This is a genomic window from Bacillus sp. JK106 (genome assembly GCF_053663355.1).
The window spans coordinates 170343-284718 of sequence record NZ_JBSJQC010000003.1; the positions used below are offsets into that span (position 1 = coordinate 170343).

The following is a 114376-nucleotide window of genomic DNA, read 5'->3' on the forward strand; positions in this document are numbered from 1 at the left end:
CAGGGAGAAAATCCATTGCACAAATGACCATCGCACAGACAATGGTGATGATTTCAATCGATCGTTCACCCCATTTTAGAAACTAGTTTATTGAAAACATTAATCACTGCGTCTATCCTTTTAGTGCTTTAATTTTGATGGAATGGTTTCAAGTAAAAGTAAACTGGATTGAATTTTTTTTTTAACCCGAAAATCTAAATTCGATATAGAAGACGGCCAACTCAATATAGAAAACTTAAAGAAGCTGAGACTGACAGCAGATCAACTCGAAATGCGTCTAAGGCTTCTTGGCATTTCAAAAATAAACACAATTAAATATGCCACTTTAGAAGCTAATGGACAATTAGGCTACGAATTAAAAGATGACTGTAAGCCTTTAACCATCAAAGATCTTAAAAATGTGATCGATCCAAAATTCCTTAACAATGAGTCTCCATCTCAAACAGAGGGTCAAGCCAATCTATTTGAGGAAATCAAAAGACATCAGACTCAGCACAAGCCAAAAAATCTTGAATAATTCGCTGATTAGTAAAACCTTTTGTTATTCAAAACCGAAGCCGGATCCAGACCGTTAACCGCCGATCATTTTTTACCGAAATCGGTTTATAAGAAACAAAAAAGCATCTGAAGCAGATGCCTTTTTTCCGACGAGGTCCTTGTATGCGCCTGAATATGCTTTTCAGCCGCCTATACCCACCGTCGGCCTTAGCCATAATGTTAATCAGTTTGTTTTTATAAAATCATTGATTAATTGATCAGTCGTTAATATTGTGGCAAATTCATCATGCAATGTAGCCAGAGATATATTGTGAATAGTCTCTGCATCATAATATGTATCATTTTGGTCTCTCATCCCGAAGGCTGCCGTTGCATCTGAAATCAGGTAGGTATCAAATCCTAAATTACCGCTCATTCTTGTAGTTGTTGAAACACAATGGGGCGTAGTCAAACCAGTTATTACGACAGTTGTTATATCATTTGATTTTAAAATCTCTTCTAGATTAGTCCCGATAAAGCTGCTGTTTACTTTCTTGGTTATAATGACTTCTTTATCCATAGGTTTAACGATTTCCTTTATAGCAACCCCCTCATTTTTTGGATAAAATAAAGAACCAGGTTTATCAGAAATATGTTGTATGTATATGACTGTCCATCCTTTTTCTCTCCATAATTTCAGTATTTTACTAATGTTTTCTTCCGCTTTTACGTTATTTCGTTCTCCCCATTTTTTATCATCGAAAGCTATTTGTACATCCACAATGATTAAAGCTTTTTTCTTTTCTGCCACCAGATAACCTCCTATATTGAAAATTAGTATTTATAACATTTTAAATAAAGTTTTTACTTTTGTACAATTGTTTCAGTTTTAAATTTCATATCACACCTTTCCCGTTGGAAAAGCGCTGGAATAGCTAAAGCAAACACTCACTCAAAGGCTGCAGTTCACCAGAGGCCAGCAATAATCAACTCTTTTTCTCTATATACTTATCAGTATCCCTTTTGCCATCCACTCCCCTAACAAAATTCACGCTACGCTCACAAAATATTAACAAAAAACCCCTTGGTTATTTTTGTATTTCATGTAATAATACAAGTGTATCAAAAACAAAGGAGTGTTTAAAATGAAATTAAAAAAAGTTTTAACTGGTTCTGCCTTGTCTCTCGCTTTACTCGTTTCCGCTTCCCCTGCTTTTGCATCCAGCCCTGGCAATACAAATAACGACTCAACTCAAACAAAATTTTCGACACAAGCGACCAAAGATTCTTTTACAATGGATTACCTTCATAGATGGGATATCCCAAATACAACTGTTAAAAATGGTGTTACTTATTACCTTAAGAAAGTAGAGATAATCGAAGGGTTCTATCGCGCAACTTTTGAAGGATGGATTAATTAGAAGAAGGGGCTTTCCCTTCTTTTACTCTCTTTTGTAAGGATCGGTGCACAAGACACTCCCCCTCAGCGCCCATTCTGCAGTTGCACTTCGGCATCAGGCATTTCATTGCATGTCTAAGCCAGTTTCGTGTCATCACCGTCCGAACAATGATATTCGTTTATGATATAATCCCCCATTCTCCTTTTTTTTCTTACATTTAGTCATATGTTCACGTACATATAGTTCGGGACGGTTTTTCGGCGAAATAAGGCGGATGCCGCATCACTCAATTTGTTTTTTTTCAAACAATGAAACTATTAAAAAAAGAGGATGCCTCGCAAAAAGTTCAGCAACTTTCGGAAGCATCCTCGATCTGGATAAAATAAGATGTTATTTTAAAGAAAACGGATCACTAACCCTCTTGAACCCTTGTCACATCAAGGGTTTTTTTCGTTTTAGGAATCATATTATAAACTATATTCAAAAGCACGGCGGTAAAGCTTCCGGCGACGATTCCGTTTGTGGTCAGCAAATTTAAGTAAGACGGCAGGTGCTTAAACATATCGGGAACGACAGTTACACCGAGTCCCAATCCGACCGAACACGCGACGATCAGAAGGTTTTCCTGCTTTTTAAAGTCAATTTGACTGAGCATTTTAATGCCGTAGGAAATGACCATGCCGAACATGGCCACCATCGCGCCGCCCAGTACTGAAGACGGGATGATGGTCGTGAAGGCTGCGATTTTCGGAAAAAGGCCGAAGAGCATTAAAAGTGCGCCCGTGACACCGATGACCGCGTTTTTCTTAATCCCCGTCAGCTGCACGAGACCGACGTTTTGGGAATAGGCCGTATACGGAAAAGCATTGAAAATGCCGCTGATGAATACCGCCAGACCTTCCGCGCGGTAGCCTTTTGCTAAATCACGTTCAGACAGGCGCCGGTTTGTCAGGTCACCGAGAGCGAAATAGACGCCGGTTGACTCAACAAGGCTGACAATGGCAACGATGGACATCGTAATAATCGGTGCCGCATGAAATGTCGGCGTCCCGAAGTAAAACGGTTTAATCATTTGAATTGCGTCAGCATTCGCCACATTGTCAAATTGCACTTTTCCCATAAAATAAGCGATGGCCGTCCCGATGACAATGCCGATTAAAATCGAAATGGATTTCAAAAATCCTTTTGTAAACCGATAAAGCAGCACGATAATGACGAGCACCGTAAATCCGAGGGCAAGGTTAGCCGGATCACCGAAATCCTTGCTGCCTTCCCCGCCGGCAATATGATTCATCGCGACCGGCATTAAGGTCATCCCGATAATCGTCACGACAGATCCGGTTACGACAGGCGGAAAAAAGGATACGAGCTTGCCGAAGAAAAATGACAGCAGAATGACAAGCAGACCCGATGCCAAAATGCTTCCGTAAATGGCTGAAATCCCGTACTCCTTACCGATGGAAATAATCGGCGCTACCGCGGTGAACGTACAGCCGAGCACAACAGGCAAGCCGATGCCGAAACATTTATTCCTCCATACTTGAAGCAGCGTAGCAGCCCCGCACATAAAAATGTCAATTGATACGAGATATGTCAGCTGTTCTGCGTTCAGTCCCAATGCCGCTCCTACAATTAAAGGAACAACAACGGCGCCGGCATACATGGCAAGCACATGCTGGATACCGAGGGAAAGTGTTTTGGCATAGCCGTTTTTCATGAACGGACCTCCTGTACAAATGTCACTTTTCCGTCTTCAAGCGATTGAATTCTCGCCAGTGATTCGACCCGGCATCCTTTTTTCACCAGCTCGTCTCTTCCCGGCTGAAATGACTTTTCAATGACGATTCCGATCCCGCAAACTGCTGCGCCTGCTTGTTTTACGATGGACAAAAGCCCCTCTGCCGCCTGTCCGTTCGCTAAAAAGTCGTCAATGATTAACACGCGGTCTTCTTTCGAGAGATGATTTCCGGAGATTGCAATCTGACTTTCTGTTTTTTTCGTGAAAGAATAGACGGACGCCGTCAGCAGATCATCCGTTAACGTGAGAGACTTCCTTTTTCTCGCAAAGATGACGGGAACGCCGAGTTCAAGGCCGGCCATTACCGCAGGGGCAATGCCCGAAGATTCAATTGTGACGATTTTGGTTATCTCGTCTTTTTCAAAACGGCTCGCAAATTCCCGGCCGATCTGCTGCATGAGAACCGGATCAATTTGATGGTTTAAAAAAGAATCCACTTTCAGCACTTGATCAGAAAGAACGATTCCGTCTTCTGCTATTTTTCGTTTTAATGCTTCCACAATGATTACCTCCGCTTATAAAAAATAAAAAAAGCATTGCCCGCTCTCCAAAAAAAGAGCAAGCAATGCCGAATGATCTACACGTAACGGCCGAATAAAAGCCGTCCCATTGCTCACTCATAGTCGGACATTTACGGTGACCGGTAGAAACTTGCGTGCCATATCCACGCGATTATATGAGTGTTCGTATGATATTAATCAAATTATAACAAGATACACTTCTTTTGCATAGTGAAATTTGAATATTCCCGAACTTTTACAAAGAATTAGTTTTCGATTATTCGTCTTTTTAGAATTTTTAGAAAAACGCCCGGTGTATGCCGGGCGTTTCGTTTATAAATATAAATTTGAATATTTGCCGACGAGATACTCAATGAGATATTGAACGTTCAATTCTTCTCCCGTTGCATCTTTTATGATATCAAGCGGCATTTTGCGTCTTCCGTGCTGATGAACCTTTTCTGTCAGCCATTGTTTGATCGGCTCAAAGTCGCCCCGTTCTATTAATTGATCAAATTCAGGCAGATCCTCAAGCATGGTATGCTTCAGCTGTGCCGCATACATATATCCGAGCGCATAGGAAGGGAAATAGCCGAAATCGCCGCCCGCCCAATGTACGTCCTGCAAAATGCCTTTTGCGTCAGATGGCGGCGTAATGCCTAAATAATCATGATATTTTTGATTCCACAATGCCGGCAGTTCTTCCACTGTCACTTCATTGCTGAAAATCGCTTTTTCAATTTCATAACGGATAATAATATGAAGCGGATATGTCAGCTCATCGGCTTCAATTCGGATAAAGGACGGTTTCGCCTCGTTTACGGCGCGTACAAAATCCTCTCTTTTTACATTTTGAAATTGATCAGGTGAAGCCTCAATCATTTTTTCATAATAGGCGGTCCAGAATTGTTGATTTCTGCCGATAAAGTTTTCATAAAATAACGATTGGGATTCATGAATTCCCATGGATGCACCGTCAGATAAGTTCGTTCCGCTCAGAGCTTCGTCAATATTCTGCTCGTAAATCGCATGCCCGCATTCATGAATCGTTCCGAAAATCGCCGTGCGGAAATCGTTTTCGTCATATCTGGTCGTCACCCGCACATCGCCGCGGTTGATCGTCGTCATAAACGGATGAACCGTTTCGTCCAGACGGCCGCCGTCAAACTCATACCCAAGTTCTTTTAAGAAATACAAGGAGAGATCTCTTTGTTTTTCTTTCGGAAACGTTTTCGTTATAAAGGAAGTGTCCGGTTTATTTCCGGATGCCGTCACTTTTTTGACAAGCGGAATGATCGCTTCCTTCAATTCAGAAAACAGCTGATCCAGCACCTTTACCGTAACGCCCGGTTCGAAAATATCGAGCAATGCGTTGTATGAATGATCTTCATAGCCCCAATACGAAATAAACCGCTTATTAAAATCAATCAGCTTCTCAAGGTACGGAGCAAACATAGAGAAATCAGAGGCTGCCCTTGCCTCCTCCCAAGCCGTTTCCGCTTTCGATGTCAAAATGACATATTCTCTATACTCATCTTCAGGTATTTTTTTATTATGATCATAATCTTTTTTTGCAAGTTCCGCAGCTTTCACTGTATCTTCAGAGAGCTCTTCTGCATGCGCGAGAAGGATGTCAATCAGCTCTTTCATCCGGTCGGATGTCTGGATTTGAAAAACGTCAGCCGACAGCTGCCCGATGCTTTCCGCCCGGTCATCAGAACCTTTTTTCGGGGCTCCCGTTCTTGAGTCCCAATGCATGAGCGCAATGGCTTCTTCATAGTGGGATACTCTTTTTAACAGATCAAAAAACTCTTTTTCATATGTATGTAAATCCATATCCGTTCCCCTCCCTTTTCACTATCAATTACAGGCTAATGGAACGCCGTAATAAAGTCAACTTCCCGGATTTAAAAAAGCCGCAGGATAAGATTCCTGCAGCTTTTGTTTTTATATGATTTTCGGTGTAACAGGCAAGACCTTTTTGACTTCGGCCAGGACCCGTTCACTTTCTCCGCCCGCATAAATGGATATGGTTCCGCTGTCCTGATTAGAACGGATGAGGCGGCCGATTCCCTGCCGGACTCTCAAAAGCATGTACGGCAGATCAACTTCCTCAAACGGATCTTTTTTCGCTCCGTTTCGCTTTGCGGTAAACACAGGATCATGAGGCGGATACGGCAATGCCCAAATGGTCACATTCCGGAGCGAGTCACCGGGAATGTCAAGACCTTCCCATAAGTGGACGGAACAAAGCACGGATTCTTCATCCCGCTGGAATTTTTCGACCAGACTGCTGATCTCCTCGTCACCTTCGTAGTAAATCGGATACGGCAGCTCCCACGCGGCAGCCTGTTCTTTAAATTCCTTCATGTCTTCAAAGGAAGGGAAAAGAACGAGAGTGCGTCCTTCATTCTCCTTAATGGTTTCAATCGTTTCGGCTGTTTTCTGCTCAGACGTCATGTCACCGTGAAGCGCAACAGACATTTGCTCCTCGTAATCGTACGGAGATTCAACGGTAAATGATAAAGGATCACGGATTCCGAGACTGTCAGCGATATAATCAAATGAACCGCCCTCAGAAAGAGTGGCCGATGAGAAGATATAAGGAATCTTTTTAGAAAAGACCTTTTCTCCCAAAACTTCGGCTACAGTTCTCGGCATAACGACAAACGTTGAGTCTGTATCCCGCGTTTCAAGCCAGCTGATGGCATCCTTTTGATACAGCGACAGCGAATATGCCATTTGTTCGACGTATTCTTCTACGACTGACAGCTCGTACTTATCGATCGTATACATTTCCGATTCAAATACGAGCGCCTCGCCGATTTTATCGAGCAGACGGCACAGTTCGTCAGCCGCACGCTTAACACGCTGGTCGTTTTGGATGTCCAATCGGTGAGAGCCGGCGATTTCCTTCGATTCCTCTGACAGCACATAGAAAAACTCATCGTTTGCGGCAAGGGCATCTTCAATCAGTTCGGCGAATTCCTCTCTGATGTCATTTTGAAGCAGACGCTCTAAAAACAGCTCAAGCGTCGACTGCTTCACACGATACGTTAACGCTTTTTGCGCGGCGAATTCCAGCAGATGTCCTTCATCAAACACGACGGCGCTGTGATCCGGCAAAAGCGGCAGCTGCCCTTCCCTTTTGCGTGATTCTTCCGTCCATACATGCTCCATGTAGAAATCATGGGAGCAAACAATCAGATCCGTTGATTTTCTGTAATGATCTCTTGAAAGTGTTAAACCGCATCTATGTCTCATATCACATGTTAAACAATCTTGGAAGGAATCATAGCTGACGCCTGCCCACTCTTCATTTGTCAAATCAGCGTACTGTTTGCGGTCGCCGTACGGATAAAAGCGCTGCATCGCTTGTGATTCGTGTACGAATGAAGGCAGCGACTCATAAAGATCCAGCCACTTTTCATCATCAGAACGCTGCATCGTTTTCTCAAGCTTTTTCAGACACAGATACTGCTCATGGGATTTGGACAGCCGTGTATCAATCTGCAGATCCAAATGTTCTGTCAGCTTGGAAATGTCGCCTTCTTTTTTGACAAGCTGTTCTATTAACGTTTCATCGGCGCATGCGATAATGGCCGGTTTACCCGTATATCTTGCATAGCTGATGGCAAACAGCAGATACACCAGCGTTTTCCCCGTACCGACTCCTGCCTCAGCGAACATGACCTTTTTCTCTTTAAAAGCCCGTTCAAGCTGAAACGCCATAAATACCTGCTCATCCCGAAGGTCAAAGCCTTTCTCGGGAAGGATATCGTAAAACACGTCACCAATCCAATTGTTCAATTCTTCGTAAAAATTCTTTTCTTTTGTTAAAGCAAAAGGCAAACGTGATGTTGTCACCCAACTCCAACCCCTAACTATTCGGCATTCAGACCATCTATAATATCATTTAACCCTTTTCAATACAACAAAAAAACTTGGCCACGCCAAGTTTTTGTCATTTACTCATTTCCGGTTAATGATATGTGTACATAGGAACGGATGGTCTGTTGAATGTGTATGTTTTACCGCATTTTCAAGTTCTTCCTGTGCGTGTGTCATGGCGGAAGGACCGAACTCCGCTCCGGCTTCCTCCAGCCGGAAAGCAGTTGCGTCTAACGCCTTTTGTATTTTACTGAAGTGCTCGCTGTTCAGCATAAAATAAGATCACCTCTCAAATAGAAATAATCATCATTCTATGCCGATGCTTCACTTTCTATACATGCCATCCTGAATGATCCGCACCTGACCTGCACAAACTACAACAGATATTCGATCGAATATCCATCTTCACAAAATTATTCTATCCGGGAGTGATGGTTACATGAGTTATAAAGATCGATTAGATCAGCATTCTGAATTGTTTCATCACAATTGGACGCGGCCGAAACGCTCTAAATCGCAGGTGAACGGCCACACCGAAATGTCCCAGACCAACATTATTTTACGGAGCAACGCAAAAGCGCACCGCTGGTAATGGCAGAATAAAACGTAAAGATGCCGGAGAAGACGCTGTTTCAGGCGTCTTCTCTTTGTTACGGCTTTTTCCGCTGCGGCCGCACTTTAGCCCAGTACTGATAATAATCCGTTTTGATAAAACCGTTAAAGAGCTTCCGTTTTTTTGTTGCTTTTCTTCCGTAGACCTCTTCAAATTGTTCATTTGACGTTAACATGTAGACAGACCATGTATCAAGAGATTCAAATGCCCGGCCCATTTCTTTATACATCTGCTCGACTTCCTTTTTTTCGCCGAGCCGTTCGCCGTACGGAGGGTTTCCGACGATAACGCCGAATTCGAGTTTCGTCGTAAAATCCTGCACTCGCATCTGCTTGCATTCGATCAGGTCCCCAAGTCCCGCTTCTTCTGCATTTTCTTTGGCGATGTTTACCATCCGGTGATCTACGTCACTGGCAAAGATCTGCAGCGGCTGATCATAGTTCGCCTTTTCTTCCACTTCAAGGCGCGCCTTGTCCCATAGTTCTTTTCCGATCCATTCCCAGTCTTCTGAAGCAAAATCACGGTTAAAACCCGGAGCAATGTTTTGCCCGATTAAAGCGGCTTCGATGGCGATCGTGCCGGAACCGCAGAACGGATCGACGAACGGACGGTCAGGCGTCCAGTTGGTTAACAGAATTAACGCGGCAGCGAGCGTTTCTTTAATCGGAGCTCCGCCCTGATCAACCCTGTATCCCCGTTTGTGAAGGCCTGTTCCTGATGAATCCAGCGTAAGCACCGCTTTATCTTTTAAAAGGGAAATCTCTACCTTATACTCGGGTCCCGTTTCTTCAATCCATTCATTTTGTTTTCCTGATTGAAGTTTCAGCTTTTCCGCTATCGCCTTTTTGACGATCCGCTGGCAGTCGGGCACACTGGCAAGCACTGATTTCACGGACTTTCCGATAACGGGGAACTTTGCGTTTTCGGGAATGTACGCGCGCCAGTCAATCGCTTTTGTTTTTTCAAACAGCTCATCAAACGTTTTTGCCTGAAACTCGGCGACCTGTACTTTAATGCGGTCAGCCGTCCGCAGCCATAAGTTAGCGCGGCAGATCGCAAGCGCATCTCCTTCAAAAATGACTTTTCCGTTGTCTACTTTGCATTCATAACCTAAATCACGCACTTCTTTGGCGACGATCGCTTCAATTCCCATCGGCGCCGTCGCTATTAGTGTGTACTTCTTCATCGTATCACCCTGTCTCTTTTAAGCTTTCGTTTCATTCAAGATAAAAGCTCCCCTTTAAAGGAGAGCTCTAATTTGTCATATCAATAATGTTTAACGTTCTGTAAGCCATGTTTTGTTCCGTCGTACTGCAATCGGCTCATCACCTCGTACTCAGGCGGCAATCATCTATCTACAGAAAGTATTCTGTCCTTCTATCTGTTCAGTTCCTTCAAGAAGGTTCCCCTACCAAAATTTGGGTTTCTCGCTCGAGGGGTTTACCGCGTTCCACTCTCACCATTTCTGATGAGACTTCGTCACTGTGGCACTTTCAAGGATACTCAGCCATATCCGGAGACGTAGGCTTTTTTCCTGCCGTCAGCCTATGAAGGCTGCCCTAGCTTATTTCTTCGCTAGGCACGAACACTACGGGCATCTCAGCACCGTGCGAGCATGGACTTTCCTCTACAGATTCAAAGATCTGCAGCGATTACCCGAACGTTAAGAACACTTGTTCATTATAAAGCAACTTGTCTCATTTGACAAGTGCATCTGCCTTATTCGTCATAAAGTTTGCTGCCGAATACATGTTTCTCAAGGTTGGACAGCCTTTTCAGAATGTCAAAGTTGGTCGTATTGGACTGCACCGGCTGTTTTTTGCTTGCTTCTTCAAGCTGTTTTTTCAGCTGCAGATTTTCCTGCTGCAGTTCTTCAATTTCTTGATGAAAGGTTTCATAATCCTTAATAATCATATCTAAAAATTTGTCAACGTCTTCTTGTCTGTAACCTCTAACGCCTGTTTTAAATTCTTTTTCCAAAATGTCTTTCGCAGAAAGCTTTACTTTATCAGCAAGCATCTTTTTCACCTCATATCGTGAATCATCATGTTATATTTTATTCAGAAACACGTCCCGTTGTCAAATATTCTCTGACGTGTTATGTAAAGAAATCTTCTTCTTCAACGGCGGCACGGAGATCATCCATCGTAATCGAATAAATCGGATATCCGTCGGTTTCACGGCGTTTTTCTGCCTGCTGCAGCATATATTTCGGCGACCCTTCCACCTCCGGATCATATAAAAGCAAAAGCGCATCTGACTTTTCAATAAAGAACGCGTTTTTCTGCCGGAATTGGAGCGGACTTTCGTACGGCCGATGCGTCAGGCTCTCCTCATAATCTGCCTGAGCAAGCACCGCTTCATACATTTCTTTATTCGGCTCCTTCCACTTTTCCTCCTGGCCGTAGAAAGGCGTGATAACGGCAACCTTTAATTCCGGATACTCTTCTCTGAGATCGTACGCCGTTTCTGCCGCCCAAAGCTCAGTCCCCAGCTGTCCGGATATGAGAATCCATTCCAAGCCTTCGTCAATAAAGCTTCTGAGTCTGGTTTCTATCGCCTTTTTTATATAAACAAGCGCCCGGTCATCCCGTTTAAAAATCCCGAGTTCAAACGGCTTGTACCCCGTTACGGCTAATACTTTCAATTGATCACCTGCTTAAAAAATGGGGCTCCCCATCGGGCCCCATTTTGATTTGCTGATATCCTAACCGATCTTGCTTAAGCGTTCAATACTAATGATCGCAGCAAGGGCTTCCGCACTGAAAATGCTGGTGAGTTGTCGGGTCAACATTTGAAAAAGTATGCGGATAGTAATGAACGTGCTCAAAGTTGTGGTGATTTACGTTAGTTGTATGTTGCGGATGAATATGCGGCACAACCGTGTTAGAAAAGCAATGGTGTTCACAGCAATGAGTCGGATGGACAATCGGCGGCATCACGTTTGGTCTGCAACAATGATGATGAAACATGCTAAATCCCCTCTCCATTAACTTTTATTACACTGTTAGGTTATGAAGAAAAGAGGGTGCATGTTCTAATTCAATCACCCAATTTAAAAGTGCGTCAGCAAGCTGTCTTTAAAATTCGAAAATACAAACGCAATCAAAAAAACCACGACAAAGAACAAGTAAAAAACACCTTTATACATACCAACTCTCCCCTATAAATAACTAACGCTATTTTACAAGATGCGGCACCATTCTACAACAAAATCGATGCGGATTCAGAAAAAAATATTTTTGGCGAAACAGCTCAGCTTTTGCGCTTTCCCGGGCAATATTTTAAGAGGAATATTTCCTCTTGAGCCGGGCAATTCTTACATGGAGCTTCTCGGCTTCTTTTTCCGATATTTCCCCGTCTTCTGCCGCCTGCTGTGCGGCCTGCAGAGCTTTTTTGTAATCTTTTGCATGATGCTCAAAATAGATCGCCAGCTCAACCGCTGATTGGTGTCTGCATGTGTGAAGATCAGAGCCCGTCAGTTTCTCCCAAAGGGGCACGGCGTCTTGCCTGCGGTTTTGTTTTTTATAAAGCATCGCTAAGTCAAAAAGGGCCCGATCCGAATCTTTAAAGTCTTTGCCTTGCAGCGCTTCCAGCTGCGAAACGGCGCGATCGGTTTCTTTATGAGCGATAAACCATTTCGCCATGGCGTATGCTTCCTGACGTTCTGACGTCTGATCAGAAGATGCAAAAATCTTTTTTGACATATGGATGTAAAGAGCGATGAGGGAAAGCACATCTTGTTCATTATGCGAGAGCACTCCCTTTAAAAGAGCCGGGTCCTCCGCCTTTAAAAATTGAAAATACAGCATCGGCGCCAAATACCCAGGGGTGTCTTCGTCCCTTTTAAAAGCAAGCTCTTCATTTTCAACCGCCGAAAGCGATACACGCTCTAACTTATGTTTCCAAAGCCGTCTCGCCCCGTGCAGAAGATCAAAGTGCCCGAAGTCAGGAAGTTTCGGAAGCCTGTCCCGCAGCAATGTATGCCTGGTTTTTACCTGCGGCCAGTCAAAGGCTTTTCCGTTATACGTAACAAGGGACGTAATGTCAACCTCACTTAAAAAGCTTTTGTAAAGAGCCGTCTCGTTTCCCGGTTTAGGGAGCAGATGCTGTTTAACCGCGACACGGTCTTCATATACTCTTGCATGGCCGAGCAAAAAGATCATATTGCCTGCCCCGCCGCCGAGGCCGGTCGTTTCAGTATCAAAGAAGAACAGCTGGCTTTTTTCGTATCCTTCTGCTGATAAAGTATGTGTCAAACCGCCTTTATTCCATAATGCCATGACGTCATCAAGTTCACTGAAGCTGTACCGTCCGTGGCGGTGCGAAAGCGGATAGACGGTTTCGCGGATAAGACAGTATTCATCCTCAAAAAAGAAAGGCTTCACTCCGAATGCCTCCCATTCTTCTCTAAACGGGACTTGAATATCCGGGATCGAAAGTTGTGAAGCTGCCGGCTTTTTTTCAGCTTCGGGCACATTCAGGTGGTTTTTCATCCGCTTTAATTTATTTTTCAAGGACATCTTTCGTCCCCCTTTTCTTTTACACGTAATTCAAGAGCTTGAGTATCGCTTTCTTTGCATCTATTCCTTCTATTTCGGAGCCGATGCAGGAAGGACATCCGTCTTGACATGGACATTGTCTGATCAGGCGCTCAGCCCCTTCATTGATTTCATCAAATCGCTTATATACTTCATCGGCAAGTCCGATTCCGCCCGGATAATGATCATACAGAAAGATTGTCGGAAGTCCCGTATGTGCGGCTTTGATTTGCGGCACGACATGCACGTCATTTCGGTCGCACATGACGTATACAGGCACGATATGCTGCAGGACGTGGGCAATGCCTAAAAGCAGCTGTTCAAGCGTTTTTTCGCCGATCTCCGAATCCGTTTCTTTTAATTCAAGCCAGGCTGCACTGGTATGCAGTTCTTCTTCAGGAAGATGAATCGGTCCTGATCCTATATTTTCAAATGTCGTCATTTTAATTTTTTTAAATATTGTCGGAAGTGCGTTCACGGTGACGTCGCCGAAATGTAAGGCCGTTTTCTTTCTGCTGTCCGTTCTGTCAATGTCCAGCACTTTCAGCTGCACCGCTAAATTGGCATCTGTATAATATTCGACATCGACCTTTCGCACGTACGCTTTTTTATGATCCCAATCAAGCTTTTCAACCTGATACTGCACCCCTTCATGAAGATAAATCGCTTCATCATGAAGAAGCATCATCGCGCTGAAGCGGTCCATTTCTCCGATGATTTTTACATCAGCCGTCTCTGACCGGTCAACGATGACCACGTTTTCCTGTGACGCCGAACGGAGACTGATGTTGGAGGCGGGAAAAGATTCGCTCGCCCAGTGATAGCGTTCGCGGTTTTCGTGAAGCACCCCTTCTTCCTCTAAATACTCGAGAATGTCTCTCGCATCATTTTCTCCGAATGTTTCATCGGCTCTGAAAGGCAGCTCATACGCGGCGCATTTCAGGTGATCGACTAATATAATGAGATTATCAGGATTAATCCTTGCAGATTCAGGCGAGCGTTTAAAGAAATAATCAGGATGGCGCACAATATATTGGTCAATCGGATCAGAGTTCGCCACCATCACGATAAGCGCCTCTCCCTGCCGCCGTCCGGCCCGGCCCGCCTGCTGCCATGCGCTCGCGACACTGCCCGGGTACCCCGTCATCACGCAGACCTGAAGCTGGCCGATATCAACGCCGAGCTCCAGCGCGTTTGTGCTGACAACGCCTAGAATGCTGCCGTCTCTTAACCCCCGCTCTATTTCTCTTCTTTCTTTCGGAAGATATCCGCCTCGATAGCCTCTGACAGACTTCGCGCCGATTTCTTTTTTTACGATCTCCTGAATGTGGCTTAAAATAATTTCAACCCGGACACGGCTTCTGGCAAAAACAATCGTCTGGATCTTATTTTTTAAAAAAGTTTTGGCAAGTTCGTTCACTTCCGCGGTGGCGCTTTTTCGAATATGCAGCGGTTTATTTACAATCGGAGGATTGTAAAAAGCAAAGTGCTTTCTTCCGGCCGGGGCACCGTTGTCGTCAATCAGGCGCACAGATTTCCCCGTCAGCTGCTCCGCCAACTCCCTCGGATTGGCGATTGTGGCGGATGTACAGATAAATGACGGCGTGCTTCCGTAAAAAGCGCAGATTCTCATTAAACGGCGGATGACGTTCGCCACATGGCTGCCGAATACGCCGCGGTACGTATGTAATTCATCAATGACGATATATTTCAGGTTTTCAAACAGACTCACCCATTTTGTATGGTGGGGAAGAATGGCTGAATGAAGCATATCGGGATTTGTGATCACAATATGCCCTGCCTTTCTGACTTTCTGCCTGATGGCCGGAGACGTATCTCCGTCATAGGTGAAGCTTTTAATGTCCATGCCCGTCTCGTCTATGATTTCATTCAGCTCGCTTTTTTGATCCTGCGCGAGCGCCTTTGTCGGAAATAAATAAAGCGCGCGGCTTGAGGCATCTTCCGCGATAGACTGAAGAACCGGAAGATTATAGCACAGTGTTTTTCCGGAGGCCGTCGGTGTGACGGCGACAATGCTTTCTCCATTTTGAACCGTCTGAAAAGCGGAGTATTGATGTGTAAAAAGCCGCTCGATCCCCCTCTTTTCGAGAGCAGCCCGAATGTTCGGATCTACTTGCTCCGGCATCGGCATGGTTTTCGCCTCCCGCGGTTCCTCTTCATGCCAATGCACAATATTTTCATGATTTTTTAATTCCTGAATCAGTTCGCTCAGTGATTTTTTCTTCATCGTTCACACCTCTTTATGAGGTACAGTTTACCGAATATTTGTTTGCCTGGCTAGATGAAAATCCTGCACAAGAAAAAAAGCAGGGAATCAGCCCCTGCCTACTTCATTTTTATCGTAAATAGCTCTGTTTGTCCTTTTTTCGCTTCATTTGCGCCTGCAAATTGCAAAGGTTCTGCGGCATCGCCATTCATAATCACCATAGGGATGACGGTGCTGCTTGCTTTTTCTTTTATTAAATCCAGCCGGCACGTTAAAAGCAGATCGCCTGTTTTCACTTTGTCTCCTTCTTTTACATGCGCTTCAAAGCCTTCGCCGTTCATATTGACGGTATCCAAACCGACATGTATCAAAAGTTCCGCTCCGGAAAGGGTGCGGATGCCGACAGCATGTTTTGTATGGAACAGCTGAATCACTTCTCCCTCAACCGGTGAAACAATGTCTCCGTTTGCAGGCTCGACGGCGATCCCGTCCCCCATCATTTTTTGTGAAAATACGGGATCCGGCACTGAAGCCAAATCCATCACCGCTCCGTCAGCCGGAGAAAAAATCACTTCCTCGGCCGGCTTTTTCCGGCTGTCTCCCAATCCGAATAATTTTTTCAGCAATGTGTTGTGCTCCCCTTCCTAAATGTGAATCCGTTACCAGTTTATTCTCCACTATTTAACCATACTTTCTTTTTTCCTTCAATTCTTAACCATACGGCATAACATCGCATAGTCTGTTTGTAAAAAGGCGGTGGTCATATGGATCAATCACAAAACGATAAACTTGATCCGCAAAGAAATGAGGACATCATCAGCCATGCGATGGACCAATTTTTTCACTCAGGTCCCTTCGCAGAATTGATGCAGGGTTTTCAGCACCTTGTCAATTCGGCTTTTACTGAAGCGCAAGTGACGATTGACGTCAGAGAAGAGCCGACGGGCCTCGCGGTTGATATCGGCGTTCCCGAGACGTTCCGTGACGGGGATATGCTGGTGGAAACGAAAGGGTGCTACCTTCACGTTACAATCCGCTACGATCATAAACAGGCTCATTCATCCCACATGTCTTCAAGCATGACAAGAACCGTTGTCCTCCCGTATAAGGTAAGTGAAGAAGATATGGAAACATCCTGGAATGAACAGACGCTTACCCTCTTTTTCCCTAAAAAATAAGCATGAATGATGGATATCATTCATGCTTTTTATTTGAAGATACTGGTGAAGCCTTTCACCAGCGATCCGACCTGATTTACGGCGCTTACCATCTGCCCCGTTGTATCCATCATTTTATTAAAGTCAAACTGTCCGTTCGTTTTTTTAAACTGGGAGAGTATGCCTGAGAATTGGGAAGACTGCTGCTGATTCGGTCTGGGAACGGGGTAAGGATTCACAAACTCCGGCTGGCCCCCGGGCATGCCTGCCTGAGGAAGAGCGGGAGCATACGGCGGCTGTATATGACCGTATTCCTGATTCGGATAAAATTGCTGCGGGTACTGCCCTTGCTGATGATATGGCGGCTGCTGCAATGGCTGTATCTGCTGCGGATACGGCTGCTGTAATGGCTGTATCTGCTGCGGGTAGAAATATCCCGCCGGCTGCTGGTACATATTTTGATGTGGCTGCGCTCTCCATTGCATACGACATTCCCCCTTGTCTCTCACTAAGTTTCTGCTATATATGTATGAATTCCGCCTTGGTTATGTGCTTTCGGTGATTCTGATCTTTGTCAAATGCTGTCGAAAGTCTTAATTTTTTAAAAACAGAAAAAAGTCGAATCGTTATGTTAACATAATCTCAACATACATGAGAGGGGATGCACCATTATGAACGTATCATACTTAAGAAAGCGTTTTGCTGAAGTGAAAAAATATGAAACAGATTGTGCAGATAAACTGATGGACTTTGCAAAATTTCTCTATATTCAAGGCCATCTCACCGCAACCGAATTTCGAAACAGTATGAAGGTTCTCGAAGCAAGTGGAGCAGAAAACCCGGCGTATGAATAACATACCCGACCCCTTTATATAAAAGAAGGCAGCCGTTTTCAGCTGCCTTCTTTTTCAATTTCATCCCTTAATATACGAAGCGTATATAAAACAGATTCAGTTAAATCCCTGTATCTTTTTTTATGAATATGATGAACATATGATTGGAGCATCAGCTCCCCGAAATTTTCTGTAACGGCCTGAATTTGTGCGTGATGAACGTATTTCGGACGGTTTTCCTGAATAAATGCAAGCGCTGCTTCTGTCCAAAGCGCGCAAAGCCGGTCTCTTTTTTCAACATCGGGTTTAATCGTCTCAAAAAAATCATATGAACGGCCTGACTCTTTTCCATCCTGATACCTTTTTTCGGCTTCCAGAACCGCCTCTATCATTTGTTCTGTCAGCTCCAATAACGACTGTGTCTGCAAACGGACTCACCTCAGTACATATGGTACCAAAGTTTTTGCACAAAATCAGCTTATCCGGCAGGCTCTCGGCAAATCCTTTTTACGCCGGTCAGTCAAAAACAGGTCATCAATACAAACATGAAGCTCCCGCGCCTCTTCCTCAAGACGGGAAAGTTTCTCCTGCCTGATTTCTTCTGCTTCCGCCTGACAGGATCTGACTGCTTGAGTAAGCGTCTTTTCAGCAGCAGAAATCCGGATTTCAATATCAGAAAGCAGACGGAGAATATCAGCCTTGCTCGTGTAAACAGACATTCATGTTCCTCCCTTTTATCACTTGCGTCTCTTTCAAATATAATTCTCGTTTTCATACCGCTCTCCTCTGCACATGACAAAACTAGAAGCAGTTCGGCAAACAAACAGAGATTATCCTAAAAGGCGTGCCTTTCGACAAAAAAGTGCCGCAAACTTTGTATGAACCGGCACGTTAATGCAAACGATACAGTTGAGGAGGTGCCGTATGAAAACGAGACCGAAAAATGCAGGTAAACAGCAAAAAACCGAAGCAAAAACGACTGATACGCTTGATAAAAAATTAGGCGGCCCAAACCGCCCTTCCACGTAACACATCAGCAGCCCGAAACCCCAGCGAACGGTTTCGGGCTTTTTCATTTCTTCAGCCACTCTTTAACCGCGAAGAGCGCATGGAGCTCCCGTCTTTTCTGGAAGTACCAGTCCGTCAGTTCAAGCTGTTTCGGCATTTTCTCCTGTAAGAAAGCCCCTTTTCTTAACCTTTTTTGAAACCAATCCGCCCTTTCGCCGTCTAATGGGTGGGCAACAATGGGATAGGTTGTCCTCAGCATGGGTGATGTTCTTTTTTTGATGCCGATCATTTTCTCCATATCAAAGCGTGAACCGGTATGAGGAACGGTATCAAGAAAACGGTAAAAAGAAGCGTGAAGATCAGGGCTGAACAGAAGGCGGGCCAGCTGTTTTCCGAGCGTAATTCTCTCTTCGGTTTTTGAAAACCGTTTGACGGAAATTCCGTATAAATGTCCGTCAAATGAAGGGAATATCACCGTATTAAAGTGAAACCAATCACTTAAATAAAAAGGAATCGTGCCAAAAACATTCTTTTTAAACGAAGGATTTTGTATAATAGGTGCTTGGATAGTGTTTTGTTCATTTATAATAAGAGCATACATGAGTCGTTCCGTATCTCCGTCACGCCAAAAGCGGAACCATTCTTCCTGCATAAAAGCCGAGACGCGGAAATGAGGAAGATGACGGAAAAGAGGTTCGCCGATTTGTTTTGACCACTGGTAGACCAGAAGCTGAGGATAGGCATCAGAAAAAATCAGCCAATTCGCCCTTTCATACGAAAGGAAAAACCAGTTTTTCTGACTGCTGTCAAGGCCCTCCTGATAAAGGACACCTCTTAAATCAGTCATCGACCAGCCCGCATTGCGGGACACAAAGGATGCCAAAAGCGGCCACTTGATCTCAGGATGGCGGTCATAATATGCTTTATAGGCATTCGTCCGGGAAATATTATCGGCATTTTTTATTTTCGTCTCTTTTTCGATCAGGCGAAGAATGGCGGTTACGGTCTGTCGTTTATGCACGTTCATTCACTTCCGTCACTATTAGTTTGATAAGGAGGATGGAAAAAGTGATTCGGTACCCGAATGGAAAAACTTTTCAGCCGAACAAAACGGTTTCATCCCAAAACAGCCAGAAACGGTCTCATTCATACAGTAATCGCGGCATGACCCTCGAAGACGACCTGAATGAAACGAATAAGTATTATCTGGCTAACCAAATTGCTGTCATTCACAAAAAGCCGACACCCGTCCAGATTGTAAACGTCCACTATCCGAAAAGAAGCGCCGCAGTCATTAAGGAAGCTTATTTTAAACAGTCTTCAACAACTGACTACAACGGCATTTATAAAGGACGCTACATTGATTTCGAGGCAAAAGAAACAAAAAACAAAACGGCATTTCCCCTGCAGAATTTTCATGATCATCAGATTGAGCATATGAAGCAGGTGGTCAGGCAAGACGGCATTTGTTTTGTTATTATATCCGCTTTCGGAAAGGTTTATTTCCTCGAAGCCGACAAGCTGTTTGTCTTTTGGGAGAGAAAGGAGAAGAACGGCAGAAAATCAATTCGCAAAGACGAATTAGAAGATGCTTCCTTTCCGATTTCCCTTGGATACTCACCGAGAATTGATTATATTAGTATTATTGAACAGCTTTATTTTTCGCAGGAACAGTAGACTGAGCGAAAGGTTGATAAACGAAAGGTTGAGATGTTATGTCAGATCAATTTACGAGCCGTGAAGAACGCCGTAAGGCAAGGCAGACGAAAAGCACTAAGCCCTCTTCACCGAAAAAAGGCAAGAAACAGCGTAAAGGCGGTTTATTCAAAAAGATTGTGCTGTCCTTGGTTATTCTGTTTGTCCTTGGCATAGTCGGCGGAGCCGCGGCATTTGCCGTTTTGGTTTCCGGCGCGCCGTCTTTGGATGAAGCCAAGCTGAAAACGCCTTACTCTTCAACGATTTACGATAAAAACGGAAAAGAAATCGCGGAAGTGGGCGGTGAAAAACGAACCTACGTCCCGATTAAGGATATACCCGATGTTGTGAAAGAAGCATTTATCGCAACTGAAGACGCCCGTTTTTATAAGCACCACGGTATAGACCCGATTCGGATCGGAGGCGCTTTGGTCGCCAACTTTACGGATGGGTTCGGTTCAGAGGGAGGAAGCACAATCACCCAGCAGGTTGTGAAAAACTCGCTTTTAACCCATCAGAAAACGATTAAACGGAAAGCACAGGAAGTGTGGCTTTCCCTGCAGCTGGAGCGCCATTATTCTAAAGATGAAATCTTAGAAATGTATTTAAACAGAATTTATTTCTCACCGCGCGCCTACGGCGTCGGAAAAGCGGCTGAAGAATTCTTCGGCGTAAAAGACTTAAGCAAACTTACGGTTGAACAGGCGGCGACGCTTGCCGGAATGCCGCAAAGCCCGACCGGATATAACCCGGTTAAAAACCCGAAGGCTTCCGAAAAACGCCGAAACATCGTTCTCAGCTTAATGGAAAAACAAGGATTCATTTCAAATTCTGAATACCAAAAAGCGAAGAAAGTGTCCATGAAAGATGAAGGCGTCGTCAGCCAAAAGGAATACGATAAAAAGGACACAAATAAATACAGCGCTTTTGTCGAAGAAGTTATGAAAGAAATTGAGACAAAAGAAAAGAAAGACGTCAATATTTCAACTGACGGACTGAAAATTTACACGACTCTTGATACGAAAGCACAAGATTATCTTGATCAATTGATGAACGGAGACACGGCCGGCTTTACCGAAGGCATGCAGGGCGGCGTTACCCTCCTTGATACGACAAACGGAGAAATCCGCGCCATCGGACCGGGACGGAATAGAACTGCAGGCGGGTTTAACTACGCGACAGATACTCAACGCCAGCCAGGTTCGACGATTAAACCGATTCTTGATTACGGGCCTGTCATTGAAAATAAAAAATGGTCGACGTATGAGCAGATTGACGATTCGGCTTACACGTACTCTGACGGCACTCCGATACATGATTGGGACAATAAATACAGAAATATGATATCAATGCGAGAAGCCCTCGCGGATTCACGTAATATTCCTGCTTTAAAAGCATACCAAGCAGCAGGGAAAGATAATGCCGTCGACTTCGCAAATGACTTAGGATTGGGATTAAACAAGGATAGTGTAACGGAATCTTATTCGATCGGCGGTTTTGGAGCTGATAATCCGGGGGTTTCCCCTATGACAATGGCGGGCGCCTACAGCGCTTTCGGAAATAACGGTACGTACAATGAACCGCACGCGGTCACATCGATTGAATTTAATGACGGCACTAAGCTTGATTTAACACCGAAACCGAAAAGTGCTATGAGCGACTACACAGCGTTTATGATTACAGATATGCTCAAATCAGCGGTTCAAACAGGAACAGGTAAGCTGGCTCAGGTGCCGAACGTAGAAGTTGCCGGTAAAACGGGTACGACAAACTTTACTAAAGGTGATATTCAAAAATATAACATTGCTCCAGGCGGAGTTCCGGATTCCTGGTTTGTCGGATACACCCCACAATATACTGCGGCGGTTTGGACTGGTGTAGAATCTGGCAACAAAGCAGGCAAGAAATCACTGTCTTCTGCAGACCAGCAAGTCGCAAAACGTATTTTCCAAAAGCTGATCTCATACGTTGATGACGGTAAAGGAAGCTTCAAGCAGCCTGACAGCGTCGTAAAAGAAACAGTTGAGAAAGGCTCGAATCCTGCCGCTTTAGCCGGACCGAACACGCCGGATGATAAAAAAGTGACGGAGTACTTCGTGAAAGGGACGCAGCCAACTGCCGTTTCTAAAACGTACACGAAAGAAAAAGCCGATAAACCGACAGGATTGCAAGTGAAATACGACAAAGATAAAAAATCATTAACCTTAAGCTGGAATTATGACGGTGATGCAACATTCAATGTCAAACAATCCGTTGACGGCGGAAGCTACAGTGACATTCAAAACAGTTCGGCAAAAGAAGCCGTCGTCTCAAATGTCACGCCAGGCTCCACATACAGCTTCCAGGTGACAGCGGAAAACGATGACGGAAAAAGCGATACGGCATCAGCATCTTTCAAAGTCCCGAAAGATGAAGAAGACGATGCGGATAAAGATAAAGCGACTGACGATGAACAGAAGACTGATGAAGATAAAGATAAGGACAAGACGCAAACCGATGATCCTAACAAAGATGACAATCAGACAGATACGTCTGACGGATCGGATCAAACACCAACTGATGACCCGGATAAAAATCAGGATCAATCCGATAAGGATCAAACAGATAACAACAATCAGAATCAGCCCGGCAACGGGACCGATAACAACGGACAGCAAGATAACGGCTCTGATAATGATTCCGATTCCGGTTCAGACGGCTCAAATAAACCTGACAGCGGTCAAACGGATAAAAACCAAGACTCATCTTCAAATATCAACGGGCAGTCCAATTCGTCAACCATCCATCCAAATCCCGCTCATTAGCGGACGAAATCCTTCGCCCCAAACAGGTGAAGGATTTTTTTCATACAAAAAAAACCTCCTTATAAGAAAAGGAGGTTTTTAACATTTGTTCATGGCTTCATATTTATGATATTGTTTCTTCATCTCCGTCATCAATTCATCCAGCTGAATAAACGAGTGAAATTGAGTCGGTTTTGTTAAAATAAACGCCATTCGCTCCGCCCAATTGATCGGTTCCGCGGGAAAATGCTTTGTTTCAAGCACAGTCCAGTCGAGTGATGTGACCCGCTCCCCTGCCGTCCAATGAAAAGCGGCAATCAGACAGGCTATTCCCTTCAGCATGTCATTTTGATCACATCTCGATTTTCTTGTTTGAAAAACGGGAAGCAGCGTTTCTTTCGTTTCATTCCAAATCTGAAACAGAAACGGGACATATTCGCCCCTTTCCCTCCATGGCTGCACTGTTGGCTGACCGCTGAAATCCATATACAGCGGATGGCGGCGCAGCGCCGCTTTGATCTCGAAGCTTTCCAAGTCCGTAAGGCTGCGCAGGTATGTTTCATAGTCTGCCAGAATGTCAATCGCCGTCACCGTTTCACCAGCCCTTTTTTGTCACGCTTCTGCCCTTCTCTGCATAGCGGAAGCAAAGGACATTCCGCACAACGGGGAGATTGCGCTTTACAATGATACCGGCCGAAAAATATTAACCTGTGATGCGTAACAGACCAATCCTCTTTCGGCACTTTTTTCATTAATGTTTTCTCTACTTCCAAAACAGAGTCCTTCCAGCGGCAGATGCCGAGCCGTTTAGAGACCCGCTCCACATGAGTGTCTACTGCGATCGCAGGTACGCCGAAAGCAACAGACACGACCACATTTGCCGTTTTCCGTCCGACACCCGGCAGCTTCACAAGCTCATCCCGGTCTTTCGGCACTTCTCCGCCGTACTCTTCGATGATCATTTTGCTCAGCTTTTGAATATTTTTGGCTTTATTACGGTAAAGACCGATTGATTTAATATCCTGCTGGAGTTCTTCCAGCGATACGGCAAGATAATCTTCGGGCCGTTTATATTTTTGAAATAGCGTTTTTGTCACTCTGTTGACGAGAGCGTCCGTACATTGCGCGGATAATGCGACTGCCACAACCAATTCGAAAGGATTTGAATGGACAAGTTCACATTCTGCGTGCGGAAACATATCGCCGATTTTTTCAAGACAATATTCAATCTGCTTTAAATTTAACACGTTTCTCCCCTTCTCATGTTATTGTTCCAGCCAATTGTAAAAAGGCACCTGCCTCGTATACTCTTTTTGCGGATCATTTTGTTTCGTTTGAACACGCCGGAATTTTTGGCTGTGCGCCTTCGCCTGCTCAACCGTTTTGAAGCCGTTCTTTTTCCATTCAAATAAAATCCGGTCAATATAGCGAAAACTGAGTTTCCCTGATAAAACGGCTTCTTTTAAGGCGTGTTTAATCATAATCGCATCATGCTGATCCTGATCCTGCCATATGGCCAGCGTCTCGCATTCAAGCGGCGACAGCGGTCTTCCGAACTCTTCTTCAAAGATGGTATACAGGCTTTTTTGTTCTCTTTCTGACGTTCTTTCCTGCGTTTCATTTTGAGAATGCTGCATGTAATCATACAGCTTCGCCCATAACGGCTGCAGAGAATATTTTTCAAACTTTATGCCGTTATGGTCTTCACATTCTTCAATAAACAGAAAACCTTTTTGAATAAACATTCTCAGGCAGCTTGTACATTCTTCAGCAGAGATGGACATGCCTGATTGAAGTTCAAACGGCGTCGGAAAATAAGAGCCCTTTTCCAAATGCATTTTAATCTTCAAAAGCAGGATCAATTCGGTTTCATTCAGCCCGAGCTGCCGGTAATGTGTCAGCAGCAGGTTGGGAATGCTTGAAATGCCGAGTTCCTGCATATCTATAAATTGCTGTTTTTTCATCCTTACACCTCTTACTGTAAAAGGTTATCTCCGGGAGCTTTCCCCTTTACTTAGAAAAAGTCTCCCTTGCAGGAGACTTCGTTTTTCATAACTATTACGGATACAGACGGTTCAGAAGTCTCGGGAACGGAATCGTTTCACGCACGTGAGGCGCTCCGCTGATCCAAGCCACTGTCCGCTCAAGTCCGAGGCCGAAGCCGGAGTGCGGAACAGAACCGTATTGTCTGAGTTCAGCATACCATTTGTAAGCATCTGAATCCAGACCGTGTTCTTTTAATCTTTCTTCCAATAAATCCATATCATGAACGCGTTCTGAACCGCCGATGATTTCCCCGTAACCTTCCGGAGCGATTAAGTCGGCACATAACACGACATCGTCACGATCTTTGGCAGGCTGCATATAAAACGGTTTTAATGACGTCGGGTAATGAGTGATAAACACCGGTTTGTCATAGCTTTCTGCGATCGCTGTTTCATGCGGCGCACCGAAGTCATCTCCCCACTCAATATCGTCAAAGCCTTTTTCTTTCAGGAATTCGATCGCTTTATCGTACGTAATGCGCGGGAATGGCGCTTTGATTTGTTCAAGCTTCGATGTGTCTCTTCCCAATGTGTTCAGCTCGATCTTACAATGTTCCAGCACACTTTGTACGATGTATGCAACATAATTCTCCTGAACTTCAAGGTTTTCTTCAAATTCAACAAATGCCATTTCAGGCTCAATCATCCAGAATTCGATGAGATGGCGTTTCGTTTTCGATTTTTCCGCTCTGAACGTCGGTCCGAAAGAGAATACTTTTCCGAGCGCCATTGCAGCTGCTTCCATATACAGCTGGCCGCTTTGAGACAAGAAGGCGTCTTCATCAAAATATTTCGTCGCGAACAGCTCAGTCGTGCCTTCGGGAGCGCTTCCCGTCAAAATCGGCGGATCAACTTTCACGAAGCCTTCTTTGTTGAAAAATTCATAAGTCGCACGGATGATTTCGTTGCGGATTTTCATAATTGCATGCTGGCGTTTCGAACGGAGCCATAAATGTCTGTGATCCATTAAGAATTCCGTACCGTGCTCTTTAGGCGTAATCGGATAATCAGTCGCTTCGTGAATGACTTCAATGGATGTAACAGCAAGCTCATAGCCAAGCGGTGAACGCTCGTCCTCTTTCACAATTCCTTTTACATAAAGTGACGTTTCCTGCGTCACTGATTTCGCAATTTGGAAGATGTCTTCTTCTACTTCAGCTTTGACGACAACTCCCTGAATGAAGCCGGTACCGTCTCTCAGCTGTAAAAATGCGATTTTACCGCTTGAGCGTTTATTAGCGACCCAAGCTCCAATCGTTACTTCCTCGCCTGTGTGTTTATACACTTGGTTGATTGTTGTTTTCAAACTCTTTCCCTCCAGAACAAGAAAGACATTCAGGAATCTGCCTGAATCTCTTTTTTCATCACTTTATTATACCCGTTCTACTCTAACGGGGTCAATGCAAGTGAAAAGCGGCTTTAAAAGCCGCTTTTTCAGAATCAGCTGTGTTTTTCCGTAAAGCGGCGGATTCTCTTGACCGCTTCTTCTAAAAGATCGAGTGACGTTGCGTAAGATAAGCGGACGTTGTCCGGTGAACCGAAACCCGAGCCCGGCACGATGGCGACTTTTTCTTCTTCCAGAAGCGCCTTGACGTATTCATCGACATCTTTGAATCCGCAGTTTTCTGCGGCCGCTTTGGCGTTAGGGAACAAGTAAAACGCTCCTTCAGGTTTGACACAGGTGAATCCGGGAATCTCACTAAGCTGAGCGTAAATGGTATTCAGTCTGTGCTCAAATGCCTGTCTCATCTCTTCCAGCGGCTCAGCCGGCCCGTTATAGGCCGCAATGGCGCCGTATTGAGCGATGGACGTCGGATTTGATGTGCTGTGGCTTGCAAGGCTCGTCATCGCTTTAATAATCGTCTCCGAACCCGCTGCATAGCCGATCCTCCAGCCCGTCATGCTGTGAGATTTCGAAACACCGTTAATGATGATCGTCTGCTCTTTCAATTCATCTGAAAGCTGTGCGATTGAGACGTGTTTTTTTCCTCCGTATGTAAGCTTCTCATAAATCTCGTCAGAAACGATCAGAATGCCATGCTCCAGACACACTTTTCCGAGTTCCGCAAGCTCTTCCTTCGTATACATAACACCTGTCGGGTTGCTCGGTGAATTGATAATGAGCGCTTTTGTTTTCTCGGTGATAGCCTGCTTCAGCTGCTCCGGTGAAATTTTAAACTGATTGGATTCCAGCCCTTCTGCATAGACGGGACGCCCCCCTGCCAGTTTCACCTGCTCAGGATAGCTGACCCAGTAAGGAGTCGGTATAATCACTTCATCCCCTTCATCGAGAATGACCTGAAATAATGTATACAGAGCGTGTTTCGCTCCGGTGCAGACAATGATTTCTGACGGCTTATATTCAATCCCCTGATCGTTTTTGAATTTTTTTGCGATACTGTCTTTCAAGGCCGGCAGACCGCCTGAAGGCGTATATTTTGTGTGGCCTTCATTCATGGAACGCACCGCGGCATCTATAATGTGCTGAGGCGTATTAAAATCCGGTTCTCCTGCTCCGAGGCCGATGACATCATGGCCTTCTGCTTTCAGCTCTTTCGCTTTTGCAGTAATTGCAAGTGTTGCAGACGGTGTTAATGCGGATACTCTTTTTGCCAATTTCAACTTGAACTCCCCCTAATACGTCTCACGGTGTGATGTTTTTGAGAATCTTGCCGCTTGTAAAGTCCACATAGCTAAAGCTATACTGCCCGCTTTTGTTGATATAGGTCACTTCCCATAACGGAACATTGTTTTCTCTCGCCGGGTGAACACCATTCAGCTTGGAAACAAGCCCTTCGTCCCGAACAATCTTGGCAGCCTTGCCGCTTGAAATGCCGTCACTGGCTTTTTTTGAGAGAATTTTTGCTTTTTTGTCGGCCGGAACCCATACATACATATCTTTTCCATGTTTATCCGTTCCGGTAACAACATAATATTTCTGTTTGCCGACAAAGGTCTCCACTTTCTCAGCATCTGTCAGATTCGTTTTTTCTTTAGCGGTTGCGGCAGCTGTTTCGTGGCCTTCTTCTTTTTGAGCCATTGCAGATTTAAAAATGCTGGCCGAAAATAAAAGAACTGCTAAAAAAATAATACCAAATACGGCTGTAAATATTAATGCTTTTTTTCTCATCTTTTTCACCTATGTGCGATAAATGGTGAAGACCGCTTCATTTTGATTTTCTTCGTCGAGCGCAAGGCCGAACATCAGATTGTCCCGTTTCAAAGTCCGGTTTAATGTATCGACGATTTTATATAAATCATCTGAATGCTCCACATTAATCGTTGACAGAATTTCAATTTTGCTTTCCATTTTTATACCCTCCATCGGTCGAACAAATTTTGTTAGTCATAACGGGATGCGCCCGCGGCATAATAAAATCACAAGGCGGCATGAACCCGCTTTTACTATAAAAACAATTCCTCATCCCACACCACGAAAGCCGCGTTTATGCGGCTTTTATTCCGTTTGGCTGACATAAGCCCCGAGCTCGGCATCCGTCAGCTCCAAAAGGGATGAAGTCGGGAGCGCTTCAAGAAACAGCCGTCCGTATCCCGCCGTCTTTACACGCTGATCTAAAAGAACGATCGTTCCCTTGTCTCCCGCCGTACGGAGCAGGCGCCCGATCCCCTGTCTGAACGTTAACACGGCCTCAGGCAGGGAAATCGTCTGAAACGGATTTTTCCCCTGCTTCTTGGCAAATTCGCATTTTGCGGCGTGAAGCGGATTATCAGGCGCCCTGAAAGGAAGTCTTGCGATCATGACGGTTGACAATTCATCCCCCGGAAAATCAACGCCTTCCCAGAAATGATTCGTCCCGAGCAAAATCGCCCGGCTTGCCGTTTTAAAGGTTTTCATTAATTTACCGGGACTCCCGCCTGAAATACCTTGGGCGAGAAGCTGAATGCCTGAGATCTCCATACTGAGTTTCAGTTCCTGATACACTTTTTTCAGCATATCATGAGACGTAAACAGGACAAGGATCTTCGGCTGTTTTCCCTTTGACATGATTTCTGCATACTTGGCAATATGCTCAATGACTTCCCGCTCCCCGTCATATTTAACGGATTTCATCTCTTTCGGAATGATGACGTTCATCTGATCATCGTAAGAAAAAGGAGACGGGATGCTTTTGGTGCGCGGATAAAAATCCGCAAGTCCGAGCCTTTCAATCATAAATTGAAAAGACTGCTCCACCATTAAGGTCGCTGATGTGAGCACAACGCTTTTTTTGCGGGCGAAAAACTGGTCTGCCAGCATTTCACCGGGCTCCAAAGGCTGCGCATAGATGCTGACGGCATTTTTTGCGCCCTTCGCATCAATTTCAACCCAAACGGCTTCTTTCTCATCATTTTCAAACAGCAGCCTGCTGAACGTATCACGATATTCTTTCAGCCCCCTGATACACTTTACATATTCGCCCGCTAAAAAAGCCGCTCCGCTTTTCATCTGATCAAGCTTTTGATGTAACAGTTTCTCCTGTACGGAAAACATGTCAAGCAGCTGATCCAGCATCGCACAAAGCCGCTCCGCTCCGTCCGTTATCATGTGAAACCCTTTATCCTGGCTTTTATGATTGAGACTATAGACGAGACGGTTCAGATCGTCTTTAGGTTTTCTTCGTTTGACAAAAGAATGCACTGAACTGAAAAATGCGTCGCTTTCCGATTGAATATGCTTCATCCACTCATCGGCGTCAAAAAAACTTTCCGCCGGCAGTTCATACGTATAAAACAGTTTTCTCATCCGCTTTAACAGTCCGTGTTCCTTTAAGGTTCCGATTCGGCTGAGCTTTGTGTGCAGTCCGATGTATGAAGCTCTCTTCCCCAGGTGCTCGCTGGCGGCGCGTTCGAAATGATGCGCTTCATCAATGATGACCGTTCCGCTTGCAGGCAGTTTTTTCGTTTCACTGCTTTGATCTGAAAACAGCAAAGCATGGTTTGTGATAATCAGATCTGCGGCCTGCGCTTTTTCTTTAGCCCGTTCATAAAACCCCGCAGCCGAGTCCTTCCCTTTTTTCATAAAAGAATTCTCATCGTAAGCCATGCGCTCCCACAGCAATCTGCCGCCTGATGGAAGATTCAGCTCAGCGGCGTCGCCCGTTTCAGTCTCCGTCAGCCAGACGAGAAGCTGCGCTTTCGTCAAAACCGCATCATAGTTGTCATCTTCCTCATGCAGAATATGTTCAAACTTCGGCAGGCACAGATAATGTGATTTCCCTTTTAAAATAGCGGCTTTGACCGGCCAAGGAAACATACGCTCCAAAAGCGGAAGATCTTTAGACATGATCTGCTGCTGCAAAAGAGTAGAGTACGTGCTGATAATGACGGGAGTTTGTTCCGCTTTGGCAAATAAAACAGCCGGAACGAGATAACCGATCGTTTTTCCGATGCCGGGCGCCGCTTCAATCAGCGCATGCTCCCGATTGCGGAAGGCGCCAAGCACTTCATCCATCATCGTAAGCTGTCCTTTCCGCTTTTCATAGCGGGGGATGATGCCGGACAAGATCTGTTCTTTTTCTTCGTTCCACTTTTCAAGGTCAATGGCCGCATTCACCGGACGGGAAACCGGAATTTGATCGGGCTCTTTAATTGAAAAAGAGGCGTATGGAATGCAGCTCTTTTCTTCCGCCGGCCTGCTTTCATGTATAAAGGAATCCAAAAGCAGCGTCAAATCGCTGATAAAATGCTGTGAAAGCCTTCTAAGCTGCTTTAACGTCGGTAAAGGCAAATGTTTCAGTTTATGTAAAATGTCTAAAAAGACCAGTCCCGTAACCTCCGCATCGCTGTCTGCGCGGTGAGGGCGGTCATGAACAATATTCAGCTCTGCGCACAACTCACCGAGCTTATATCCTTCAAACCCCGGGAAAACAATACGCGAAAGCTCAACCGTATCAAGCACTTCACAATCCGGCAGCTCATAGCCCGCTTCGCTCAGTTCATGTCGGACAAATCCGAGGTCGAAATGAATATTGTGGGCAACAAAATACGCGCCGTCAAGCAGATGAAAAATCTCCTCTGCGACCGCTTCAAACGGCAGTTCATTTTCAACCATTCCGGACGAAATTCCGGTCAGCTGTTCAATAAACGGCGGGATGGCCTGATTCGGATTGATATATTTTGAAAACCGCTCAGTTATTTGTCCATTTTCAATGACAACCGCTGCGATTTGAATGATTTTATCGCCCTTTTTCGGCGAATTTCCTGTTGTTTCGACATCTATGACAACGAACCGTTGTTTGTTCATTAAAATGGACACCTCAATTCTTGCATACGAGAAAAGTGTAACACGTTTTGTTGAGAAATGGAGCGGAAAAACAGCTTTTGCCCCTAAATCTTAAAAGAAAACCCCCATGAAGGGGGCTCTTTTACAAAATCGTGTGTGCCGGTTCCTGGCCCAGCATCTGCTCGATTTTATTCTGATCATCCAGAACGGCCACCTTCGGCTGATGGCTTTTTGCTTCCTGATCAGACATCATTTGATAAGAAATAATAATGACTTTATCTCCTTCTTGGACGAGACGGGCGGCAGCTCCGTTTAAACAGATGACGCCGCTCCCCCGCTTACCGGGAATAATATACGTTTCAAGTCTCGCTCCGTTGTTATTATTCACAATCTGAACTTTTTCATTAGCGAGCATTCCGACGGCATCTAAAAGATCTTCATCAATCGTTATGCTGCCGACATAGTTTAAATTGGCTTCCGTCACGGTAGCGCGGTGCAGTTTTCCGGCCATCATAGTGCGGTACATATTATGATCTCTCCCATTCATCAATATCAATAATGATATTATCAATCAGTCTGGCTTTAGAAAATTGGACGGCGCAGGCCAGAATGACCTTGCCGTTTAATGTTTTAAGCGGAGTCAGCTCCGGATAAGCGTACAGTTCGGCATAATCAATGACGCCGCTTGTGTTTTCGATGATATCGGTGACGGTTTTTATGACGGTTTCCGGATTTCTTTCACCGTCTCTGACCAGTTCGGCACCTTGCTGCAATGCTTTATAGATCATCGGCGCTTCTTTGCGTTCCTGCTCAGTCAGATAGACGTTGCGAGAGCTTTTGGCAAGTCCGTCTTCTTCTCTGACCGTGTCCACTGCAACCAATTCGATATCCATAAAGAAATCCTCAATCAATCCGTCCACAACCGCTGCCTGCTGGGCATCTTTCAGGCCGAAGTAGGCGCGGGTCGGTTTAACGAGATTGAAAAACTTCGTCAGCACAGTGGCCACTCCGTCAAAATGGCCGACGCGGGAGGCGCCGCACAACACGTCAGTTCTCCTTTTCACTTGCACGGCAACATTTTGCTCGCCTTTATACATGTCACTTGGAGACGGCGTAAACAAAACATCTGCTCCCGCCTGTTCTGCAAGCCGGGCATCGCGCTTTAAATCTCGCGGATATGCTTCGTAATCCTCGCCCGGTCCGAATTGAGTCGGATTGACAAAGATGCTCATCACGACAATATCGTTTTCTTTGTTTGCTTTTTCAACCAGGGTCAGGTGTCCTTCATGAAGAAAACCCATTGTCGGGACGAATCCGATCGTCCGGCCTTCTGAGCGGTATTGTGCAATTAATTCTTTCAGCTGTTGAGTTTCTGTCAGTTGTTTCATCGCTTACTTTCCTCCGTATAAGCCTTGCAGCACAGTTTGGTTTATCTGAAAGGAATGCTTTTCTTCCGGGAAAACCCGTTCTTTCACATCACGGACATAATCGCTGAGGGCCGACTCAATCGTGCCGTCGATTTTGGCGTATTGCTTCACGAACTTCGGTGTTCTGTCCACGCCGTGGCCGACGACGTCATGATAGACAAGGACTTGGCCGTCCGCTTTTGAACCGGCTCCGATACCGATGACGGGAATGGATACTTCTTCTATTATTTTAGCAGTCAGTTCAGCAGGCACACATTCAAGCACGAGCATCATCGCTCCCGCCTGCTCGCATTTGATGCTGTCTTCAATGAGCTTTTTCGCGCTTTGCTCATCTTTTCCCTGCACTTTATATCCGCCTAATACGCCGACAGACTGCGGTGTGAGGCCTAAATGGCTGACGACGGGAATTCCGCCGAGAGTCAGCGCGCGGATGGATTCGAAAACGCCGTCTCCGCCTTCCAGCTTTAACGCGTCCGCGCCGCTTTCCTGAATAATGGCCGCGGCGTTTTTCAATGTATCCTCTTTTGAAAGGTGGTAAGACATAAACGGCATGTCAGTTACGATAAACGTATTTTTCGCACCGCGTTTTACCGCTTTTGTATGGTGAATCATGTCACTGACCGTTACGCCGACGGTTGAATCGAGTCCGAGCACGACCATTCCGAGCGAATCCCCGACTAAAATCATGTCGACTCCCGCCTGTTCCGCAAGCTTTGCCTGCGGATAATCGTAAGCGGTCAGCATCACGATCGGCTCTCCGTTTTCCTTCATTTTCATGAAATCCAGTTTTGTTTTCATTCTGTTTCTCCTCCTCTAAACGGTGAGGAGATGAGCCGCCAATTCTTCGCAAGCAAAAAAGCCTTCTGTAAAATAAGAAGGATTCCCACTTGTTTAACGTTCGGCGAATGTCATCCCTCTGTCCCAGTCCTTTTTTGGATCAAGGCAGACTTTTCGTAATCTCTGTTCTGCTGATCAGGTGCAGTTCATTATGATACTGCCCATAGGAAGTATACCAAATTCACGAGGCTTGTACCAACTAAGATTAATTGAGCTCAATATCGGCAGAATAGATCTTCTTTATACCGTCTCTCGTTTCCAAAAGAAGAACTCCCTCATCATCAATGCCGAGCGATTTCCCGTAAAACGTTCCTTGCAGCGTTCTCGCTCTGAGCTCGTTCCCCAGTCCGACCGCATAGCTTTCCCATAGCAGCTTGATCGGTGTAAAGCCGTGGTTCAAGTAATCCTGATAGCGTTTTTCAAAAGTCAGCAGAATCTCTTGTATCAGACCCGCTCTGTCAATTTTTTCGCCGGCTTCCATGCTCAGGCTCGTCGCAATGTCCTGAAGCTCGCCGGGAAAATCGGTTTCCTGCTGGTTCACGTTGATGCCGATCCCGAGAATAACCGAACGGACACGGTCTTCTTCCGCCTGCAGCTCAGTTAAAATCCCGACGGCTTTTTTGCCGTGAACCATTAAATCATTCGGCCATTTAATGGCGGCCTGTACGCCTGTAAAAGCCTCGATGGCCTGTACGACCGCAACGGCGGATAACAGGGTGAGCTGCGGCGTTTTTTGCAAAGGAACGTCGGGTCTCAGAATGAGGCTCATCCAAATCCCGTTTCCCTCCTGTGAATGCCATACTCTGGCCATTCTTCCTCTGCCTGCCGTTTGTTTATCGGCGACTACGAGGGTCCCTTCCGGCGCGCCGTCATTGGCAAGTTCATGAGCGGTTTTTTGGGTGGACGGCAGGACGTCCCGGTAATGAAGCTGTTTGCCCAAAACTTCTGTTTTCAGTCCGAAACGGATTTCGGATTCACTGAGTTTCCCCGGTTTTTTAATGAGCCTGTACCCTTTTCGTCTGACCGCCTCAACCTCATACCCCTCTTTGCGGAGCTCCTCTATATGTTTCCAAACGGCGGTTCTCGAGCAGCCGAGCGCGTCACTTATTTTCTGCCCGGAGATAAAGCCGTCACCCGCCTCAGAAAATAAATCAATTAATCGGGTTCTTAATGTTGATCCCATGATGCGAGCCACTCCTTTATGTCATGTTTTCGGTTAGGGAGCTTCCCTGCCAATACCGCTTCTTCAATCCGGCGAAGTTCTTCGGCCACCCATTTACCCGCGCGGCGGTTTCTGAGCTCCATCAGATCAGCGCCTGAAATGTCGAGGTCTCGAAGGCTTTTGATCGGCAGCTGCTCATACAGGCTCTGAACTTCTTTCAGCTTTTGTTCATCAATCGTCCTATGCTTTTTCAGCATCTCGATTTTAACGGCTGAAAACAGCGCCTCTCCCGCCCGGTACATCGCTTCTGCTTCCAGCTGCGCCGGATAAACGCTTATGATCTGCACCGCTTTTTTTATGACCTTTCCCGGCAGTTTCCATTGTTTTAAAAACGCCTCGGCGCTTTTCGGACAAAGACCAAGAAACAATAACAGCGCTGCCCAGCGTTCTTCGCGTGCATCTAAAGAAGAAAACGGAAAGCCGCTTGCTTCAAGCATTTGCTGCTCATAACCGGAAAGGACGGGCAGCTCTTGTATCAGACCTGTCTGCACCATCGTTTGAATCGCTTCTTGTGAGAAAGCGCCCTGCATCAGCTTTTCAAACTCGACGGTCTTTCGTTCTACTGATACATGTGCCATAAGCTCCCTGTCTTTTATGACGGCCTCTCTTGTATCTTTTTCTAACAGAAAGCCGAGCTGACTCATAAAGCGGACGGCTCTCATCATCCGCAGAGCGTCTTCCCGAAAACGGTCTTCAGGGTTACCCACCGTACGGATCAGCTTTTGTCCGATATCATGTGCGCCTCCGAAATAATCAAGCAGCTCTCCTTCGGCAGACATCGCCATCGCATTAATCGTTAAGTCTCTCCGCTTTAAGTCTTCTGATAAAGAAGTAATGAACCGCACAGCTTCAGGGCGCCGGTAGTCCTTATATTCTGATTCGGCACGAAAAGTGGTGACTTCATAGGTTTCATCTTCCCACAGGACGATGACGGTGCCGTGCTCTTTTCCTACATCGACAGTCCGCTTAAAGAGACGCTCCACCTCATTCGGCAAAGCGCTGGTTGCGATGTCCACATCACCTATTTTTCGTTTCATATAGCTGTCTCTGACGGCTCCCCCGACAAAGTACGCCTGATGGCCCGCCTTCATCAGATGATGAAGGATGGGGAGGGCTTTGACAAATTCCTGTTCCATAAGATCACTCCGGTCCTGCCAATTCGTCATAAATCCGTTCATACTGACTGACGATTCTTTGCGAAGAAAAGGCGGTCTCCACCATTTTCAGCGCATGATCAGTCAATCGTTTGCTGAGCTGTTTATCTTCTAAAACGGCAAGCGCTTTTTCAGATGCCGCCTGAATATCGCCGACTTCCACCAGAAAACCGCTTACTTGATCTTTAATCACTTCGGGGATGCCGCCGATATTTGTTCCGATGCACGGCACGCCGCAGGCCATCGCCTCAAGGAGGACGAGTCCGAAACTTTCTTTTTCAGACAGAAGAAGCTTAAGATCGCTGATGGAATACAGCTCTTCCACCCTGTCCTGATTTCCGAGGAGCAGCACTTGATCCTGCAGTCCGTATTTTTCGACAAGCTGCCAAGCGACGCACTTTTCCGGCCCGTCACCGACAAGCAGGAGCTTCGCCTTTGTGTTGGCTGCGATATTACGGAAAACGCGGATGACATCTTTAACACGTTTTACTTTTCTGAAGTTCGAAACATGGATGACGACCTTTTCATCCGGCAAAATACCATGTTTCTCTTTTATACTCTCTGTATTTTTCTTAAGATAAACACGTTCATCAATAAAGTTGTAGATGGTCTCAATTTTTTTATCCGGCTTAATTAAGTCATATGTTTCTCCGGCAAGCGCGGTTGATACCGCCGTCACTCTGTCGGACGCTTCGATGGCAAAACGGATTAAATCTTTTAATGACGGATCATATCCTAAAACGGTGATGTCCGTACCGTGAAGCGTCGTCACGATGCCGATGTCACGCTTGAGCATCTGCTTGGCGAGATAAGCGCATACCGCATGCGGCAGCGCATAATGCGCGTGAATGATATCAAGATTTTCCCTCGCGGCCACCTCGGCGATTTTGCTCGCCAGCGTAAGGTCATAAGGCGGATATTTAAATACCGCGTATTGGTTGACTTCCACCTCATGAAAATGAATATTCGGATGATATGTATTTAATCTGAACGGGATGCTTGATGTGATGAAATGAACCTGGTGCCCTTTTTCCGCAAGCAGCTTGCCGAGTTCCGTCGCAATAATACCCGAGCCTCCGACACTCGGGTAGCATGTAATCCCTATTTTTAATGGTCTCATTGTCCGCCCCCAAAAACATCATCATTCAAAACGGGAAGCTGTTTTGAAAAGAAGCCTTCAGCATACCCCGTCCCGGCTTCTTTGCCATACAGTCTTTCCCGCGCTTCCACCATTTCGATATAACCGTTGGTCAGCGGTGTGTTCACTGACTGCTCCGTAGGAATAAACTGGCTTTGATAGGCGTGCAGGCTTTCTTTTTTCAGATCGATGGTTTCCGTTATGTCGATTACAAAGTCCGGACGGTGAAACCCGTTGATCATATAATAGTATACGCGCTGAGCCTTATGAGCCGGCAGTTCCTGATGATCTCTGTATTTATGAATTCCCGCCGAGAACACCGCCTCTTCGACCAAAGCCGCCGCATTGCCGTGGTCAGGATGGCGGTCTTTCGGATAAGGCATGAAAACGGTTTTCGGCCGGCAGGCTCTGATGACACTGACAATCCGGCGGATGCCGTCCTCACTTTTCAAAAGCCCGCGGTCGGGAAGCGTAAGCTGGGATTCTCTCTTTTACGCCGAGAATTCGTGCCGCCTCTGCCGCTTCTTCTTTTCTTATCCCTACCGTTCCGTTAGATGATAGTTCGGCCTCGGTCAAATCGCATATCACCGCGGTTTTTCCTTGAACCGTAAATTTTGCGATCGTGCCGCCCATACCGATCTCGACATCATCACTATGGGCGCCGAACGCCAGGATATCAACGTGTTCAGACATTCGGCTCTCCTCCGCGCACAAGATTGCGGAAATCAAATGCCCCGCCGTCCAGCGTCCGGACGAGGATTTCCGCTGTTCCCATATTTGTGGCGAGCGGGATCGCGTATACGTCACACAGCCGGATCAGCGCCGAGACATCCGGTTCGTGAGGCTGCGCAGTTAACGGATCGCGCAGAAAAATGACGAGATCCAGGGCGTTTGCCGCAATCAATGCGCCGATTTGCTGATCTCCGCCGAGCGGGCCGGATTGAAAACGTTCAACGGACAATCCGGTCGCTTCCTGGATTTTTAAGCCTGTCGTACCCGTCGCGTATAACTCATGATGGCTCAATATATCTTTATATGCGGTTGTAAACTGAACCATATCCTGCTTTTTTTTATCGTGAGCAATCAAAGCAATTTTCATTGATGTTCTCCCCCTTGCCGATTCAGTCGATAATATTTTCGAGTCCGTATACAAGCTGGTCGATTTTCATCACTTGCTCCACTGACAGCTTCACTCCTGACATAAAGGAAGCCCGGTTATAGGAGTCATGGCGCAGTTTCAGCGTCTGGCCGTCCATGCCGAACATGACTTCCTGGTGGGCGATAAGGCCCGGCAGACGCACGCTGTGAAGGCGGATGCCGTTTAATTCAGCACCGCGGGCGCCCGGCAGAATTTCTTTTTCATCAGGATGGCCCTGCTGCTTTTCTGTACGGACGTTTGAAATCATTTCCGCTGTTTTCAGCGCCGTTCCGCTCGGGGCATCCAGCTTTTGATCATGATGAAGCTCAATGATTTCTACATCTTCAAAATAGTTGGCGGCCATTTGTGAGAACTTCATCATCAGCACCGCGCCCAATGCAAAATTCGGAGCGATGATAGCGCCGATTCCTTTTTCTTCAGTCAAAGCTTGAAGCTCCTCTAAATCCGCTTCAGAAAATCCGGTCGTTCCCACAACGGGGCGGACGCCGTGTTCAAGAGCGGCTTTCGTATGTTTTTTGCCGATTTCAGGCGTTGTCAAATCGATCAGTACATCCGGTTTTGTTTCTTGGAAACATGCGCGGATATCCGTATAAATAAGAGCGTCTGAATCAGCTGACATCACTTCCCGCAATGTTTGCTGATCGTATGTATGGTCAATAGCGCCGACAAGCTCAAAATGAGGCGTGCGGACGGCAAGTTTTACGGCCTCCTGGCCCATTCTGCCTCTCGGTCCGGCAATGACGACTTTAATGATTTCATTTGACATAGTTTCTCCTACTTTCCTTCTTCTTTTCTAGTCCAGCGGTCTTTATCACGTGTATTAAATTTATGCATGACGCGGTTATGAGCTTCTTCCAATGAAATATCAAGGGAGTTGGCGAGGCAGATCAGGACGAACAGCACATCGCCCATTTCCTCTTCCATGCTTTTCTCATTTTCCGTCGTTTTCTTCGGCTTTTCCCCATAATAATGGTTGACTTCTCTTGCAAGTTCGCCCAGTTCTTCCGTGAGACGGGCCATCATGGCAAGCGGGCTGAAATAGCCTTCTTTGAATTGGCCGATATATTCATCGACCTCAGCTTGTAAGTCTTTCATCGTTTTGTCACTCACTGTGCGAATACCTCCTGTCATCTCTTCCATGTTAGCTAATTCAAGTACATTTGACAAATGTTAAAAACGGCAGTTTGCTGTTTTCTTTTGTATCCACTATAATATTTACGCAATCTTATGGAAGGAAAAGGGGTTTGATGCAATGCTTGGAGAAATCAGAATCAAAAACATTTGCTTTATTTTAATCGGCGCCGCTGTTTTTTCATTCGGACTGGTTCACTTTAATATGCAGAACAATTTGGCGGAAGGCGGATTTACCGGCATTACGCTGCTTTTATATGCGTTATTCCACATCAGCCCTTCTATTTCCAACCTGGTATTAAACATTCCTATCTTTTTCATCGGCTGGCGTATGCTCGGCCGGACGATGTTTGTCTATACCCTGATCGGCACCGTCTCTCTTTCCGTTTTTCTGAGTGTTTTTCAGCGCTACGAAATTCATATGCCGCTGTCGCATGATTTAGCGCTGGCCGCCTTGTTCGCCGGTGTTTTTATCGGCGCGGGTCTCGGCATTATTTTTAAATACGGCGGCACGACGGGCGGGGTCGATATCATCGCCAGGCTGATCAACAAATTTTTCGGAATCCCGATGGGCCGGACGATGTTTGCCTTTGACGCCTGTGTCATTCTGCTTTCTTTGTTTACGTATCTTTCTTACAAGGAAGCGATGTACACGCTTGTAGCCGTTTTTGTCGCTGCGAGATTGATTGATTTTATACAGGAAGGCGGCTATGCCGCAAAAGGGGCAACGATTATTTCTTCGAAAAACGATTTGATCCAGCAAAAAATCATTGAAGAGATGGAGCGCGGCGTCACCGTTTTAAAAGGACAGGGATCATATACAAAAGAAGACAGGGACGTTCTTTACTGCGTCGTTCCGAAAAACGAAATTGTGCTTTTGAAAAGCGTCATCACTTCCGTTGACCCGCACGCCTTTGTTGCAGTAAACGACGTCCATGATGTGCTCGGCGAAGGATTTACGCTTGATGAAAATAAAAATCCGATCAGACGATAATAAAAAGGCGGCTTTTGCCGCCTTTACTGTTCGTGTTTCCATTTGACAACCGGTGATTTTTTCTTTTTCAATCGGCGGGCGAATGCCGGACTGACATTGAGCGTCTGCTCGACGAAGCGCTGCGGCGTCAGTGCCAGCCATTGGTTTAAGGAGACGTCTTCGAAACGGTCGCTTTTGAAGATTTCCAGAAAGCGAAGCACGGTGTCACCGGTATTCTGAACATAATGTCCCATTGCAAAAGGAACATATCCTACGTCACCCGCTTGATAGTTAAATGTCCGCGCTCTTCCCTCCGCCGCAAACACCGTCATTTTCGCTTCTCCTGAAAGATAATACTGCCACTCGTCCGTATTGGGATGCCAATGCAATTCTCTCATGCCTCCGGGTTCGACCTCCACAAGAGCTGCGGCAATCGTTTTTGACACCTTAAACGTTTTTGAATCGACAATCTTTACTCTTCCCCCGCCGGTAACAAGAGGCTCCTGCCGGGAAAGCTTGTAGCTGAATGGCTCCAAAACGGGGCCTTCCGGGGAAGAAACTGCTGCCCGCTCAATAGGGGGAGGCGGTTCCAGCTGGAACATGTAACGCTCTTTCTTGTGAATGTAAGCCAGCTCATAACCCGGAACACCGAAGTTCGCCTCCAGCACGCTGCGCGGGGTATGGGCAAACCAGTCCGTTACTGAAAAGGTGCTGTTTTCTGAAAAAGAGCCGTCATCAAAGACGAGCAAAAACTCACTTCCCTGCTCTAATCCTTGAATGGAATGAGGAATGCCGGAAGGAAAATACCACAGGTCCCCTTCACTTACGTTATCAATAAAATTCCGCCCATTTTGATCGACCGCAGTTAAACGTACTCCTCCGTTAATCACATATCCCCATTCGGCTTCTTTATGCCAATGAAGCTCCCGCACAGCTCCCGGTTTCAGTCTCATGTTCACCGCCGCGATGTTTTTGGATACCGGCAGTTCCCTGACCGTCACCTCTCTGGACCATCCGCCGTCTTCAAGCCTCATATGCGTATCAGAAAATGAGAATTTCAAGTTTTGAACCGTTCCTGAATCCGTTGAAGGCGGAACGAGCATGTCAGGATTCTGGAAGTCACGCGCGAGGTTTCGCGGTCCTTCGTCAGTCGCCCCTTTTCTGCCTCTGATCGGCTGCGGGAGGTGTTTTGAAGCCAATTGCTGGATGAGTTTTTTCACTGGCTTAGCTCCTTTACAGCAATTTGTGTTTATTTAGACTTAGGATACTCACGCTTTTTCTCTTTCTTTTTTTCCGCTCTGTATTTTCGGTAGCCGACATATGTCAGCGCAGTAATAATGATACCGCCTGTTGTCAGAATGACCCAGAGCAGCGAAGGGTCAGCGTCATCCCGCTCCACCTTGTCAAAAACCCGCTTTAAATCCTGCTGCAGGAGCGTCAGACGCTCAAGCTTTGTTCCTTTTGTCATCTGCTGAAACCCTTCCTGCTCAATCACCTCGATATGTTTCGCCACCGTATCAAGCTGGCCGGCCGACACATCCATTGTCAGGCTGGGATAAATTAAATCATATAATGATATAAATTCATTCCACTTTTCATTGAAATTTTCACTTCCGTTTCCGCTGACATCTTCTTTTAAGGCGCTGAATGTCGCCATAATCGGTCTTTCAAGCGAACCCCACAGCGGATCGGAGTGGTCTTCCATCGCATCCATTACCAACCTGAACTGGGCGGCTGCCCGGATTTTTTCGGTATCTGAGGCGTCTGCCTGTTTCAGGACGCGCACTAAATCATTAAAGCCCAGAGTCACCTGCCTGACTTCGGCGCCGCTCAGTGAGTTTACGTGTGTCATTTTTTTCTTAAAGTAGCCAAGCACTTGCAGAGCCTCATCATACTGCGAATGCCGCGTCATTTGGAAAACGGTATCCGAAAGGTCGTTCAGTTCCTTGAGACCGCCCTCATCTTCAGCTTTGGCAGTTGTGATGAAACACATAAGAGCAAGTAAAAGACAGATCGTCAGCTTTCGTTTCATAGAGGTCCCTCCCACTCCTTCTCTTTACAGAATATGAGGAGCGGGACAAGGTTAGACCAAGATTCTATCAGTGTAAGTCAAGCTTTATCCGTCTTTTGGAAATCACCAAATAGTATGCAAGGCCGAGTGAAAATATGCTCAGCCAGAATGTAGCATACCCGATCTCTTGCATATAGTCATTGAGCATTGAGTAGCGGGGCATCATGCCGAAAAGATAATCAATGACATCATTATGAAGCGTCCAAACAGCGGCAACGGCAAGATGCCATAACCGGAACCGAAAATACGGGCTGTATAAAACGCCTTGAACGGCCATGGCAAAATGTGAAGCAATCAGCATGTACCCTTCCCAAGGCATCTGCCCCATTTTGACCAGCACAAAGACATTCATTCCGACCGCCCACAGCCCGTATTTTACAAGGGTTACAAGAGCCAGCGCTTCAAACAGCGGCGCGTTTCTTCCCATGAGAAATGCCAGAAGCACAAACAGGAAGAAAAACGTCGCCGTCGGGCTGTCAGGCACAAATATCAGAAATCGGAACGGCGTGTCCAAAAGCTGCGGCACATACCAATAATAGCCGTACACCGTACCGATAAAATTAACGGCAAGAACAAGCAGAAGCATGCCGCGCAACCCTAAAAGATAAGAAATCCACCTCATACCATCAACTCTCAGTCCATAAAAAGTATGTATCATGCAAAAAAAGCTGACATCCGGTCAGCTCTTTTCATAAAAGTATATCCTGCTGTTGTCTACTTCACAATACGTTATTTCGCTGTCGTTTCAGAAATGAACTTCGCCAGCTGATCAAGCTGTTTGTCATTCCCTTTAAAAATACCGGCTGGCATCTGCCCTTTCCCTTTGACGGCGATTTTTTTAATTTCTTCCGGGCTCAGCCCGTTATCGACCAGGGACGGACCGGCGCCTCCCCCTTGAAGATTATCCCCGTGACAGGAAATACAGCCTTGTTCTTTAAATACCTTATAACCGTCTGATTCAGTATCAATGGCGGCTTCTTTTTTAATTTTCCCTTGCTCCTCCGCCTTCGCCCAGTCATGTGTCGCGACTGACTGCCACGTTAAAAAGACCGTAGCGCAAAGCGCCAAAAGCATCATCCCGACGGCAACCGGACGCTTCCACGGCCTTCTTTCAGACCCCCTGTCGAGAAACGGAGCCAAAAGCAGCGACCCGAAGGCAAGCCCCGGTATAATCATCGCCCCGATAACGGTGTAGCTCCCTGCGGCATATTCATATTTTAAAAGCTGGTATAAAAATAGAAAATACCAATCCGGCAGCGGAATATACCCTGTATCCGTCGGGTCCGCCACCCGTTCCAAAGGCGGCTCGTGCACAATCGTTAAAACGAGAAATCCGACGAGGAAAACGGCTCCGACCATCCATTCTTTCAGCAGAAAGTTCGGCCAAAACGCCTCTGTCTTTCCAGGATACTCTGAATAGTCTTTCGGTATATTCGGTTTTTTTTCAGCCGGTATCCTTGAATCTCCTACAAACTTCATTCCTTTCCCCCGGTGCATGTCATCCCCTCCCTTTTATATCAGATTTGTATTAAAGCGGTCCTGAAATTCCCTGCTTGCGGATCATGACAAAGTGGGCGCCCATGAGCGCAAACAAAGCGGCAGGGAGAAAAAATACGTGAATCGCAAAAAATCTCGTCAGCGTTTGAGCGCCGACAATATCGTGGTGGCCGGCAAGAAGAGTTTTCACCTGTGCTCCGATCAATGGCGTCGCCTCCGCAATCTGAAGACCTACCTTTGTCGCAAACAGCGCCTTCATATCCCACGGAAGCAAATACCCTGTAAAACCGAGACCGAGCATCACAAAAAAGATCAGAACACCGACGATCCAGTTCAATTCCCGAGGCTTTTTATAAGCTCCCTGAAAGAAAACCCGCAGCGTATGTAAAAACATCATCACGATGACTAAACTTGCGCCCCAATGGTGCATACCCCTTACAATCTGCCCGAAAGCGACTTCATTCTGCAAATAATACACAGATTCCCACGCGTTTTTTATATCCGGCACATAATACATCGTTAAAAACATCCCGGAGAGCACTTGGATAACGGTTACAAAAAACGTCAAACCGCCGAAACAATAGACAAAAGCCGAGAAATGGTGAGCGGGATTTACATGTTCCGGCACTTCATGGTCGGCGATATCCCGCCACATCGGCGTAATATCGAGACGTTCATCCACCCAGTCATAAATTTTATTCAGCATGTCACCCTTCCCCCCTAGGCTTTGCTTTTCCAAGATACAAAAAGCCGTCCTTTACTTTTTGCTCATAACGGTCAAGAGGCGCGAGCGGCGGCGTGCCCGGAACGTTCGTGCCGTCTTTTTCATACAGCCCGTAATGGCAGGGACAAAAGAATTTGTTCGGATTTTTAGGATCATTGTTCCAGTTTACGGTGCAGCCCAAATGCTTGCATATCGGAGAAAGCGCTATAATTTCATCCCCATGCTTGTAAACCCAGGCTGACCTGGATTCTTCCGATTCGTACCAGGCGTCGACTTGATGAATTTTAAAGTCAAACCGCTTCGGCTCCTTCGTCAGCTCATCCACACTGACAACCTGCACCATTTTTTGATCTCCCGTCGGTTTTAATACCGGATCCAGCGCAAAACGGACCATAGGCATAAGCGCACTGGCGGCCATAAATCCCCCCACGCCGGTGAGCGCATAGTTTAAAAATTGTCTTCTTGATATATCTTGTTTTCCGCCCATCTCTTCCCCCCCTAAAGATTGACCAAAAATTAACTAAAATAGAAAATAATTCTGAGATTTGACACCCTCATAATATATGAATCTTTCAGCAAGGTCAACAGAGGCAAAACGGGTGTTTTGCAGGATACCTGGAGTTTTTAAGAATTGTTCCACTTCTGTAACAAAACGTTCAAAATTTCTCCGCACTTGTCATCCGCAATTTTTCTCTTTAAAGAGTCTTTCATATGTTCAAACGGAACGGCAGGTATGTATATGACATCAGACCCTATTTCAGAATCCTTCCATTTTTCGTCTGCCGTCAGGAACAAGGCGTGCCGGAAGTTGGTCATCACCTCTTCTTTGAGTTTTTGAAGCAGGGCGATTTGTGATTGGTCTATATCAACATATGTATAAGAGGGGAATAAATATACGCGTCCTTTCAATTGGCGCTCAAGCTCTTCAGAAAGCAATTGGGTGCTTTCCCCCTGTTCAACGGCCTCTTTTAAGCCTCCTGAAGACGTTATGGAAATTAACGGAATGACAGCGGTATCAATGTAACCCGCAGATTGTAAATAGGCATCGGCATCAGCGGCCCTCCATCTCATGTCTCGTTCCTCCTCTTTACGCAACAAGCCTTGCATATTCTGCAAGGCTGTCATTTATGTGAGCTGATTCAATTGGCGGGAAAGCTTTTTAAATGTTTCTTTGTCGTGGCGGTCCAGCGCCTCGTCGATATCTTTAAGCAGCTTTTCCCGCTGGAAAGTGGAAATGGCATGTTCTAATATTTTTTCAGCCATCCCCTGATCCTGTTTATTTTCAAACAGGTCTTTCGGCAGATGCGGATTTGATTCAAGAACAGCGGCATATTCCGGTGAGCTGTAGGCCGAACGGAAATTCAGCTGGATAAATAAATCCTGCTGTTTATTTAACCGGATGTCGTGAAAAGATTTTTCCGCGTCCGTAGTCATGACATTTTCTTTGTAAAACCTAAACGGCACCTCATCAACGCAATGAGTAGACATGATAATGCCTCTCGGGCAAAATTCGGCTTGTTCTACAAAATGGACTTTTTCCATTAATGAATCATGACTCATTAAATAATTTAAAATCCAGACGCACTCCCGGCGTTTAAGCTGATAATGATTTAAAAACCAACGGATAAAATCCTTTTTTTCATTGACAGAAACAGGGGTCTGCATGTAATTCCCTCCTCTATCGATCGTATAATCTGACATCACTTATACATTCAGCAAGCATGGTCCAAAATCCTGCTTATCTTAAAAATTCATCCTCTATCCGTAAGATTGTTTCTTCAAGCTCTTCGTTTGTTCCATCCATTGAAAGCACTTGTTTTAAAAGCGGCAGCGCTTCTTTCTGGAGACCCTCTTCCAATAAGAAGTGAGCGTATTCATATAAGAAATCCCGATCATCCTGATAATGGAGATACGCAGCTTCGAAGCTTTTTTTCGCTTCAGCGTATTGCTCCAGGCCTGTATAGGCCCCCGCCAAATACCAATTGTATTTCGGATCTTCTTCTCCGTAGCCGCGGACTTCCTGAATCAGATCAATAATCTCTTCAAAGCTTTCTTCTTTATGATAGACGGCTAAAAGCGTATGGAGCGCTTCCACGTAACCCGGATCGAGCGCCAGCGCTTCCTGAAGAAGCTTTTTGCCTTCCTCTTCGCTGCCGAGCTTTAACGCCATTTTCGCCGCATAGAGAAAAAGCTCTTTATTGTATTCATCGTAAGTAATACCTTCTTTAGCGGTTTTTAATGCATCTTCATACATGCCTTCTGCCTCGTAGCTTTTTGCAAGCGGCATATAAAGCGATGAATAGGAAGGATCAAGCCCTTTTAAATCAGACAGCTGCTTGATGGCTGTTTTGACCATTCCCGCCTGATAGGCTGTGAACCCGTACCCGAAAATCGTATTCGGTTCTGTATGTTCTGCCGCCGCTTTTTCATACCATGAAATCGCTTCCTCAAATTCACCCGCCGCGCTCAATGACTCAGCCAGCCTCTGATGAACGTTTACGCCGCCGATTTCGTGCCGTTCTTTTGCCGTCTCTTCATAGTAAGGAACGGCTTTTGCATATGATCCCTGAGTGAAGTATAATTCCCCCAGAGCGAAATCAATAACAGGTTCATCTTGTAACATCGCTTTCGCCTGTAACAGCTTTTGCTCACTTACTTCAAATAAGCCCTGCATCTGATACAGATCAGCCATTAAAAGGAGGCTTTCCGCGTAAGACGGGTCTTCCGGAGAAATCGTCTCCAGCACCTCAAGAGCTTTTTCTTCTTCATCAATATCTATTAACAATTCGGCGTAAAAATTCGTCAGCTCAGACTCATCCGGATAGAGGTCATGCAGATCACTGATCAGCGCTAACGCTTTTTCGGCGTTTCCCCATTCATAGTAGAGCTGGGCTGCAATGGCTTTGTCTTCGTCATGAAGCTCTGTTTCAGCTTTTGAAAGCGCTTTGAGTCCCTTTTCGGTTTCACCTGCTTCAACTAATTTTATGGCTTCTTGAATCAATGTATTCAAATCAGACCGGTCCTTTCTTTTCCTATACCTCATCAACCAAATGAAAAGGGTTTTTATTCGGGTTATTCTTATCATAATTCAGACAGGGCCTGCCCGCAAATAAGATGCTTCACCCGGCATTATAGTTTATCAGAAAATGGTTAAGAGGAAAACGGCAAAAAAGGGGACGGCATCTTTATACGCAAACAGCGCAATTTGTTCCGGCTGTTTCTGTAACGAAAACGCATTCCCCCTTTCTTTTAGTTTTCTGTTTAAGACAAGCTATGTCAAAGCCCAAGATTTTATGACACATGAAGAAAAAAGCCCGAAGAATCGTCTTCAGGCTTTTTTGGCTAATTGATCTAAATGCTCAAAGAATGTCGGATATGAGACATGGATCGACTCTGTATCATGGATGTCGATCGGCTCTTCTGTCAGGCATGAAGCGATACCGAGCATCATGCCGATGCGGTGGTCGCCGTGGCTTGACACATCGGCTCCGCCCGCAAGCGTTTTTTTGCCGTGTATTTTCATGCCGTCTTCAGTCGGTTCAATGTCTGCGCCGATTTTCCGGAGCTCTGATACGACGGTGTCGATCCGGTTCGTTTCCTTCACCTTCAGCTCCGCAGCGTCTTTAATGACAGTTGTGCCTTCAGCCTGCGTTGCCAAAAGGGCGATAATCGGGATCTCGTCAATTAAACGGGGAATGATTTCTCCGCCGATTTCTGCCGCTTTCAGAGCTGAGGTTTCAATAACCAGGTCTCCGTAAGGCTCCGCACTGTCCGCTTCTGAAGGAATCACTTCAAGTGAAGCCCCCATTTGCTTTAAGACATCAATCATTCCCGTGCGTGTCGGGTTCAGGCCGACGTTTTTCAGCACAATCCGGCTTCCGGGAACGACAGCGCCTGCCGCGAGGAAAAAGGCCGCTGAAGAAATATCGCCGGGCACGAAAATATCGGCTCCCCGAAGCTTCTGACCGCCCGTTACGGAAGCGCTCGTCTCCGTTTCCGCAAGCTCGGCGCCAAAAGCGTTCAGCATCCGTTCCGTATGGTCTCTTGATTTATGAGGCTCAGTGACGGTCGTCGTCCCTTCAGCCTGCAATCCGGCAAGCAGCACGGCAGATTTGATCTGCGCGCTTGCAACAGGGGAGACGTAATCTATGCCTTTCAATTGTCCGCCTCTTACGGATAAAGGCGTAAACCCTCCGTCCGCTCTTCCGTCAATCGCGGCTCCCATCTGTTTTAAAGGCTCCGTCACCCTCTTCATCGGGCGCTTTGCAATGCTTTCGTCGCCCGCTACCGTACTGTGAAATGGGCGTCCGGCTAAAATGCCGAGCATCAGGCGGATGGTCGTGCCGGAATTTCCGACATCAAGAAGGCTGTCAGGCTCACAAAGTGCGTCAATGCCCTTTCCGTATATCGTTACATCACTTCCGTTTTGTTCAATGGAGACACCCATTTTTCTGAAGCAGGCAATGGTGCTCAGACAATCGGCTCCGGGCAAAAAGTTTTTTACCGTTGTCGTTCCTTCCGCAAGCGCTCCGAACATAACAGAACGGTGGGAGATGGATTTATCCCCCGGAATATGAATTTCACCGTTTAAAGACGTCACTTTTTCTCTTTTCAATGTTTTCCACCTCAGTCAGCGTAAAATGTGTCATATTTGGCGCGGGATTGAATGCAGGTTTCCGCACGCTTCCGGTCATCATCAGTCTGGAAACTGATTCTGAGAATTCCGTTAATATCTTCTCTTGTTTCGATAATGCGGATGTTGGTGATACTGATTTTTTCTTCTGCCAGTATCGCCGTAATTTCCGAAATGACCCCCGGATGATCGGGAACATCGACATAAAGGTCATAAAAGGACGGGATCGCTCCTTTTTGACGGAGCGGCAGGCCGTCGCGATAATCTTTCGCTTTTTTAAAATATCCGAACAGGCTGTCCGCATCTTCATTTTCTACATAAGATTCGATCGTGTCAATCTCCCGTTTCCATTCTTTGAAGCGGTCAAGCAGTTTATCTTTGTTATGAAGAAGTATGTCCCTCCACATCGCCGGACTGCTTGAGGCGATTCTGGTGATGTCCCGAAAACCGCCGGCTGCGAAACGCTTCAAAAACGGATAATTTTCTTCAGAATGATGAGCCTGATGGACGAGGCTTGCAGCAACGATATGAGGGAAATGGCTGATGACGCTCGTTACGCCGTCATGCTCCTCGGGAGTCATCTCCACAAAGTGGGCGTTTGCCGCTTTCAAAAGCTCCTTCAGATGCGTTACTGACTCTTTAGAAGTTGATTTTCCGGGTGTTAAAATGTAAAATGCATTTTCGAATAAAAATTCTTTCGCCGCAGCGGCCCCGGATTTATGAGACCCCGCCATCGGATGGCCGCCGACAAATTGATAATGAGCCGGAAGCACTTTGTCGGCGTAGCTGACGACTTTCTGTTTCGTGCTGCCCACATCCGTAATCAGGAGTTCATGGGTGATGTCTGATGCGGCCAGCATATCGAGCATTTTCAGCGTTTGGGCGACAGGCGTGGCGATAATGACAACAGACGCTTGCTGCGCCCCTTCCGTCAATGAGCCGGCCCGCTCGTCAATAATTCCGAGCTTCAGCGCGGCAGTGAGCTGTTCTTCCGAAATATCCACACCGATAATCCGTTTATGCGGATGCTCCTTTTTGATGGCCAATGCGATCGATCCGCCGATCAGCCCGATCCCCGCAAGCAATATAGTATCCTTCATTTCACTCATTTCCTTTTTCAACTATTTTAATAGAGCAAAGAGGTGATGCTTGATCACCTCTTATAATATTTCAGCTAAGATTGTGAGAATTTCCTCATTCTGCTCTTTCGTACCGACCGTAATCCTTAACGCTGTCGGAAATCCGAGCGCCTGTCCTGAACGGACGATATATCCTTTTTCCAACAGGGCTTGGAACAGTTCATCCGCCGGACGGTTAAAATCAATGAGCACAAAGTTGGTTTGTGAAGGATAACAAGTTAATCCGTGAGTTTCCGCAAAATCATAATACTGCTTAAGGCCCGCTTTATTTTTCTCGACGCATTCCTGAATAAATGTGTGGTCGTCAAGCGCTGCCAGTGCCGAAGCCTGACCGATTCTGCTCGTATTGAACGGCTCTCTCGCCGGTTCAATCTGGCGGATCAGCGCTTCGTCCGCAATGCCGTATCCGACACGCAGCGCGGCAAGTCCGTACGCTTTAGAGAAGGTGCGGAGGATCATGACATTCGGATATTGCTTTAAAAGCGGAATGCTTTCAGGGTAATCGTCCGCCGTAACATACTCGTAGTACGCTTCATCAAGTACAACGAGTATATGCTCGGGAACTCTGTTTAAAAAGGCAATTAACTCTTGCTCAGAAGTATATGTCCCCGTCGGATTATTGGGGTTGCATACCCATATGACTTTCGTCTCGCCGTCAATTGCTTCCAGCATCCGGTCTAAATCATGAGCGCCGTCACTGCGGAGCGGCACCTCGCGCACCTCAGCGCCTTCAATCACCGCATTGTGTCTGTATTGCGGGAAAGTCGGGGCGGCGGTAATCGTGTTTGCCTGATCATTTAATAAAGAACGGCAGATAATCTGCACTAGCTCATCAGAGCCGTTGCCGAAAATGATCGAAGATTCACTGACCTGCAGATGCTCACTGAGCCGCGTTCTCAAAGCGGCACTGTAACCGTCGGGATACAGCGCAAGCTGCTCAATCTCCTGATGCAGCGCATCTTTTGCGGCCTGTGAACAGCCGAACGGATTTTCGTTAGAAGCGAGTTTTACTACTTTTTCAAGCCCGTATTCCATTTTCACTTCTTCTATTGGTTTGCCCGGCTGATACGGTTTCAGCTGCCGCAGCTGTTCTTTAATCTGCAAATCCAGTCACCTCATTTTACACTGTACAGTCGTCCGAACGTCTTTGCGTATTCTTCAAATTCAAGAAGCGCATCAGCTCTTGTGCCGGGATTCACAAGCTTTGTTTTAAGCTCTTCAACTTTTTTGACAAGCGCGCTGCCGACAACGACACCGTCAGATATTTCATTCATCCCGTCAACCTGTTTGCGGTTTGAAATGCCAAAACCGACCGCCACCGGAACAGAGCTGAATTCTTTCACCTTACGGATGAAAGAGTATACAGAAGGATCGAATTCGCTGCGTACGCCCGTCACTCCTAAAGAGGATACACAATACACAAAGCCGCAGGCCTGTTCAGTAATTATTTTCAAACGGTCTTCACTTGTCGGCGCAACCAGTGAGATATAAGCGATGTTCTCCTTTTTGCATGTCATTTGCAAAAGGGCGCTTTCCTCTAATGGAAGGTCGGGTACAAGCAAGCCGTCTATGTCGTTTTCCCGCAGTAAAGCGAAAAAGTATTCTTTTTCTAATTGTAACACAGGATTATAATACGTAAAGAGGATAATTGGAATATGAACGCCGTTTTTTTTCATTTTGCCGCCAAGTTCAATGGCTTTTACGATATTCATTCCGTTTTCCAGAGCCCGTTTTGAAGCCCGTTGTATGACGGGTCCGTCCGCAAGCGGATCTGTGTAAGGAACGCCGATTTCAAGGGCAGAAGCGCCTGCATTCTGTAATGATATTGCCAGTTCAACAGAAATGTCAGGAAGCGGATCGCCCGCTGTGATAAAAGGGATAAACAATTTTTCAGAATCTCGCAGATTAAACATGTGTCTCCACCCCGTTTTCCAAAACATTCATCAGCGTATGAACGTCTTTATCTCCTCTTCCCGACAAACTGACGAGAATGATTTTGTCTTTATCCATGTCCTTTGCCATTTCGAACGCTTTTGCCAGGGCGTGGGCAGATTCAATAGCCGGAAGAATACCTTCTGTTTCAGAAAGCAGACGTAACGCGGCAATCGCTTCATCGTCTGTCACGCTTTCGTACGTTACACGGCCGCTTTTGTGCAGATAGGCGTGCTCAGGGCCGATCCCCGGGTAATCAAGGCCTGCTGAAATGGAATACGGTTCGATAATCTGCCCGTATTTATCTTGTATTAAATAGGTCATTGATCCGTGAATCACCCCGAGCGTCCCTTTTGCGATCGTTGCCGCATGCAGCGGCGTATCAATTCCTTTTCCGGCCGCCTCGGCGCCGATCAGCTCAATGTCTTCGTCTAAAAAGGCCTGAAATATGCCCATCGCATTGCTTCCGCCGCCGACACATGCAACAACCTTATCCGGGAGCGTTCCTTCAACTCGGCGGAGCTGTTCTTTCGCTTCCTCGCCGATGATTTTCTGAAATTCGCGAACGATATACGGATACGGGTGCGGACCCACTACAGAACCGATAAGATAGAAATGATCTTCACAATGCTGGACCCAATACCTGATTGCCTCATTCGTCGCATCTTTCAGCGTGCCGTTGCCGCTTGTGACCGGCACCACTTCCGCGCCGAGCAGTTTCATCCGGAATACGTTCAGCGACTGGCGCGCAACGTCTTCTTCACCCATAAAAACCGTACATTTAAAACCGAATTTTGCGGCGGCTGTCGCGGCAGCCACACCGTGCTGTCCCGCACCGGTTTCGGCGATGATTTTCGTTTTGCCCATCTTTTTAGCAAGCAGAATCTGGCCTAACGCGTTGTTAATTTTATGAGAGCCGGTATGGTTTAAATCTTCTCTTTTCAGATAGATTTTCGCCCCTCCCAAATACTCTGACACCCTGTCTGCGAACGTTAATGCAGTCGGTCTTCCGGAGTAATCAAACAATAGTTTTTTATATTCGGCATGAAAAACGGGATCATTCTTTAATTCTGTGAAAGCCGTTTCGATTTCCTCAAGGGGCCGCATCAATGTTTCAGGGACAAATTTGCCGCCGAATTCGCCGTATCTTCCGTTTTCATTTGGATATGGATACATAGTGGTTCATCCTTTCTTCTAAAAGCCGGATCAGTGTTTGATCCTTGTGTCCGTTTTTTTCAATTCCGCTGGCAAGATCTATACCGCACGGACGCGATCTCAGTAAGCCGGTAATCGTTTCAGGATTAACACCGCCCGCAATAAAACAGCGCTTGCTTGCATTTTGAGCCTGCTTTCGGTACAAGGGGACACGGGCCCATGAAAACGCGATTCCCGTCCCGCCTCTCATTCCTGTCACTGAAGAATCAATGACATAGCCGTCGACAGCAGGTGTAAATTGAGCCATCTGACGGAGCGTCCCTTCCCCGTGATGGAGCGCTTTCCATATTTCCGAGCGCACAAGCGGACGGAGACGGAGGGCATCCTCAGGCGATTCATCACCGTGAAGCTGGATGACGTCAAGTGCCAGATCAGAGGCGATTTGCCCGATGTTTTCTATCGTTTCATTTACAAATACTCCGACATGTTTCTTGTCTGTCCGGACCTGCTCTTTCCATTTCCGGACCTCATCCGGCGTTACTCTCCGTTTGCTTGGGGCAAAAATAAATCCCAGATAATCCGCTTCTGAAGCTGCCGCAAGTTCATAATCACGCTTCGATCGTATTCCGCAGTACTTTAACTCAGGCTTTTTCATATCGTCACTCCCCGAACAGTCCGCGGATCGCCTTTTGCTGTGAATCCTCTCTCATTAAGGATTCTCCGACCAATACAGCCTGCGCCCCGTGCTTGTTGACGAATTGCAGGTCAGCCAAAGAACCGATGCCGCTTTCACTGACCAGCAGGCAGCCGTCCGGTACAAGCTGCGCTATTTTTTCCGTTTGCGTAACAGAAGTACGGAACGTTTTTAAGTCCCGGTTGTTTATACCGAGAATGTCCGGCTGAAACACTTGTAAAATCCGTTCAAGCACAGTTTCACCATGGACTTCAACGAGAACGTCCATGCCCTTCTCGCGGGCTTCCAGATAAAGCTCATAAAGCTCTGAAGGTTCCAGCGCTTCCCCGATCAGCAAAATGGCATCGGCGCCGATCCTGAACGATTCCTCCACCTGAAGGGAATCAATAATAAAATCTTTTCTCAGCACGGGGAGAGACACGGTTTGTTTCACATCTGTCAGAAATTGATTTCTCCCCTGAAAAAAACGGGTATCCGTGAGAACCGAAAGGGCGTCGGCTTTAGCCGCTTCATAATCCGCCGCAATCGTTTCCGGAACAAAATGCTCTTTAATCAATCCTTTAGACGGCGAAGCTTTTTTCACTTCGGCAATCAGCCCGATAAAACGGTTCGGGTTCAGGAGCGCTTCTTTAAAGGATCTCCGTTCAATTTGACAGGTTTCCGGCAGCAAGATGGATTTGATTTCTTCTTTTTTCTGCTGAATGATTTGGTCAAGCATACATTTCTTCCTCTTTCTGTTTCAGACGTTCGAGCTGCTTTTTGGCATCTCCGTTTTGAATCGCTTCTAAGGCTGTTTTCGTTCCTTCTTTCAGATCGTTTGCAAGACCTGCCGTATAAATGGCCGCGCCCGCATTTAAGGCGGTAATATGCAGAGCGGATAACGGAGCTTTATTTGCAAAAATATTCTGAATGAGGAGCGCGCTTTCTTCCGATGAATTCACTTGAATATCCTTCAATGAACCTTCTGCAAAACCGAATTGTTCAGGTGAAACGGAATATTCCAGACGTTCACCGTTTTTCAGTTCAATGATATCGGTCGGTGCTGTGATGGACAGTTCATCTAATCCGTCACGCGCCGACACAAGCATGACGTGTCTGACATCAAATTGTTCCAAAGCGCTTGCCATCAGGCGCGCTTTATCAAATGAATAGACGCCGATCACCTGCCGCTTCACCTGCAGCGGGTTGCTGAGCGGGCCCAGCAGATTAAATACGGTTCGGAAGCCAAGCTCTTTTCTTGCGGCGGCGACGTGCTTCATTGACGAATGAAACAGCGGCGCAAACAAAAACCCCAATTGTTTCATTTCAATGCTGCGTTTGACGCTTTCTGGAGTGGCTTGAATGGAAACCCCCAGCTTTTCCAGCACATCCGCGCTGCCGCTTTTAGACGAAACGGAGCGATTTCCGTGCTTGGCAACTTTAGCTCCGGCGGCAGAAGCTGTAATCGCCGCTGCCGTGGATATGTTAAACGTAGAAATCCCGTCTCCGCCTGTTCCGCACGTATCAACGACATCCGCCAAGCCACCCGCCGTCTGTGCCCGCGCCCGCATCACTTTTACAAATCCGGCAAGCTCCTCCGCCGTTTCACCCCGGTGGGCTAATACTGATAAAATCCCGCCGATCTCAGACTGCGACATGTCCCCGTTCATCATCATCTCCATCAGCTTTTCGGCTTCTCCGGTTTTCAGCGTGCGGCCACTAACGCACGATTGCAGAAATTTGTTCATCCGTCTTCTCCTCCCCGCCAGAAAAGATGTCTTCTGCGATTTGAATCGTTTTTAGAAGCGCCCCCGCTTTGTTGCAGCTCTCTTCATATTCGGCTTCCGGGACGGAATCGGCGACTATTCCAGCGCCTGCCTGCACCGACGCCGTACCGTTTTTGACACTCATGGTGCGGATGGTGATACACGAATCAATTGACCCGTCAAATCCGATATAAGCGATACATCCGCCGTAGGTTTCTCTGGAAGTCGGTTCTAATTCATTTAAAAGCTGCATCGCGCGGATTTTCGGAGCGCCCGAGAGTGTTCCTGCCGGGAATGCCGACATCAGCGCATCAACCGGATGGACGCCCTGTTTTAAACGGCCGGTTACAACAGAGATGATGTGCATCACATGTGAAAAAGAAACGACCTTTGTGAATTCCGGAACGGCTACGGAACCGTACTCCGCAACTCTGCCGATGTCATTGCGCGCAAGATCGACGAGCATATAATGTTCAGCTTTCTCTTTTTCGTCATTCATCAGCTCTTTTTTCAGGCGTTCGTCCTCTTCTTTTCCGGCGCCCCTTCTTCTCGTTCCGGCAATCGGATGAATTTCCAAGTGCCTGTCATGCACGCGGATCAGACGTTCAGGCGAACTCCCGACAATGTCTCTGTCAGGCAGTTTGATATAGTACATATAAGGTGAAGGATTGATGATGCGGAGCACCCTGTACAGCTCAAATGAATGTCTGGATACCGGAATGTCAAACTTTTGCGAAAGCACCCCTTGAAAAATGTCTCCGGCTTTTATATATTCTTTCAGTTTATCGACGCCGGCCATAAACTCTTCTTTCGTATAATTGGATGTCACATCGGCAAAACTTGGCGTTTCAAATGTTTCTTTAGAAAAAAACGGCTCTTTCATATCTTTCGGTTCTGTCAAAATACCGATAAGCTTACGAAGCTCCGCGCAATTTTCTTTAAAAACGGCCCGCTTTTCTTCCTCCGTCTCCCAGCCGTTAAGCGCCGCATATTGAATGAAATGCACTTGTTTCGTTTCGTGATCGTACGCGATGATTTTCCGGCAGACAAACAGCATGCATTTTTCGAAATCTGTTTCTTTCGCGTGGCTCGGCACGGAAGGCTCAATCAAAGGAATCATGTCATAGCTTAGATAACCGACGGCCCCTCCCGAAAACGGGATATCAAGCTCGGGTGTTTTAATGCGGAAGCTTTCATTCATCCAATCAAGCACGGCTTTTAATTCTCCGGCTTCAAACAGCGTATGCCCGTTTGGATCAGCGGCAGTGAATGTGTGATGACTCTCCTTAATCGTGATAAAAGGATCAAGGCCGATAAAAGAGTATCTCGACCAGCTTGACGACTCATCCTTGCTTTCTAAAAGATACGTAATGTTTCTGTCCAGTTTTTCAACCATCTGAATGGGTGTGATCGTGTCGACCGTAAAAGTCTCTGCGATTGGAATGGTGCGGTGTGTCAGACTGTCCTTTAAAAATAAAGAAACATCCGATTGTAAATTCATGATTCTCCTCCTTACGGTAAGGAGAATGAGATGAAGAGTGAGAGGAGTCTTGCGTATAAGAAATAAACCCAAAAGAAAGGCTTCTTTTGGGCAGAATAAAAACGTGTTTATCTCAGCTCAGCTAAACTCATTCTCTGCTACCCTATTCTAAACTCAACTGTTCAATATCTTACTTACCAGCTCTATACACACTCTTGTGTATTTCTAAGCTTTGTTTATCGTATTACATGTCAGTATTTTTTGTCAATGATAAATCCGGCCTTAACACAACGGCTTTTTCTAAATAGACATGCTTGATTTCATCCTGAGGCATATCCGTCTGAACCGTCATCAGGACACGGATACACTTTTGCAGAGCGCCGGTGACATCCATTTCCTGCATGCACGTCACCGGGACGTACTGCCACCCGGAAAGGCGGCGGACCGCTTTTGCCGGAAATACGGAATGGATATCAGGCGTGGCGGATAACAGGATCTGCACAACGTCTTCCGGCTTGCATCCATTTTGTTCAATGATTTTTTCAAGCAGCTGCTGTGTTTTTTCTAAAATTTCTTGTTCGGTGTCTTGTTCCACCGTTGTTGCTCCGCGAATGCCGCGTATCATCATGCTGTTTCCTCCATTCGCCATTTGTTCAGCAAATTTTCGAGCTCATCTTTTGAAAGCATGCAGTCCCGTGCTTCGCCTAATTCCTTTAACACGATGAACTGTGTCATGCCTCCGCGTGTTTTTTTATCATTCATCATCCGGGCGGAGAGAACCGTCGTTTCAATATCTTGTCTGATGCTTCCCGGGTAGCCGAGCCCAATCAGCCATTGTGTGAGTTCTTTCCTGTTCATCTTGCAACCCGCAACCTGTTCACTCACGTAAAGGGCAAACTGCATGCCGAGGGCGACCGCATCTCCATGTGTAATCCGGCCGTAGCCGTATTCCGCCTCAACGGCATGGCCGAGCGTATGGCCGAAATTCAGAAAAGCTCTTATCCCCTCTTCCTTTTCGTCCTCACGCACGACGGCCGATTTGATTGAAATTCCTTTATAAATCATTTCATTCAGCTCAGCGCTTGTCAGTCCTTGCAACGTGTCAAACGTGAGAAGCTTTTCTAAAAAAGCATGATCGGCGATAAACGCGTGTTTGATCACTTCAGCCATGCCCGATCTCAGCTCTTGTTCCGGCAGGGTTTTCAGAAGCTCCGTATCGTAAATCACCGCTTTCGGCTGATAAAACGCGCCGATTAAGTTCTTTCCGAGTTTATGGTTGACGGCCACCTTGCCGCCGACCGCACTGTCATGGGCAAGCAGTGTCGTCGGCATTTGAATGAAATCAATTCCTCGCATAAATGTTGCTGCGCAAAAGCCGGTCAAATCACCCGTCACGCCGCCTCCGAAGGCGATCATACATGAGGAGCGGTCCATATGGAAAGCGATCGCTTCCGTTTGAATCCGTTCATACTCTTTTAGAGACTTCGCTTCTTCTCCGCTTGGAACGATTACTTTTTTCACGGGCCATGTTTCGCTTAAAAGCCGGAACATCTCATCGCCGTAAAGCCGGTCAACTTCAGCATCGATGACGAGAAGGATCTTTGTCAGCGGCCTGTTCAGTGAAGACAAAAGGGAAGCGGCCTGTTTCCTTATGCCTTCACCGATATACACGGGATATGCGGAGGAAGCTGTCCGAACCTCAAGCTCTTTCATCAGAATTCCCTCGATAGTTTTTTCATGTTTTCAACATTTTCTTTAATACGGTCGATCTGGTCAAGCCCGAATTGTTCTACGACGGCATTTGCGATTTCCCAGGCCACTGCAGCTTCAGCCACTACGCTTGCTGCCGGAACCGCGCAGCTGTCTGAACGTTCAATGCTCGCTGTAAACGGTTCTTTCGTTTCAATGTCGACGCTTTTCAGCGGCTTATACAAAGTAGGGATCGGTTTCATAACGCCGCGGACGACAATCGGCATTCCCGTCGTCATACCGCCTTCTAATCCTCCGAGCCTGTTTGTGGCGCGTGTATAGCCTTTCTCTTCATCCCATACGATTTCATCATGAACTTCACTGCCGTTTTTGCCGGCCGCTTCAAAACCGATGCCGAACTCTACGCCTTTAAACGCGTTAATCGACAGAACGGCAGCAGCGAGCTTGCTGTCCAGCTTACGGTCATAGTGGACATAGCTTCCGACACCGACCGGCATACCTTCGACGATCACTTCAACGATTCCGCCGATCGAGTCACCGTTTGCCTTCGCTTCATCAATGGCTGCCATCATTTGACGGCCTGCTTCTTCATCGTAGCATCTGACCGGTGATTCTTCCGTTACCCGTTTGAGATCCTCAATGGATGTGTAATCGGTTTTCTCTGCTTTTACGCTGCCGATTTGCAGGACATGTCCGGCGACTTTAATGCCAAGCTCCGCTAAAATCTTTTTAGCGACGGCTCCGGCCGCCACGCGAACCGTTGTCTCACGCGCGGAAGATCGTTCTAACACATTTCTCATATCGCGGTGATTATACTTAATAGCCCCGTTCAAATCTGCGTGTCCCGGTCTCGGTCTTGAAATCTGGCGTTTCATTTCACTTTCTTCTTCTTCTGTAATCGGTGCGGCGCCCATGATTTTTGTCCAGTGAGTCCAATCTTTATTTTCTACAACGAGCGCGATGGGTGAACCGAGTGTCCGAGCATGCCGCACGCCGCTTGTGATCTTCGCTCTGTCCGTTTCAATCTGCATGCGGCGTCCGCGGCCGTGCCCTTTTTGACGTCTGGCAAGCTCAAAATTAATATCTTCTTCAGTTATATAAAGCCCCGCAGGCACACCTTCTATAATTGTCGTCAGCTGCGGACCGTGTGATTCTCCGGCTGTTAAGTATCTCATTTCTTTCTTCTCCCTTCATCGCATTAACGCTTTTAAGTAAAACTATACCACAAGTTTTCATTAAATGTCTTCTATCTTTTTTGATAAAAAAATGTATCAGTGCTCTCAAGGCCGAATTTTTCCGGGCTGAAAATCTGCTCTGTGCTTCCGACAAACAGAATTCCGTTCTTTTTCAGGCTGCCCGCCATTTTCACATACAGCTCTTCTTTTGCTTTTTCAGTAAAATAAATAAAGACGTTGCGGCAGACGATCAGATCAAAATCCTGTTCATAGCTGTCGGCGAGCAGGTTGTGCCGCTTAAACCGGATGTTTTTTTGAATCTCTTGTTTTACTTGATAACTGTTGTCAGCCTGCTTGGTGAAATAACGGCTTTTCACGGAAGCCGGCACCTCTTGCAGCGAGCGTTCCTGATAGATGCCCCGCTTGGCTTTGCCAAGCGCCTTTTCATCAATATCTGTCGCCAATATATCAAATCCGGCCAAACCCGCCTGCTGACTGAGAATCATGGCCAAGGTATAGGGTTCCTCCCCCGTTGAACAGGCCGCACTCCATATTTTTAACGGTTTGTTATGCTTTATTAACGGAAGAATTGAGGTTTCAAGAACTTCCCACCGTTTATAATTTCGGTAAAATTCAGAAACATTGATCGTCATCCTGTCCAATGTTTCATTTAATAAAAGCTTGTCTTTCTCCAAAGCGGCGGCAAATTCCTGAAAATCTTTGAATCCCTTTTTTTCATAAAGGGACGTCAGCCGCCTGTTCATTTGTGCTTCTTTGTATAAAGATAAATCAACGCCGGTTATTTGTTTCCACTTGGTGATAAAAATTTCGTAAGGCTCCATTGCTTCTCTCCCAATCTCGCTGTCTTTTGTCCTAGTATAGCCTGTTTTCTTTCTAATTTGTACGATTTCAATAAAAAAATCAGCCCGCAGGCTGATTTGTGAGAAATGAAAAGACAGGGCAGCGCAGCCTCTGTCTTTTTTAAAATATGTAAACCTTTTCATAACAAGAGAAAAAGAAAGGCTGACGGCTTAGTACACCCAGTCGGCCATTAATTTTTGATACGGTACAAGCTCTTCCTGTTTGAAGAAAATGTCAATTTCCCGTTCAGCGCTTTCTAAGGAGTCTGAACCGTGAATGATATTTTTGCCGACAAACATGCCGTAGTCACCGCGGATCGTGCCCGGCAGTGCATCTTTCGGGTTCGTTTTTCCGATCAGCTGTCTTGTGATCTCTACTACATTTTCCCCTTCCCATACCATTGCAAATACGGGTCCTGATGTAATGAATTCCACAAGCTCGCCGAAAAACGGCTTCCCTTTATGTTCAGCATAATGGTTTTCAGCCATCTGTTCTGAAACTTGCATTAGCTTGGCTCCTGCCAATTGTAAGCCCTTACGCTCAAATCTGGATAAAATCTCTCCGATCAGCTGGCGCTGTACGCCGTCCGGTTTTACCATGATAAAAGTTTTTTCCATAAGATTCTCCACCCCATCATTATGTATAGGCTTTCAAGTTGCACACCGAAATCGTAACATCTTTCTGACAATTAATCAATCCAGGGCGGAGAATGTTCACATCTTGTTCGTAAAAGGAATTTAAAATTTCCGTTTGCCGATATATTTGGCGATGGCGGCCAATGATGAGCGCGCCCGTCCTCTCGGCAGTGTATTCAGTTTCTCAAACGCTTTTTTTAAGTACCTGTCACTGACGGCCATTGATTTTTCAATCGCGTCTGTGCGTTTAATATTTTCAATAATGGGGGCGAGCTGCTCCTGTGTTGTTTCACTGTTAATTAATTTCAGCTGATTTTTCAATTCAGGCTGACGGAGCGCGTACAAAACGGGCAGAGTGACATTTCCTTGCAGCAGATCCCCTCCGACCGGTTTTCCCAGTTCCTCTTCCGTTGAAGTGAAATCAAGAATGTCGTCAATAATCTGATAGGACATGCCCACGTAATAGCCGAACCAATATAATGCTTTGTGAATCTTCTCATCAGCTCCCGAAGCGATGGCGCCGAGCTGACAGCTGACGGCAATGAGAAGAGCCGTTTTCCGTTTGATGCGGCGCAAATAGGTTCTGAGGTTTTGTTCCATATTGTATTTATCTCTGATCTGTTCAATTTCTCCGAGGCATACTTCTACGATGGTTTTGGACAGGATCCGGTGGGCTTTCGGCTCATCCAATCTCGTCATCATCTCAAGTGAGCCCGCAAGCATATAATCACCGGTATACATGGCGATACGGTTGTCCCACTTGGCTTTGATGGTCGGCTTTCCCCTCCGCAGCTCGGCGTCATCAATGACGTCGTCATGAACGAGGGACGCCATATGAATCATTTCCAGCGTCACCGCAACATATTTTATTTTATTAATGTCATAGTCGCCGAACATGCCGGAAAGCAATACGAAAACAGGGCGGATCCGCTTGCCTCCCGCCTGGAGCAGATGGAGCCCGGCTTCACTCAGCAAGGGATAGTCTGACCGCACCGTTTGCTCAAGCTCCCTTTCGATCACATCAATATCGTCATTTAAAAAAGAATAGGCCATTTTAAATTTCATATCATTCACCCAAACATCTGTATATTCATCATTTCCAACCGATATGCGTAGCGGCCACTCCGCCGGTAAACGAATGGTATTTGACATTCGTCAGGCCCGCTTCTTCAAACAGACGCGCAAGTTCTTTCATACCGGGAAATTCTCTTGCCGATTCTTGAAGCCAAGAATATTCTTTATAGCTCTTCGCAAACATTTTTCCGAAGAAAGGCATGATGTATTTAAAATAAAGAAAATATGCCTGTCTGAACCCGAACATTTCCGGCTGGGATGTTTCCAGACATACGACCTGCCCGCCCGGTTTGACGACCCGCCGCATTTCTTTCAGCACGGTCAGATAGTCGGGAACGTTCCGCAGCCCGAAGCCGATGGTGACAAAATCAAAAGAATCATCAGCGAAAGGAAGCTCCATCGCATTTCCGTGCAAAAGCTCAATTTGGCTGTAACCGCCCTCTTTCACTTTTTTCTCGCCGATGCTCAGCATATTTTTGCTGAAATCCAGTCCTTTGATTTCGCCGCTTTTTCCGGCTGCTTCTGCGAGGGCAATCGTCCAGTCAGCCGTTCCGCAGCAGACATCAAGCGCTTTTGCGCCTTCTTTTACATTCATGATCTGCATCGTTTTATCGCGCCATTTTTTATGCTGCTGAAAACTGATAACAGAGTTCATTTGGTCATAATTTTTATAGATTTTTTCAAACACGCCGTGTACGCGCTGTTCTTTTGACTCCTGCATGTTGATTACCCTTCTTCCACTTTCTGATGATATGTTTTGTTCTGGCTGATCGCCTTAAGCCGGTTCAGCATGAGGTTTTGGATTGGTGAATTGAGCGGCAGCAGCGTTTCAATGCTTTGCTTTGCCTTTCGGAAGCTATCTTCCATTATGTCAGCCTTTGATTTCCCTGACTTTACAATATTGCCGATGACATCGAGAAATATAGCATTGCCGTTCATCAGCCGCTTATATACAAAAAAATCACTCGCCAGCTCTTTCCAGCGCGGAAGATTAAAGTGGTCTGACACTCTGTGAAACAGGGCCGCTTCCACAATCGCCATGCTTTCGATCAATTGATTCAAGTCATTGACAGACCGATCGTACAGACGGATTTTATGCTCATTGATTTCTTTAATTGCCGTAGCGAGCGTCCGAATCATATAGATATCCTTCATTTCAGATAAAAGCGAATAATACAGTCCGCTGAAATAGTCGCCGGCAAGCACGGTGAGCTGCCGGTTTTTATTTTCGTCTCGCTTTAACGCTCTGGCTGTTGTCACTTCATCGTGGGTATCAAGGGCGCTTTGGACAAGCATCGCAGTTACTATGTAATTTTCTCTGTCGTTGTTCTTAATGTCCGCCTCTTCAAACAAAGCGTGAAAAAGAAGAAGCTTATCCTCATCGATTTTAGGCGCGGAAATATGTTTCGCTAAATAAGGATGAGACAGCTTTTGTTTTAATTTCGTATTTAGATTCGCTAAAGTTCCGTAGATGTCTTGCAAAAATATCACCCTTGTCCCCAAATTCACATTTATTCTAATATGTATGAGATTTACTCGTCATTATTATACGCAGGTATCATTATAGCATAAAAAAAAGAAATTGGCTGTATTCTCCCGCCGTTTGCGGGCATTTGGCAAAAGCGGGAAACAGCCGGCTTATTTTTTTTCGCTGTTCATTTCTCCGTAAGCGGTCTGGATGAGGGCGTTGCCTCTCACTTTGATGGCAGAGGTATGCTCAGTAAACTGAGCGATAATCACTTCGCCTTTGTCCAGTTTTTCGGAATGGTGAAATTTCGTATCCGTTCCTCTCGTTAAACCGATGACGTTCACGCCGTCCTCGACCGCTTTAATGACGACAAAATCACTTGAATGCTTTGAATTCATATCTGCACCCTCTATCATTATTAATCCGCACGTTTAATATGTTCTAACACTTCGGAACGCGCCGCTGCGTCATCTTTAAAAATACCTCTTACAGCGGAAGTCACTGTTTTTGCGCCCGGCTTTCTTACGCCCCTCATCGTCATGCACATATGCTCAGCTTCGACGACAACCATGACGCCGTGGGGATCTAAGGTCTCTACGATGCTTTCTGCAATCGTTGAAGTAATGCGCTCCTGCAGCTGCGGGCGTTTTGAGACGGCTTCCACCGCCCGTGCCAATTTACTCAGGCCCGTCACTTTGCCGCCGCGCGGAATGTAGGCAATATGCGCTTTTCCGTAAAAAGGAACAAGGTGATGTTCACACATGGAATGAAACGCGATATCTTTTACAAGAACAAGCTCCTCATGGTCTTCTCCGAAAACGGTTTTAAAGTGTTCTTTCGGGTCTTCATTTAATCCCGAGAATACTTCCGCGTACATTTTTGCCACGCGTTTCGGCGTATCTAAAAGCCCTTCCCGGTTCGGATCTTCTCCAATCGCCTCTAAAATCTGGCGAACCGCCTGTTCAATCTGTTCTTTATTAACTTCTTTCATTGTCTGTGTCCTCCACCATTGAATACATTTAATTTCGATTCTAGCACATTTGCCGCGCCAAAAGCAAAACGAAAGTCCTGCCCGGTGACCGGGGCTGCTTAAATATGAAAAGCCCCTTTATCAAGGGGCTTTTCTGTGAAGAAACAAAGTGTATGTATCAGATGCATACACGATCTATATTCACAATTATTTTCCTGCAACAGCGTCTTTAAGAGCTTTACCTGGTTTGAAAGCAGGTACTTTGCTTGCAGGGATTTCGATTTCTTCACCTGTTTGCGGGTTACGTCCTTTACGTGCAGAACGCTCGCGCACCTCAAAGTTACCGAAACCGATCAGTTGGATTTTATCACCGTTTTTAAGTGCATCTAAAATCGTATCAAAAACAGAATCAACTGCTTTTGTAGCGTCTTTTTTAGACAATTCGCTTGCTTCAGCAACCGCATTGATTAGTTCTGTCTTGTTCATGCCTTTCACCTCCTCCCAAAAGGGTATCAAATCAGCAGTTTATTATCATTTCTTCACAGTTCAGCCTGATTCTAAACCTGTCTGATAAAAAATCAAAGCAGGGAAGAACAGACAAGTAAACGGCTTTTCATAAGAAAACAGACACTTTGAGGAATGTTTGTCCAACAAAGTGAAGATTTTCTGTATGTAGAGTAACACATATAAAAAGCCATATCAAGCATTTTAAAGCCTCAATCCCTTGCTCGTCAAGGTTTTCACGTGTTTCACCGAACAAATATTCCTTTTTTTGCTTTTTTCCTCCTAATCCTTGATTGATTTCCAGTATCTAAAAAGAATAAAAAAAGACCCCCCGTTTCAGGAAGAGGTCCTTCAGCTTACAAAATAATGGCGATCAGGCCGCCTGAGCCTTCGTTAATAATTCTCTCAAGCGTTTCTTTTAGTTTGTATCTCGCATTTTCCGGCATGAGTGACAGTTTTGCGGAGATTCCTTCTCTTACGATAGAGCTCAATGATCTGCCGAAAATATCGGAATTCCAGATAGAAAGCGGATCATCTTCAAAGTCCTGCATTAAGTAGCGGACAAGCTCTTCACTTTGTTTTTCTGTCCCGATGATCGGTGCGAATTCACTTTCCACATCCACTTTGATCATATGAATGGACGGAGCGACCGCTTTCAGCCTTACTCCGAACCTTGATCCCTGCCTGATGATTTCCGGTTCATCCAGGCTCATATCGGTTAAGGCCGGGGCGGCAATGCCGTAGCCGGTCTGTTTCACCATTTTCAGCGCATCTGATACCTGATCATATTCTTTTTTCGCGTGGGCGAAGTCCTGCATTAATTCAAGCAGGTGGTCTTTCCCGCGGATTTCAACGCCGACCACTTCTTTTAAAATCTGGTCATATAAATGATCCGGCGCATACAAATCAATTTCTGCGACACCCTGGCCAAGTTCGATTCCGGCCAATCCGGCGCTTTCAATAAATTCAAATTCACTGAAGTGGCCGACAACCCGGTCGACATCGCGCAGGCGTTTAATATCTTTTACGGTTTCTTTCACTGATTCCTGATAGCTCTCTCTGAGCCAATGATTTTCTTTCAGCACCATGACCCAGCTCGGAAGGTTGACATTGACTTCCAGCACAGGGAACTCGTAAAGCGCTTCTCTGAGGACGCTTAACACATCTGTTTCCCGCATGCTTTCAACACTCATGGCGAGGACAGGAATATCATATTTCGCGCTTAATTCAGCTCTGAGCGCTTCTGTTTCCGGGTGGTATGGTTTTACCGAGTTGATGACCATAATAAACGGTTTGCCGACTTCCTTCAGCTCGTCGATGACTCTTTCTTCCGCTTCCACGTAATCGCCCCGCGCAATATCGCCGATGGAGCCGTCTGTCGTAATGACGACCCCGATTGTGGAGTGTTCCTGGATGACTTTTCTCGTACCGATTTCCGCAGCCTCATGAAAGGGAATCGGTTCTTCGTACCAAGGTGTATTGATCATTCTCGGACCGTTTTCATCCTCATATCCCTTCGCCCCGGGAACCGTATATCCTACACAATCCACAAGACGGATGTTGACATCAAGCCCTTCCGCGACATGAACGGACATGGCTTGATTCGGGACAAATTTTGGTTCTGTGGTCATTATCGTTTTTCCTGCTGCGCTTTGCGGAAGCTCATCCTGCGCCCGCGCTCGGTCGGCCTCATTGCTGATATTCGGGAGCACCACAAGCTCCATAAATTTTTTAATGAATGTAGATTTCCCTGTACGGACAGCGCCAACGACTCCTAAGTATATATCGCCTCCTGTTCGTTCAGCGATATCCTTGAAAATATCGACCTTTTCCAAGTGATCCCCTCCCGGACTTCCTATCCTTATCATTTTTCATTCACCATTCTCCAATCAAATACAGGACACTATATGTGTATGACGTTGTCCTATTTCAATATGACATCTTTAGAAAATTTTCAGGCAGTCTTTTCTATCAAAATCAAAAAAACCTTTCTCCCTATTTGTATGCGCGGGAAAAAGGTTCATTCCTGTTTCGTTTGACTTTCTAAAAAAACGGGTTCCTGTTTTTCATTTACGGTGTATGTGACTGAAAAGGCCGGGACGAAAGGAGTCTCTTTCCATAAAATATCCTGAATTTCCGCGCCCGGTTTGATTTTCTTTTTGTTTTCCTTCAGGCAGCGGGCGAGATCGACGCGATAGTCGGCATAGATTTCTCCGTCAGCGCCGATTAAAAGCGGCAGAGACGTGCCTGAAACCGGACTTTTGACCGAAGGAGAGTCTTTCATGCCGAGCTTTTTTTTATTTAGAGTGAACAGGCCTTTTGAGACGGCGTCCTCATAGGGAGGATATGTATGCTTTTCCTGATACATTTTGACACGCAGCTTCATGTCGCGGATTGCTTCCGCCATTTGGAGATCGACCAGCTTGACGGTCGGCTTATTTTCCACATCGACAAGCACGTATTGGTACATTCCTCCGCTTTCATAAGCTGAGGCCGGCGGCTCCTCTATGTATCTGGGCGCGAGCCGCTTAAAATCTATCGGATATTTTTGATAGAGCGGTGTTTTCATATCTTTTGTCTGAATCGGCAGAAGTCCGCCGTTCGCCTTTTTAAATTCATCCACTGCCGCTTGCACCTGCTGAAGCTGATGTTTGTAAGATACTTTATTTTCAGTTTTTTTTGCTTCAGGGTACAGACAGCCCGACAGCAGAAGCACCGCCATTGCCGTTATGACGGCCATTTTTAACTTATGCATTCCGCGCCCCCTTTTGGCTTTATTCATTGACAGGCCCGCTGAAAACGACCATTAACACGATCAATCCCGAGATGACCATGCAGGCATAAGCGAGTGAAGAAACCGCTGCTTTTATCAGTTTGTTTTTCACTTTGTACCTGCTGACATAAATAGAGGCGACCGCAACAAACATTAATCCCATAGCACCAAGCGCAAACCACATTTTCATCAATGCCACACTCACGTTCGTGCCCCCCGTCCCATCATTGTAAGCGTTATATTTCATTTTAATATACAAATGTTGAAAAGATCAACAGGTTTTCCATCTATTGAAAAAACAAAAAAACTGAAGCAAAGAGGGGGACTTTGCTTCAGTCAAGTTGACTATATTCACCTGTACGTCTGAGATACACTCTCTTGGACTTCGATGCTATAGTATGCGTAGATGCGTACGTCTGCATCCTCTTCTGCCTAAATCAGCAAATGTTTTAAGCGATTTCAGCCGGAGAGTTCTGCGTTTTGGACTTTCGTCACTTCAGAATATGCTGACGGCATGTTATTGTCACTTCACCCGGTTTTCGAATGTGTTGACCAAGTCTTCCATCTCATGGGTTTTCACTCTGGCCATTAAGGATTCTACGGCCGTTTCTACCTTCTGCCCGTTAAATAATACTTGGTGAAGCGCTTCTGTGATCGGCATTTTCACTTGATATTTTTGTGACAGCTGATACGCAGCTTTCGTCGTCCGCACGCCTTCAACAACCATGCCCATCTTATCCAGGACAGCTTCCAGCTTGTATCCTTTGCCGAGCAGGTTGCCGGCGCGCCAGTTTCGGGAATGAACGCTTGTACACGTCACGATTAAATCGCCTACGCCGGTCAGGCCGGAAAAGGTGAGCGGATTTCCGCTCATCTTTGTGCCGAGTCTGGCGATTTCAGCAAGACCTCGGGTGATTAAGGCCGCTTTTGCATTATCTCCGTATCCCAATCCATCTGTAATCCCCGCTGCAAGAGCGATGATATTCTTTAACGCTCCCCCTATTTCAACACCGATCATATCCGGATTTGTATAGACGCGGAAATGCTGGTTCATGAATAAATCCTGAACCGCTTCTGCAGCCTTGATATTTTTTGAAGATGATGTAACAGTCGTCGGGTGTCTTAATCCGACTTCCTCAGCGTGGCTCGGCCCTGAAAGCACGACGATGTCTTTTCTGTACTCCTCAGGCAGCTCCTCTTCCATTAATTCTGAAATGCGGAGAAGCGAATCCGGCTCAATTCCCTTGCTGACATGAACAAAAATCGATTGTTTCGGGATGTACGGCAGAGCCTTTTTCAGCACTTCCCGAATGGCTTTTGTCGGAACTGCCACAATGATGAAGTCAGCTCCTTTTAAAGCCTCGCTTAAATCGGCTGTCCCGATGATAGAACTTGATAGCTCCACCCCCGGCAGGTAATCTTTGTTTTCATGCAGTTCGTTGATTTGATCGATCAATTCGGCACGGTGTCCCCACATCATGACTTGATGTCCGTTATCAGCCAGCACTAAAGAAAGTGCAGTGCCCCAGCTTCCCGCTCCAAGCATTGCCACTTTTTTCATCTCTGTATCACACCTTTTTATTTTCTTGCTCTTGCAAATATTTTAATTGGCGTACCTTCAAATCCGAAAGCGTCCCGGATTCGGTTTTCTAAAAAGCGTTCATAAGAAAAATGCATCAGTTCCGGATCGTTGACAAAAACAACGAAGCTCGGCGGCTTAACAGCGACTTGAGTCGCATAATAAATTTTCAGACGGGAGCCGTTGTGCGTCGGAGTCGGATTCATGGCGACCGCATCCATGATGACATCATTTAAGACATTTGTCTGCACGCGGAGAGAGTGGTTTTCACTCGCTTTAATAATCGCAGGCATGAGTGTATGAATCCGCTTTGTCGTCAGTGCCGACATAAACAGCACCGGCGCATAATCGAGAAATTGGAAATGCTCCCGAATATTCTGTTCAAATTCTTTCATCGTGCGCTCGTCCTTATCAACGGCATCCCATTTGTTTACGATAATGACGACGGCTTTCCCGGCTTCATGGGCGTATCCGGCGATCCGCTTGTCCTGCTCAAGGATGCCTTCTTCTGCATTCAGCACAACGCCGACGACGTCTGAGCGGTCAATGGCTTTTAACGCCCGCAGCACACTGTATTTTTCTGTTGTTTCATATACTTTACCCTTTTTTCTCATTCCCGCCGTGTCAACGATTACGAATTCCTGCTGATTGTAAGTGAACGCCGTATCTACAGCGTCTCTAGTCGTTCCGGCTACGTTGCTCACGATAACCCGCTCTTCGCCGAGCATCGCATTGACAAGGGATGATTTTCCGACATTCGGGCGGCCGATCAGGCAGAATTGAACGACATCATCACTGTACTTCGTCTCCGGAATGTTTTTAAAATGCTCGGCACAAGCATCGAGCAAATCTCCCAATCCTAAACCGTGTGTGCCCGAAATCGGATACGGTTCTCCAAAGCCGAGCGCATAAAAGTCGTAGATGTTCGCTCTCATTTCGGTATTATCTAATTTATTAACGGCTAATACGACCGGTTTTTTCGTCCGGTACAGTATTTTTGCCACTTCTTCATCCGCAGACGTCACACCTTCGCGGCCGTTCACCATAAAGATGATCACATCAGCCTCGTCCATGGCGATTTCAGCCTGCTGGCGGATCTGTGTCAGAAACGGTTCGTCTCCGATATCAATTCCGCCCGTATCAATCAGGTTAAAATCATAATTCAGCCATTCCGCCGAACTGTATATCCGGTCCCGCGTCACTCCGGGGGTATCTTCTACTATTGAAATTCTTTCACCCGCAATCCGGTTAAAGATTGTGGATTTTCCCACATTCGGTCTTCCGACAATGGCTACGACAGGTTTACCCATAGTACCCTTCCTTTCAATCCAGCCGCTTACATTTTCACAAAAAATTGTTCAACCGGTTATTAAAAATCATCTTCGCTATGAAAAGAACCCTTCAAACAGAAGGGCTTAACTCATTTATTATATCAGTTTTCACTGAGATCACAATGTATTCTTCAAAATGTTTCGCATTCATGTAACAGTCTCCGTCTGTTTTCAAGACATTTTTGTCGCTCCTTTGCCCTGCTTTTTGCTTTTTTGGCTGATGCGCGCCGCAAGCTGTTCATATGTAGTCAGCCCGACGAGAAGAATCACTCCCGCCGAACAGCCTGAAAGCCATTTATAATCACCGACGGCTGCTGCACCCGCAATGTTGCGGATGACCGCAGCATACAATAACTCCCCCTGGCACATGCCGAGAACAAAAAGACAAAGCCTCTCAGGGAACCGCCCCTCAACAGAAAGCGTAATAACGGTAAGCAGTATAACCGCCGCCCATTCAGGTTTTATGATAAACCAAACAGGGTCATATAATGCAAAAAGAAAAATAAAGCCGTATGCCGCAGACGCCGTCAGATGAATCACAATATGACGGAGCCGTTTATGCATGCCGAGGCTTCCCGCATAAACAAATGCCGCAGCAAAAAACATGACATATGCCGCGTTCAGCGTAAAATAAGCCGTTATCTGATGTATGCTTGCCATCATATTAGTCAAAATAAAGACTGATACGTAAAAACGGCTTTTTGTTTTGGCAAAAATAAAAGTCGCAAGTATCCATAAAAACCACATTGACCAGTAATAATAAAACGGTTCCATAATCGCTCCTCCTCTGACCAGTATGGAGCGGGAACGCATTTTTTAAACCAATTATGCCTGAAAGGAGCGGATAAGGATGGGAAAAGACAGACAGGAGAAAAAACTGAAAGCCTCCCGCCGGGTGGAATCTGATCGCGATGATTCGATTCACCATAAAGGAGCGACAAGCCTTGAACAAAACGGTGAATTCCGAAAAAGAAAATCGTAAAAAACAGAAAAAGGCATGCGGGTTCGCATGCCTTTTAACGTCTGCTGAAACGGGACGTGTCAATTCCCCGTTCAGAAAGCCAGTGATGTGTGCCACCTTTTATGACCAAAGGCGCCTTTTGCAATTGGGCAACCGATTGGCATCCGAGGGCGGTCATAATCATTTTCAGCTCTTGTAAAAGCGCCGTCATCTCGTCAAACAGGCCCTCTTCTCCTTTGGAGGTGAGAGCTTTCAGGAAAGTGCCCGCCATTCCCGCGCCAGAAGCGCCGAGGGCAATCGATTTGGCGACATCCAGGGCACTTTGCAGCCCGCCGGATGCGATAATTGATTGATCAGCGGAGAGCGAGTGGATTTCCGCTAAGCTTGCGGCAGTGGAAATTCCCCATGTATTAAAAAATTGAAGCGCCTTCTCTCTGCGCATATTTTCAATCTTAGAGAAATTTGTACCGCCGTATCCGCCGGCATCAACTGCTGCCGCGCCGGCATCAAATAACTGCCGTGCCGATTCCCTGCTCATTCCGAAGCCGACTTCTTTGACAAAAACGGGAACTCCCGCTTCCGCCGCAATCCGCTCAATACGGCCGAGAGCGCCGGTAAAGCTTCTGTCTCCCTCTGGCATGACGATCTCCTGAATCACATTTAAATGAATCTGGAGGGCATCTGCTTGAATCATATCAATTGCCCTTTTCGCCTGCTCGGCATCCGCCTCGCTGCCTAAATTGGCAAATATCAGCCCGTCCGGATTCTCTTTTCTGACGATCTCGTAAGAATACCGTTCGGAGGGATCTTTTAAAGCCGACATTTGCGAACCGACAGCCAGCGGCATGCCGGCTTTGCGCGCGGCTCTTGCCAGCGATCTGTTAATTTCGTATGTAAGCTGTCCGCCGCCGCCTGTCATCGCATTGATAAAAATCGGCGAACTGCTTGTGAGTCCGCCGATTTTCGTTGATATATCCACTTTTTCCAATGCTAGGTTCGGTAGGCTGACATGAACAAACGTAATATCATCAAGCCCCGTTTCCCGGTTTTGACCGGTAGACAGCGCATGATTTATATGTTCTCTTTTTCGTTCTGCTCGTGTCACGTTTTATCACCAATTTATTTTAATTTATTAAGCTTGTCTCCGATTAAATCGCCAAGCTGGAAGCCGGTGCTCGGCTCTTCTTTCGCCTGGTATTGACGGAAGTCCTCCTGATCGGCTTTCGGCGCTTCTTCAAGCTCACGCATGCTTAAGGAAATGCGCTCTTCGCTTTCGTTCACGTCAAGCACTTTCACTTTAACAGTCTGTCCTTCTTCAAGCACTTCATGCGGCGTTCCGATATGTTTATTGGAAATTTGCGAAATGTGCACAAGTCCTTCCACGCCCGGAAGAATTTCAACGAAGGCGCCGAAGCTTACAAGGCGCTGCACTTTTCCTTCAAGCACATCTCCCTGTTTTACCTTTTCGCCGATCTGGCTCCAAGGTCCCGGCAGCGTTTCTTTAATAGATAAAGAAATACGCTCATTATCGCGGTCTACGGACAGTACTTTCACTTTTACGTCCTGACCTTCCTCCACCACGTCAGACGGTTTTTCGACGTGTGAATGAGACAGCTGCGAAATATGAACAAGCCCGTCAATTCCGCCGATGTCGACAAATGCGCCGAAATCAGTCAGACGCTGCACTTTTCCTTCAAGCACGCTTCCAACTTCAAGCGTTTGGAGAAAATCATGCTTTTTGGCTGTCTGTTCTTTTTCCACTACAGCCCGGTGTGACAGAATCACCCGGTTTTTATCACGGTCGAGTTCAACGACGATAAGAGAGAGGGTTTTCCCTTTATAGTCAGTGAAATCCTCGACGAAATGAGCTTCGACAAGTGATGCGGGAATGAAGCCGCGAACGCCGATATCAACGACGAGACCGCCTTTCACCACATCTTTCACTTCAGCTTCAAACACTTCTTTTGTGTCGAATTTTTTTTCAAGGTCTTCCCAAGCGCGGTCAGCATCAACGGCACGTTTAGATAAAATCAAAGCATCGTCTTCCACTTTTGTTACTTTCAGGTCAAGCTCGTCGTCAACTTTTACGACATCCGATGCTTTCTCTACATGAAGACTTGATAATTCACTGATTGGAATGATTCCGGACTGTTTGACATTGACAATTTCGACATCTACATGCTTGTCCTCTACCTTTGTCACAATCCCTTTTACTACATCTCCAACCTCTGGCACTTGAACATCAATTTGATTCATTTCCTCTGTCATTTGAATAACCTCCTTGGTCCAAACCTACACAGCTTAATTAATACGGTTTGAAAGCTGAACATGTGAATGTCCGCTTTTCAGCCGAATATGTATTAAAGAATCATCCAAAAAAGATTTTGAATGATCAATAAAAAGTTTTATTAGTATTAACTTCTAATAAAAGGACTGGTTTGTCAAGCAATAACATCTTGTCTTTTGAAAAAAAATTAAAAAGCGCTCCGCCCGAAGTTAACGTGATTTCTGTTCGACGATCTCCAGAATTTTTCCTGCGACTTCGGCAATGCTGAGTGACGTCGTATCGATTTCAATCGCGTCTTCCGCTTTGCGCAGCGGGGAAACTTCCCTCTCTGAATCGAGTTTGTCGCGTCTGGCAATTTCTTCAATGAGCGTCTCGTAATTCACGTCATAGCCTTTTTTCTTATTCTCTTCATATCGGCGCTTCGCTCTTTCCTCTACGGACGCGAGCAGAAAAATTTTCACTTCGGCATCAGGCAGCACGTGAGTACCGATATCACGGCCGTCCATGACGACACCGCCTTTTTGTCCGAGCTGCTGCTGTCTTTTAACCATTTCTTCTCTGACGCCTTTATGCTTGGCGGCGATGGATACTTGGTTGCTGACTTCGTCTTTTCGGATTTCTTCTGTCACATCTTCTCCGTTTACGAGAACGATTTGTCCTTCCGGAGCGGATACAAGCTCAATTTCCGTACGCTTCAAAAGCTCTGTAAGCGCGGATTCATCGGTTAAATCGGCATTCTGCTTGAGCGCCGTGTATGTAATGGCACGATACATCGCCCCTGTATCAATGTACACATATGATTTTTTCTCAGCCACTATTTTAGCAACGGTGCTTTTTCCGGCAGCGGCCGGCCCGTCGATCGCAATTGATAATTTCTTGTCCATAATCTCTCTCCTTGCTCTTTACTCCTCTATGGATTGTATCATGAACTGCCGGAAAAGGGGCGAAAAAATTGAGCTGATTTACCGCTTTACCGTTTCAATCCATTCTTTTTTCTCCATTTTATCAACTCCCTCATATTTCACGGCTTTCGAAATATAAGGTTCAATAGGCTGATAATGAAGCAAAAACTGCACCGCGCCCAAAATGATAAGCTGAATGCAGACCAATTTGACCAGCAGACGTTCAAACGTTTTCATACACGCGCACCTCCATTAGGATTAGTATGGAAAAGTGCGCTGCTGTTTATTCCGACAGACTGTTTCTTCTCTGCTGCAGCTGCGCGCGCATACAATATTGGAGTAAAAGCTGCTGCGCTGCGGGGCCGATTTCTGTAAATTCAAGCGTCATTTTTTGTTTATCCGCCTTTTCATCATAAAAAATCCGCTGGGTAAGAGCCTCAGCCGTTATATCCGCCTCCTTTTCCTTGCCGGGAAGAGAAAATGAGACATACAGCTTTTCACCTGGTTCCGCGGAAATATGCTCAGGCATCACAACAGCGATTCCGCCAGCGCTGATATTAGAGGAAACCGTTTGGAAAGCGGTTTTTTTCGCTTCCATTTTGACAGATACATCCAATACTGCTTCTGCACGGACGTATCGGCGTCTTTGAATCCGCTTCATTTCCTTCTGAGGGGGGATGTCCAATCCGATCATCGGGATGGGTTCTTTTTTCTTTCCTTTGATTATGCTTTTAAATTGATACGGTACTTGGCCATTCCCCATAAATTCCGCTGTTATTTCCAATCCTTTATGCAAAAAGACCGTCCGTCCCGAATCCAGATCGACGGGATATGAGATATGGAGTTCGCCGTTTTCAACGCTTACTGCTTTGCTCCTCGCTTTTTTGGGCTCATTGTTCTCTATGTATTCAATCCAAATATAATCTCCGACAGCTATCATGGGCCTTCACTCTTTCATTATTTATGCTTTTATTAAAGCATGTAATGAAAAAAAGGAAAAGACTTTTAGTCCTTTCCTCCTTTATTTTTATAGGTCTTTATATATAGGCTCTGCACTTTTTAATTTTTCTATTTTTTCCTCTTTTCCGTCGTCCGCATTAATGAACATTTGATACGTGTCTTTCCCGATCGTCCCGAGCATTTCGTAGCAAAGCACTTCCTGACCGAGTTCATTCGTGATCAGCGCCTGCCGGGTCTCCCGCACTTCAACATTTTTATTCAGCTTCGCTTTCGCTTCATCAGCTGACAAAGCGGGAGCCGGAATCGTTCTCGTGCGGTGCGCCGCCAGGTAATCACGCGCGGAAAAACCGACGACTTCACCATCATCCAGCGCCACTTTCATTCGGATGGCTTCCGGATAAATGCGGACGTTTTTCTCCACGGGAATAAAAGAAAAGACGCCGATGTTATTATATTGCGCGCTTTCATCAATTTCGAGGCCTTTTGTTTCATATCCGTTTTTCTTTAAAAACGCGACGGCCCGGTTAGATGCTTCATTGAGGCTGATCTTTTGTTTCTTCACGCCCCGTTTTTGAATCAAATAGACAGGATGTCCCCCTTTTTGGGTAATATCCATATAGATAAAAGATTTGTGATCCGCGTCATTCATGCGGATACTGTATACATCCCGATTCGTCTTCCGGCCGCTTTTGACCACTTTAATGGAATAATTATGATCAGGCGCAAACCGTTCCGCGATTTTTACCGCTTCTTTTTCCGTAATTTGTTTTCCTTTCAGATGCGTAAACCCTTTTCGTTCTGTATTTGCGCTTGTAAACGTAGGGCTGGTACTGTCTTCAGAAAAAGCGCCTACATTTTTTTCGACTGTTTTAAAGCTGTCGACGATCGTATTATCGCTTTGTTTTTTGTCAGAGGCGAGCGCCATCTCAACATCCATCCACCGTAAATTTTTGCTCATGACGAGATGCTGAACGCTGCGGAGCTGGTTTTGAATGTTCTCGGCCTGTTTGTACAGGCTGTTCAGTGTTGTATATTCTTTCTTATCAAGCGGTTTTTGGTCTAAATCCCGGACGGATGTTTTATAGCTGAAATCTCCTATATTGGATAAAAACTCCTCCGTCTTATTAAAAGGCATGAGAGTCAGGGGCAGCTGGCTCACATTGTTATGTGCTTCAGATGTAATTCTCCATACATCAATGAGCGCCGGAGACAGAGATTTTTTACTGTTCATTGCAAGCGTCGTCCCGATTTTGTCGTGAAGCTGATCAACATGGTACGTCAGTTCATGAAAAGCCCTCTGATAATTATTTTCCGCGTGCAGAAGGACCGCATCTTTTTCCTGATGCTCTTTATATCCCCAGTATCCGGTTGCGGCGATCGCGACACCGAGAACAGCGATAATGATTCCTCTAATCATGTTAACACCTCATTTTGCGTACTTTTACTCACAGAAAATGTGCTTTCCGATTCTTTTAATCTGCGGACGTCCCCAAATCCATTTGCTTGTCGCCGTATCAGGATTGAAATAATAAAGCGCGTTTTCAGAAGGGTCCCATCCGTTGATCGCATCAAGAACCGCTTCTTTTGCTCTTTCATTCGGCTGCATGTATATTTGGCCGTCGGCAACGGCGGTAAACGCGAGCGGTTCGAAAATGACGCCGGCCACCGTATTCGGAAATAACGGGCTTTTAATACGGTTTAAAATAACCGCGGCGATGGCAACCTGTCCTTCAAACGGCTCACCGCGCGCTTCCCCGTACACAGCCTGCGCCAGAAGATTGATGTCGTTGTTTGAGAAACCGCCAGGCATATTGGCCGCTGTCGTATTTTGCTTTTGATTTGACTGACCGCCTGTATTGTTTTGCGGCTTTTGAGCAGGCTTATTCGTTCCCGCCGGCTTCTGCGCTCCGGCTCTCGGTTTTGTTTGGTTTTCCAATGGGACGTTGCCATAATGAGTGAACGTATTCCCTTTTTGGATCTGCTCCATTACATATTCACGGTAATATTTTGATTTTGAAATCAGCACCTGTTTGGTTTTCGCCCCGACGAGGCCGTCAACCGGCTTCATGCCGAATTTCTCCTGAAAATTTCTCACGGCCCAGTATGTGGTCCAGCCGTAAACACCATCGATTTTCCCGTTATAAAATCCGTTATATTGAAGACGGGCCTGCAATTCTATAACATCATCACCCGTCGCGCCTCTTTGAATCACTTGATTTGAAAACGCATGAACCGTTTCATGATGATCGAAGAAAGCGGCGGCGAAAGAAAATAGAATGAGACATGCCATAAAGGCTCCTTTGCACTTCATCTCTTCAAGCCTCCTACTGCAAAATTTAAAGTGTACCCGTATTGTCTGTCACGCGGATATTTTTATACACCGTTTCCTTCTTATCCCTCATCAAGGCATAAAAAAAGAAACCGCACGCGATGCGCGGTTTCTTCACACTTGGATCATATTGACGGAGCGTGCTTTTTTTGCCTTTCGCAGCCCGAACCACCATAAAAACAGCATAAACGGCAGCATATAATATACCCAATGATTGAGGGCGGTAAGAATAAAATCGTACGAACCGTGCAGACATGAAGGGACGGCCAGCGAAATCACAAGCCATTTGACACGGGCTTTTTTCTGCGAAAAGCGGGCTTTTCCGAGATAAAACCCCATAATCACTCCGATCAGCGCATGGCAGGAGACCGGCAGAAGCGCCCTTATGAAAGCATGCTCAACGCCGTGGCCGAATAAATACAGAATATTTTCAAGCGTGGCAAAGCCTAAAGACACACTGGCCCCGTAAACGATTCCGTCATAATGCTCATCAAAATGAGCATGCGGGTACACACTGATCATCAGAACGAACCATTTCACCGATTCTTCCAAAAATCCCGAAGACAAAAACGAAACGAAAAAGCTTCCTCCCCCCACATGCTCTTTTTCAAAAACATATTGGATAAACATGGTCGGAAACACAAGGACAACCCCGAGAAAAAAAGACCTCAGCACCATATGTACGGGTTCATTGTCATACTGATCTTTTAAATAAAAATAGCTTAACAGCGCAATGCCGGGAGCAATTCCTGCAGAGATGATTGCAAACATCAGGCAACCTCTTTCCTTTATATTCCTATATCTATGGTACCATGTTGTTCATATTTTTACATCTTTCAATTTTTTTAAAAAAGAGCATATGAATGATCATATGCTCTCTGCACCCAGCCGTTTTGATATTTCATTTGCGATCAAGCCGCCGTGAAAACGGCCGTTCTCGATAAAAATTTCATTGGCGTTATTTCCAGCCGCAATGACTCCGGCGATAAAAACACCGTCAACATTTGTTTCCATCGTTTCTTCCCGGAAAAACGGCCGGCCTGATTCCGCATCAATCCGCACACCGATTTTTTCGAGGAAACCGTGATCGGGATGGTATCCCGTCATGGCAAATACGAAATCGTTTTTCAGCCGGACCGTCTCATTTCGGCCGGAGCGGAAAATGATTTCATCTTCCGTCACTTCTTCAAGACAAGCGCCGAATTCCATCCGGATTGTGCCGTTTCTGACAAGGGCCTCAAACTCAGGCAGAATCCACGGCTTGATGCTCGGGGAGTACTCATGTCCTCTGTAGAGCACCGTGACGCGCGCACCGGACTTCACGAGTTCCAAAGCCGCGTCCACACTTGAGTTTTTCCCGCCGATCACAGCAACATCTTTATCAAAATAAGGATGGCCTTCTTTAAAGTAATGAAATACCTTAGGAAGCCCTTCACCCGGTATGTTCATATAATTCGGATGATCATAATATCCTGTCGCAATGATACAAAACGGAGTGAGGTAGCGGTCTTTTGACGTTTCTACAAGAAAACGGCCGTCTTCCTGTTTCGTTACGCGCTCCACCGTTTCAAAGGCGTTTACGCGCAGCTCTTTTCTTCTGACAACCTCTCTGTAATAAGAGAGAGCCTGTATTCGGACCGGTTTTCTGTTTTCCGTAATAAAGGCAACATCGCCGATCTCCAATTTTTCACTTGAACTGAAAAAAGTTTGGTGGGTCGGATAGTTATAAATGCTGTTTACGACATTCCCTTTTTCGATCACAAGCGCGTTCACGCCAATTTGCTTCAGATGTATAGCCGCCGATAATCCGCAAGGACCTCCGCCTATTATAATTGCTTTTTCTTCTGTCATGTCCTTCAACTCCTGCGATTGGCATTTCCATCATAAGTTTCCACTCATATAAAAAATCTCCTATATTATCATAGGAGATTTTTTTTGTTTATGCAAACGATTGGTTTATATCCAGCCTCTGAAACGCGAAGCCTCAGCCATTTTCCGCACGCCGACCATGTAAGCCGCAAGCCTCATGTCAATCCGGCGGTTTTGGGACATTTCATAAATATTATTAAACGATTTTATCATCATATTTTCCAGTTTTTCCTCGACTTCTTCTTCACTCCAGTAGAAGCCCTGGTTGTTTTGAACCCATTCGAAATAAGAAACCGTTACACCGCCGGCGCTCGCCAGAACATCGGGAACCAGCAGCGTTCCTTTGTCTGTCAGGATTTTCGTTCCTTCCAGTGTCGTCGGTCCGTTTGCCGCTTCTACCACGATTTTCGCTTTGATGCGGTCAGCGTTTTCTTCTGTAATTTGGTTTTCGATCGCCGCCGGGACAAGTATATCACAGTCCAGCTCAAGCAGCTCCTGATTCGTAATGGTGTCATTGAAAAGCTTCGTCACCGTTCCGAAGCTGTCTCTGCGGTCAAGCAGATAATCAATATCAAGACCGTCCGGATCGTAAAGGCCTCCGTACGCGTCAGAAATTCCGACAACTTTCGCGCCGGCGTCATGCATAAACTTAGCCAGATAGCTGCCCGCATTTCCGAAACCTTGTACGACGACGCGCGCGTTCTGAATATCGAGACCTTTTTTCTTGGCCGCTTCTTTTATGCAGATGGTGACGCCTTTTGCCGTCGCTGATTCCCTGCCGTGGGATCCGCCGAGTACAAGCGGTTTTCCCGTAATAAAGCCGGGTGAGTTAAATTCATCAATTCTTGAATATTCATCCATCATCCAAGCCATAATCTGTGAGTTTGTAAATACGTCAGGTGCCGGGACGTCTTTAGTCGGTCCGACAATCTGACTGATTGCTCTTACATATCCCCTGCTCAGCCTTTCAAGCTCTCTGAATGACATATTTCTCGGATCACAAACAATTCCGCCTTTACCACCGCCATAAGGAAGATCAATAATTCCGCATTTTAAACTCATCCAGATGGAAAGTGCTTTCACCTCTTTTTCAGTTACATTCGGGTGAAAACGAATGCCGCCTTTTGTCGGACCTACGGAATCATTGTGCTGCGCACGATAGCCTGTAAATATTTTCACAGACCCGTCATCCATCCGAACAGGAATTTTAACCGTTAATAATCTGAGCGGCTCTTTCAGCAGTTCATACACTTCTTCTGGATACCCCAATTTTTCCAGAGCTTTATGTATTACGGTTTGGGTTGATTTTAATACATCATGTTTGTCTTCTTCATTATGACCGGTGAATCGATCGGCTGCCATTTGAGTTAACCTCCTAAAATCTTCTGTTTCTCTCATGCTCCCTTTCAGTGACTAGTATACACCTTCAATATCTCCGTGCATAGAAGAAAGACAATGATTTTTCCATTATTTCGCTTAAAAAAAGACGGCCGCTGAAAACAGCTGCCGCTTCAAATCTTTTTTATGAAAAATGTTTCTGGATGGTCTCCACAGCATTGCCGTCCATGATGAGTTTTCCGTACTCATGGAGCCTGTAAATCGTAATCGTCGCCGGGTGTCCGTATTCAGCCAGCACCGCGATGACACCTTCGGCGGAACGGGAGCCGAGGTCTTCAAGGCTTACATAGTATTGGTTCTCATAGTGGTAGACGGTGCCGCCGGTAATCCCGATTCGGTGAAGGCTTCCGGCTAGCTGAATGATATCTTCAAACGAATGGAACTGATAAATAATATCCGGGCTTTCGTCAAGTTTGACCTGCATCTCGATATAATCATCGTCATATTCGTCATCTTCTGCGTCCGCGTCATGATTTTTCGTTACAATCACAACCATACCTTGTGCCTGAAGAGAATATACTTCCACCGCGATCGGACCATTCGCTTCAAAGCCGAGCTCTGTATTTGCTTCATTCATCATATCTTTAAATAACTGGTGGACTTTAAACGAGTCCTTCCAGAGGTCTTCTTTTGTCAGTCCCCGATCAGTCAGATCGTCGAGGGTTAAAAAGATTTTAATCTTATTATAGTTCAGACGCTCAAGCCGCATAATGTTCCCTCCTGCCTCTTCTTGCACACAAATCATATAACACAGTATATGAATAAATGAGTCATAGGTTCTTAATTTGTTATCAGTTTACACCGTGTACAGCGGGAAGACAAGCAGAATGCCGTTTTTTATCACCGCGGCCGGGTTTGTTTCAGGAAAACGGCTCATCCGGTCCGCACAGCGTAATCATATGCGTCTCCGGCTTCGCCCCGAGCCTCAGCGGAACTTTTGTCGTCCCGTAGCCGTTGCTGATCAGGTAATGCGCTTTTTTTACCGTTCCCGTCCCGCCCAATTCATACGGCCCGAACCGGCCGAAACGGATTTGGCCGCCATGCGTATGGCCGCTGAACACAGCGTCAATCCCGTCTGACTCCCTCATCTGCTCATGGATGTCAGGATTATGGCAAAGCAGGAGGTTTACTTTGTCAGCATCCGTATATCTGATTGCAGATTCGTAATCATCCATCATCATCCTGATATCATCCACCCCGCAGATCGTAACGGTTTCCCCTTTATAAGCAAACTGAACCGATTCATTTCTCAGCGGAATCACTTTGTATGCCCGTAAAAGTGAGAGCAATTTTTGCTGGCTGACCTCGTAATCATTATTTCCCCACACATAAATGACAGGCGCGAGAGCCGTCAGACGTTTGATGTTTTCTTCAATTCTGGCGTAAGGAACTCCGCCCTCCGCCAAATCACCGCCGAGCAAAACGGCATCCGGCTTATAAACTGCCGCTTCGCGGAGAAGCTTTTCATCAATTAAACGGCGGTGCACGTCAGATATAAAGAAGATGGTGAGCGGCTTCATCCCTTTCATTTTATCAAGCGTAAATGTATGTGTTTTCAAATGGCTGCCGTTTGCCGTTTTGTACATGACGGCCGCCATAACCGCAGCCGCTCCCGCCAATGTGCCGAGAATTCCCGCTGTAAGCTTCATAAACGCACTCTCCATTCTGTCATTGTCTTACATTAGACGGACAAACAAAAAAAGACGTTTCTATCCTTTCCGGAAAACGCCTCATTTTATTTGCTTTCAAAATAAAGATTGATATCATACCGATGTTTCATCAAGTGAAAAACAGATTCTCTCGCCCTCCATTTTTCAGGCTGGGGCCATAAATCCGTGCTTTTTTGGATAATTTCACATCTCAGTTTATGAAATTCACCCTCAGCTTTTTCTTCCTTTTTTTTAAAATAATAAGAAGTGCAGTACGCAAAAGCGGAAGCCATAATCCAGCACAAATAAACCGTATGGCCTAATATTTCCTGCAGAATCAGCTGCGGAGAGGCTTGGGGGGCATTAAAGCTTTTAAACATCAGCAGTATACACATCAGGGAAAAACAAACGAGGGACGCCCACTGCCATCTTCGGCATTGTGCGGCATAATTTTCGTATTTTAATTTCCGTTTCACCAGCGCCTGAAGCATTTGTTTCGTCGGTCCGTCAGCAAATCGGTCTAATTGCTTCCATAAAGAATCCATGCGCTTCACACCTTGTCCGTTTTCATTGGTACACTATATGAAAAACACGGTGAAAACATGCATTTATTTTAATCAGACAGCGGAATGTTCAGAACCTGGCCGGTGTACACGTCGTTTCCGTTTAATCCGTTGTAGCTGCGGATTTTCTCTTCGCCCGCCCGGCTTTTATAATATTTCATTGAAATGCGGTAAAGCGTTTCTTTCGGCTGTACAGTATGCTGTACGGTCCGCACTTTTTTCGGGACAGTCCCGGCTTGATCACTCGCGGCAGCCGGAGCCGCTTTTTCACGGACAGCCGGCGGAGACTGCTGTTTTGTCTCCGCGTATTCGGTGTCTGTCGGCTTTACTTGTTTTTCTGAGGGTGTTTCCGTTTTTTCAGGTGTTTTTTCACTTGGTTTTTCTTTTGTTTTTTCAGATGCAGCCGCTTCTTTCTTATCTTTGTCGTCAGACTTTTTTTTCGGTTGTTCTAAAAGAGCGGTTTCTGACGTTTCTTTCTGAGCGCCTTTCGGAATAACGGCAGGCGCGCTTTCACTGTGGTCAATGAAGACATCTTCATAGTCCTTCGGGTCAAATCTGCTGCTGTTCGTCATATAAAGAAGACCGAAAAAGACACCGATTGTTACGATAATGAACAGGACGGTCAGAAAAGTGAACAGCGGCGTTTTTGTTTTGGTTTTTTCCTTCACCTGCTCTTCCTTTTTTTTACGCTCCTCTTTTACAGATTGTCTTGTCGGGAGGCTGTCTTCAAGATATTCAATTTGTTCATCCGCGGCCGCGGCAACCTGCTGCTCGGCACGCAGCTGAGCTTTTCTTCTTTCAACTCTTGACATTTCCGTCATAGAAACCCCTCCTAACATATTGAAAACGGATCTGACAGGCAAATACCGCATCAATAATAAAATGCGCTGTAACCGGAACGAATAAATTGCCGGTCCATTCATAGATAAGCCCCAGCAAAAGACTGATGCCCGCAACCATCATAAACAGAAGCCACTTCGCCATGTATCTGAAATGAAGCACGGTAAAAATGAAGCTGGCGGCCCATAAGCCGATATGTGTCTGCAGAACGCCTCTGAACAAAATCTCTTCGCTGAACGAAATGAGAAGCGTCAAAAATAAAATGTGCAGAACCGGCCTGTTCTTAAAAAGCAATACATTAATGCCGCCGTCATCATATAAATGCGAAGGACACCATTTCATCACCGCCAGATCGGCAAAAATGACAAGGACGGCAAGAGTTACACCGTACCATATGATATTATCGTCACGTATATGCCACAGCTTTAAAAAATCGTGAATGTCGGTGAAAAAGAAAAAGCCGATAACAGCTGAAACCGCCAATATGAGCAATTGGGTGGCATACAGCTGTATCACAATCTCCCGGTCTGAGAGCTGCTGGATCAATTCGCTTTGCCGTCTCAGCTGAACTCACCCGCAGACTCTGAACCGAAAATCCGGCCTAATTCCAGCTTCCAATCTTCAAACCGTTCCATGTTTTTCCGTTCTCCTTTTTGCTCGTACGGAGCCAGATCAAGTCCGCAGCTGCTGCAGCATTGTCCGGTTTGACCTTCAGGCTCATACGATTCATCAAAATAAGACAGCAGCGCTTCTCTTATACATTCTTTCCGCTCTAATAACGCCGAAAAACAGTTCATTTTACGCAGCTTCTTTTCCACGCGGTATGTCAGTTCTTCCTGCAGCTGCTCTTTTGTGGTTTTTCCTTGCAGATACAGATGGACGGCCGTTCGCGCCTGTGTTTCCTGTACGCCCTTGTTGATCAGAACGTCCCGAAGCTTTCGCTCATCACCCGTACCGGCATCCCGTATGACGGCCAGAATGCCTTCCAGATCATAATCAGACAGGCTTTCTGTCTGAATAATCTGCTGCTGAAGCTCGGTATCGCCGGGCGCCCTCAGCAAAATACTGACACTCGGGCTGCCGTCGCGTCCCGCTCTGCCGATTTCCTGCATAAAGGCCTCGGCCGTTTGAGGAGGATAAAAGTGAATGACAAAGCGGATATCTGACTTATCCACACCCATGCCGAACGCATTGGTACAGCAGATGCAATCAAGCTGGTTATGGATAAATTGCTGCTGGATCAAGATTCTGTCCCCTGTATCCATTCCGCCGTGATAATAATCCGTCCGCTTTCCCGTTTTTTCATTCAGCTCAGCCGCAAGCTCTTCCGCCCATTTCCTGGTCGGACAATATATGATACCCGGGCCTTCAAGCTTTTCGGCAAGCTCCGTGAGCCTGCTTATTTTTTCGGCATTATCAGCCAAATGTTCTGCCGCCAGGAGAATATTCGGCCGGTTGACTGAATAAAGATGACGCACAGCATGCTCAAGTCCGAGCACATCCGTCACGTCTCTGAGCGTTTCTTTTGTCGCTGTTGCGGTCAGCGCCAATACAGGCGGCTTTCCGAGTGCCTGTCTGAAAGGCCCGAGCTTCGAATAATCAGGCCTGAAATCATGTCCCCATTCTGATATGCAATGAGCCTCATCAATAACAAATAAACTGACCGGAACGTTTTTCAAACGGTTCAGTACATAAGGTGAAGAAAGGGCTTCAGGAGACATATAGAGAAATTTATACCGGCTGATGTTGCTGAGAATAAAATGCCGCTCTGCGGAATTCAGCATGCTGTTTAATGCCGCAACCCGCTTTTCTCCTTTTGCTTTCAGCTGTTGCACCTGATCTTCCATTAATGAAAGAAGCGGTGAAATAATCAGCACCAGCCCGTCCATCATGTAACCCGGGAGCTGATAGCATAATGATTTCCCCCCGCCGGTCGGAAGCATGGCGATCGTATCCTTTTTTTGGAGCACGCTAGTCATAATCTCTTCCTGCCCTTTTTTAAAGGAATGCAAACCAAAATACCTGGATAAAGCTTTATGCAGCTCAGTCATGCTGATTCACCGTCTTTGCCAGCGCCAGCCTGATCTGGAAATAGCTGAAGCGCATCTGCATTCCTTCGCGAATCCGTTTAATTTTATTCGTTTGATGCTGTTTTGCAAATGCCGTTATCATACGCTGTTCCTCTTCAGAAAGATACTGTTCTATAAAAAATGCAGGCTGATGCAATGATATTTCTACGATATGGTCTTCGATTGTGGCGGTTTTTAAATTTCTGACCGCGGCGATCCGTTCAATCGGAAACCCTTTTTCCAACAGCTCAAAGGTTTTTCTGGCAGACTGTGTCAGCGCGCTTTCCGCCTGCAGATCGGACAACAGCTCGCGCAGAGCGGGATATGCACATTGCGGAAGCGATTGAATAACATAATGTACCGCTCCCCAAAACTGGACGGACACATACCATTCATCTTCGTTCAGCTGGAGAGCGAGCTGCTTATTCGTTTTGCCGATTCTGTTGAATGAAGTTAAAGAATAGACAAAAATAAGCGCCTGCCGTTCACTTACGCCTTGCAGAAGCTGAAACAGCGCGTCATGCATTTGGATGGAAAGCTCTTTAGCATCTCTGTTTTTCCGCATGAACCGTTTGACCCATCTCAGCGTCTGCACATCGTTGGTAACCGGGATATATTGACTGCATTGATGCTCTTTGTTTGACAGGACTTGAATGAGCAGGGAAAGCCGCCTCCACAGAGTGACGGCAGGCGTTTGATAATTCGCGCCGTGGCAGTGCTTCGGCCAAGGCCGCTCGGCAAACGCCCGTTCAAGCCTTTGAACGCCGCGCGCAGTCACTTTCCACGTTCCCTCTTCTTTTCCGGCTGTAATGTATGAGTTCTCGGTGAGTTTATGCAAAGAAGCAGCAATATCGCCACGTTCACACTGTGAAGCCATGCCGAAATATTTAGCGATCTGAAATAAGCCGGCATCCTGAATGGTTTGAGACGACTTTTTTCCTTTTAATAAATGAAACACAGCACTCGGAGTCCGTTCGCCGTCTATTTTGTCCAGACAGTCGAGAACCACGGTATCAAAGTAGTTTATCGCCAATCTAAACACACCTACATTTCTTTTGTGACAAGTTTCGTTTTTTGGTTCTTTTTATTTTAACAGATTTTCATATAAATTTGACGTTTAAAGTCATCTTTTAGGGGGAAGTGCTAAAGAGAATCCCTTATGTGATAAGCATTCTCAATCATTTTTCTGTTGAAATTTGACACTAACATCATTACAATAAGTAAGAGGAATAGGTGTTATATTTAAAAATATATAAGGTAAACCATTTGTTCCAACACGAACAATCTGGGAGGTTTTATTCATGGCAAAGTACACAATTGTAGATAAAGATACGTGTATTGCATGCGGCGCCTGCGGAGCTGCGGCACCAGACATTTATGATTATGATGATGAAGGCATTGCGTTCGTTACGCTTGACGAAAATAAAGGTGTCGTCGAAGTTCCGGAAGTTCTGGAAGAAGATATGATTGACGCATTTGAAGGATGCCCTACTGATTCAATCAAAGTTGCGGATGAACCGTTCGAAGGCGACCCGCTGAAATACGAATAAAAAAGCCCTCCCCGTGAGAGGAGCTTTTTCGTCCTGAATAAGACTCCGGCTGTTATCGGCCGGAGTCTTATTTTTTTGCCGATCAGCACAAACAAAAAAAGCGCCCGGCTGTTCTTCACAGAGCGGACGCTTTAAGCCTTTATTGTGTTTGGATGCTGCGTTTTTGTTCAATCCAAGGTTTCAGCTTCGTAAAGATGAACGTAAAGACGATGGTGATGATAATGCCTTTTACAATGTTAAACGGCAGAATTCCTGCGACAACCGCCGTTTTCAACTGGCTGTTTGACAATGCCGGTGAATGTAAAAACCAAGTATACGCGGGCAGGATAAGAATATAGTTCAAAATACTCATCAGCACGGTCATCGCCGCGGTTCCGGCCAGCAGGCTCACTGCAAGCCCTTTTGCAGAATTAAGCTTTTTAAACATAAACGCCGTCGGCAGAATAAACAGCGTTCCCGCGATAAAATTGGCTGCCTGCCCGACAGGCACGCCGGCCATGCTTCCTTGAATGATATACTGCAGAATATTTTTAATCGCTTCAACCGCAATCCCCGCCGCAGGCCCGTAAACCAAAATGGCGATAATTGCAGGAACGTCACTGAAATCAATTTTCAAGTAATCCGGCAGCCCCGGAAACGGGAAATTTAACAGCATAAGCACAAACGCAATACTGCTAAGCATACTGATGACAACTAATTTTTTTACTTTCACAATGCTCTCTCCTTTTCGATCAAATCTCTCGAAAAGTGGAAAGGTTCTTTGCGCCCCAATAAAAAAACCGCTTTTGTTAAAAAGCGGGAGCTTACTAAGGATTGGCAAAGAAACGTTTGATATAAGCATCAAAACGTCTGCTGAACCTCCATCTTCTCCCATCCAGACTATACTGTCGGCTCCGGAATCTCACCGGATCCTGCCGCCGAAGCAGCTCGCGGGCTTAGAGCGTGATGCTCATCACCGCCGGTAGGGAATTTCACCCTGCCCCGAAGATTGATCTTATGAATTTATTCACATTATATATGATCAAATTGTAATTGTATAGAGAACTGCTCAATTTTATATAAAATATTGATGAAGCCCATTTTAACTGAATTATCGGCTTCCTTTTCTCCTTTACTGCGTCAATACACATTGACACTCTATTAAGAATATGATAAATTATCAGATATTTAGTCAGCTAAACTAGGAGGAAATCTAACAATGTTTCGAGTTTTGGTCTCAGATAAGATGAGCAATGACGGCTTAAAGCCGCTGATGGAATCAGACTTTATAGAAATTGTTCAAAAAAACGTCGCGGATGCAGAAGATGAATTACATACCTTTGATGCCCTGTTAGTCCGCAGTGCCACAAAAGTAACCGAAGAATTGTTTAAAAAGATGACTTCTTTAAAAATCGTCGGCAGAGCCGGTGTCGGCGTAGACAACATCGACATTGATGAGGCCACAAAACATGGAGTTATCGTGATAAACGCGCCGAATGGAAACACCATTTCAACGGCAGAGCATACATTCGCGATGATTTCTTCATTAATGAGACACATCCCGCAAGCCAATATCTCAGTAAAATCAAGAGAATGGAACCGGACGGCTTTTGTCGGGGCGGAGCTCTACGGAAAGACTTTAGGCATTGTCGGTCTGGGCCGGATCGGAAGTGAGATTGCCCAGCGCGCCAGAGCGTTCGGTATGACGGTTCATGTATTCGATCCTTTCTTAACCGAAGAGAGAGCCGGCAAAATCGGCGTAAACAGCCGGACATTCGAAGAAGTGCTTGAAAGCGCGGATATCATTACCGTCCACACGCCTTTAACAAAGGAAACAAAGGGACTGCTTAACAGAGAAACCATTGCCAAAACGAAAAAAGGCGTCCGTCTTATCAACTGCGCAAGAGGCGGCATTATTGATGAAGCGGCGCTTTTGGAAGCGCTGGAAAGCGGCCATGTCGCAGGCGCTGCCCTTGACGTGTTTGAAGTGGAACCGCCAGTTGAATCAAAGCTTCCCGACCATCCGCTGGTGATCGCCACACCTCACTTAGGCGCTTCAACGAAAGAAGCACAGCTGAATGTCGCGGCACAGGTTTCTGAAGAAGTGCTGCAGTTTGCAAAAGGTCTGCCTGTCATGTCAGCGATCAACCTGCCTGCGATGACGAAAGATGAATTCAAAAAAATCCAGCCTTATCACCAAATTGCCGATAAAATCGGAAGTCTCGTGTCACAATGTATGAAGGAACCTGTCAAAGATGTTGCGATTCAATATGAAGGCACCATCGCCAAACTTGAAACATCATTTATTACAAAAAGCCTGCTGTCCGGTTTCTTAAAACCGCGTGTAGACTCAACGGTCAATGAAGTGAACGCCGGCGGTGTAGCAAAAGAACGCGGTATCAGCTTCAGCGAGAAGATTTCCTCAAATGAATCAGGATATGATAACTGCATCAGCGTAAAAGTAACCGGAGACCGGAGCACATTTACGTTAACGGCTACGTATATCCCTCACTTCGGTGAACGAATCGTTGAACTGAACGGCTTTAATATTGACTTAAATCCTGCCGGCCACCTCGTTTATATCCAGCACCAGGATACGACTGGTGTAATCGGACGCGTCGGACGCATCCTCGGCGATAACGATATCAATATCGCTACCATGCAGGTAGGCCGTAAAGAAAAAGGCGGAGAAGCCATTATGATGCTTTCTTTTGATAAACATTTAGATGATAAAGTCGTCAATGAGCTGACTTCAGTTCAGGATATTGTTTCCGTTAAACTGATTGACCTTCCGTAACCAACAGAAAACCCAAAACATTCATATGTTTTGGGTTTTTTTACGTTTAATGGGTCGGAAGCGGATTAGGCGCGGCAGGCACAGCAATAGGTTTTGTCACATCATAATTACCGATTTTCTTTGCGTGTGCATGTGTGAACAGCACCTCAGAATAACCGAATTCCTTCGCGGTTAACAAAAGCCCTTCGATCATTAAAATGCCTTCCAGCGAATCTTCAACTTTATGTTTTTCGGACAATTGGATTCGCAGCTGCTCGCCGTCTTCCCTTTCCGATACCGATGCAATCGCATCTGCTTCTATAATGCTCGCGGTCTTTGAGCCTCCGTCTGTTGTCTTCATCCCGTCAATAGCCTGATATACTGAATAATAGGTTTGTTCAGACGGGATGAGATACTCTTGTCCCAGACTGTCGCTGTAAGAAAAATACGCCCGGTTTGTCTGTTTATGTACGGACATCTCAGCGGAAATGCCGTAAGATTTATAAAAATCCTGTCCGGCTCCGTTTTGAACCTTTTTCAATTTAATCCGCTCGTAAGGACTCCATGTCAAAGTCTCTTTCAGCATCTTTTTCAATAAGTCAGCATCGGCAGCTGATTCGATAGAAAGACGTCCGTTTACCTGCACAAGCAAATCCTTCTTATCCGCCGTTACCTGCACACCGTCCAAAAGGTTCGGCACAGAAAGGAAAGATTCGGGCACTTCTAAGTTTTCTGCATCAGATAATGCCTCTGAAACCGATTCGTCAGGCTTCTTTTTTTCAAAACTGACCGGAATGACGGCGGATGTATCTGAATCGGCAAACGCTAAAGTAATGTAATTGTTTTTGTTTTCGTTAGAAACGACAAACGTCTTCTGATCCGGCTTGACAGCAGCTGACTGACTGGCTTTTTCAGCTTGACCGCTGTCAGCTGTAAGATCACCGGCAGATTTGTTTGTCATCAGGTGAGGAGAAATAATCAGAGCGATGCACAATGCGCAGATGCCGGCTGCGGCGGGGCCGATCCAGCTTCGGGCCGGTTTTTTCCTGTACGGTTTACCCGTTTCAATATTCCGGTAAATGGCCTCGGGTGAACGATGATCTCTAACCGCCGGAAGTTGTCTTAACAACTCCTCTACTCTTTCTTCGTTCCAATATGACTTCATCATCCATTAGCTCCTCCCTCAAAAGCTCCATCTGTTTCCGAAGTATTTTGAGCCCTCTGTGTTGGGTCGTTTTGACTTTGCTTTCCGAGAAGCGGAGAGCGGCGGCTGTTTCCTGAATGGAATATCCCTGAATAAATCTCAAGATAATAACAGCTCTTTGATCAATGGTGCAATGATCAAGCGCGGTATAAATTTCCCGGACATTTTCATGCTGTACGGCGAGTTCGTCCGGAAGCAAATGCTGATCTCTGACATCTTGTGTATCCCAATCAAACGTACCCATAATACGCTGTCTGATCGTCTGCTGCTTGCGGAACCAGTCAATCGCCACATGGCGTGCGATGGACAACAGCCATGTTTTTTCACTGCTTCTTCCTTCAAATGTATGATAGGAATTCAAGACGCGGATATACACTTCCTGCGTCAAATCTTCAGCCTGCGACTTATCTTTTACCATATAAAATAAAAATTGATATAAATCTTGATGGTATGCATCGTATAATATCTGAAAGGTTTCTTCCATGGGAAACCCCTCCGTTCACTTTTTTGTCGTAAAAATGCGTTGAAAAGTTACATTACAACTATATTACGAGAAACTGGAATTTGGAAGGGAATTTATATTAACATATTCTTAAATTTTTAAAGGAGAAACAAACAAAAAACACCCGCAGAACATGCGGGTGTTTCGTATGGAACAAGATTGTTCGTCAATTTCAGACGTCATCCTGCGCTTTTGTCGGAATATAAAATGTAAACGTCGTCCCTTTGTCGATGCTGCTGTGAACCGCAATTGATCCGCCGTGGGCTTCCACGATATTTTTTACGATGGCGAGTCCGAGTCCGGTCCCCGCCCTGCCTCTTGTTCTTGCTTTGTCCGCTTTATAAAAACGTTCAAAAATAAATGGCAGATCCTCTTCCGGTATTCCCGAGCCGGAATCTTTGATATCGATTTTCAGTCCGTCTTTTACGGTCTGAGCCGCGATATGAACGCTTCCGCCTGACTCCGTATGGCGCAGCGCATTATCTATAAGGTTGGTAAACACCTGTTCCATTTTGTCTTCGTCAAAGACACACTCCGGCTGAGACACCGAGATGTCCTCTGTGAGCGAAACGCCTTTTTCCTTCGCTAGCCCGGAAAATTTGCGGGAGATCTTCTCCAGAAATTCATGCAGGTTTACCGTTTCATAGCGCAGGCCCGTATGTCCGGATTCCATTCTGGCCAAATCCAGCAAATCATTGACGAGCCGGCCCATGCGAAGAGATTCATCATAAATGATCTGCGCGATTTCTTTTTTCTCCTCTTCGGTGCTTGCAATGTCGTCCACTATTGCTTCACTGTATCCCTGCAGCATAGAAACCGGGGTTCTGAGCTCATGACTGACATTGGCAATGAAGTCTTCACGCAATTTATCCAGCCTGCGCTCTTCGGTCATATCACGGAGCACGGCCACGGCGCCGCGGACGTGTGATTCCGCATAAAGAGGCGACATCAATAAAACCCATGACCTTCCTTGAAGCGTCATTTCAATCATTTGCTCTTTTTCCGTGTTCACTGCATTTTGAAATAGCTCTTTTGCTTCAGGGGGAAGGTTGTCTCCTTCTTTAATGTTCATGTTCTGCTCATAATACCATGCCTGCAGAAAACGTTCGGCCGGCGGGTTGGTCACCAAAATGGTGCCGTCGATATTAATGGTGATGACCCCGTCTGCCATACTGCTTAAAATATTGGACAGCTGTTCTTTTTCCTGATTTAGCGCGTTAATATGGAAATTGAGCTGCCGTCCCATCTGATTAAAGGCAATGGCCAGTTCCCCGATTTCATCTTGGGTCAGAATCGGAATTTTTGTATCAAACTTTCCTTTCGCCAAGTCTTGGGCGCCTTCCCGCATTTTCCGAAGAGGATATGTCACCCTGCTGGATAAAAAGAACGCGAAAAACGTTGTCAAGACGATGGCAATGCCCGCCGCAAGAAAAATATAGCGTGTCGTATGTTTCGTCGTATCTTTGACGGCAAGCAGCGATTGGGATAAAAAGACCATGCCTTTTTTGCCGTCTTTTTCATACGGCACTCCGACGATCAGCCGTTCGTTATCCGAACCGGCATTTTTGGGGACCGCGCGTTTGCTTACTTTATTGCGGTCTGTCAGCGCCTTGTGCAGATCCCGGTCATGTTTAATCTGCTCTAATGTAATAGAGGATAAATGATTATCGTCATTGGGCGAATACCAGACATGCTTATCATCCTGAATGATCGCGATGCTCGTTAAATTGTCCGCCAGTTCCCACGTGATGGATCTGGCAAGGGGCTGGTCTTCATGATTTTCTATTATGACCGCGATTTTATCGGCAAGCTGCGTTAAATCTTTTTCCGCTTCTTCAACGTGGTAATTTTCTATAAATTCCAGAAGCAGCACCGTTAAAATAAATAAAACAATTAACACGAGTGAAAGAATGGTAAACCAAAGCTTTCCTACTACGCTTTTCCAAAACTTCATTCAGCGCCTACCTCAAATTTGTATCCGACTCCCCAGACGGTGACGATTTTTTTCGCCGCTCCCGGGGACACTTTGTTTAATTTTTCACGGAGCCGTTTGACATGAGTGTCCACTGTTCTGAGGTCTCCGAAAAATTCATACTGCCACACTTCTTTTAAAAGCTTTTCCCTGTCGTACACTTTGTCCGGTGTTTTCGCCAGGAAGTACAGCAGTTCATATTCCTTCGGCGTCAGGCTCACCTCCGTGCCGTCCGCAGTCACCCTGTGAGCATCGTGATCAATGGATAGATGCGAGAAGACGAGCACATTTTTTGTCGGGGTATTGGCTGTCAGATAAGATGTTTGGGAAGCCCTTCTTAAAAGCGCCTTTACCCGAAGCACCACTTCTCTCGGGCTGAAAGGCTTGACGATATAATCGTCCGTACCTGCTTCAAATCCCTGGACGCGGTTGGCTTCTTCCCCTTTTGCCGTCAGCATGATAATCGGGGTCGCTTTTTTTTCTCTGAGCTGCCGGCATACTTCTATTCCGTCCGTTCCCGGCATCATTAAATCCAAGAGCACCAGATCATAATCTGATGCCAGCCCCATTCTAATGGCCTCGTCTCCGTTTTCCGCTTCTTCAATCACATAGTTTTCCCGTTCAAGGTACATTCTTAAAAGGCGTCGAATTCTGGCTTCATCATCTACTACTAATATTTTAGTTTCATTTGTTTGATCCATCGTTTTCCCCCTGCTTTCCTTCTGTTACTTTCATTTTAACAAACTGTGCGGCAGCTTGAGAACTGTATCGGCTTTTTGCATCTATGCGTACGAATGAAGTCCGGCAAGCACAAGATTCACAAAAATTAAGTTAAACATAATAATGGCGAAGCCGATGACGGCAAGCCACGCGGACTTTTCGCCATGCCAGCCTCTTGACAGCCGCAAGTGCAAATACGCTGCGTAAAATAAAAAGGTGATCAGCGCCCATACTTCCTTCGGGTCCCAGCCCCAAAAACGCGTCCATGCAAGCTGCGCCCAAATCATCGCAAACACAAGCGCGCCGAGTGTGAATACCGGAAAACCGATGGAAACAGCGCGGTAGCCGACTTCATCGACCAAGTCCAGATTCACATTTTTGACGAGCGGGCTTATAAGAGCGCTGATTCTCTTTCTGAATATCAGCCTGAGCGCCCCGTATAAAACGAGACCTGCGCCAAACGACCAGATCACCGTATTGACCTTTCTGCCCGAAAAAATGGCCGGAAGCTCAATAAGCGGCTTCATTGCGCCTTCCGTAAGCAGTTCTCCGTCATGCGGACCGACAAGCGCAGGCATATCATATATCATCACGCTTTTAGCCTCTTTTTTATCCACCCAATTAAATTCTGCTTTGTAATCCGCCAGCCGGAATGCCGACGTGACGGCGATAAATGCCACGGTCGTCACGAGTATAAACATGATGACTTCAAGCCAGAACGTTTTTTTGCCCGGTCTGGATTGGTCGACATGCTTTAACAGGAAAATGACGCCGGCTACAAAACTGATCGCAAGAATCGCCTGCCCGAGCGCAGCCGTCGTGACGTGAATGTACAGCCAATTGCTCTGCAGTGACGGAATAAGCGGCGTGATGTCTGTCGGAAACATGCTTGCATATGCGATAAGCAAAAGCGCGATAGACAATGTGAACATGCCTAATGAAGGCAGTCTGTAAATAAAGTAAATAATAATAAAAGCGAGAACAAGCATCATGCCGAATGACGTCGTAAATTCAAACATATTGCTGACAGGCGCATGTCCGCTTGCCGACCATCTCGCAATGAAATAGCCGAGATGACAAAGAAATCCGAAAATGGTTAACGTGATTCCGATAGCCGACCAGCGGCCCTTACCGTCCTTCGCACCTTTTGTTCCCCGGATGGCGCCGCCGAAAACCGGGACGGCAATTAAATAAATCAAAAAGGCAGCATAAAGAAAATTTGCGCTCAGCTCCGCCATGACACCACTCCTTTTTCACTAGGCCTGATTTTTGGCCAATTCTTTTTGATCGGCCGGCTCTTGAATCCCGGTCCCGCTAAGAACAAATTCGATATCCTTTTTCAGACCGAACCAGTTTTTGTTCGTATGTCCCGCCACAAGCACTTCATGATCACCTGTTTTGATCCAGATCCTTCTGTGCTGCCAGTACATCCCTTGAATGACGCCGATCATAAAGATCGCGCCGCCGACGGCAAGCACCCATAAGGTTAAGTCTTTTCTGACAGTGAGTCCTGTAATGTTTTTCGTTTCCACATGGTCGAATTTTAATTTGTACTTGTTACTTTCGGAACCTTCAACAGTCTGCTGAATCGCAACAAAACTTTTCTCCCCTTTCGGCTTGTCGGGAGCCGTGATTTTAAAGACAAAAGCCGGATTGTTAGGAACCTTCGTTTTCGTGCTCGGTTCTCCGTCCTTGTTAAAATAAAAATCAGGAAGATAACTGGCGATCTGCACTTTGTAACCGTTACCAAGATCGTAGTCCGTGTCGGGATCAAGAAGATTGATCTTCAGTTTGCCGAATGACTGTTTTGTTTTTTGGTCGATCAGCTGAAATACCATCTGGTCGAGCTGGTTTTCTTTATAGTCCACCTGATACACAGAATAGGAGTCAAAGCGCAGCGGTTCATTGACGCGGATATTGTTTTCTTTGACTCTTTTAAGCTTCGGCTTTTCACCGAATACAATGCCGCCTTCCCTCTTGTACAAAACCGCGTCCGTTGTGAAGGATTTGGCGACTTTGCCGTTTCCGGCTCTGTCAATGGCGTCGGCGAATACTTTTTTCTCAGTGTCTTTGTTATATGTCTGCATCGTGAACCGGTTGTTTTTTAAGTAATATTTGCCGTCAGTACCGGGGATCTGGGCGGTTTCGCCTTCACGGACCCAGAGCGTTTCATCGACATACATACCGGGTACAAATCTCAGCATGGCTCCGATCAGAAAAATGATCAGGCCGATATGATTAACGTAGGGCCCCCACCTTGAAAAACGGCCTTTTTCCGCCAGGATGCTTCCCTCTTGTTCTCGCACTCTATAATGCTTTTTTTTCAATCGTGTTCTGAGGCCATCAGCCGCATCCCCGCTCAGCTCGGTTTCTGTCCGGCTGTATAGACGCTGCCTCTTCAAAAAGACCGGATTCCGCCGTACTCCTTGATTTTTCAGCGCCCTGTACAAAGGAATCACCCGATCCAGGCTGCAGATGACCAGTGATATGCCAATGGATGCGATCAGGAGCATATACCACCATGAGCCGTACAGGTGATGAAACCCCAGCAAATAATACAGTTGGCCGATTATGCCGTACTGCTGTTCATAATATGTATCCGGCTGGGCGCCCGGCGGCAGATAAGCTTCCTGCGGAAAAACCGTGCCGAAAGCAGATGCCGCCAGAGTAATGACAATCAGCCATATTCCGACTTTTACGGAAGAAAAGAAGTTCCATACCTTATCTACGATTGTTTTGTTATATGTTTGCGAACGCCTTGCGCTGCCGTCGTACCGCATATCGGCAAGCGGCGATTTTTGATCATCAAGCGGCTTCCCGCACGACTCGCACAAAACCGTCCCGGCTGGATTCACGTGCCCGCATTCACATTTGACCTTTTTCATGAAGACGCCTCCGGCTTAATTAAATTCATATAGTCATGAACCATGCGTTCTGTCATCGTGCCGGTCACCACTTTCACGACTTTTCCGTCGGGATTGATCAAAAATGTCGTCGGAATAGGTGATACGCCGTACGCGTCCAGCACTTGCCGGTCAGTATCAAGCGCAACCGGGAAATTGACGCCGTATGTTTTCATAAAATTATGTACTGCAATTTTTGATTCGCCGACATTTACCGCAACCACCTCGACACCGAGGTCTTTAAAATGCTTGTATTGATTCTCCATGTAGGGAAATTCCTGCTTGCACGGCTCACACCACGTTCCCCAGAAATTCAGAAAAACACCTTTCCCTTTTAACTGACTCAGTTCTATGAGTCTGCCCTCTGTATCTTTCAGCGCGAAATTCGGGGCTTTGGACCCCTCAGATATACGCTCTCCGTTTGTGTAAACGGCATTATAGATGGTATATCCGAGCGCGCAGAGTAAGATGAGAAGGATGCCGGTCCGAATGAATAAACGCCGCCGTTTTTTGTTCATTGTACACTGCTCCCCTCCCCTGTCTGCAAATCCATTCAATTATATCATCTACACGTTTTGTAATTTTTGAAGGTTATGTGAAAATTAGAAAGCGTTTTTACCGTGTTCAGCTAAAGCCCGCAGCCTTTTCACCTCATGCGGCGTCAATTCTCTTGCGTCTCCTGTGCGCAGACCTCTTAAATCTAAAAATGCGTATTCTTCACGTTTGAGTTTCAGCACGTCATGACCGATCGCCTCAAACATGCGGCGGACCTGTCTGTTTCGGCCTTCATGAATCGTCAGCTGAATAATGCTCGTCTGCTTTCTTTTGTCCAGGGAAAGCATTTTCGCTCTGGCCGGCGCTGTCTTGCCTTCTTCAAGCTGAATGCCGCGCTCAAGCTTTCTCAGAAGTTCCTTGGAAGGAATCCCCTTCACTTTGGCGACGTACGTCTTATCAATTTCGTATTTCGGATGCATGAGTTTGTTGGCAAACTCGCCGTCATTTGTCAGCAATAAAAGTCCGCTCGTATCATAATCAAGCCTGCCGATCGGATAAATGCGCTGCGGCACTTCTTTGAAAAAGTCGGTCACCACTTTCCGCCCTTTGTCGTCATCAGCTGCTGAGATCACTCCTCTCGGTTTATAAAGCAGAAAGTACACGGGTTCTTCCCGCTCCACCTTTAATCCGTTTACTTCAATCTGATCAGAACCGGTCACTTTTACGCCGAGCTCTGTTATTACTTTTCCATTCACCTTTACTTTTCCTTCTTTTATCAGCTCTTCTGCCTTTCTGCGTGATGCCACGCCGGCATGAGCAATAACTTTTTGCAGTCTTTCCATGTCGTTCACCTCAAGTATAATCTTACTTTTTTCCCCTTGAACAAACAAGCTTTTTCAAGGAGAGTTATTCTGATATATAAAAAGCGCCTGATTTCAGGCGCTTCCAAATAATAACGTAACTATGATGATTGATGCAACCACCCCGATCAGATCAGCAAGAAGACCAACCTTTAAAGCATCCCCCATTTTTTTGATGCCGACCGCCCCGAAATACACCGTCAGGACATACAGCGTCGTGTCAGTCGATCCCTGCATGACCGAGGCCAGTCTGCCGATAAATGAATCAGGCCCGTACACGGCGATCAGATCTGTCGTCATGCCGAGCGCCGCCGTCCCCGAAATCGGGCGGATCAGAGCAAGCGGCACGACTTCTGCGGGAATGCCGAGCGCTGTAAAGAAAGGCTTGCACAGCCCCATGACAAAATCCAGCGCGCCTGAGGCCCGGAATACGGTAATCGCCACCAGCATCCCGACCAAATACGGAATGATGGAAAACGCAATCTCAATTCCTTCTTTTCCGCCTTCAACGAATGATTCATACGTCGGCACTTTTTTGATCGTGCCGTATATCAATATACCGGCGATAATAATCGGAATCATGGCTAAAGACAGCCAATTCACCATTTCCATTCGCTTACCTCCCTTTTCTTTTGCGGCGGTACCAGAAGTAGCGGTCAATGAAAATCGCGCCGATTCCCGAAATTAAAGTCGCTAAGATGGTCGGCCCGACGATATCGGTCGGTGATTTCGCCGAATAAGCCATGCGCACGGCAATGACGGTTGTCGGTATCAATGTAATACTCGAAGTATTTACCGCCAAAAAGGTAATCATGGAACGGCTGGCCTCAGACTTACCTCCATTCAGCTTTTTCATCTGCTCCATGGCTTTAATACCGAGCGGTGTCGCCGCATTTCCCAGTCCGAAAAAGTTTGCCATGAGATTTGATAAGATGTATCCCATCGCCGGATGATCAGGGGGAATATCGGGAAACAGCTTAGAGATAAACGGGCGGCACATTCTGCTGAATATATCCAAAAGGCCGGACTGCTCGGCTATTTTCATCAGGCCGAGCCAGAAGACGAGGACGCTCATTAATCCGAACGAGATCGTAACCGCTTCTTTCGCTCCTTTAAAAACGGCTTCATTCACATCCTGCAAGGTACCGTTAAACATCGCAAAGACAAGTCCGATTACCGTCAGACATACCCAGATTAAATTGACCATGACGAACCGCCCGCCGCGCTCATAAACAGGCTCGTAAACGTCTCAATGAAATGCTTTTTCGGTTTTTTATGGCGCTCGTTTTCATAATAGACGGGAATCTTGGCGATCACTTTCCCATCATGCATAACAGTCATCCGGCCGACGACATCAGGAATGAGAGAGGCGTCCTTTTTCCAGGCTTTTTTCGGTTTTATTAAGGTTGTGCGGATTTTTACATCGTCGATTTCATCCTCTTTTAATAAATATTTGACATCCCGGGCAATAAAAGCGTGTTTTCCGTAAAACGTCTTTTTCAGCTTCGGGATGCCGCCTTTTTTAGCGACGACATAGGTTTTATAGTGCTCAAAGACATAATTAAACATATTCATATGGTCATCCCAGTCATCCGGATCATTTATGGTGACCGCGATGAGATCCGTTCCGTCTTTTGAAGCCGTCGAAACGAGCGTCCGTTTCGCGATTTTTGTGTAACCCGTTTTTCCGCCTGTGCTGTAACGGTAGAGCCCAGTCAGAAGCTTGTTTTTATTTTTCCATACCCGGTCCATCGTTTCCGCCTTATACACTTTTGTGCCTGAAACGGTCCGGTATTCCTTGATTTTCATCGCGTATTTAGTCAAAAGCGCCATGTCATACGCCGTAGAATATAAATTTTCATGGTCGTCCAGCCCGTGCGGATTTTGAAATTTTGTATTTTCCATCCCGATTTGCTCGGCTTTTTTGTTCATCATAAATACAAAACCGTCAAGGCTTCCGCCGACATATTCAGCTATTGCCGCAGCGGCGTCATTTCCTGATCTCAGCATAAGCCCGTATACAAGATCTTTCAGCTTTACTTTTTGTCCCGGCTGAAGATAAATGGCTGAGCCTTCCGTTTTTACGGCATTCGGGGAAACCGTCACGGTCTCTTCCATCTTCCCTGATTCAATCGCCAGCACCGCCGTCATGATTTTCGTAATGCTTGCAATCCGCCGCTTATGATGTTCATCCTTGGCGAATAACACCCTGCCAGATGCTCCGTCGATAATAATCGCGCTTTTTGCGCTGACATGTATTTGGGCATGTGCCGTATTGCCGTCTGTAATGGAAAAAAGAATAACAAAAGTCAAAAGAAATACGGCAGCTTTTTTGAGAAAGCGCATGAATGCTCACGTCCTTGTTGTGGGTTTGTACAAGTTTATGCGCCTGTCCATGACTTATGAATACCAATTGCATCACTTTCACATAAAAAAACTCTCCCAAAAGGAAGAGTTTTTATCTGACTGATGCCATATTTGAGCCTGATGCTTCATATTGCGCCAATTCTTCCCGCATGCGCAGAAATTCACTGCTGAGCGAAAGCAGAAGGCTCCGCAGCGAGTCCGGCACTTGCTGGTAGAATTCAATCGCGCTTTGGCCTGTATAAGCGGCGCGGCTGTTTTCGTACCATGTATCCTTTTTCGGCATGAAAAACTCTTCCACGCACTGATGATACACTTTATACAGCGTTTTTTCCGCTCTCACCTCATGAAACGGCTCCTGCATTAAGAGCCGCCGGCAGGCTTCCTGGGCGCCTTCGCAAAAGACGGTCATCCTCCTCAGCACACTGAGCACGTCGCGGCAGTATGCCTCATCCGCATCTCCTTGAGCCCGCATCTCCGGCAATGTTGTATGATTTAAATAGCTGCTGACCATCGTGACAACCTCGGCTAAAAATTCACCAGTTTCTTCAGTATGGGCCCTCACAATCGAATTTCCCATTTCCGTCCGTTTCCTTCCTCTCTTGTACGTCGTCATTTGCGTCATTCATCAATGGCCTTTCCCTACTATCGTATGATGAAAAACGGTTATTATTTAATATCCTCAAAAGTTTGGTTGAAGTTTTCAAAGAATAAATCGGCTTCCTCCTGGAGAACGTCTTCCTCCGCATTTTCAGGAAGCGGCGGGAGCTCCTCCAATGTTTTTAAGCCGAATTGTTCAAGAAATACCGGTGTCGTGCCGTATAAAATCGCCCGGCCGGGACCGTCGGCGCGGCCCACCTCACACAGCAGCGCTTTTGACACGAGGCTGTGCAGAATCCGCTCAGACTTCACGCCCCGGATATCTTCAATTTCCGCCCGTGTGATCGGCTGCTTGTACGAAACGATCGCCAGCACTTCCAAAGAAGCCTGTGACAGCCCTTTTGACGGCACTTCGATTAGTTTTTTCAAATAAGGCACGAATTCTTTTTTCGTTCCAAGCATATACGTATCCGCATATTCGGTAAGCTCGATGCCTCTGTCGTCTTCCTTGTACTGAGCGGCCACTTCTTCCATGATTCCGGCCAGTTCCGCTTCTTCTATTTCAAGCACCGTCACCAATTGCTTTTTGGTCAGCCCTTCATCACCCGCCGCATACAGCAGGGCTTCCACAATCGCTTTCCAATTCACGATATCAAGCGCCATGAATGGATTCACTCCCCGTAATGTATATATCTGAAAAGTTTTCTTCCTGTTCAATGATAATCTGCTGATTTTTCATCAGTTCCAGGACTGCTAAAAACGTCACGACGAGATGGTCCTTTTGCCGAGAAGGAAAAAGCTCCGTGAAGTTTATTCTTCTCCCCGCCGTTTTTAAGCTTTTAACGATTTCGTTCATTCTGTCTTCAATCGGTATTTCCTGTCTTGTAATGGTCGTTTCTTTCGGCCGCGTGATTTTTTTACGCTGAAGCACCTTTTGAAACGCGCCGATCATGTCATAAACGGTCACCGACAGTTTCTGCTCGGTCTGTTTGATTTCTTTTGCATACTCACTTAAATCACTCGGCGGCTTTGTAAATGACTTTTGTCTTTCTTCTTCCCGCTCTTTTAAATCCTTCGCAGCGGTTTTATACTTTCTATACTCAATCAGCTTTTCAATCAGCTCGTCCCGAGGGTCTTCTTCTTCAAGCATTTCGTCTTCAAACAGCTCTTCCTCTTGTTTCGGAAGCAGCATTCTGCTTTTAATGCTGAGAAGCGTCGCCGCCATGACCAGATATTCACTGGCGACATCAAGTTCAAGCTCTTGCATTGTATGTACATATAATAAATATTGTTCAGTAATAGTTGCCACGGGTATGTCGTATATGTCGATTTCAAGACGGTTAATCAGATGAAGCAGCAGGTCCAATGGGCCTTCAAACGTATCAATTTTCACTTGATATTCTACCATTATCTCACCATTTTCAGTATCACTCTCATTGCCGGAAAAACTGGCTACCCTTTAGTATAATCCACCGAAATGCTCTCGTCCAATACTTTTATACACGTCCTCCGTTATTTAGAAAATACTGAAAAAGAAGATATACGCCTATACCTTTAAAGGCGGATGCACATATGATAGCCGTGTAAACTTGAAACAAAGGGAGGCTGATTTCACATGAGCGGAGCTTGTTTCGGCGGAGGTTTTGCATTAATTGTCGTTCTGTTTATTTTGCTCGTTGTCGTAGGAGCATCTTACATCTGCTAGTTCCTCAGGCTTCAGACACCAAGCCGCTCTTTTTCCTTTTCATAGCGCTGTGGTACACTGGTTTTAGCATAAAAGGAGGAAGCGGCTTGTATCCTAAAGCTTATATCGGCTTTTTGGCCGAATTTCACGCATCAAGAGATTATTTTGAGTGTCATGAACTGTTAGAGGAATATTGGAAAGAAAGCCCGGCTGAAAAGCGGAGCATTCATTGGGTCGGCCTGATTCAGCTTGCCGTCGCTCTGTATCACCAGCGCAGGGGAAATGAAGCCGGGGCGAAACGGCTGATTGCCAACAGCTTACGTATTCTCCGGTCTGAAAAGCAGGCGGTCTGTTCTCTCGGGCTCAGCCATCCGAAGCTGATTGAGCTGATAGAAACGCTGTCAGACGATATAGAAGCGGGCCTGCCTTACAGAAGTGTTATGCTTCCGATTACAGATGAAGCCCTGAAAGAAGCATGTCTTGCCGAATGCCGCCAAAAGGGTTATACATGGGGGCAAGACGGCGTATCAGATACCTTTCTTATTCATAAACACCGCCTGCGGGACAGGACGGATGTCATTAAGGAACGCGAACGGGAAATTGAGAGAAGAAAAAAAAGCAGAGGCTGACGGTCAGCCCTGCTTTTTCTATATCAAAACAGCTCCCGAAACCGTGAAGATTCCGGGAGCATTTGTCAGTTATTATATGAGATATCCTGATCTTTTTGATGTTGACAGCGTTCAAAAAAGCTTTGCGTTAATTCATTCGGAACGAGTGCCTCCGTTTTGAACAGACGTTTTAAGGCGTCCATCATTTGCTTTCCGATTCCTTGATGGCGGTGAGAAGGATTCACGCTGATATGCCGGATTTCAACCTCTGAGTCCTTTTTTTCGACTCCGATCGCTCCGACGATATCTTCATCCTCTTTCCAAAGAAAGAGCTGGCGGCCAGTATCCGTTTCATAGTCCTTTATTGTCTGCTGAAGCTGCTTGAGATCTTTTTCATTCGGCATAAATGACAGAAGACCCATCGCAATCTTTTCAAACGATTTTTTATAACGAATTAACATAAAAACCCCTCTATATCCAAAATGTCCATTCATGTCCTATCAAACGGATACATAAGGCGATCCGTTTTCTCACATTATATCATTTTCGCCGCGGTTTTAAACGCTTTTCAACAAATTATTCAAATGAGCGGTTTAAATTTGCCATTTCAATGGCAGATACTGCGCAATCCGCTCCCTTATTTCCGGCTTTTGTTCCGGCTCGTTCGATGGCCTGCTCAATGGTTTCAGTCGTCACGATGCCGAAGATAACCGGGACGCCCGTCGCCGTTCCCGCCTGGGCGATGCCTTTTGCCGCTTCATTGCAGACATAGTCATAATGCGTTGTCGCTCCTCTGATAACCGTGCCGAGCGTAATGACGGCATCGTATTTTTTCGTTTCCGCCATTTTCTTTGCCGCAAACGGGATTTCAAACGCTCCCGGCACCCAAGCGACGTCAATGTCGTTTGATTCTACACCGTGGCGAAGCAGCGTGTCTTCCGCTCCGCTTAACAGCTTGCTCGTTATAAATTCATTAAATCTGCCGACGACGATTCCGATTTTAAGTCCTGTTCCTACTAGGTTTCCTTGTATGATATTCATATGTTATCCATCCTTTTTTGTGAGATTTGTTTTTAGAAATGGAGCAGATGTCCAAGTTTTTTCATTTTGGTCTGTAAATACTGCTTGTTATGCTCACTCGCTTCCATTTGAAGCGGCACCCGTTCTGAAATGCTGAGACCGTATCCTTCGAGGCCGGCGATTTTTCGGGGGTTATTGGTTAAAAGTTTCATATGCTGAACCCCTAAGTCGCGGAGAATCTGGGCGCCGATGCCGTAGTTGCGCAGATCAGGCAGAAAGCCGAGCGCTTCGTTCGCTTCAACCGTGTCGTACCCTTGTTCCTGCAATCGGTACGCCTTCAGCTTATTGATTAAACCGATTCCTCTGCCTTCCTGGCGCAAATACAATAGAACGCCGCGGCCTTCTTCAGCAATTTGCGCAAGCGCGGCATGAAGCTGAGGCCCGCAATCACAGCGATGGGATGCAAACACATCGCCCGTCAGGCATTCTGAGTGCACTCTGACAAGAACGGGTTCGCTGTTAAACGGGACATCCCCCATGACAAAGGCGAGATGTTCTTTTCCGTCAACCTCGTTTGTATATCCGTAAACTCTAAACGTGCCGAAGTCAGTCGGCAGCGTAATATCAACTTCTCTGTTCACAAGTGTCGTAATGTTGTAACGGTACTCTATTAAGTCTTTTATCGTAATCATTTTCAGCTGGTGGCGTTCGGCGATTTCGGCTAACTCCGGCACTCTGGCCATTGTGCCGTCTTCATTCATAATTTCACAAATGACGCCCGCTCCCTGAGATCCGCAGGCTTTTGCAAGGTCAACGGCTGCTTCCGTATGGCCCGCCCGCTTCAGGACGCCTCCTTTTTTTGCGATTAAGGGGAAAATGTGGCCCGGACGCTGAAAATCGTCAGACACAGATTCCTCGTTCAACAGCGCCTGAATGGTAAAAGAACGTTCTTGAGCGCTGATGCCCGTTTTTGTCAGCCTGTGGTCAATACTGACCGTAAAGGCGGTCTCATGTGAGTCCGTATTATGATCGACCATCGGGTGAAGATCCAGCCGGCCGGCGATGTCTTCAGACAGCGGCGTGCAGATCAGGCCTCTCCCATGGGTCGCCATAAAATTCACCACTTCAGGCGTGGCATGCTCAGCCAGCGCTACGAAATCTCCTTCGTTTTCTCTGTCTTCATCATCGACAACAATGATGACTTCACCTTTTTTCAGCGCCTCTAACGCCTCTTCTATCGGATGAAACATATCGATCTTCCTTTCTAAAAGCCGTTCTCGCTTAAAAAGGCTTCCGTGATAGTTTGATTGCTTTTCGTTTGTTCTGTTTTGTGCAAAAAGCGGTATAAGTATTTGCCGATCATGTCACACTCAATATTTACGGTTGATCCGACTGTTTTCGTCTGAAAAATCGTTTCTGAGATGGTATGCGGAATGATGGATACCGTCACGCTTTCGTCTGATAGACCGAAAATCGTCAGGCTCACGCCGTCTACCGTAATTGAACCTTTCAATACGAGCGTTTTTGTCAATTCCGGCGAAAGTTTTAAATCGTAATAGACCGCGTTGCTTTTTTTCTCGATCCGCGTAATTTCAGCCGTTCCGTCCACATGCCCTGATACAAAGTGGCCGCCGAACCGTCCGTTGGCGGACATCGCTCTTTCCAGGTTTACTTTACTGCCTTTTGACAAGCCGTTCAGCGAAGTGGCTTTCACTGTTTCCGGCATAACATCAACCGTAAATTGATTGTCAGAAAATCCGGTTACGGTCAGACAGATGCCGTTTACCGCAATGCTGTCGCCAAGTTTCACATCACTTGTCACTTTTGAAGCGGCGATGGTTAATGCCATGGAAAGGCCTGTCTTTTTGATTGCTTGGATCGTGCCTGTTTCTTCAACGATTCCTGTAAACATCGTCACCATCCTTTCCATCTTTAGGTATGGCCGTCAGTTTTATATCCGGCCCGATTTGGGTGATTTGTGTGAATTGTAAATGGGGGACATCTTTCATTGATTGAAAACCTTCACCGGAGATCAAGCTGGGAGCAAGCGTTCCTCCGATTAATTTAGGGGCGAAATAGAAATGAAGCTCTTGGAAACAGCCTTCCTTGACAAAACTTCCGTGTACGGATGCTCCGCCTTCCACATAAACGGACATTATGCCGTTTTCAGCGAGAATACTGAGCACCTCAGGGATGTGAATACGGTCTGTTTCCAGCGGAAAAACTTTTATTCCGAGTGCGGTCAGCCGGTCTTTCTTTTGCACGTCTGCACCTTTGGCCGTAAATATCCATGTCGGCGCAGCGCCGTCAGTGAGCACATTTGCCGTTTCAGGAATGGTCAGCTTTGTATCGAGAATCACTCTGACCGGCTGCTTCACCGCATCAGGAAGCCTGCAGGTCAGGCTCGGATTATCGGCTTTGACTGTGCCTGCTCCGACAAGAATGCTTTGATGCGATTTCCTGTATTGCTGGGCATCAAGCCTTGCCGCCTCTGATGTAATCCATTTGCTGTCACCGGTTTCGGTCGCTGTTTTCCCGTCAAGGCTCGCGGCCGCTTTCAAGGTGACATACGGAAGTCCGGTCCGCATGAAGTGAAGAAACATTTTATTCAGCTCTTCTGCCTGCTGCCTGAGAAGTCCGGTTTTCACTTCGATGCCCGCTGCTGCCAGCATTCCGATGCCTTTTCCGGCTACAAGCGGATTCGGATCTTTCACAGCAATGAACACCCTTTTTATCCCCGACTTTATTATCAGTTCGGAGCATGGCGGTGTTTTTCCGTAATGGCTGCAAGGCTCCAGCGTCACATACAAATCGGCGCCTTTTGCGTGTCTGCCGGCCATATTAATCGCGTGAACCTCGGCATGCGCTTCTCCGTATTGCAAATGGGCGCCCATTCCGACGATCTGTCCGTTTTTGACGACGACAGCGCCGACAAGAGGATTGGACTGTGTCTGCCCTTCACCGCGTCTGGCAAGTTCTATTGCCGTATTCATATAATATTCATCCATCGTTATCCCTCCCTTCTTCCACGCAATTTGGCGTCAAAAAAGCCCCGAATGTTTACACAGTTCGGGGCTTTGCCAGTTTTAATCCATAGGAAATAAGACTATACAGCAAGTTTATTTTTTGCATAGCTTCTCTCATCCTTCTCCCATCCAGACTTTCACTGTCGGCTTCAGCTTTTCACTGAATCCACCGTATACAGATGCATACGGGTCACGGGCTGTAAAGCGCAAAGCGCCTTATTACCGCCGGTCGGGATTTTCACCCAGCCCCGAAGGATACAATCAATATTTTTTTGTCCTTATCCGCTATTATAACATCCTTTGCGGCAGGCGCAATGAATTTGCACCTCATTATTCAGAAAAATAAAAAGCGCCCTTTTCCCATAAAAGGCGTCTTTATTTATTCGTTCACTTTGACGACCTTCAATAAGCCGTCAATCCGGTTTGATTTGCTGAAGTACGCTTTAATCTTATCACCTTTTTTCACATCGGAGAGATCCTGCTTCAGCTTGTCGCCGTTAAAAATAATTTTTGTGCCGTTCGCTGCCGTACCGTGATACTCAGTTCCTTCGATTTTCGTAATTTTATATGTTTTGACTGTATATTCTTCTTTTTCCTGGGACAGGGTTTGTCCGATTGCAGTCGGCACGTCTTTCAGTTCAATATCGTTTATGACCATATAACCGCCCGCTAATAACAGCAGCAGTACAAGTAAAATGGCTGCTTTTGTTTTAATTCTTCCCATTTTTCTACCTCCAGCCCGTATCAATCTATTCATTACTATGTCATATTCCTTTTTTTCATGAATAGAAAACCGTTCTTCCCTGCGTGAGTTATTCATATAACGTTTCATAAAGGGAAGATGTTTCATGTATCTGTAAAACTTTCTATCTATTAAATAGATATACGAATTTATGTTCTGTTTTTGAGGGTGGAGAGATAAATTTATATAAAAAAAGCAGTTTTCTCATGAAGAAAACTGCCTGTACGGTTTATTTCGTCTTGCGAATTTCGTTAAACGGGAAGAAGACGAATTTTGATGTGCCCGCTATTTGTTTTTTCGTAAAAAGACCGAGGCCGTTGCGGCTGTCCATAGATTCTCTGCGGTTATCACCCATGACGAAATATTTGTCGTCCGGCACTTTCACCGGGCCGAAGTCTTCTGTCAGCCGGTCATAGCCGTCTTGCTTCGCCTTGTTCTTGTTTGCCGCTAAATACGGTTCGGACACTTTTTTGCCGTTGATATACAGCTGATCGTTTTTCATTTGCACCGTGTCGCCGGGAAGTCCGATAATCCGTTTGACATAGTGCTCATTTTCTCCGTTCAGCACGACGATCTGGCCGCGTTTGAAGTCGCTTATGTATTTGACCGTCATATTGACAAAGATTCTCTCGCGGTCATGCAGCGTCGGATCCATTGATCTTCCATCAACGAGATAAGGGGCAAATAAAAAGTTTCGGATGAGCAGTGCCAGAACGACAGCGATGATAATGGCTTTCACCCAATCAAGTACGGCGCTTTTTTTAGAAGTTTTTTCTTTTTCTGATTTCAAGTGATTTCCTCCCATTAGCCATGGTCGTTTTTATTTTACCATGAATCCCTGCACAGAGGGCAAATAAGCCCCGCACCCCATCCATTTTTTCATTTTATAAGCCGGATCTGCTGATTTTACGGTATTTCACGAAGCTTCCGATCCGCCAAATGCACAAATACACAAAAGCAAGCTCCATTGTTAAAACGGCGAATTCCGCCGCGTCAATGTTTTTGAAATATTGGCTGAGCGCGATACGGATCGCAATAATCGCGATAATGACATATTTAAAGTTTTTATTCCGCTTGGAGTAGACAAAGCCGTCTTCCCGGATTTCATAGGCGGTTTGCGACAGCATGATGACACCGAATACCGCGCCTAACAGTCCGGCGATGGCGAGCTCCCAAAGAGCGGGAAAATGAAACTGCTTTCCCGGGATATTCATGAGCTGGCTGATACTGAATGTGAAAATGACGGCGATAATCAAAAGCGGGAGAATGATGCCGAAGCCGCCGCCTTTAATCGGCCTGTTTCCCTTTTTCACCCTGAACCAAATCATAAGTGCGAGAATGATAATGACAAATAAAACGGTTGCCAATTGAACCAACGTTTCTACCTCTTTTCATTGTTGTAATCGGTCTTTTTCACTATACCAGAATGATCACCGATGTTCATATATGTATTTTTTCATGATTTACACATGAGAATTTTCATATACATAAAAAAACCCGCCTGAAAAAGGCGGGTTTTCTGTCATTATCCTTCTACACGGATTTCTTTCATTTTGTCTCCGTTAGACATGTTTTTCGCATGCTCTAAACCGCTTGTCACTTTTCCGAATACAGTATGAACGCCGTTTAAATGCGGCTGCGGCTCATGTACGATGAAGAATTGGCTTGAACCCGTGTCTTTACCGGCATGCGCCATTGATAAAGAACCGGCTTCGTGTTTATGCGGATTGCCTTCTGTTTCACATTTGATCGTTTTTCCGCTTCCGCCCATGCCTGTCCCAGTCGGATCTCCGCCTTGGCTGACAAAGCCCGGAATCACGCGGTGGAAAATAACGCCGTCATAAAAGCCCGTATTCGCCAGATTTTCAAAGTTAGCGACTGTATTAGGCGCTTCATTCGGATAAAGTTCAAATTCGATTCTGCTGCCGTTTTCCATTTCGATGTAACCAGTTTTCATTCTCATTCCTACTTCCGTATTGTTTTTTGTCAAAGCCTTCTTCAATATGAATTTCAATTGTAAGCCGGCTTTCTTTTTGATATTCTTTTGAAGGAAGAGGCCTCTGCTCTTCTTTTCGCGGCTATTATACCACACCTTCAGCCGGAAAACGAATCTCCCCGCTTCCGCAGAAAGAAAATGAAACCAGAACAGCTTCACAGCCGTCTATGTATCGGAACTGCTTCACGCAGGTCCTCACAAACCGCTTCAAAACGGCATTTGTGAAAAGAAGGAGGTTAACCGCTTTGAAAAAAATGTGGATTGGATTGCTGGCGGCGGCCGTTGTATTGTGCACAATACCGAAAATCAGCCTGGCCGATGCCGCAGTCGGAGATGTCATCGTCACACTGGGGGCGGATCTGTCAAACGAAAACCGTCAGAAAGTGCTTGACGAATTAAATGTCCCTGATAACGCGACAAAAGTGACGGTCACAAATAAAGAAGAACATGAATATCTGGGAAAATATATATCGAACGCCCAAATCGGCACAAGAGCCATCTCTTCGTCATCCATTACGGTGGCAAAGAAAGGGTCCGGGCTTGACGTTAAGACCCATAATATCGATTCCATTACGGATGAAATGTACTTAAACGCCCTGATGACAGCAGGAGTGAAAGATGCGAAAGTATACGTGACGGCGCCGTTTGAGGTATCAGGCACCGCAGCATTAACGGGAATCATCAAGGCATATGAAGTCTCATCAGACAAAGCAATTTCAGAAGATGTAAAACAGGTCGCCAACCAAGAGCTTGTCACCACTTCAAATCTCGGGGATAAAATCGGGGATAAAAACGCCTCCGCGCTTATCGCAAACATTAAAGATGATTTCGCGAAAAACGGTGTGCCCGATACAAAAGAAGGAATCGAGAAAAAGGTCGATGATGCGGCTTCAAACCTTAATATTACACTGACTGACGCTCAAAAAGACCAGCTCGTTTCATTGTTTAATAAAATGAAAAATGCAAAGATTGATTGGGGCCAAGTCGGCAGCCAGCTCGATAAGGCAAAAGACAAAATCACGAAGTTCATTCAATCCGATGAAGGCAAAAGCTTTGTTCAAAAAGTTATTGATTTCTTCGCTTCGATTTGGAATGCGATCGTGTCTGTATTTACAGGAGACAGCGGATCAAGTTCTGACAGCTGAACGCAAAAAGAGACCGGACGCCATTGTTCCGGTCTCTTTTTTATTTATTGTTTGACCCCCGTCTTAAACGGCAGATCCAGTTTTACAATGTCTTTATAAGTTTCTCTTCTAATGACAAGATGCGCTTCGCCGTCTTCCACAAAAACGACGGCGGGACGCGGAATGCGGTTGTAGTTGTTAGCCATGCTGTATCCGTACGCTCCCGTACAGAAAACGGCGAGAAGATCGCCTTCTTTCACTTCCGGAAGATCTATATCCCAAATGAGCATATCCCCGCTTTCACAGCACTTACCCGCGATGGATACCGTTTTGTCGTGGTGTTCTCCGATTCTGTTTGCCGATACGGCTTCATATTTCGCCTGATACAGCGCAGGACGGATATTATCGCTCATGCCCCCGTCAACCGCTGCATATTTACGGGTGCCGGGCACTTCTTTTTGCGAACCGATGGTATAAAGCGTCGTTCCGGCGTCTCCGACGAGCGAGCGTCCCGGTTCAATCCAGATCTCCGGAATGTCAAACGCGTGCCGCGCTGCGTTTTCTTTTACCGCTTCGATAATTTTTTCCACATAAACGGCGGGATGAAGGGGTTCATCCTCTTCCGTGTAGCGGATGCCGAAGCCGCCCCCTAAATTCAGCACTTCAGAGACAAAGCCGAATGATTCTCTCCATTCATTCAGTTTTGCGAAGATTTTTTCTGCGGCCAGCACAAAGCCCGCCGTATCAAAAATTTGCGATCCGATGTGGCAGTGAACGCCGAGAAGGCGGATATGGTCTGACTGCAATACTTGTTCAATCGCCTTTTCTATTTGCCCGTTATGCAGATCAAAACCGAATTTGGAATCTTCCTGCCCCGTCGTAATATAATCATGCGTATGCGCCTCTACCCCGGGAGTGATCCGCAGAAGCACATCCATTGTGCGCCCTGATTTGCGGCACAGTTCCGCGAGTAAGGATATTTCATAAAAATTATCAACGACGATGCAGCCGATTTGATGATCGAGCGCCATTTTCAACTCTT

At 46.1% G+C, this 114376-nt stretch carries 125 protein-coding genes, 1 other RNA gene, 3 pseudogenes and 3 riboswitches (2 of these 132 only partly in view); of the genes and pseudogenes, 15 read left to right on the forward strand and 114 right to left on the reverse strand.

The annotated features are described in order from the left end of the window. Positions 1–517 (forward strand): annotated as a pseudogene (locus tag ACWJJS_RS11305) (DUF421 domain-containing protein) (it extends 61 nt beyond the left edge of the window). A gap of 204 nt (positions 518–721) precedes the next feature. Here ACWJJS_RS11305 and ACWJJS_RS11310 read toward each other — a convergent pair. Then, the gene (locus ACWJJS_RS11310) at positions 722–1288 is read right to left on the reverse strand and encodes a cysteine hydrolase family protein (RefSeq protein WP_070082006.1); all 567 of its coding nucleotides are present in this window, start codon (positions 1286–1288) and stop codon (positions 722–724) included. Between the two features lie 334 nt (positions 1289–1622). Between ACWJJS_RS11310 and ACWJJS_RS11315 the strand changes: the two genes are divergently transcribed. Then, on the forward strand, positions 1623–1898 hold the full coding sequence (locus tag ACWJJS_RS11315; protein ID WP_160249274.1) for a hypothetical protein: 276 nt from the start codon (positions 1623–1625) through the stop codon (positions 1896–1898). A gap of 391 nt (positions 1899–2289) precedes the next feature. Here ACWJJS_RS11315 and pbuX read toward each other — a convergent pair whose 3' ends face one another. The 5 genes from pbuX to ACWJJS_RS11340 all read right to left on the reverse strand — a co-directional run bounded on the left by pbuX (position 2290) and on the right by ACWJJS_RS11340 (position 8339). Then, complete coding sequence (gene pbuX, locus ACWJJS_RS11320; protein ID WP_014305276.1) at positions 2290–3594, reverse strand: xanthine permease PbuX; 1305 nt, start codon at positions 3592–3594, stop codon at positions 2290–2292. Further along, positions 3591–4175, reverse strand: coding sequence for a xanthine phosphoribosyltransferase (gene xpt / locus ACWJJS_RS11325; protein ID WP_070082008.1), 585 nt, complete (start codon positions 4173–4175; stop codon positions 3591–3593). The genes pbuX and xpt overlap by 4 nt, the downstream gene beginning before the upstream one ends. Before the next feature lie 100 nt (positions 4176–4275). After that, a riboswitch (purine riboswitch) is annotated at positions 4276–4375 on the reverse strand. Between the two features lie 133 nt (positions 4376–4508). After that, positions 4509–6011 carry a carboxypeptidase M32 gene (locus tag ACWJJS_RS11330; protein WP_146277062.1) on the reverse strand — a complete coding sequence of 501 codons (1503 nt, stop codon included), beginning with the start codon at positions 6009–6011 and terminating at the stop codon, positions 4509–4511. A 111-nt stretch (positions 6012–6122) separates the two neighbouring features. Next, complete coding sequence (locus tag ACWJJS_RS11335) at positions 6123–8042, reverse strand: ATP-dependent DNA helicase (protein ID WP_060674164.1); 1920 nt, start codon at positions 8040–8042, stop codon at positions 6123–6125. A gap of 105 nt (positions 8043–8147) precedes the next feature. Next, positions 8148–8339: a hypothetical protein gene (locus tag ACWJJS_RS11340; RefSeq protein WP_003153550.1), complete on the reverse strand. Its 192-nt coding sequence runs from the start codon at positions 8337–8339 to the stop codon at positions 8148–8150. Positions 8340–8505: 166 nt separating this feature from the next. Here ACWJJS_RS11340 and ACWJJS_RS11345 point away from each other — a divergent pair, with 166 nt between their 5' ends. Next, a complete protein-coding gene (locus tag ACWJJS_RS11345; RefSeq protein WP_003153548.1) occupies positions 8506–8658 on the forward strand; it encodes a YpzG family protein in 153 nt (50 codons plus the stop codon). Positions 8659–8716: 58 nt separating this feature from the next. On the opposite strand, the gene ACWJJS_RS11350 is transcribed toward ACWJJS_RS11345, so the two are convergent. From ACWJJS_RS11350 to ACWJJS_RS11390, 9 genes and pseudogenes are all read right to left on the reverse strand, one after another. Further along, entirely contained in the window at positions 8717–9865 is a 1149-nt protein-coding gene (locus ACWJJS_RS11350; RefSeq protein WP_094247842.1) for a THUMP domain-containing class I SAM-dependent RNA methyltransferase, read from the reverse strand. Positions 9866–9961: 96 nt separating this feature from the next. After that, positions 9962–10343: RNase P RNA component class B (gene rnpB, locus ACWJJS_RS11355), an RNA gene on the reverse strand. A 55-nt stretch (positions 10344–10398) separates the two neighbouring features. Further along, positions 10399–10698 carry a cell division regulator GpsB gene (gene gpsB, locus ACWJJS_RS11360; RefSeq protein WP_003153541.1) on the reverse strand — a complete coding sequence of 100 codons (300 nt, stop codon included), beginning with the start codon at positions 10696–10698 and terminating at the stop codon, positions 10399–10401. A 79-nt stretch (positions 10699–10777) separates the two neighbouring features. Further along, positions 10778–11326 (reverse strand): DUF1273 domain-containing protein, encoded by a 549-nt coding sequence (locus ACWJJS_RS11365; protein WP_070082012.1) that lies wholly within the window; start codon positions 11324–11326, stop codon positions 10778–10780. Positions 11327–11414: 88 nt separating this feature from the next. Further along, complete coding sequence (gene cotD / locus ACWJJS_RS11370) at positions 11415–11651, reverse strand: spore coat protein CotD (RefSeq protein ID WP_003153539.1); 237 nt, start codon at positions 11649–11651, stop codon at positions 11415–11417. Positions 11652–11734: 83 nt separating this feature from the next. Then, positions 11735–11842 (reverse strand): annotated as a pseudogene (locus ACWJJS_RS11375) (hypothetical protein); the annotation flags it as partial. Positions 11843–11963: 121 nt separating this feature from the next. Continuing rightward, positions 11964–13202 carry a ribonuclease H-like domain-containing protein gene (locus ACWJJS_RS11380; protein WP_454023584.1) on the reverse strand — a complete coding sequence of 413 codons (1239 nt, stop codon included), beginning with the start codon at positions 13200–13202 and terminating at the stop codon, positions 11964–11966. Positions 13203–13221: 19 nt separating this feature from the next. After that, the gene (locus ACWJJS_RS11385; RefSeq protein ID WP_146284442.1) at positions 13222–15468 is read right to left on the reverse strand and encodes a DEAD/DEAH box helicase; all 2247 of its coding nucleotides are present in this window, start codon (positions 15466–15468) and stop codon (positions 13222–13224) included. A 98-nt stretch (positions 15469–15566) separates the two neighbouring features. Continuing rightward, on the reverse strand, positions 15567–16073 hold the full coding sequence (locus ACWJJS_RS11390; protein WP_012117833.1) for a PTS sugar transporter subunit IIA: 507 nt from the start codon (positions 16071–16073) through the stop codon (positions 15567–15569). A gap of 138 nt (positions 16074–16211) precedes the next feature. Here ACWJJS_RS11390 and ACWJJS_RS11395 point away from each other — a divergent pair, with 138 nt between their 5' ends. Further along, positions 16212–16625: a hypothetical protein gene (locus tag ACWJJS_RS11395; protein ID WP_076851379.1), complete on the forward strand. Its 414-nt coding sequence runs from the start codon at positions 16212–16214 to the stop codon at positions 16623–16625. 29 nt (positions 16626–16654) lie between these two features. On the opposite strand, the gene ACWJJS_RS11400 is transcribed toward ACWJJS_RS11395, so the two are convergent. Then, complete coding sequence (locus ACWJJS_RS11400; protein ID WP_454023585.1) at positions 16655–17089, reverse strand: YppG family protein; 435 nt, start codon at positions 17087–17089, stop codon at positions 16655–16657. 186 nt (positions 17090–17275) lie between these two features. Here ACWJJS_RS11400 and ACWJJS_RS11405 point away from each other — a divergent pair, with 186 nt between their 5' ends. Continuing rightward, the gene (locus tag ACWJJS_RS11405; protein ID WP_003153532.1) at positions 17276–17458 is read left to right on the forward strand and encodes a YppF family protein; all 183 of its coding nucleotides are present in this window, start codon (positions 17276–17278) and stop codon (positions 17456–17458) included. Positions 17459–17496: 38 nt separating this feature from the next. On the opposite strand, the gene ACWJJS_RS11410 is transcribed toward ACWJJS_RS11405, so the two are convergent. Both ACWJJS_RS11410 and ACWJJS_RS11415 read right to left on the reverse strand, forming a co-directional pair. Beyond that, a complete protein-coding gene (locus ACWJJS_RS11410; protein WP_003153529.1) occupies positions 17497–17865 on the reverse strand; it encodes a YppE family protein in 369 nt (122 codons plus the stop codon). A gap of 45 nt (positions 17866–17910) precedes the next feature. Then, complete coding sequence (locus tag ACWJJS_RS11415; RefSeq protein ID WP_039063257.1) at positions 17911–18156, reverse strand: DUF5446 family protein; 246 nt, start codon at positions 18154–18156, stop codon at positions 17911–17913. Between the two features lie 205 nt (positions 18157–18361). Here ACWJJS_RS11415 and sspM point away from each other — a divergent pair, with 205 nt between their 5' ends. Beyond that, a complete protein-coding gene (gene sspM / locus ACWJJS_RS11420) occupies positions 18362–18466 on the forward strand; it encodes an acid-soluble spore protein SspM (protein ID WP_003153525.1) in 105 nt (34 codons plus the stop codon). A 43-nt stretch (positions 18467–18509) separates the two neighbouring features. On the opposite strand, the gene ACWJJS_RS11425 is transcribed toward sspM, so the two are convergent. Continuing rightward, positions 18510–19472, reverse strand: coding sequence for a DUF2515 domain-containing protein (locus ACWJJS_RS11425; protein WP_014418234.1), 963 nt, complete (start codon positions 19470–19472; stop codon positions 18510–18512). Between the two features lie 41 nt (positions 19473–19513). On the opposite strand from ACWJJS_RS11425, the gene recU reads away from it, so the two are divergent. Next, positions 19514–20122 (forward strand): Holliday junction resolvase RecU, encoded by a 609-nt coding sequence (gene recU / locus ACWJJS_RS11430; RefSeq protein ID WP_003153521.1) that lies wholly within the window; start codon positions 19514–19516, stop codon positions 20120–20122. Between the two features lie 38 nt (positions 20123–20160). After that, positions 20161–22944: a PBP1A family penicillin-binding protein gene (locus tag ACWJJS_RS11435; RefSeq protein ID WP_454023586.1), complete on the forward strand. Its 2784-nt coding sequence runs from the start codon at positions 20161–20163 to the stop codon at positions 22942–22944. A 78-nt stretch (positions 22945–23022) separates the two neighbouring features. Here ACWJJS_RS11435 and ACWJJS_RS11440 read toward each other — a convergent pair whose 3' ends face one another. The 18 genes and pseudogenes from ACWJJS_RS11440 to ACWJJS_RS11525 form a co-directional block, all read right to left on the reverse strand. Further along, positions 23023–23514: a YpoC family protein gene (locus ACWJJS_RS11440; RefSeq protein WP_173613004.1), complete on the reverse strand. Its 492-nt coding sequence runs from the start codon at positions 23512–23514 to the stop codon at positions 23023–23025. After that, complete coding sequence (gene nth, locus ACWJJS_RS11445; protein ID WP_003153517.1) at positions 23511–24170, reverse strand: endonuclease III; 660 nt, start codon at positions 24168–24170, stop codon at positions 23511–23513. The genes ACWJJS_RS11440 and nth overlap by 4 nt, the downstream gene beginning before the upstream one ends. A gap of 18 nt (positions 24171–24188) precedes the next feature. After that, the gene (gene dnaD / locus ACWJJS_RS11450; RefSeq protein WP_070082021.1) at positions 24189–24887 is read right to left on the reverse strand and encodes a DNA replication protein DnaD; all 699 of its coding nucleotides are present in this window, start codon (positions 24885–24887) and stop codon (positions 24189–24191) included. 94 nt (positions 24888–24981) lie between these two features. Further along, entirely contained in the window at positions 24982–26274 is a 1293-nt protein-coding gene (gene asnS, locus ACWJJS_RS11455) for an asparagine--tRNA ligase (RefSeq protein WP_003153515.1), read from the reverse strand. 134 nt (positions 26275–26408) lie between these two features. Then, on the reverse strand, positions 26409–27590 hold the full coding sequence (locus ACWJJS_RS11460) for a pyridoxal phosphate-dependent aminotransferase (RefSeq protein ID WP_025852661.1): 1182 nt from the start codon (positions 27588–27590) through the stop codon (positions 26409–26411). 22 nt (positions 27591–27612) lie between these two features. Beyond that, positions 27613–28098, reverse strand: coding sequence for a cell wall elongation/penicillin-binding protein regulator TseB (gene tseB, locus ACWJJS_RS11465; RefSeq protein WP_278071125.1), 486 nt, complete (start codon positions 28096–28098; stop codon positions 27613–27615). Positions 28099–28107: 9 nt separating this feature from the next. After that, entirely contained in the window at positions 28108–28278 is a 171-nt protein-coding gene (locus tag ACWJJS_RS11470) for a YpmA family protein (RefSeq protein WP_003153512.1), read from the reverse strand. A gap of 147 nt (positions 28279–28425) precedes the next feature. Next, on the reverse strand, positions 28426–31212 hold the full coding sequence (dinG, locus tag ACWJJS_RS11475) for an ATP-dependent DNA helicase DinG (protein ID WP_278071126.1): 2787 nt from the start codon (positions 31210–31212) through the stop codon (positions 28426–28428). Positions 31213–31333: 121 nt separating this feature from the next. Continuing rightward, the gene (gene panD, locus ACWJJS_RS11480; RefSeq protein WP_003153510.1) at positions 31334–31717 is read right to left on the reverse strand and encodes an aspartate 1-decarboxylase; all 384 of its coding nucleotides are present in this window, start codon (positions 31715–31717) and stop codon (positions 31334–31336) included. A 1-nt stretch (position 31718) separates the two neighbouring features. Then, entirely contained in the window at positions 31719–32579 is an 861-nt protein-coding gene (gene panC / locus ACWJJS_RS11485; protein WP_003153508.1) for a pantoate--beta-alanine ligase, read from the reverse strand. A 3-nt stretch (positions 32580–32582) separates the two neighbouring features. Beyond that, entirely contained in the window at positions 32583–33416 is an 834-nt protein-coding gene (gene panB, locus ACWJJS_RS11490; RefSeq protein ID WP_070082024.1) for a 3-methyl-2-oxobutanoate hydroxymethyltransferase, read from the reverse strand. 244 nt (positions 33417–33660) lie between these two features. Beyond that, entirely contained in the window at positions 33661–34638 is a 978-nt protein-coding gene (locus tag ACWJJS_RS11495) for a biotin--[acetyl-CoA-carboxylase] ligase (RefSeq protein ID WP_071391701.1), read from the reverse strand. After that, positions 34623–35813: a CCA tRNA nucleotidyltransferase gene (locus ACWJJS_RS11500; protein ID WP_327968616.1), complete on the reverse strand. Its 1191-nt coding sequence runs from the start codon at positions 35811–35813 to the stop codon at positions 34623–34625. Before ACWJJS_RS11500 ends, ACWJJS_RS11495 begins: the two co-directional genes overlap by 16 nt. A gap of 4 nt (positions 35814–35817) precedes the next feature. Then, complete coding sequence (bshA, locus tag ACWJJS_RS11505; RefSeq protein WP_020955989.1) at positions 35818–36951, reverse strand: N-acetyl-alpha-D-glucosaminyl L-malate synthase BshA; 1134 nt, start codon at positions 36949–36951, stop codon at positions 35818–35820. Then, a pseudogene (gene bshB1, locus ACWJJS_RS11510) lies at positions 36948–37662 on the reverse strand (bacillithiol biosynthesis deacetylase BshB1). Before bshB1 ends, bshA begins: the two are co-directional and overlap by 4 nt. Then, positions 37655–38068, reverse strand: a complete 414-nt coding sequence (gene mgsA, locus ACWJJS_RS11515) for a methylglyoxal synthase (protein WP_003153499.1) — start codon at positions 38066–38068, stop codon at positions 37655–37657. The pseudogene bshB1 and the gene mgsA overlap by 8 nt, the downstream one beginning before the upstream one ends. 22 nt (positions 38069–38090) lie before the next feature. After that, on the reverse strand, positions 38091–38894 hold the full coding sequence (gene dapB, locus ACWJJS_RS11520; protein WP_077722515.1) for a 4-hydroxy-tetrahydrodipicolinate reductase: 804 nt from the start codon (positions 38892–38894) through the stop codon (positions 38091–38093). Positions 38895–38902: 8 nt separating this feature from the next. Beyond that, positions 38903–39238, reverse strand: a complete 336-nt coding sequence (locus ACWJJS_RS11525; protein ID WP_003153495.1) for a nucleotide pyrophosphohydrolase — start codon at positions 39236–39238, stop codon at positions 38903–38905. Between the two features lie 142 nt (positions 39239–39380). On the opposite strand from ACWJJS_RS11525, the gene ACWJJS_RS11530 reads away from it, so the two are divergent. After that, positions 39381–40253 carry a YitT family protein gene (locus tag ACWJJS_RS11530; protein ID WP_454023587.1) on the forward strand — a complete coding sequence of 291 codons (873 nt, stop codon included), beginning with the start codon at positions 39381–39383 and terminating at the stop codon, positions 40251–40253. 23 nt (positions 40254–40276) lie between these two features. Here the strand turns inward: ACWJJS_RS11530 and ACWJJS_RS11535 are convergent, their stop codons facing one another. From ACWJJS_RS11535 to ACWJJS_RS11705, 35 genes are all read right to left on the reverse strand, one after another. Next, positions 40277–41452 (reverse strand): oxalate decarboxylase family bicupin, encoded by a 1176-nt coding sequence (locus ACWJJS_RS11535; RefSeq protein WP_101562226.1) that lies wholly within the window; start codon positions 41450–41452, stop codon positions 40277–40279. A 29-nt stretch (positions 41453–41481) separates the two neighbouring features. After that, positions 41482–42264 carry a sporulation protein YpjB gene (gene ypjB, locus ACWJJS_RS11540; protein WP_017418030.1) on the reverse strand — a complete coding sequence of 261 codons (783 nt, stop codon included), beginning with the start codon at positions 42262–42264 and terminating at the stop codon, positions 41482–41484. 67 nt (positions 42265–42331) lie between these two features. Beyond that, positions 42332–42925 carry a DUF1405 domain-containing protein gene (locus tag ACWJJS_RS11545; RefSeq protein WP_173613007.1) on the reverse strand — a complete coding sequence of 198 codons (594 nt, stop codon included), beginning with the start codon at positions 42923–42925 and terminating at the stop codon, positions 42332–42334. Positions 42926–43032: 107 nt separating this feature from the next. After that, a complete protein-coding gene (locus ACWJJS_RS11550; protein WP_003153486.1) occupies positions 43033–43800 on the reverse strand; it encodes a menaquinol-cytochrome c reductase cytochrome b/c subunit in 768 nt (255 codons plus the stop codon). A 31-nt stretch (positions 43801–43831) separates the two neighbouring features. Then, positions 43832–44506 (reverse strand): menaquinol-cytochrome c reductase cytochrome b subunit, encoded by a 675-nt coding sequence (gene qcrB, locus ACWJJS_RS11555; RefSeq protein WP_003153485.1) that lies wholly within the window; start codon positions 44504–44506, stop codon positions 43832–43834. A 1-nt stretch (position 44507) separates the two neighbouring features. Further along, positions 44508–45011 (reverse strand): ubiquinol-cytochrome c reductase iron-sulfur subunit, encoded by a 504-nt coding sequence (locus ACWJJS_RS11560; RefSeq protein WP_003153484.1) that lies wholly within the window; start codon positions 45009–45011, stop codon positions 44508–44510. A gap of 137 nt (positions 45012–45148) precedes the next feature. Beyond that, positions 45149–45595, reverse strand: coding sequence for a YpiF family protein (locus ACWJJS_RS11565; RefSeq protein ID WP_454023588.1), 447 nt, complete (start codon positions 45593–45595; stop codon positions 45149–45151). A gap of 54 nt (positions 45596–45649) precedes the next feature. Next, positions 45650–46189: a ReoY family proteolytic degradation factor gene (locus ACWJJS_RS11570; RefSeq protein ID WP_454023589.1), complete on the reverse strand. Its 540-nt coding sequence runs from the start codon at positions 46187–46189 to the stop codon at positions 45650–45652. Between the two features lie 73 nt (positions 46190–46262). Beyond that, positions 46263–47534, reverse strand: coding sequence for a tetratricopeptide repeat protein (locus ACWJJS_RS11575; protein WP_017418032.1), 1272 nt, complete (start codon positions 47532–47534; stop codon positions 46263–46265). A 318-nt stretch (positions 47535–47852) separates the two neighbouring features. After that, positions 47853–49139, reverse strand: a complete 1287-nt coding sequence (gene aroA / locus ACWJJS_RS11580; RefSeq protein WP_454023590.1) for a 3-phosphoshikimate 1-carboxyvinyltransferase — start codon at positions 49137–49139, stop codon at positions 47853–47855. 11 nt (positions 49140–49150) lie between these two features. Further along, positions 49151–50266 (reverse strand): prephenate dehydrogenase, encoded by a 1116-nt coding sequence (locus ACWJJS_RS11585; RefSeq protein ID WP_024085534.1) that lies wholly within the window; start codon positions 50264–50266, stop codon positions 49151–49153. A gap of 51 nt (positions 50267–50317) precedes the next feature. Next, the gene (hisC, locus tag ACWJJS_RS11590) at positions 50318–51400 is read right to left on the reverse strand and encodes a histidinol-phosphate transaminase (RefSeq protein WP_003153476.1); all 1083 of its coding nucleotides are present in this window, start codon (positions 51398–51400) and stop codon (positions 50318–50320) included. A gap of 11 nt (positions 51401–51411) precedes the next feature. Then, entirely contained in the window at positions 51412–52209 is a 798-nt protein-coding gene (gene trpA / locus ACWJJS_RS11595) for a tryptophan synthase subunit alpha (protein WP_007612229.1), read from the reverse strand. After that, positions 52202–53404 (reverse strand): tryptophan synthase subunit beta, encoded by a 1203-nt coding sequence (trpB, locus tag ACWJJS_RS11600; protein ID WP_454023591.1) that lies wholly within the window; start codon positions 53402–53404, stop codon positions 52202–52204. Before trpB ends, trpA begins: the two co-directional genes overlap by 8 nt. Then, positions 53385–54038, reverse strand: coding sequence for a phosphoribosylanthranilate isomerase (locus ACWJJS_RS11605; protein WP_454023592.1), 654 nt, complete (start codon positions 54036–54038; stop codon positions 53385–53387). Before ACWJJS_RS11605 ends, trpB begins: the two co-directional genes overlap by 20 nt. A gap of 4 nt (positions 54039–54042) precedes the next feature. Beyond that, a complete protein-coding gene (trpC, locus tag ACWJJS_RS11610) occupies positions 54043–54795 on the reverse strand; it encodes an indole-3-glycerol phosphate synthase TrpC (protein WP_172614785.1) in 753 nt (250 codons plus the stop codon). Then, positions 54788–55804: an anthranilate phosphoribosyltransferase gene (gene trpD, locus ACWJJS_RS11615; RefSeq protein WP_191073187.1), complete on the reverse strand. Its 1017-nt coding sequence runs from the start codon at positions 55802–55804 to the stop codon at positions 54788–54790. The genes trpC and trpD overlap by 8 nt, the downstream gene beginning before the upstream one ends. Continuing rightward, on the reverse strand, positions 55776–57323 hold the full coding sequence (gene trpE, locus ACWJJS_RS11620) for an anthranilate synthase component I (protein ID WP_454023593.1): 1548 nt from the start codon (positions 57321–57323) through the stop codon (positions 55776–55778). Before trpE ends, trpD begins: the two co-directional genes overlap by 29 nt. 223 nt (positions 57324–57546) lie before the next feature. Continuing rightward, positions 57547–57930: a chorismate mutase gene (gene aroH, locus ACWJJS_RS11625; RefSeq protein ID WP_070082038.1), complete on the reverse strand. Its 384-nt coding sequence runs from the start codon at positions 57928–57930 to the stop codon at positions 57547–57549. Then, the gene (gene aroB / locus ACWJJS_RS11630; RefSeq protein WP_369614691.1) at positions 57927–59015 is read right to left on the reverse strand and encodes a 3-dehydroquinate synthase; all 1089 of its coding nucleotides are present in this window, start codon (positions 59013–59015) and stop codon (positions 57927–57929) included. Before aroB ends, aroH begins: the two co-directional genes overlap by 4 nt. After that, complete coding sequence (aroC, locus tag ACWJJS_RS11635; protein WP_003153459.1) at positions 59015–60187, reverse strand: chorismate synthase; 1173 nt, start codon at positions 60185–60187, stop codon at positions 59015–59017. Before aroC ends, aroB begins: the two co-directional genes overlap by 1 nt. Positions 60188–60258: 71 nt before the next feature. Next, on the reverse strand, positions 60259–61029 hold the full coding sequence (locus tag ACWJJS_RS11640; RefSeq protein WP_454023594.1) for a protein-glutamate O-methyltransferase: 771 nt from the start codon (positions 61027–61029) through the stop codon (positions 60259–60261). A gap of 189 nt (positions 61030–61218) precedes the next feature. Then, a complete protein-coding gene (ndk, locus tag ACWJJS_RS11645; protein WP_003153455.1) occupies positions 61219–61665 on the reverse strand; it encodes a nucleoside-diphosphate kinase in 447 nt (148 codons plus the stop codon). Positions 61666–61785: 120 nt separating this feature from the next. Beyond that, the gene (hepT, locus tag ACWJJS_RS11650) at positions 61786–62748 is read right to left on the reverse strand and encodes a heptaprenyl diphosphate synthase component II (RefSeq protein WP_003153454.1); all 963 of its coding nucleotides are present in this window, start codon (positions 62746–62748) and stop codon (positions 61786–61788) included. 28 nt (positions 62749–62776) lie between these two features. Then, on the reverse strand, positions 62777–63478 hold the full coding sequence (menG, locus tag ACWJJS_RS11655) for a demethylmenaquinone methyltransferase (protein ID WP_003153453.1): 702 nt from the start codon (positions 63476–63478) through the stop codon (positions 62777–62779). Positions 63479–63483: 5 nt separating this feature from the next. Next, positions 63484–64239, reverse strand: coding sequence for a heptaprenyl diphosphate synthase component 1 (gene hepS, locus ACWJJS_RS11660; RefSeq protein ID WP_191073191.1), 756 nt, complete (start codon positions 64237–64239; stop codon positions 63484–63486). Between the two features lie 156 nt (positions 64240–64395). Beyond that, complete coding sequence (gene mtrB / locus ACWJJS_RS11665; RefSeq protein WP_003153449.1) at positions 64396–64623, reverse strand: trp RNA-binding attenuation protein MtrB; 228 nt, start codon at positions 64621–64623, stop codon at positions 64396–64398. A gap of 20 nt (positions 64624–64643) precedes the next feature. Continuing rightward, complete coding sequence (folE, locus tag ACWJJS_RS11670; protein WP_369614689.1) at positions 64644–65216, reverse strand: GTP cyclohydrolase I FolE; 573 nt, start codon at positions 65214–65216, stop codon at positions 64644–64646. A 186-nt stretch (positions 65217–65402) separates the two neighbouring features. Next, a complete protein-coding gene (gene hbs, locus ACWJJS_RS11675; protein WP_003153447.1) occupies positions 65403–65681 on the reverse strand; it encodes a non-specific DNA-binding protein Hbs in 279 nt (92 codons plus the stop codon). A 374-nt stretch (positions 65682–66055) separates the two neighbouring features. Next, the gene (spoIVA, locus tag ACWJJS_RS11680) at positions 66056–67534 is read right to left on the reverse strand and encodes a stage IV sporulation protein A (RefSeq protein ID WP_003153438.1); all 1479 of its coding nucleotides are present in this window, start codon (positions 67532–67534) and stop codon (positions 66056–66058) included. Between the two features lie 185 nt (positions 67535–67719). Further along, the gene (locus ACWJJS_RS11685; protein ID WP_003153436.1) at positions 67720–68454 is read right to left on the reverse strand and encodes a hypothetical protein; all 735 of its coding nucleotides are present in this window, start codon (positions 68452–68454) and stop codon (positions 67720–67722) included. A gap of 19 nt (positions 68455–68473) precedes the next feature. Beyond that, the gene (locus ACWJJS_RS11690) at positions 68474–68677 is read right to left on the reverse strand and encodes a DUF2768 domain-containing protein (protein WP_003153435.1); all 204 of its coding nucleotides are present in this window, start codon (positions 68675–68677) and stop codon (positions 68474–68476) included. A gap of 318 nt (positions 68678–68995) precedes the next feature. Next, entirely contained in the window at positions 68996–70033 is a 1038-nt protein-coding gene (locus ACWJJS_RS11695) for an NAD(P)H-dependent glycerol-3-phosphate dehydrogenase (protein ID WP_454023595.1), read from the reverse strand. Positions 70034–70050: 17 nt separating this feature from the next. Beyond that, a complete protein-coding gene (der, locus tag ACWJJS_RS11700) occupies positions 70051–71361 on the reverse strand; it encodes a ribosome biogenesis GTPase Der (protein ID WP_003153433.1) in 1311 nt (436 codons plus the stop codon). A 192-nt stretch (positions 71362–71553) separates the two neighbouring features. Next, complete coding sequence (locus ACWJJS_RS11705; RefSeq protein WP_017418044.1) at positions 71554–72156, reverse strand: YphA family membrane protein; 603 nt, start codon at positions 72154–72156, stop codon at positions 71554–71556. A 76-nt stretch (positions 72157–72232) separates the two neighbouring features. On the opposite strand from ACWJJS_RS11705, the gene ACWJJS_RS11710 reads away from it, so the two are divergent. Continuing rightward, positions 72233–72364 carry a YpzI family protein gene (locus ACWJJS_RS11710; protein ID WP_003153429.1) on the forward strand — a complete coding sequence of 44 codons (132 nt, stop codon included), beginning with the start codon at positions 72233–72235 and terminating at the stop codon, positions 72362–72364. Between the two features lie 34 nt (positions 72365–72398). Here ACWJJS_RS11710 and fni read toward each other — a convergent pair whose 3' ends face one another. From fni to ACWJJS_RS11795, 17 genes are all read right to left on the reverse strand, one after another. Then, positions 72399–73448 carry a type 2 isopentenyl-diphosphate Delta-isomerase gene (gene fni, locus ACWJJS_RS11715; RefSeq protein ID WP_278071136.1) on the reverse strand — a complete coding sequence of 350 codons (1050 nt, stop codon included), beginning with the start codon at positions 73446–73448 and terminating at the stop codon, positions 72399–72401. 14 nt (positions 73449–73462) lie between these two features. Beyond that, on the reverse strand, positions 73463–74611 hold the full coding sequence (rpsA, locus tag ACWJJS_RS11720) for a 30S ribosomal protein S1 (RefSeq protein ID WP_003153426.1): 1149 nt from the start codon (positions 74609–74611) through the stop codon (positions 73463–73465). 228 nt (positions 74612–74839) lie between these two features. Further along, on the reverse strand, positions 74840–75514 hold the full coding sequence (gene cmk / locus ACWJJS_RS11725; protein ID WP_156734858.1) for a (d)CMP kinase: 675 nt from the start codon (positions 75512–75514) through the stop codon (positions 74840–74842). Between the two features lie 78 nt (positions 75515–75592). Further along, positions 75593–75769, reverse strand: a complete 177-nt coding sequence (locus ACWJJS_RS11730) for a YpfB family protein (RefSeq protein WP_003153420.1) — start codon at positions 75767–75769, stop codon at positions 75593–75595. A 46-nt stretch (positions 75770–75815) separates the two neighbouring features. Beyond that, on the reverse strand, positions 75816–76472 hold the full coding sequence (locus tag ACWJJS_RS11735; protein ID WP_077722530.1) for a flagellar brake protein: 657 nt from the start codon (positions 76470–76472) through the stop codon (positions 75816–75818). 87 nt (positions 76473–76559) lie between these two features. Further along, positions 76560–77909: a germination protein YpeB gene (gene ypeB, locus ACWJJS_RS11740; protein ID WP_014305318.1), complete on the reverse strand. Its 1350-nt coding sequence runs from the start codon at positions 77907–77909 to the stop codon at positions 76560–76562. A 24-nt stretch (positions 77910–77933) separates the two neighbouring features. After that, positions 77934–78803: a spore cortex-lytic enzyme gene (gene sleB, locus ACWJJS_RS11745; RefSeq protein WP_015388061.1), complete on the reverse strand. Its 870-nt coding sequence runs from the start codon at positions 78801–78803 to the stop codon at positions 77934–77936. 132 nt (positions 78804–78935) lie between these two features. Next, on the reverse strand, positions 78936–79592 hold the full coding sequence (gene prsW, locus ACWJJS_RS11750) for a glutamic-type intramembrane protease PrsW (RefSeq protein WP_070082044.1): 657 nt from the start codon (positions 79590–79592) through the stop codon (positions 78936–78938). Between the two features lie 96 nt (positions 79593–79688). After that, complete coding sequence (locus ACWJJS_RS11755; RefSeq protein WP_012117874.1) at positions 79689–80672, reverse strand: YpdA family putative bacillithiol disulfide reductase; 984 nt, start codon at positions 80670–80672, stop codon at positions 79689–79691. A 105-nt stretch (positions 80673–80777) separates the two neighbouring features. Then, positions 80778–82052, reverse strand: a complete 1275-nt coding sequence (gene gudB / locus ACWJJS_RS11760; protein ID WP_003153413.1) for an NAD-specific glutamate dehydrogenase — start codon at positions 82050–82052, stop codon at positions 80778–80780. 160 nt (positions 82053–82212) lie between these two features. Further along, positions 82213–82797, reverse strand: coding sequence for a genetic competence negative regulator (locus tag ACWJJS_RS11765; RefSeq protein ID WP_003153412.1), 585 nt, complete (start codon positions 82795–82797; stop codon positions 82213–82215). 151 nt (positions 82798–82948) lie between these two features. Further along, positions 82949–83737: a metallophosphoesterase gene (locus tag ACWJJS_RS11770; RefSeq protein WP_017418049.1), complete on the reverse strand. Its 789-nt coding sequence runs from the start codon at positions 83735–83737 to the stop codon at positions 82949–82951. Positions 83738–83823: 86 nt separating this feature from the next. Next, entirely contained in the window at positions 83824–84282 is a 459-nt protein-coding gene (locus ACWJJS_RS11775; RefSeq protein WP_007409443.1) for a YpbF family protein, read from the reverse strand. 68 nt (positions 84283–84350) lie between these two features. Beyond that, positions 84351–85121 carry a LysM peptidoglycan-binding domain-containing protein gene (locus tag ACWJJS_RS11780; RefSeq protein WP_071391679.1) on the reverse strand — a complete coding sequence of 257 codons (771 nt, stop codon included), beginning with the start codon at positions 85119–85121 and terminating at the stop codon, positions 84351–84353. Beyond that, positions 85099–85686, reverse strand: a complete 588-nt coding sequence (locus ACWJJS_RS11785; RefSeq protein WP_025649801.1) for a CPBP family intramembrane glutamic endopeptidase — start codon at positions 85684–85686, stop codon at positions 85099–85101. The genes ACWJJS_RS11780 and ACWJJS_RS11785 overlap by 23 nt, the downstream gene beginning before the upstream one ends. Before the next feature lie 14 nt (positions 85687–85700). Then, positions 85701–87191, reverse strand: coding sequence for a RecQ family ATP-dependent DNA helicase (locus tag ACWJJS_RS11790; RefSeq protein WP_151140299.1), 1491 nt, complete (start codon positions 87189–87191; stop codon positions 85701–85703). Then, the gene (locus tag ACWJJS_RS11795) at positions 87184–88242 is read right to left on the reverse strand and encodes a helix-turn-helix domain-containing protein (RefSeq protein ID WP_146284411.1); all 1059 of its coding nucleotides are present in this window, start codon (positions 88240–88242) and stop codon (positions 87184–87186) included. The genes ACWJJS_RS11790 and ACWJJS_RS11795 overlap by 8 nt, the downstream gene beginning before the upstream one ends. Positions 88243–88510: 268 nt before the next feature. On the opposite strand from ACWJJS_RS11795, the gene ACWJJS_RS11800 reads away from it, so the two are divergent. Continuing rightward, positions 88511–88759, forward strand: a complete 249-nt coding sequence (locus ACWJJS_RS11800; protein ID WP_003153403.1) for a ferredoxin — start codon at positions 88511–88513, stop codon at positions 88757–88759. A gap of 139 nt (positions 88760–88898) precedes the next feature. On the opposite strand, the gene ACWJJS_RS11805 is transcribed toward ACWJJS_RS11800, so the two are convergent. Next, positions 88899–89471 (reverse strand): ECF transporter S component, encoded by a 573-nt coding sequence (locus ACWJJS_RS11805; protein WP_003153402.1) that lies wholly within the window; start codon positions 89469–89471, stop codon positions 88899–88901. 146 nt (positions 89472–89617) lie between these two features. Continuing rightward, positions 89618–89752, reverse strand: a riboswitch (FMN riboswitch). Positions 89753–89957: 205 nt separating this feature from the next. Between ACWJJS_RS11805 and serA the strand changes: the two genes are divergently transcribed. Further along, entirely contained in the window at positions 89958–91535 is a 1578-nt protein-coding gene (serA, locus tag ACWJJS_RS11810; RefSeq protein ID WP_003153401.1) for a phosphoglycerate dehydrogenase, read from the forward strand. A gap of 46 nt (positions 91536–91581) precedes the next feature. Here the strand turns inward: serA and ACWJJS_RS11815 are convergent, their stop codons facing one another. The 14 genes from ACWJJS_RS11815 to ACWJJS_RS11880 form a co-directional block, all read right to left on the reverse strand. Next, positions 91582–92643 carry a sugar dehydratase gene (locus ACWJJS_RS11815; RefSeq protein ID WP_454023683.1) on the reverse strand — a complete coding sequence of 354 codons (1062 nt, stop codon included), beginning with the start codon at positions 92641–92643 and terminating at the stop codon, positions 91582–91584. Then, positions 92618–93202: an RNA polymerase sigma factor SigX gene (sigX, locus tag ACWJJS_RS11820; RefSeq protein WP_003153399.1), complete on the reverse strand. Its 585-nt coding sequence runs from the start codon at positions 93200–93202 to the stop codon at positions 92618–92620. The genes ACWJJS_RS11815 and sigX overlap by 26 nt, the downstream gene beginning before the upstream one ends. A 190-nt stretch (positions 93203–93392) precedes the next feature. Beyond that, positions 93393–95174 (reverse strand): ATP-binding protein, encoded by a 1782-nt coding sequence (locus ACWJJS_RS11825; RefSeq protein ID WP_454023596.1) that lies wholly within the window; start codon positions 95172–95174, stop codon positions 93393–93395. Beyond that, positions 95171–95893 carry a DNA-binding response regulator ResD gene (resD, locus tag ACWJJS_RS11830; RefSeq protein WP_045510934.1) on the reverse strand — a complete coding sequence of 241 codons (723 nt, stop codon included), beginning with the start codon at positions 95891–95893 and terminating at the stop codon, positions 95171–95173. The genes ACWJJS_RS11825 and resD overlap by 4 nt, the downstream gene beginning before the upstream one ends. Before the next feature lie 81 nt (positions 95894–95974). Further along, positions 95975–97150 (reverse strand): c-type cytochrome biogenesis protein CcsB, encoded by a 1176-nt coding sequence (gene ccsB / locus ACWJJS_RS11835; RefSeq protein WP_003153395.1) that lies wholly within the window; start codon positions 97148–97150, stop codon positions 95975–95977. Positions 97151–97168: 18 nt separating this feature from the next. Further along, on the reverse strand, positions 97169–98797 hold the full coding sequence (resB, locus tag ACWJJS_RS11840; protein WP_094247825.1) for a cytochrome c biogenesis protein ResB: 1629 nt from the start codon (positions 98795–98797) through the stop codon (positions 97169–97171). Further along, positions 98794–99333 (reverse strand): thiol-disulfide oxidoreductase ResA, encoded by a 540-nt coding sequence (gene resA / locus ACWJJS_RS11845; protein WP_003153391.1) that lies wholly within the window; start codon positions 99331–99333, stop codon positions 98794–98796. The genes resB and resA overlap by 4 nt, the downstream gene beginning before the upstream one ends. An 84-nt stretch (positions 99334–99417) precedes the next feature. Continuing rightward, positions 99418–100152: a 23S rRNA pseudouridine(2605) synthase RluB gene (gene rluB / locus ACWJJS_RS11850; protein ID WP_015388055.1), complete on the reverse strand. Its 735-nt coding sequence runs from the start codon at positions 100150–100152 to the stop codon at positions 99418–99420. Positions 100153–100245: 93 nt separating this feature from the next. After that, the gene (gene spmB, locus ACWJJS_RS11855) at positions 100246–100782 is read right to left on the reverse strand and encodes a spore maturation protein SpmB (RefSeq protein WP_003153387.1); all 537 of its coding nucleotides are present in this window, start codon (positions 100780–100782) and stop codon (positions 100246–100248) included. A gap of 4 nt (positions 100783–100786) precedes the next feature. Beyond that, a complete protein-coding gene (locus ACWJJS_RS11860; protein WP_003153385.1) occupies positions 100787–101377 on the reverse strand; it encodes a nucleoside recognition domain-containing protein in 591 nt (196 codons plus the stop codon). Next, positions 101365–102516: a D-alanyl-D-alanine carboxypeptidase family protein gene (locus ACWJJS_RS11865; RefSeq protein ID WP_003153383.1), complete on the reverse strand. Its 1152-nt coding sequence runs from the start codon at positions 102514–102516 to the stop codon at positions 101365–101367. Before ACWJJS_RS11865 ends, ACWJJS_RS11860 begins: the two co-directional genes overlap by 13 nt. 112 nt (positions 102517–102628) lie before the next feature. Next, positions 102629–103114, reverse strand: a complete 486-nt coding sequence (locus ACWJJS_RS11870; RefSeq protein ID WP_146284658.1) for a DUF3907 family protein — start codon at positions 103112–103114, stop codon at positions 102629–102631. Between the two features lie 89 nt (positions 103115–103203). Next, positions 103204–103797: an SMC-Scp complex subunit ScpB gene (gene scpB / locus ACWJJS_RS11875; protein WP_007409428.1), complete on the reverse strand. Its 594-nt coding sequence runs from the start codon at positions 103795–103797 to the stop codon at positions 103204–103206. Then, positions 103787–104542: a segregation/condensation protein A gene (locus ACWJJS_RS11880; RefSeq protein ID WP_007409427.1), complete on the reverse strand. Its 756-nt coding sequence runs from the start codon at positions 104540–104542 to the stop codon at positions 103787–103789. The genes scpB and ACWJJS_RS11880 overlap by 11 nt, the downstream gene beginning before the upstream one ends. Positions 104543–104749: 207 nt before the next feature. On the opposite strand from ACWJJS_RS11880, the gene ACWJJS_RS11885 reads away from it, so the two are divergent. Beyond that, positions 104750–104839, forward strand: a complete 90-nt coding sequence (locus tag ACWJJS_RS11885) for a YjcZ family sporulation protein (protein ID WP_003153376.1) — start codon at positions 104750–104752, stop codon at positions 104837–104839. A gap of 86 nt (positions 104840–104925) precedes the next feature. Beyond that, the gene (locus tag ACWJJS_RS11890) at positions 104926–105447 is read left to right on the forward strand and encodes a DUF309 domain-containing protein (RefSeq protein ID WP_156734850.1); all 522 of its coding nucleotides are present in this window, start codon (positions 104926–104928) and stop codon (positions 105445–105447) included. 65 nt (positions 105448–105512) lie between these two features. Here the strand turns inward: ACWJJS_RS11890 and ribT are convergent, their stop codons facing one another. The 9 genes from ribT to ACWJJS_RS11935 all read right to left on the reverse strand — a co-directional run bounded on the left by ribT (position 105513) and on the right by ACWJJS_RS11935 (position 112171). Beyond that, positions 105513–105887 carry a GNAT family N-acetyltransferase RibT gene (ribT, locus tag ACWJJS_RS11895; RefSeq protein WP_003153373.1) on the reverse strand — a complete coding sequence of 125 codons (375 nt, stop codon included), beginning with the start codon at positions 105885–105887 and terminating at the stop codon, positions 105513–105515. Between the two features lie 115 nt (positions 105888–106002). Then, a complete protein-coding gene (gene ribH, locus ACWJJS_RS11900; RefSeq protein WP_003153372.1) occupies positions 106003–106467 on the reverse strand; it encodes a 6,7-dimethyl-8-ribityllumazine synthase in 465 nt (154 codons plus the stop codon). Positions 106468–106499: 32 nt separating this feature from the next. Continuing rightward, complete coding sequence (locus ACWJJS_RS11905) at positions 106500–107696, reverse strand: bifunctional 3,4-dihydroxy-2-butanone-4-phosphate synthase/GTP cyclohydrolase II (protein ID WP_003153371.1); 1197 nt, start codon at positions 107694–107696, stop codon at positions 106500–106502. A gap of 14 nt (positions 107697–107710) precedes the next feature. Next, on the reverse strand, positions 107711–108358 hold the full coding sequence (gene ribE / locus ACWJJS_RS11910; protein WP_007409425.1) for a riboflavin synthase: 648 nt from the start codon (positions 108356–108358) through the stop codon (positions 107711–107713). Next, positions 108339–109454: a bifunctional diaminohydroxyphosphoribosylaminopyrimidine deaminase/5-amino-6-(5-phosphoribosylamino)uracil reductase RibD gene (gene ribD, locus ACWJJS_RS11915; RefSeq protein ID WP_454023597.1), complete on the reverse strand. Its 1116-nt coding sequence runs from the start codon at positions 109452–109454 to the stop codon at positions 108339–108341. The genes ribE and ribD overlap by 20 nt, the downstream gene beginning before the upstream one ends. A gap of 131 nt (positions 109455–109585) precedes the next feature. Then, positions 109586–109732: riboswitch (FMN riboswitch) on the reverse strand. 119 nt (positions 109733–109851) lie between these two features. Then, a complete protein-coding gene (locus ACWJJS_RS11920; protein WP_003153366.1) occupies positions 109852–110196 on the reverse strand; it encodes a hypothetical protein in 345 nt (114 codons plus the stop codon). Between the two features lie 247 nt (positions 110197–110443). Continuing rightward, positions 110444–111019 (reverse strand): signal peptidase I, encoded by a 576-nt coding sequence (lepB, locus tag ACWJJS_RS11925; protein WP_071391669.1) that lies wholly within the window; start codon positions 111017–111019, stop codon positions 110444–110446. Between the two features lie 79 nt (positions 111020–111098). Beyond that, a complete protein-coding gene (locus ACWJJS_RS11930) occupies positions 111099–111590 on the reverse strand; it encodes a CcdC protein domain-containing protein (protein ID WP_017418065.1) in 492 nt (163 codons plus the stop codon). 149 nt (positions 111591–111739) lie between these two features. Then, positions 111740–112171, reverse strand: coding sequence for a peptidylprolyl isomerase (locus ACWJJS_RS11935; RefSeq protein WP_003153363.1), 432 nt, complete (start codon positions 112169–112171; stop codon positions 111740–111742). Between the two features lie 284 nt (positions 112172–112455). On the opposite strand from ACWJJS_RS11935, the gene ACWJJS_RS11940 reads away from it, so the two are divergent. Further along, positions 112456–113355: a DUF1002 domain-containing protein gene (locus ACWJJS_RS11940; RefSeq protein ID WP_003153362.1), complete on the forward strand. Its 900-nt coding sequence runs from the start codon at positions 112456–112458 to the stop codon at positions 113353–113355. 44 nt (positions 113356–113399) lie between these two features. Here ACWJJS_RS11940 and lysA read toward each other — a convergent pair whose 3' ends face one another. Then, a protein-coding gene (gene lysA, locus ACWJJS_RS11945; protein WP_454023598.1) for a diaminopimelate decarboxylase crosses the window boundary here: on the reverse strand, positions 113400–114376 show its 3' portion. It continues 343 nt past the right edge of the window; 977 of the gene's 1320 nt are visible here — the last part of the coding sequence; its start codon lies off the right edge, out of view — the gene reads right to left on this strand; its stop codon occupies positions 113400–113402.

Coding starts and splice junctions, on each gene's coding strand:
- ACWJJS_RS11315 (WP_160249274.1), top strand. CDS start 1,623: ATGAAATTAAAAAAAGTTTTAACTGGTTCTGCCTTGTCTCTCGCTTTA.
- pbuX (WP_014305276.1), bottom strand. CDS start 3,594: ATGAAAAACGGCTATGCCAAAACACTTTCCCTCGGTATCCAGCATGTG.
- ACWJJS_RS11330 (WP_146277062.1), bottom strand. CDS start 6,011: ATGGATTTACATACATATGAAAAAGAGTTTTTTGATCTGTTAAAAAGA.
- ACWJJS_RS11340 (WP_003153550.1), bottom strand. CDS start 8,339: ATGCTGAACAGCGAGCACTTCAGTAAAATACAAAAGGCGTTAGACGCA.
- ACWJJS_RS11345 (WP_003153548.1), top strand. CDS start 8,506: ATGAGTTATAAAGATCGATTAGATCAGCATTCTGAATTGTTTCATCAC.
- ACWJJS_RS11350 (WP_094247842.1), bottom strand. CDS start 9,865: ATGAAGAAGTACACACTAATAGCGACGGCGCCGATGGGAATTGAAGCG.
- gpsB (WP_003153541.1), bottom strand. CDS start 10,698: ATGCTTGCTGATAAAGTAAAGCTTTCTGCGAAAGACATTTTGGAAAAA.
- cotD (WP_003153539.1), bottom strand. CDS start 11,651: ATGTTTCATCATCATTGTTGCAGACCAAACGTGATGCCGCCGATTGTC.
- ACWJJS_RS11380 (WP_454023584.1), bottom strand. CDS start 13,202: ATGTCCTTGAAAAATAAATTAAAGCGGATGAAAAACCACCTGAATGTG.
- ACWJJS_RS11385 (WP_146284442.1), bottom strand. CDS start 15,468: ATGAAGAAAAAATCACTGAGCGAACTGATTCAGGAATTAAAAAATCAT.
- ACWJJS_RS11395 (WP_076851379.1), top strand. CDS start 16,212: ATGGATCAATCACAAAACGATAAACTTGATCCGCAAAGAAATGAGGAC.
- ACWJJS_RS11400 (WP_454023585.1), bottom strand. CDS start 17,089: ATGCAATGGAGAGCGCAGCCACATCAAAATATGTACCAGCAGCCGGCG.
- ACWJJS_RS11405 (WP_003153532.1), top strand. CDS start 17,276: ATGAACGTATCATACTTAAGAAAGCGTTTTGCTGAAGTGAAAAAATAT.
- ACWJJS_RS11415 (WP_039063257.1), bottom strand. CDS start 18,156: ATGTCTGTTTACACGAGCAAGGCTGATATTCTCCGTCTGCTTTCTGAT.
- sspM (WP_003153525.1), top strand. CDS start 18,362: ATGAAAACGAGACCGAAAAATGCAGGTAAACAGCAAAAAACCGAAGCA.
- ACWJJS_RS11425 (WP_014418234.1), bottom strand. CDS start 19,472: ATGAACGTGCATAAACGACAGACCGTAACCGCCATTCTTCGCCTGATC.
- ACWJJS_RS11435 (WP_454023586.1), top strand. CDS start 20,161: ATGTCAGATCAATTTACGAGCCGTGAAGAACGCCGTAAGGCAAGGCAG.
- dnaD (WP_070082021.1), bottom strand. CDS start 24,887: ATGAAAAAACAGCAATTTATAGATATGCAGGAACTCGGCATTTCAAGC.
- tseB (WP_278071125.1), bottom strand. CDS start 28,098: ATGAGAAAAAAAGCATTAATATTTACAGCCGTATTTGGTATTATTTTT.
- ACWJJS_RS11470 (WP_003153512.1), bottom strand. CDS start 28,278: ATGGAAAGCAAAATTGAAATTCTGTCAACGATTAATGTGGAGCATTCA.
- dinG (WP_278071126.1), bottom strand. CDS start 31,212: ATGAACAAACAACGGTTCGTTGTCATAGATGTCGAAACAACAGGAAAT.
- panD (WP_003153510.1), bottom strand. CDS start 31,717: ATGTACCGCACTATGATGGCCGGAAAACTGCACCGCGCTACCGTGACG.
- panC (WP_003153508.1), bottom strand. CDS start 32,579: ATGAAACAACTGACAGAAACTCAACAGCTGAAAGAATTAATTGCACAA.
- panB (WP_070082024.1), bottom strand. CDS start 33,416: ATGAAAACAAAACTGGATTTCATGAAAATGAAGGAAAACGGAGAGCCG.
- ACWJJS_RS11495 (WP_071391701.1), bottom strand. CDS start 34,638: ATGGGATCAACATTAAGAACCCGATTAATTGATTTATTTTCTGAGGCG.
- ACWJJS_RS11500 (WP_327968616.1), bottom strand. CDS start 35,813: ATGGAACAGGAATTTGTCAAAGCCCTCCCCATCCTTCATCATCTGATG.
- bshA (WP_020955989.1), bottom strand. CDS start 36,951: ATGAGACCATTAAAAATAGGGATTACATGCTACCCGAGTGTCGGAGGC.
- mgsA (WP_003153499.1), bottom strand. CDS start 38,068: ATGAAAATTGCTTTGATTGCTCACGATAAAAAAAAGCAGGATATGGTT.
- dapB (WP_077722515.1), bottom strand. CDS start 38,894: ATGTCAAATGAAATCATTAAAGTCGTCATTGCCGGACCGAGAGGCAGA.
- ACWJJS_RS11530 (WP_454023587.1), top strand. CDS start 39,381: ATGCTTGGAGAAATCAGAATCAAAAACATTTGCTTTATTTTAATCGGC.
- ypjB (WP_017418030.1), bottom strand. CDS start 42,264: ATGAAACGAAAGCTGACGATCTGTCTTTTACTTGCTCTTATGTGTTTC.
- ACWJJS_RS11545 (WP_173613007.1), bottom strand. CDS start 42,925: ATGAGGTGGATTTCTTATCTTTTAGGGTTGCGCGGCATGCTTCTGCTT.
- ACWJJS_RS11550 (WP_003153486.1), bottom strand. CDS start 43,800: ATGCACCGGGGGAAAGGAATGAAGTTTGTAGGAGATTCAAGGATACCG.
- qcrB (WP_003153485.1), bottom strand. CDS start 44,506: ATGCTGAATAAAATTTATGACTGGGTGGATGAACGTCTCGATATTACG.
- ACWJJS_RS11560 (WP_003153484.1), bottom strand. CDS start 45,011: ATGGGCGGAAAACAAGATATATCAAGAAGACAATTTTTAAACTATGCG.
- ACWJJS_RS11565 (WP_454023588.1), bottom strand. CDS start 45,595: ATGAGATGGAGGGCCGCTGATGCCGATGCCTATTTACAATCTGCGGGT.
- ACWJJS_RS11570 (WP_454023589.1), bottom strand. CDS start 46,189: ATGCAGACCCCTGTTTCTGTCAATGAAAAAAAGGATTTTATCCGTTGG.
- ACWJJS_RS11585 (WP_024085534.1), bottom strand. CDS start 50,266: ATGAGTGAAATGAAGGATACTATATTGCTTGCGGGGATCGGGCTGATC.
- trpA (WP_007612229.1), bottom strand. CDS start 52,209: ATGTTTAATCTGCGAGATTCTGAAAAATTGTTTATCCCTTTTATCACA.
- trpB (WP_454023591.1), bottom strand. CDS start 53,404: ATGTATCCATATCCAAATGAAAACGGAAGATACGGCGAATTCGGCGGC.
- ACWJJS_RS11605 (WP_454023592.1), bottom strand. CDS start 54,038: ATGAAAAAGCCTGAGTTAAAGTACTGCGGAATACGATCGAAGCGTGAT.
- trpC (WP_172614785.1), bottom strand. CDS start 54,795: ATGCTTGACCAAATCATTCAGCAGAAAAAAGAAGAAATCAAATCCATC.
- trpD (WP_191073187.1), bottom strand. CDS start 55,804: ATGAACAAATTTCTGCAATCGTGCGTTAGTGGCCGCACGCTGAAAACC.
- trpE (WP_454023593.1), bottom strand. CDS start 57,323: ATGAATTTACAATCGGATGTTTCTTTATTTTTAAAGGACAGTCTGACA.
- aroH (WP_070082038.1), bottom strand. CDS start 57,930: ATGATGATACGCGGCATTCGCGGAGCAACAACGGTGGAACAAGACACC.
- aroB (WP_369614691.1), bottom strand. CDS start 59,015: ATGAAAGAGCTTGAGGTTCGGACAGCTTCCTCCGCATATCCCGTGTAT.
- aroC (WP_003153459.1), bottom strand. CDS start 60,187: ATGAGATACTTAACAGCCGGAGAATCACACGGTCCGCAGCTGACGACA.
- ACWJJS_RS11640 (WP_454023594.1), bottom strand. CDS start 61,029: ATGGAGCCTTACGAAATTTTTATCACCAAGTGGAAACAAATAACCGGC.
- ndk (WP_003153455.1), bottom strand. CDS start 61,665: ATGGAAAAAACTTTTATCATGGTAAAACCGGACGGCGTACAGCGCCAG.
- hepT (WP_003153454.1), bottom strand. CDS start 62,748: ATGAAATTTAAAATGGCCTATTCTTTTTTAAATGACGATATTGATGTG.
- menG (WP_003153453.1), bottom strand. CDS start 63,478: ATGCAGGAGTCAAAAGAACAGCGCGTACACGGCGTGTTTGAAAAAATC.
- mtrB (WP_003153449.1), bottom strand. CDS start 64,623: ATGAATTCAAAGCATTCAAGTGATTTTGTCGTCATTAAAGCGGTCGAG.
- folE (WP_369614689.1), bottom strand. CDS start 65,216: ATGAAAGAAGTTAATAAAGAACAGATTGAACAGGCGGTTCGCCAGATT.
- hbs (WP_003153447.1), bottom strand. CDS start 65,681: ATGAACAAGACAGAACTAATCAATGCGGTTGCTGAAGCAAGCGAATTG.
- ACWJJS_RS11685 (WP_003153436.1), bottom strand. CDS start 68,454: ATGCATAAGTTAAAAATGGCCGTCATAACGGCAATGGCGGTGCTTCTG.
- ACWJJS_RS11695 (WP_454023595.1), bottom strand. CDS start 70,033: ATGAAAAAAGTGGCAATGCTTGGAGCGGGAAGCTGGGGCACTGCACTT.
- der (WP_003153433.1), bottom strand. CDS start 71,361: ATGGGTAAACCTGTCGTAGCCATTGTCGGAAGACCGAATGTGGGAAAA.
- ACWJJS_RS11705 (WP_017418044.1), bottom strand. CDS start 72,156: ATGGAACCGTTTTATTATTACTGGTCAATGTGGTTTTTATGGATACTT.
- ACWJJS_RS11710 (WP_003153429.1), top strand. CDS start 72,233: ATGGGAAAAGACAGACAGGAGAAAAAACTGAAAGCCTCCCGCCGGGTG.
- rpsA (WP_003153426.1), bottom strand. CDS start 74,611: ATGACAGAGGAAATGAATCAAATTGATGTTCAAGTGCCAGAGGTTGGA.
- cmk (WP_156734858.1), bottom strand. CDS start 75,514: ATGGACAAGAAATTATCAATTGCGATCGACGGGCCGGCCGCTGCCGGA.
- ACWJJS_RS11730 (WP_003153420.1), bottom strand. CDS start 75,769: ATGAAAACGTTTGAACGTCTGCTGGTCAAATTGGTCTGCATTCAGCTT.
- ACWJJS_RS11735 (WP_077722530.1), bottom strand. CDS start 76,472: ATGATAGCTGTCGGAGATTATATTTGGATTGAATACATAGAGAACAAT.
- ypeB (WP_014305318.1), bottom strand. CDS start 77,909: ATGATTAGAGGAATCATTATCGCTGTTCTCGGTGTCGCGATCGCCGCA.
- sleB (WP_015388061.1), bottom strand. CDS start 78,803: ATGAAGTGCAAAGGAGCCTTTATGGCATGTCTCATTCTATTTTCTTTC.
- prsW (WP_070082044.1), bottom strand. CDS start 79,592: ATGTTTGCAATCATCTCTGCAGGAATTGCTCCCGGCATTGCGCTGTTA.
- ACWJJS_RS11755 (WP_012117874.1), bottom strand. CDS start 80,672: ATGACAGAAGAAAAAGCAATTATAATAGGCGGAGGTCCTTGCGGATTA.
- gudB (WP_003153413.1), bottom strand. CDS start 82,052: ATGGCAGCCGATCGATTCACCGGTCATAATGAAGAAGACAAACATGAT.
- ACWJJS_RS11765 (WP_003153412.1), bottom strand. CDS start 82,797: ATGCGGCTTGAGCGTCTGAACTATAATAAGATTAAAATCTTTTTAACC.
- ACWJJS_RS11770 (WP_017418049.1), bottom strand. CDS start 83,737: ATGAAGCTTACAGCGGGAATTCTCGGCACATTGGCGGGAGCGGCTGCG.
- ACWJJS_RS11775 (WP_007409443.1), bottom strand. CDS start 84,282: ATGGATTCTTTATGGAAGCAATTAGACCGATTTGCTGACGGACCGACG.
- ACWJJS_RS11780 (WP_071391679.1), bottom strand. CDS start 85,121: ATGACGGAAATGTCAAGAGTTGAAAGAAGAAAAGCTCAGCTGCGTGCC.
- ACWJJS_RS11790 (WP_151140299.1), bottom strand. CDS start 87,191: ATGACTGAGCTGCATAAAGCTTTATCCAGGTATTTTGGTTTGCATTCC.
- ACWJJS_RS11800 (WP_003153403.1), top strand. CDS start 88,511: ATGGCAAAGTACACAATTGTAGATAAAGATACGTGTATTGCATGCGGC.
- serA (WP_003153401.1), top strand. CDS start 89,958: ATGTTTCGAGTTTTGGTCTCAGATAAGATGAGCAATGACGGCTTAAAG.
- sigX (WP_003153399.1), bottom strand. CDS start 93,202: ATGGAAGAAACCTTTCAGATATTATACGATGCATACCATCAAGATTTA.
- ACWJJS_RS11825 (WP_454023596.1), bottom strand. CDS start 95,174: ATGAAGTTTTGGAAAAGCGTAGTAGGAAAGCTTTGGTTTACCATTCTT.
- resD (WP_045510934.1), bottom strand. CDS start 95,893: ATGGATCAAACAAATGAAACTAAAATATTAGTAGTAGATGATGAAGCC.
- ccsB (WP_003153395.1), bottom strand. CDS start 97,150: ATGGCGGAGCTGAGCGCAAATTTTCTTTATGCTGCCTTTTTGATTTAT.
- resB (WP_094247825.1), bottom strand. CDS start 98,797: ATGAAAAAGGTCAAATGTGAATGCGGGCACGTGAATCCAGCCGGGACG.
- resA (WP_003153391.1), bottom strand. CDS start 99,333: ATGAACAAAAAACGGCGGCGTTTATTCATTCGGACCGGCATCCTTCTC.
- rluB (WP_015388055.1), bottom strand. CDS start 100,152: ATGGAAAGACTGCAAAAAGTTATTGCTCATGCCGGCGTGGCATCACGC.
- spmB (WP_003153387.1), bottom strand. CDS start 100,782: ATGGAAATGGTGAATTGGCTGTCTTTAGCCATGATTCCGATTATTATC.
- ACWJJS_RS11860 (WP_003153385.1), bottom strand. CDS start 101,377: ATGGTCAATTTAATCTGGGTATGTCTGACGGTAATCGGACTTGTCTTT.
- ACWJJS_RS11865 (WP_003153383.1), bottom strand. CDS start 102,516: ATGCGCTTTCTCAAAAAAGCTGCCGTATTTCTTTTGACTTTTGTTATT.
- ACWJJS_RS11870 (WP_146284658.1), bottom strand. CDS start 103,114: ATGGGAAATTCGATTGTGAGGGCCCATACTGAAGAAACTGGTGAATTT.
- scpB (WP_007409428.1), bottom strand. CDS start 103,797: ATGGCGCTTGATATCGTGAATTGGAAAGCGATTGTGGAAGCCCTGCTG.
- ACWJJS_RS11880 (WP_007409427.1), bottom strand. CDS start 104,542: ATGGTAGAATATCAAGTGAAAATTGATACGTTTGAAGGCCCATTGGAC.
- ACWJJS_RS11885 (WP_003153376.1), top strand. CDS start 104,750: ATGAGCGGAGCTTGTTTCGGCGGAGGTTTTGCATTAATTGTCGTTCTG.
- ribT (WP_003153373.1), bottom strand. CDS start 105,887: ATGTTAATTCGTTATAAAAAATCGTTTGAAAAGATTGCGATGGGTCTT.
- ribH (WP_003153372.1), bottom strand. CDS start 106,467: ATGAATATCATACAAGGAAACCTAGTAGGAACAGGACTTAAAATCGGA.
- ACWJJS_RS11905 (WP_003153371.1), bottom strand. CDS start 107,696: ATGTTTCATCCGATAGAAGAGGCGTTAGAGGCGCTGAAAAAAGGTGAA.
- ribE (WP_007409425.1), bottom strand. CDS start 108,358: ATGTTTACAGGAATCGTTGAAGAAACAGGCACGATCCAAGCAATCAAA.
- ribD (WP_454023597.1), bottom strand. CDS start 109,454: ATGGATGAATATTATATGAATACGGCAATAGAACTTGCCAGACGCGGT.
- ACWJJS_RS11920 (WP_003153366.1), bottom strand. CDS start 110,196: ATGGGAAGAATTAAAACAAAAGCAGCCATTTTACTTGTACTGCTGCTG.
- lepB (WP_071391669.1), bottom strand. CDS start 111,019: ATGGGAGGAAATCACTTGAAATCAGAAAAAGAAAAAACTTCTAAAAAA.
- ACWJJS_RS11935 (WP_003153363.1), bottom strand. CDS start 112,171: ATGAAAACTGGTTACATCGAAATGGAAAACGGCAGCAGAATCGAATTT.